110 protein-coding genes, 1 tRNA gene and 1 riboswitch (1 of these 112 cut by a window edge) are annotated in these 112,096 nt (G+C 59.8%); of the genes, 59 read left to right on the forward strand and 52 right to left on the reverse strand.

Annotated features, from left to right (window positions below; translation table 11 throughout):
* A protein-coding gene (locus ACIQJ2_RS12970; RefSeq protein WP_400669180.1) for a hypothetical protein crosses the window boundary here: on the reverse strand, positions 1-2,845 show its 5' end (the start). It extends 4,361 nt beyond the left edge of the window; the window shows 2,845 of its 7,206 coding nt (coding positions 1-2,845); its start codon is at positions 2,843-2,845; its stop codon lies off the left edge, out of view.
* A gap of 494 nt (positions 2,846-3,339) precedes the next feature.
* Between ACIQJ2_RS12970 and ACIQJ2_RS12975 the strand changes: the two genes are divergently transcribed.
* Both ACIQJ2_RS12975 and ACIQJ2_RS12980 read left to right on the forward strand, forming a co-directional pair.
* The gene (locus tag ACIQJ2_RS12975; RefSeq protein ID WP_400669182.1) at positions 3,340-3,708 is read left to right on the forward strand and encodes an Hpt domain-containing protein; all 369 of its coding nucleotides are present in this window, start codon (positions 3,340-3,342) and stop codon (positions 3,706-3,708) included.
* A 148-nt stretch (positions 3,709-3,856) separates the two neighbouring features.
* The gene (locus ACIQJ2_RS12980) at positions 3,857-4,177 is read left to right on the forward strand and encodes a 2Fe-2S iron-sulfur cluster-binding protein (RefSeq protein WP_400669183.1); all 321 of its coding nucleotides are present in this window, start codon (positions 3,857-3,859) and stop codon (positions 4,175-4,177) included.
* 451 nt (positions 4,178-4,628) lie between these two features.
* Here ACIQJ2_RS12980 and ACIQJ2_RS12985 read toward each other — a convergent pair whose 3' ends face one another.
* On the reverse strand, positions 4,629-5,249 hold the full coding sequence (locus ACIQJ2_RS12985; RefSeq protein ID WP_400669609.1) for a DUF922 domain-containing Zn-dependent protease: 621 nt from the start codon (positions 5,247-5,249) through the stop codon (positions 4,629-4,631).
* A 104-nt stretch (positions 5,250-5,353) separates the two neighbouring features.
* Here ACIQJ2_RS12985 and folP point away from each other — a divergent pair, with 104 nt between their 5' ends.
* From folP to folK, 3 genes are all read left to right on the forward strand, one after another.
* Positions 5,354-6,211: a dihydropteroate synthase gene (folP, locus tag ACIQJ2_RS12990; protein WP_400669185.1), complete on the forward strand. Its 858-nt coding sequence runs from the start codon at positions 5,354-5,356 to the stop codon at positions 6,209-6,211.
* A 64-nt stretch (positions 6,212-6,275) separates the two neighbouring features.
* Positions 6,276-6,647, forward strand: coding sequence for a dihydroneopterin aldolase (gene folB / locus ACIQJ2_RS12995; protein ID WP_199151522.1), 372 nt, complete (start codon positions 6,276-6,278; stop codon positions 6,645-6,647).
* Complete coding sequence (folK, locus tag ACIQJ2_RS13000) at positions 6,640-7,158, forward strand: 2-amino-4-hydroxy-6-hydroxymethyldihydropteridine diphosphokinase (protein WP_400669612.1); 519 nt, start codon at positions 6,640-6,642, stop codon at positions 7,156-7,158. The genes folB and folK overlap by 8 nt, the downstream gene beginning before the upstream one ends.
* Before the next feature lie 66 nt (positions 7,159-7,224).
* On the opposite strand, the gene ACIQJ2_RS13005 is transcribed toward folK, so the two are convergent.
* From ACIQJ2_RS13005 to ACIQJ2_RS13020, 4 genes are all read right to left on the reverse strand, one after another.
* Positions 7,225-7,776 carry a hypothetical protein gene (locus ACIQJ2_RS13005; protein WP_199151524.1) on the reverse strand — a complete coding sequence of 184 codons (552 nt, stop codon included), beginning with the start codon at positions 7,774-7,776 and terminating at the stop codon, positions 7,225-7,227.
* A gap of 104 nt (positions 7,777-7,880) precedes the next feature.
* The gene (locus tag ACIQJ2_RS13010) at positions 7,881-8,966 is read right to left on the reverse strand and encodes a YcjF family protein (protein ID WP_400669189.1); all 1,086 of its coding nucleotides are present in this window, start codon (positions 8,964-8,966) and stop codon (positions 7,881-7,883) included.
* The gene (locus ACIQJ2_RS13015; RefSeq protein ID WP_199151526.1) at positions 8,963-10,438 is read right to left on the reverse strand and encodes a YcjX family protein; all 1,476 of its coding nucleotides are present in this window, start codon (positions 10,436-10,438) and stop codon (positions 8,963-8,965) included. Before ACIQJ2_RS13015 ends, ACIQJ2_RS13010 begins: the two co-directional genes overlap by 4 nt.
* A gap of 125 nt (positions 10,439-10,563) precedes the next feature.
* Positions 10,564-11,055, reverse strand: a complete 492-nt coding sequence (locus ACIQJ2_RS13020) for a SixA phosphatase family protein (protein WP_400669191.1) — start codon at positions 11,053-11,055, stop codon at positions 10,564-10,566.
* 280 nt (positions 11,056-11,335) lie between these two features.
* Between ACIQJ2_RS13020 and dksA the strand changes: the two genes are divergently transcribed.
* Entirely contained in the window at positions 11,336-11,755 is a 420-nt protein-coding gene (gene dksA / locus ACIQJ2_RS13025) for an RNA polymerase-binding protein DksA (protein ID WP_004109001.1), read from the forward strand.
* A 92-nt stretch (positions 11,756-11,847) separates the two neighbouring features.
* On the opposite strand, the gene ACIQJ2_RS13030 is transcribed toward dksA, so the two are convergent.
* Positions 11,848-12,759, reverse strand: a complete 912-nt coding sequence (locus ACIQJ2_RS13030; protein WP_400669193.1) for a flagellar biosynthetic protein FliO — start codon at positions 12,757-12,759, stop codon at positions 11,848-11,850.
* Positions 12,760-13,049: 290 nt separating this feature from the next.
* Between ACIQJ2_RS13030 and cckA the strand changes: the two genes are divergently transcribed.
* Positions 13,050-15,665: a cell cycle histidine kinase CckA gene (gene cckA / locus ACIQJ2_RS13035; RefSeq protein ID WP_400669195.1), complete on the forward strand. Its 2,616-nt coding sequence runs from the start codon at positions 13,050-13,052 to the stop codon at positions 15,663-15,665.
* A 220-nt stretch (positions 15,666-15,885) separates the two neighbouring features.
* Complete coding sequence (trpS, locus tag ACIQJ2_RS13040; RefSeq protein WP_400669196.1) at positions 15,886-16,938, forward strand: tryptophan--tRNA ligase; 1,053 nt, start codon at positions 15,886-15,888, stop codon at positions 16,936-16,938.
* Positions 16,939-17,088: 150 nt separating this feature from the next.
* On the opposite strand, the gene ACIQJ2_RS13045 is transcribed toward trpS, so the two are convergent.
* Both ACIQJ2_RS13045 and ACIQJ2_RS13050 read right to left on the reverse strand, forming a co-directional pair.
* The gene (locus ACIQJ2_RS13045) at positions 17,089-18,015 is read right to left on the reverse strand and encodes a pseudouridine-5'-phosphate glycosidase (protein WP_400669198.1); all 927 of its coding nucleotides are present in this window, start codon (positions 18,013-18,015) and stop codon (positions 17,089-17,091) included.
* Between the two features lie 46 nt (positions 18,016-18,061).
* The gene (locus ACIQJ2_RS13050; RefSeq protein ID WP_400669200.1) at positions 18,062-19,006 is read right to left on the reverse strand and encodes a carbohydrate kinase family protein; all 945 of its coding nucleotides are present in this window, start codon (positions 19,004-19,006) and stop codon (positions 18,062-18,064) included.
* A 239-nt stretch (positions 19,007-19,245) separates the two neighbouring features.
* Here ACIQJ2_RS13050 and recA point away from each other — a divergent pair, with 239 nt between their 5' ends.
* The 3 genes from recA (at position 19,246) to ACIQJ2_RS13065 (ending at position 24,155) form a co-directional block, all read left to right on the forward strand.
* Positions 19,246-20,334: a recombinase RecA gene (gene recA / locus ACIQJ2_RS13055; protein ID WP_184704102.1), complete on the forward strand. Its 1,089-nt coding sequence runs from the start codon at positions 19,246-19,248 to the stop codon at positions 20,332-20,334.
* A 172-nt stretch (positions 20,335-20,506) separates the two neighbouring features.
* A complete protein-coding gene (gene alaS / locus ACIQJ2_RS13060; protein ID WP_400669202.1) occupies positions 20,507-23,167 on the forward strand; it encodes an alanine--tRNA ligase in 2,661 nt (886 codons plus the stop codon).
* 136 nt (positions 23,168-23,303) lie between these two features.
* Complete coding sequence (locus ACIQJ2_RS13065) at positions 23,304-24,155, forward strand: GyrI-like domain-containing protein (RefSeq protein ID WP_400669204.1); 852 nt, start codon at positions 23,304-23,306, stop codon at positions 24,153-24,155.
* Between the two features lie 48 nt (positions 24,156-24,203).
* Here the strand turns inward: ACIQJ2_RS13065 and ACIQJ2_RS13070 are convergent, their stop codons facing one another.
* Together ACIQJ2_RS13070 and ACIQJ2_RS13075 are read right to left on the reverse strand one after the other, a co-directional pair.
* Positions 24,204-24,830: a glutathione S-transferase family protein gene (locus ACIQJ2_RS13070; protein WP_199150407.1), complete on the reverse strand. Its 627-nt coding sequence runs from the start codon at positions 24,828-24,830 to the stop codon at positions 24,204-24,206.
* Between the two features lie 121 nt (positions 24,831-24,951).
* Positions 24,952-26,166, reverse strand: a complete 1,215-nt coding sequence (locus ACIQJ2_RS13075) for an NADP-dependent isocitrate dehydrogenase (protein ID WP_400669206.1) — start codon at positions 26,164-26,166, stop codon at positions 24,952-24,954.
* Between the two features lie 223 nt (positions 26,167-26,389).
* Here ACIQJ2_RS13075 and ACIQJ2_RS13080 point away from each other — a divergent pair, with 223 nt between their 5' ends.
* The 12 genes from ACIQJ2_RS13080 to ACIQJ2_RS13135 all read left to right on the forward strand — a co-directional run bounded on the left by ACIQJ2_RS13080 (position 26,390) and on the right by ACIQJ2_RS13135 (position 37,856).
* Entirely contained in the window at positions 26,390-26,974 is a 585-nt protein-coding gene (locus tag ACIQJ2_RS13080) for a hypothetical protein (RefSeq protein ID WP_400669209.1), read from the forward strand.
* Between the two features lie 114 nt (positions 26,975-27,088).
* A complete protein-coding gene (locus ACIQJ2_RS13085; RefSeq protein WP_400669211.1) occupies positions 27,089-27,943 on the forward strand; it encodes an RNA methyltransferase in 855 nt (284 codons plus the stop codon).
* Positions 27,924-28,724 (forward strand): glutamate racemase, encoded by an 801-nt coding sequence (gene murI / locus ACIQJ2_RS13090; RefSeq protein WP_400669213.1) that lies wholly within the window; start codon positions 27,924-27,926, stop codon positions 28,722-28,724. Before ACIQJ2_RS13085 ends, murI begins: the two co-directional genes overlap by 20 nt.
* A 2-nt stretch (positions 28,725-28,726) precedes the next feature.
* Positions 28,727-29,191: a GNAT family N-acetyltransferase gene (locus ACIQJ2_RS13095; protein ID WP_400669614.1), complete on the forward strand. Its 465-nt coding sequence runs from the start codon at positions 28,727-28,729 to the stop codon at positions 29,189-29,191.
* 74 nt (positions 29,192-29,265) lie between these two features.
* Positions 29,266-30,411: an alpha-hydroxy acid oxidase gene (locus ACIQJ2_RS13100; protein ID WP_400669215.1), complete on the forward strand. Its 1,146-nt coding sequence runs from the start codon at positions 29,266-29,268 to the stop codon at positions 30,409-30,411.
* 235 nt (positions 30,412-30,646) lie between these two features.
* Positions 30,647-32,164 (forward strand): helicase HerA domain-containing protein, encoded by a 1,518-nt coding sequence (locus ACIQJ2_RS13105; RefSeq protein WP_400669218.1) that lies wholly within the window; start codon positions 30,647-30,649, stop codon positions 32,162-32,164.
* A gap of 232 nt (positions 32,165-32,396) precedes the next feature.
* The gene (gene rpsD, locus ACIQJ2_RS13110) at positions 32,397-33,014 is read left to right on the forward strand and encodes a 30S ribosomal protein S4 (protein ID WP_199092924.1); all 618 of its coding nucleotides are present in this window, start codon (positions 32,397-32,399) and stop codon (positions 33,012-33,014) included.
* 72 nt (positions 33,015-33,086) lie between these two features.
* Positions 33,087-34,016: a glutaminase gene (locus tag ACIQJ2_RS13115; protein ID WP_400669221.1), complete on the forward strand. Its 930-nt coding sequence runs from the start codon at positions 33,087-33,089 to the stop codon at positions 34,014-34,016.
* Between the two features lie 60 nt (positions 34,017-34,076).
* A complete protein-coding gene (gene ttcA, locus ACIQJ2_RS13120) occupies positions 34,077-34,988 on the forward strand; it encodes a tRNA 2-thiocytidine(32) synthetase TtcA (protein WP_400669223.1) in 912 nt (303 codons plus the stop codon).
* 157 nt (positions 34,989-35,145) lie between these two features.
* The gene (locus tag ACIQJ2_RS13125; RefSeq protein WP_400669225.1) at positions 35,146-35,973 is read left to right on the forward strand and encodes an inositol monophosphatase family protein; all 828 of its coding nucleotides are present in this window, start codon (positions 35,146-35,148) and stop codon (positions 35,971-35,973) included.
* Between the two features lie 17 nt (positions 35,974-35,990).
* Positions 35,991-36,815: an inositol monophosphatase family protein gene (locus ACIQJ2_RS13130; RefSeq protein ID WP_400669228.1), complete on the forward strand. Its 825-nt coding sequence runs from the start codon at positions 35,991-35,993 to the stop codon at positions 36,813-36,815.
* A gap of 117 nt (positions 36,816-36,932) precedes the next feature.
* A complete protein-coding gene (locus tag ACIQJ2_RS13135) occupies positions 36,933-37,856 on the forward strand; it encodes an adenylate/guanylate cyclase domain-containing protein (RefSeq protein WP_400669231.1) in 924 nt (307 codons plus the stop codon).
* A gap of 18 nt (positions 37,857-37,874) precedes the next feature.
* On the opposite strand, the gene ACIQJ2_RS13140 is transcribed toward ACIQJ2_RS13135, so the two are convergent.
* The 3 genes from ACIQJ2_RS13140 to grxD form a co-directional block, all read right to left on the reverse strand.
* A complete protein-coding gene (locus ACIQJ2_RS13140; RefSeq protein ID WP_400669233.1) occupies positions 37,875-39,158 on the reverse strand; it encodes a multidrug effflux MFS transporter in 1,284 nt (427 codons plus the stop codon).
* Between the two features lie 13 nt (positions 39,159-39,171).
* Complete coding sequence (locus tag ACIQJ2_RS13145; protein WP_199150628.1) at positions 39,172-40,404, reverse strand: multidrug effflux MFS transporter; 1,233 nt, start codon at positions 40,402-40,404, stop codon at positions 39,172-39,174.
* Positions 40,405-40,543: 139 nt separating this feature from the next.
* The gene (gene grxD, locus ACIQJ2_RS13150) at positions 40,544-40,879 is read right to left on the reverse strand and encodes a Grx4 family monothiol glutaredoxin (RefSeq protein WP_184704132.1); all 336 of its coding nucleotides are present in this window, start codon (positions 40,877-40,879) and stop codon (positions 40,544-40,546) included.
* Positions 40,880-41,260: 381 nt separating this feature from the next.
* On the opposite strand from grxD, the gene ACIQJ2_RS13155 reads away from it, so the two are divergent.
* The gene (locus tag ACIQJ2_RS13155; RefSeq protein ID WP_199150621.1) at positions 41,261-41,563 is read left to right on the forward strand and encodes a hypothetical protein; all 303 of its coding nucleotides are present in this window, start codon (positions 41,261-41,263) and stop codon (positions 41,561-41,563) included.
* A gap of 224 nt (positions 41,564-41,787) precedes the next feature.
* Positions 41,788-42,987, forward strand: a complete 1,200-nt coding sequence (locus ACIQJ2_RS13160; protein ID WP_199150620.1) for a hypothetical protein — start codon at positions 41,788-41,790, stop codon at positions 42,985-42,987.
* On the opposite strand, the gene ACIQJ2_RS13165 is transcribed toward ACIQJ2_RS13160, so the two are convergent.
* The 4 genes from ACIQJ2_RS13165 to ACIQJ2_RS13180 form a co-directional block, all read right to left on the reverse strand.
* A complete protein-coding gene (locus ACIQJ2_RS13165) occupies positions 42,973-43,206 on the reverse strand; it encodes a BolA family protein (protein WP_004108912.1) in 234 nt (77 codons plus the stop codon). The two genes, ACIQJ2_RS13160 and ACIQJ2_RS13165, sit on opposite strands and share 15 nt — an antisense overlap.
* A 14-nt stretch (positions 43,207-43,220) precedes the next feature.
* A complete protein-coding gene (gene purL, locus ACIQJ2_RS13170) occupies positions 43,221-45,452 on the reverse strand; it encodes a phosphoribosylformylglycinamidine synthase subunit PurL (protein ID WP_400669237.1) in 2,232 nt (743 codons plus the stop codon).
* Positions 45,453-45,623: 171 nt separating this feature from the next.
* Complete coding sequence (locus ACIQJ2_RS13175; RefSeq protein ID WP_400669240.1) at positions 45,624-46,238, reverse strand: acyloxyacyl hydrolase; 615 nt, start codon at positions 46,236-46,238, stop codon at positions 45,624-45,626.
* A 118-nt stretch (positions 46,239-46,356) separates the two neighbouring features.
* Positions 46,357-47,775 carry a PLP-dependent aminotransferase family protein gene (locus ACIQJ2_RS13180; protein WP_199150617.1) on the reverse strand — a complete coding sequence of 473 codons (1,419 nt, stop codon included), beginning with the start codon at positions 47,773-47,775 and terminating at the stop codon, positions 46,357-46,359.
* 197 nt (positions 47,776-47,972) lie between these two features.
* Between ACIQJ2_RS13180 and ACIQJ2_RS13185 the strand changes: the two genes are divergently transcribed.
* Positions 47,973-48,125 carry a DUF1127 domain-containing protein gene (locus tag ACIQJ2_RS13185; RefSeq protein WP_400669242.1) on the forward strand — a complete coding sequence of 51 codons (153 nt, stop codon included), beginning with the start codon at positions 47,973-47,975 and terminating at the stop codon, positions 48,123-48,125.
* 44 nt (positions 48,126-48,169) lie between these two features.
* Here ACIQJ2_RS13185 and ACIQJ2_RS13190 read toward each other — a convergent pair whose 3' ends face one another.
* The 6 genes from ACIQJ2_RS13190 to ACIQJ2_RS13215 all read right to left on the reverse strand — a co-directional run bounded on the left by ACIQJ2_RS13190 (position 48,170) and on the right by ACIQJ2_RS13215 (position 51,942).
* Complete coding sequence (locus ACIQJ2_RS13190) at positions 48,170-48,706, reverse strand: AAA family ATPase (RefSeq protein ID WP_400669245.1); 537 nt, start codon at positions 48,704-48,706, stop codon at positions 48,170-48,172.
* A gap of 80 nt (positions 48,707-48,786) precedes the next feature.
* A complete protein-coding gene (locus ACIQJ2_RS13195; protein ID WP_400669248.1) occupies positions 48,787-49,197 on the reverse strand; it encodes a hypothetical protein in 411 nt (136 codons plus the stop codon).
* A 127-nt stretch (positions 49,198-49,324) separates the two neighbouring features.
* Positions 49,325-49,996 carry a phosphoribosylformylglycinamidine synthase subunit PurQ gene (purQ, locus tag ACIQJ2_RS13200; RefSeq protein WP_400669250.1) on the reverse strand — a complete coding sequence of 224 codons (672 nt, stop codon included), beginning with the start codon at positions 49,994-49,996 and terminating at the stop codon, positions 49,325-49,327.
* A gap of 102 nt (positions 49,997-50,098) precedes the next feature.
* Complete coding sequence (gene purS / locus ACIQJ2_RS13205) at positions 50,099-50,341, reverse strand: phosphoribosylformylglycinamidine synthase subunit PurS (RefSeq protein ID WP_199150612.1); 243 nt, start codon at positions 50,339-50,341, stop codon at positions 50,099-50,101.
* Positions 50,342-50,358: 17 nt separating this feature from the next.
* Positions 50,359-51,123, reverse strand: coding sequence for a phosphoribosylaminoimidazolesuccinocarboxamide synthase (purC, locus tag ACIQJ2_RS13210; protein WP_004108877.1), 765 nt, complete (start codon positions 51,121-51,123; stop codon positions 50,359-50,361).
* A 264-nt stretch (positions 51,124-51,387) separates the two neighbouring features.
* Positions 51,388-51,942: an alpha/beta hydrolase gene (locus ACIQJ2_RS13215; RefSeq protein ID WP_199096706.1), complete on the reverse strand. Its 555-nt coding sequence runs from the start codon at positions 51,940-51,942 to the stop codon at positions 51,388-51,390.
* Positions 51,943-52,109: 167 nt separating this feature from the next.
* Here ACIQJ2_RS13215 and ACIQJ2_RS13220 point away from each other — a divergent pair, with 167 nt between their 5' ends.
* Both ACIQJ2_RS13220 and ACIQJ2_RS13225 read left to right on the forward strand, forming a co-directional pair.
* On the forward strand, positions 52,110-52,910 hold the full coding sequence (locus ACIQJ2_RS13220; protein ID WP_400669253.1) for a DUF2189 domain-containing protein: 801 nt from the start codon (positions 52,110-52,112) through the stop codon (positions 52,908-52,910).
* 87 nt (positions 52,911-52,997) lie between these two features.
* Positions 52,998-53,513: a low affinity iron permease family protein gene (locus tag ACIQJ2_RS13225; protein ID WP_400669255.1), complete on the forward strand. Its 516-nt coding sequence runs from the start codon at positions 52,998-53,000 to the stop codon at positions 53,511-53,513.
* Here the strand turns inward: ACIQJ2_RS13225 and purB are convergent.
* The 4 genes from purB to ACIQJ2_RS13245 form a co-directional block, all read right to left on the reverse strand.
* Positions 53,494-54,795: an adenylosuccinate lyase gene (gene purB, locus ACIQJ2_RS13230; RefSeq protein WP_199151062.1), complete on the reverse strand. Its 1,302-nt coding sequence runs from the start codon at positions 54,793-54,795 to the stop codon at positions 53,494-53,496. The two genes, ACIQJ2_RS13225 and purB, sit on opposite strands and share 20 nt — an antisense overlap.
* A 117-nt stretch (positions 54,796-54,912) precedes the next feature.
* Complete coding sequence (locus ACIQJ2_RS13235; RefSeq protein ID WP_199151061.1) at positions 54,913-55,326, reverse strand: hypothetical protein; 414 nt, start codon at positions 55,324-55,326, stop codon at positions 54,913-54,915.
* Positions 55,327-55,420: 94 nt separating this feature from the next.
* On the reverse strand, positions 55,421-56,107 hold the full coding sequence (gene rpe / locus ACIQJ2_RS13240; RefSeq protein WP_199151060.1) for a ribulose-phosphate 3-epimerase: 687 nt from the start codon (positions 56,105-56,107) through the stop codon (positions 55,421-55,423).
* 81 nt (positions 56,108-56,188) lie between these two features.
* The gene (locus ACIQJ2_RS13245; RefSeq protein ID WP_400669260.1) at positions 56,189-57,271 is read right to left on the reverse strand and encodes a branched-chain amino acid ABC transporter substrate-binding protein; all 1,083 of its coding nucleotides are present in this window, start codon (positions 57,269-57,271) and stop codon (positions 56,189-56,191) included.
* Positions 57,272-57,439: 168 nt separating this feature from the next.
* Here ACIQJ2_RS13245 and ACIQJ2_RS13250 point away from each other — a divergent pair, with 168 nt between their 5' ends.
* The 7 genes from ACIQJ2_RS13250 to ACIQJ2_RS13280 are packed head-to-tail and all read left to right on the forward strand — an operon-like array spanning position 57,440 to position 63,136.
* Positions 57,440-57,934 (forward strand): flavin reductase, encoded by a 495-nt coding sequence (locus tag ACIQJ2_RS13250; protein ID WP_199151065.1) that lies wholly within the window; start codon positions 57,440-57,442, stop codon positions 57,932-57,934.
* Positions 57,935-57,953: 19 nt separating this feature from the next.
* Positions 57,954-58,886, forward strand: a complete 933-nt coding sequence (locus ACIQJ2_RS13255; RefSeq protein ID WP_400669262.1) for an AAA family ATPase — start codon at positions 57,954-57,956, stop codon at positions 58,884-58,886.
* Between the two features lie 3 nt (positions 58,887-58,889).
* Entirely contained in the window at positions 58,890-60,137 is a 1,248-nt protein-coding gene (locus tag ACIQJ2_RS13260; RefSeq protein ID WP_400669264.1) for a VWA domain-containing protein, read from the forward strand.
* A gap of 7 nt (positions 60,138-60,144) precedes the next feature.
* A complete protein-coding gene (locus ACIQJ2_RS13265) occupies positions 60,145-60,474 on the forward strand; it encodes an XdhC family protein (RefSeq protein WP_400669266.1) in 330 nt (109 codons plus the stop codon).
* A complete protein-coding gene (locus ACIQJ2_RS13270; protein WP_400669269.1) occupies positions 60,474-61,181 on the forward strand; it encodes an XdhC family protein in 708 nt (235 codons plus the stop codon). Before ACIQJ2_RS13265 ends, ACIQJ2_RS13270 begins: the two co-directional genes overlap by 1 nt.
* Positions 61,178-62,812 carry an NTP transferase domain-containing protein gene (locus tag ACIQJ2_RS13275; RefSeq protein WP_400669271.1) on the forward strand — a complete coding sequence of 545 codons (1,635 nt, stop codon included), beginning with the start codon at positions 61,178-61,180 and terminating at the stop codon, positions 62,810-62,812. The genes ACIQJ2_RS13270 and ACIQJ2_RS13275 overlap by 4 nt, the downstream gene beginning before the upstream one ends.
* A 3-nt stretch (positions 62,813-62,815) precedes the next feature.
* Positions 62,816-63,136 (forward strand): TfoX/Sxy family protein, encoded by a 321-nt coding sequence (locus ACIQJ2_RS13280; protein WP_400669274.1) that lies wholly within the window; start codon positions 62,816-62,818, stop codon positions 63,134-63,136.
* Between the two features lie 204 nt (positions 63,137-63,340).
* On the opposite strand, the gene ACIQJ2_RS13285 is transcribed toward ACIQJ2_RS13280, so the two are convergent.
* The 6 genes from ACIQJ2_RS13285 to ACIQJ2_RS13310 all read right to left on the reverse strand — a co-directional run bounded on the left by ACIQJ2_RS13285 (position 63,341) and on the right by ACIQJ2_RS13310 (position 69,094).
* Entirely contained in the window at positions 63,341-63,973 is a 633-nt protein-coding gene (locus ACIQJ2_RS13285; protein ID WP_400669277.1) for a DapH/DapD/GlmU-related protein, read from the reverse strand.
* 197 nt (positions 63,974-64,170) lie between these two features.
* Positions 64,171-64,593, reverse strand: a complete 423-nt coding sequence (locus tag ACIQJ2_RS13290; protein WP_400669280.1) for an NUDIX domain-containing protein — start codon at positions 64,591-64,593, stop codon at positions 64,171-64,173.
* A 36-nt stretch (positions 64,594-64,629) separates the two neighbouring features.
* Complete coding sequence (locus ACIQJ2_RS13295) at positions 64,630-66,147, reverse strand: DEAD/DEAH box helicase (protein WP_199151645.1); 1,518 nt, start codon at positions 66,145-66,147, stop codon at positions 64,630-64,632.
* Positions 66,148-66,344: 197 nt separating this feature from the next.
* Positions 66,345-67,661: a peptidoglycan DD-metalloendopeptidase family protein gene (locus tag ACIQJ2_RS13300; RefSeq protein ID WP_400669285.1), complete on the reverse strand. Its 1,317-nt coding sequence runs from the start codon at positions 67,659-67,661 to the stop codon at positions 66,345-66,347.
* Between the two features lie 115 nt (positions 67,662-67,776).
* Positions 67,777-68,607, reverse strand: a complete 831-nt coding sequence (locus ACIQJ2_RS13305) for a ferritin-like domain-containing protein (protein WP_400669287.1) — start codon at positions 68,605-68,607, stop codon at positions 67,777-67,779.
* 4 nt (positions 68,608-68,611) lie between these two features.
* Entirely contained in the window at positions 68,612-69,094 is a 483-nt protein-coding gene (locus ACIQJ2_RS13310; protein ID WP_400669290.1) for a peroxiredoxin, read from the reverse strand.
* Positions 69,095-69,224: 130 nt separating this feature from the next.
* Here ACIQJ2_RS13310 and ACIQJ2_RS13315 point away from each other — a divergent pair, with 130 nt between their 5' ends.
* Both ACIQJ2_RS13315 and ACIQJ2_RS13320 read left to right on the forward strand, forming a co-directional pair.
* Positions 69,225-72,644 carry a DUF3971 domain-containing protein gene (locus ACIQJ2_RS13315; protein WP_400669293.1) on the forward strand — a complete coding sequence of 1,140 codons (3,420 nt, stop codon included), beginning with the start codon at positions 69,225-69,227 and terminating at the stop codon, positions 72,642-72,644.
* Positions 72,645-72,776: 132 nt separating this feature from the next.
* Positions 72,777-73,337 carry a hypothetical protein gene (locus tag ACIQJ2_RS13320; RefSeq protein ID WP_400669296.1) on the forward strand — a complete coding sequence of 187 codons (561 nt, stop codon included), beginning with the start codon at positions 72,777-72,779 and terminating at the stop codon, positions 73,335-73,337.
* A 105-nt stretch (positions 73,338-73,442) separates the two neighbouring features.
* Here the strand turns inward: ACIQJ2_RS13320 and ACIQJ2_RS13325 are convergent, their stop codons facing one another.
* Together ACIQJ2_RS13325 and tyrS are read right to left on the reverse strand one after the other, a co-directional pair.
* Positions 73,443-74,300 (reverse strand): alpha/beta hydrolase family protein, encoded by an 858-nt coding sequence (locus ACIQJ2_RS13325; RefSeq protein WP_400669299.1) that lies wholly within the window; start codon positions 74,298-74,300, stop codon positions 73,443-73,445.
* 224 nt (positions 74,301-74,524) lie between these two features.
* Positions 74,525-75,781 (reverse strand): tyrosine--tRNA ligase, encoded by a 1,257-nt coding sequence (gene tyrS, locus ACIQJ2_RS13330; protein ID WP_400669302.1) that lies wholly within the window; start codon positions 75,779-75,781, stop codon positions 74,525-74,527.
* 287 nt (positions 75,782-76,068) lie between these two features.
* Between tyrS and ACIQJ2_RS13335 the strand changes: the two genes are divergently transcribed.
* Together ACIQJ2_RS13335 and ACIQJ2_RS13340 are read left to right on the forward strand one after the other, a co-directional pair.
* A complete protein-coding gene (locus ACIQJ2_RS13335) occupies positions 76,069-78,546 on the forward strand; it encodes a caspase family protein (RefSeq protein ID WP_400669305.1) in 2,478 nt (825 codons plus the stop codon).
* 175 nt (positions 78,547-78,721) lie between these two features.
* Complete coding sequence (locus tag ACIQJ2_RS13340; RefSeq protein WP_400669308.1) at positions 78,722-79,237, forward strand: GNAT family N-acetyltransferase; 516 nt, start codon at positions 78,722-78,724, stop codon at positions 79,235-79,237.
* 117 nt (positions 79,238-79,354) lie between these two features.
* Here ACIQJ2_RS13340 and ACIQJ2_RS13345 read toward each other — a convergent pair whose 3' ends face one another.
* Complete coding sequence (locus ACIQJ2_RS13345; RefSeq protein WP_112797490.1) at positions 79,355-80,032, reverse strand: alpha/beta hydrolase; 678 nt, start codon at positions 80,030-80,032, stop codon at positions 79,355-79,357.
* A 235-nt stretch (positions 80,033-80,267) separates the two neighbouring features.
* Here ACIQJ2_RS13345 and ACIQJ2_RS13350 point away from each other — a divergent pair, with 235 nt between their 5' ends.
* The 8 genes from ACIQJ2_RS13350 to ACIQJ2_RS13385 all read left to right on the forward strand — a co-directional run bounded on the left by ACIQJ2_RS13350 (position 80,268) and on the right by ACIQJ2_RS13385 (position 88,114).
* Positions 80,268-81,434 carry a cysteine desulfurase family protein gene (locus ACIQJ2_RS13350; protein ID WP_400669319.1) on the forward strand — a complete coding sequence of 389 codons (1,167 nt, stop codon included), beginning with the start codon at positions 80,268-80,270 and terminating at the stop codon, positions 81,432-81,434.
* A gap of 146 nt (positions 81,435-81,580) precedes the next feature.
* On the forward strand, positions 81,581-83,050 hold the full coding sequence (sufB, locus tag ACIQJ2_RS13355; protein WP_199148826.1) for a Fe-S cluster assembly protein SufB: 1,470 nt from the start codon (positions 81,581-81,583) through the stop codon (positions 83,048-83,050).
* A 71-nt stretch (positions 83,051-83,121) separates the two neighbouring features.
* Positions 83,122-83,877, forward strand: a complete 756-nt coding sequence (gene sufC, locus ACIQJ2_RS13360) for a Fe-S cluster assembly ATPase SufC (protein WP_199091291.1) — start codon at positions 83,122-83,124, stop codon at positions 83,875-83,877.
* 22 nt (positions 83,878-83,899) lie between these two features.
* Complete coding sequence (sufD, locus tag ACIQJ2_RS13365; RefSeq protein WP_199148825.1) at positions 83,900-85,174, forward strand: Fe-S cluster assembly protein SufD; 1,275 nt, start codon at positions 83,900-83,902, stop codon at positions 85,172-85,174.
* A 15-nt stretch (positions 85,175-85,189) separates the two neighbouring features.
* A complete protein-coding gene (locus ACIQJ2_RS13370) occupies positions 85,190-86,431 on the forward strand; it encodes a cysteine desulfurase (RefSeq protein ID WP_400669324.1) in 1,242 nt (413 codons plus the stop codon).
* An 11-nt stretch (positions 86,432-86,442) separates the two neighbouring features.
* On the forward strand, positions 86,443-86,823 hold the full coding sequence (locus ACIQJ2_RS13375) for an SUF system Fe-S cluster assembly protein (RefSeq protein ID WP_199091285.1): 381 nt from the start codon (positions 86,443-86,445) through the stop codon (positions 86,821-86,823).
* Between the two features lie 76 nt (positions 86,824-86,899).
* Positions 86,900-87,289 carry a Fe-S cluster assembly scaffold SufA gene (gene sufA / locus ACIQJ2_RS13380; protein WP_199148823.1) on the forward strand — a complete coding sequence of 130 codons (390 nt, stop codon included), beginning with the start codon at positions 86,900-86,902 and terminating at the stop codon, positions 87,287-87,289.
* A 132-nt stretch (positions 87,290-87,421) separates the two neighbouring features.
* Positions 87,422-88,114: a ZIP family metal transporter gene (locus tag ACIQJ2_RS13385; RefSeq protein ID WP_400669328.1), complete on the forward strand. Its 693-nt coding sequence runs from the start codon at positions 87,422-87,424 to the stop codon at positions 88,112-88,114.
* 23 nt (positions 88,115-88,137) lie between these two features.
* On the opposite strand, the gene ACIQJ2_RS13390 is transcribed toward ACIQJ2_RS13385, so the two are convergent.
* The 5 genes from ACIQJ2_RS13390 to gcvT all read right to left on the reverse strand — a co-directional run bounded on the left by ACIQJ2_RS13390 (position 88,138) and on the right by gcvT (position 93,562).
* On the reverse strand, positions 88,138-88,404 hold the full coding sequence (locus ACIQJ2_RS13390) for an addiction module antidote protein (protein WP_199148821.1): 267 nt from the start codon (positions 88,402-88,404) through the stop codon (positions 88,138-88,140).
* A 2-nt stretch (positions 88,405-88,406) separates the two neighbouring features.
* Complete coding sequence (locus ACIQJ2_RS13395; protein WP_400669330.1) at positions 88,407-88,976, reverse strand: alpha/beta hydrolase; 570 nt, start codon at positions 88,974-88,976, stop codon at positions 88,407-88,409.
* Between the two features lie 197 nt (positions 88,977-89,173).
* The gene (gene gcvP, locus ACIQJ2_RS13400) at positions 89,174-92,038 is read right to left on the reverse strand and encodes an aminomethyl-transferring glycine dehydrogenase (protein WP_400669332.1); all 2,865 of its coding nucleotides are present in this window, start codon (positions 92,036-92,038) and stop codon (positions 89,174-89,176) included.
* Positions 92,038-92,400 carry a glycine cleavage system protein GcvH gene (gcvH, locus tag ACIQJ2_RS13405; protein ID WP_199148819.1) on the reverse strand — a complete coding sequence of 121 codons (363 nt, stop codon included), beginning with the start codon at positions 92,398-92,400 and terminating at the stop codon, positions 92,038-92,040. The genes gcvP and gcvH overlap by 1 nt, the downstream gene beginning before the upstream one ends.
* A 25-nt stretch (positions 92,401-92,425) precedes the next feature.
* Positions 92,426-93,562, reverse strand: a complete 1,137-nt coding sequence (gene gcvT / locus ACIQJ2_RS13410) for a glycine cleavage system aminomethyltransferase GcvT (protein ID WP_400669335.1) — start codon at positions 93,560-93,562, stop codon at positions 92,426-92,428.
* Positions 93,563-93,711: 149 nt separating this feature from the next.
* A riboswitch (glycine riboswitch) is annotated at positions 93,712-93,799 on the reverse strand.
* Between the two features lie 168 nt (positions 93,800-93,967).
* Here gcvT and ACIQJ2_RS13415 point away from each other — a divergent pair.
* The 8 genes from ACIQJ2_RS13415 (at position 93,968) to ACIQJ2_RS13450 (ending at position 100,409) form a co-directional block, all read left to right on the forward strand.
* The gene (locus ACIQJ2_RS13415) at positions 93,968-94,501 is read left to right on the forward strand and encodes a copper chaperone PCu(A)C (protein ID WP_400669338.1); all 534 of its coding nucleotides are present in this window, start codon (positions 93,968-93,970) and stop codon (positions 94,499-94,501) included.
* Between the two features lie 186 nt (positions 94,502-94,687).
* Complete coding sequence (locus ACIQJ2_RS13420) at positions 94,688-95,686, forward strand: RluA family pseudouridine synthase (protein ID WP_199148816.1); 999 nt, start codon at positions 94,688-94,690, stop codon at positions 95,684-95,686.
* Positions 95,683-96,336, forward strand: coding sequence for an HAD-IA family hydrolase (locus ACIQJ2_RS13425; protein ID WP_400669340.1), 654 nt, complete (start codon positions 95,683-95,685; stop codon positions 96,334-96,336). Before ACIQJ2_RS13420 ends, ACIQJ2_RS13425 begins: the two co-directional genes overlap by 4 nt.
* A gap of 9 nt (positions 96,337-96,345) precedes the next feature.
* Positions 96,346-97,131 (forward strand): ATP12 family chaperone protein, encoded by a 786-nt coding sequence (locus ACIQJ2_RS13430; protein ID WP_400669343.1) that lies wholly within the window; start codon positions 96,346-96,348, stop codon positions 97,129-97,131.
* Between the two features lie 69 nt (positions 97,132-97,200).
* Positions 97,201-97,671: a hypothetical protein gene (locus ACIQJ2_RS13435; protein ID WP_199148813.1), complete on the forward strand. Its 471-nt coding sequence runs from the start codon at positions 97,201-97,203 to the stop codon at positions 97,669-97,671.
* 165 nt (positions 97,672-97,836) lie between these two features.
* Complete coding sequence (locus ACIQJ2_RS13440; protein ID WP_400669346.1) at positions 97,837-99,369, forward strand: acyl-CoA carboxylase subunit beta; 1,533 nt, start codon at positions 97,837-97,839, stop codon at positions 99,367-99,369.
* Positions 99,370-99,493: 124 nt separating this feature from the next.
* A complete protein-coding gene (locus ACIQJ2_RS13445) occupies positions 99,494-99,880 on the forward strand; it encodes a DoxX family protein (RefSeq protein WP_400669348.1) in 387 nt (128 codons plus the stop codon).
* Positions 99,881-100,022: 142 nt separating this feature from the next.
* Complete coding sequence (locus ACIQJ2_RS13450; RefSeq protein WP_400669351.1) at positions 100,023-100,409, forward strand: DoxX family protein; 387 nt, start codon at positions 100,023-100,025, stop codon at positions 100,407-100,409.
* A 9-nt stretch (positions 100,410-100,418) separates the two neighbouring features.
* Here ACIQJ2_RS13450 and sugE read toward each other — a convergent pair whose 3' ends face one another.
* From sugE to ACIQJ2_RS13485, 7 genes are all read right to left on the reverse strand, one after another.
* Positions 100,419-100,733: a quaternary ammonium compound efflux SMR transporter SugE gene (gene sugE, locus ACIQJ2_RS13455; RefSeq protein WP_199148809.1), complete on the reverse strand. Its 315-nt coding sequence runs from the start codon at positions 100,731-100,733 to the stop codon at positions 100,419-100,421.
* 146 nt (positions 100,734-100,879) lie between these two features.
* Entirely contained in the window at positions 100,880-101,716 is an 837-nt protein-coding gene (fghA, locus tag ACIQJ2_RS13460; RefSeq protein ID WP_400669354.1) for an S-formylglutathione hydrolase, read from the reverse strand.
* Positions 101,713-102,177: a YaiI/YqxD family protein gene (locus tag ACIQJ2_RS13465; RefSeq protein WP_400669357.1), complete on the reverse strand. Its 465-nt coding sequence runs from the start codon at positions 102,175-102,177 to the stop codon at positions 101,713-101,715. Before ACIQJ2_RS13465 ends, fghA begins: the two co-directional genes overlap by 4 nt.
* Positions 102,178-102,262: 85 nt before the next feature.
* Entirely contained in the window at positions 102,263-102,838 is a 576-nt protein-coding gene (gene gfa / locus ACIQJ2_RS13470) for an S-(hydroxymethyl)glutathione synthase (RefSeq protein ID WP_400669359.1), read from the reverse strand.
* A 117-nt stretch (positions 102,839-102,955) separates the two neighbouring features.
* A complete protein-coding gene (locus ACIQJ2_RS13475) occupies positions 102,956-104,083 on the reverse strand; it encodes an S-(hydroxymethyl)glutathione dehydrogenase/class III alcohol dehydrogenase (RefSeq protein ID WP_199148805.1) in 1,128 nt (375 codons plus the stop codon).
* Between the two features lie 159 nt (positions 104,084-104,242).
* Complete coding sequence (locus tag ACIQJ2_RS13480) at positions 104,243-106,252, reverse strand: acetyl-CoA carboxylase biotin carboxylase subunit (RefSeq protein ID WP_400669362.1); 2,010 nt, start codon at positions 106,250-106,252, stop codon at positions 104,243-104,245.
* 73 nt (positions 106,253-106,325) lie between these two features.
* Positions 106,326-107,219, reverse strand: a complete 894-nt coding sequence (locus tag ACIQJ2_RS13485) for a DMT family transporter (RefSeq protein ID WP_400669365.1) — start codon at positions 107,217-107,219, stop codon at positions 106,326-106,328.
* A gap of 265 nt (positions 107,220-107,484) precedes the next feature.
* Between ACIQJ2_RS13485 and ACIQJ2_RS13490 the strand changes: the two genes are divergently transcribed.
* A complete protein-coding gene (locus ACIQJ2_RS13490) occupies positions 107,485-107,907 on the forward strand; it encodes a helix-turn-helix domain-containing protein (protein ID WP_400669367.1) in 423 nt (140 codons plus the stop codon).
* A gap of 88 nt (positions 107,908-107,995) precedes the next feature.
* Here ACIQJ2_RS13490 and ACIQJ2_RS13495 read toward each other — a convergent pair.
* Positions 107,996-108,080 (reverse strand) — tRNA-Leu (locus tag ACIQJ2_RS13495).
* 241 nt (positions 108,081-108,321) lie between these two features.
* On the opposite strand from ACIQJ2_RS13495, the gene lipB reads away from it, so the two are divergent.
* Positions 108,322-109,038, forward strand: a complete 717-nt coding sequence (gene lipB, locus ACIQJ2_RS13500) for a lipoyl(octanoyl) transferase LipB (protein WP_400669370.1) — start codon at positions 108,322-108,324, stop codon at positions 109,036-109,038.
* Between the two features lie 192 nt (positions 109,039-109,230).
* Here the strand turns inward: lipB and ACIQJ2_RS13505 are convergent, their stop codons facing one another.
* On the reverse strand, positions 109,231-109,392 hold the full coding sequence (locus tag ACIQJ2_RS13505; RefSeq protein ID WP_400669372.1) for a hypothetical protein: 162 nt from the start codon (positions 109,390-109,392) through the stop codon (positions 109,231-109,233).
* Between the two features lie 908 nt (positions 109,393-110,300).
* Between ACIQJ2_RS13505 and ACIQJ2_RS13510 the strand changes: the two genes are divergently transcribed.
* Both ACIQJ2_RS13510 and ACIQJ2_RS13515 read left to right on the forward strand, forming a co-directional pair.
* Complete coding sequence (locus ACIQJ2_RS13510) at positions 110,301-110,555, forward strand: hypothetical protein (RefSeq protein ID WP_400669375.1); 255 nt, start codon at positions 110,301-110,303, stop codon at positions 110,553-110,555.
* Positions 110,556-110,818: 263 nt separating this feature from the next.
* Positions 110,819-111,355 (forward strand): hypothetical protein, encoded by a 537-nt coding sequence (locus tag ACIQJ2_RS13515; RefSeq protein ID WP_400669376.1) that lies wholly within the window; start codon positions 110,819-110,821, stop codon positions 111,353-111,355.
* A 60-nt stretch (positions 111,356-111,415) separates the two neighbouring features.
* On the opposite strand, the gene ACIQJ2_RS13520 is transcribed toward ACIQJ2_RS13515, so the two are convergent.
* Complete coding sequence (locus ACIQJ2_RS13520; protein ID WP_400669379.1) at positions 111,416-111,910, reverse strand: peptide deformylase; 495 nt, start codon at positions 111,908-111,910, stop codon at positions 111,416-111,418.
* Positions 111,911-112,096 lie beyond the last annotated feature (186 nt).

Here is a 112,096-nt window from a genome sequence, read left to right on the forward strand (position 1 = left end):
TGGTTACGCTTTCCGCATGGCCGGAAACGGTATTCTCGAGGCGGGCTTGTCCCTCGGCAAGGGCGCGGGCGAGAGCACCGGTCTTGCCGTCCAGCGTGGATGCGACCCGTTCTGCGTGACCGGAAACGGTTTCTTCCAGTCGGGCCTGGTGCTCCGAGAGCGCAATGGCCAGCGCCATCGTTCTGTCGTCAAGGGCGTTGGTAACGCTTTCCGCATGGCCGGAAACGGTATTCTCGAGGCGGGCTTGTCCCTCGGCAAGGGCGCGGGCGAGTGCGCCGGTCTTGCCATCCAGCGTCTCGCTCACACGTTCGGCATGGCCGGAGACGGTTTCTTCCAGACGAGCCTGGCTCTCGGAGAGCGCGATTGCAAGCGCCATCGTCCTGTCGTCAAGCGCATTGGTGACGCTTTCCGCATGGCCCGAAACGGTGCTTTCCAGACGGGTCTGGCCTTCGGCGAGAGCGCGGGCAATGGCCTTGGTCTTTTCGTCCAGCGTGCCGGCGACCTGCTCGGCATGTCCGGATACGGTATCTTCCAGGCGCGACTGGCTTTCGGAGAGAGCGATGGCAAGCGCCATCGTCTTGTCGTCGAGCGTGTCGGCGATCTTTCCATGCGTATCTGCAAGCACACCGGTGATGGCATCGGCGCGGCTTGCCAGCGTGTTTTCCAGGCGAAGCTGGTTTTCGGCAAGCGAGATGGCCAGCATCGAGGTTCGCTCGTCGAGAGCGGCGGTCAGATGATCGTGAGAACCGCTGACTGCACTGACGATGCCTTCGGAACGTTCGGCCAGCGTCTGCTCGAAGCGCGACTGATTGTCGGCCAGCGCGCCAAACAGCGCGGTGCTGCGAGACGCCATGACGGCATCGATGCGCTCATGGGCGGAGCCCAGAGCCTGCGTGATCTCGCTGGTACGAGACGAGAGCGTGTTGTTGATCTCGGCGGCGCGGCCCGTGAAGGTCGTGGTGAGTTCTTCAGTGCCGCTTTGAAGAGCAGCTGTGACATCCCGGGTCACACCCTGCACAGCATTGGTGAATGTGTTTGCATGTGTCGACAGCGCCGAATGCAATTCGCCCGTGCCGGAGGTGAGGGCGGACGAAATTCCGCTGGTGGCGTTCTGGAGCGCAGAGGTGATTTCTTCGGCTCTGGAGCCGATCGCGCTTTCCAAAACTTCCTGGCCGGTCGCAAGCGTGGTCGCAAGAGCAAAGGACTGGTCCGTGAGGGACGAGCCGAGACGCTCTATGCTCGAGGTCAGGATACCTTCGAGAGCTTCGGAGTTGCTGCCTAGCGACTGATTGATCCGGGCGAGGCTTTCCGAAAGCTTGCTGTCGAGGGTGCCGGCGCGCTTGTCGAAGGCAGAGGTAAATTCGGAAACGCGATCGTCGAAAGTCGTCGAAAGCTGCGCGATCGTCGACTGGAAACGCTCCTCGAAGAAGCCGGAGCGGAGGTCGATGTCCATGATGGCATCGTCTGCCGTCGACTGCAGGCTCTGACGGAAGCTCGCGCCTTTTTCGTCCAGCGACGAGTTGAGCTTGGCAAGGACGTTGTCCAGCGTGCCTGTGATGGAGCGTTCGCCGCCGGTGAGGCTCTCGCTGATTTCCCTGGTGCGGGCAACCAGCGTTTCGTTGAGCTGGCGGGCGCGGTCGTTTAGCGCGTTGTTCAGCTTTTCCGTATTCGCATCAAGCGTGGAGGCACGGGTCTCGAACTGACCGAGCAGCTCCTTGCCGCGCTCACCGAGCGTCGACGACAGGGCATCCATACGGGAATCGAACTCGTTGCTAAGGGCGAGGCCCGAAGCGTTGAGGTTCTGCAGGAGGCTGTCGGTCTTGGCAGAAAGCAGCGTTCCGAGTGCCTGAACGGCGGAATCCGACTTCTCCATCAGCGCTGCGGCGCGCGTATCGATCATCGAGGCGAAAGCTTCGCCCGATGTGGAGAGGCGCACGGCGATCTCTTCGGTCGCGAGCGACAGGTCTTCCTTGATCTGATCATGAACGCCGGCGATCGACGAGCGGATCCGTTCGGCGTGATTGACGATCGCATCGCGCTCGGTGCCCAGTTCGTGAACCAGGCCGCGGACGCGCAGTTCGTTGTCGGCATAGCTGCGTTCGAGTGCGTTGACTTCGGAGTGGACGAGGGTTTCCAGTTCGGTGGCGCGCGCAATGGTACGCTCGATGCCTTCGTTCATCGCCGAGACTTCGCGACGCACGGCCTGTCCCACCGTCATGATGCGTTCCGAGGCGACGGTTTCGGGCTCGACGAGGCGCAGGGCGACCTCAGCCATGGAGCGCGCGGCGTTGCGCATGTCATGCGCCCGCGAAATCATCATGCCGAAAGCGTAGAACAGCAGGACGGGGACGACCACGCCGACGATGCAGGCAATGACGCCGGGAAGGGCGGCGAGATCGGCAATCGAATGGATGTTACGGATCTGCTCGCCATAAAGAAGGAAGGCGAGGCCGGCGCCGCCGATGATCCAGAACAGCGAGAAGATCGTCGCGTTGCGGACAGCATGGCTCTGCGAGCCGCCATCGAGCGCCTTCAGGATACTGGCGGGGCTCGCCCGGTTGCCGTCGTTGGCGGCTGCCAGGTTCGGGCTTTTCGGCGCCTCCGCGGGGCGTGGGGATGCTGTCGGGGCGGCTGCACTGCGTGCGCCGGCGGACTTGCGAGCGGCATCGTCCATGGTCTGCTTGATCGGCTGTTTCGGCGGCTCAGACACTTTTCGCTCCGGGACATCAGGCGCAGGACCGCTGCGAGACTCCAAGTTCTCGTCACTGAAATCGATCTGCAATGCTTCGTCCAATGCCTGAAAGGCCTTGTCCTCGACCGACTCGATGTACTTCTTGTTCGCCATGCGGTTACGCCTCGTTACAAACTCACTCGGGCCTGCCATGTCGTTTCCGGTAATTCCGCCGCGTCCGGAAAGGACGAACCCTGCTTCCCGTGGGGGCCTCCGCTTCCAGTCGAAACCGGCTTTGGATTTCCCATTACATTTCAGAGTGGATAACTGGTTTTTCAAACGGATGTTATGAAAACATTACCATCATCCACTTCTTGGGCAAAGGCATGCGCCATCTACCCAATTTACCAGTATCGTAGTGACACATTCCCCTAGTCATGACAATTAATTCCACCTTAAATACAGTGGATCGTTAGGGTCGCGTTAACCCTCTTTGCACGTTCAACGTCATGAAAACCCGAGATTTTGAGCATGTTTAACGCGCGTTAACCATGTCTCGAGTTTTACGCCCTCAATGTGCCAAAATTTAACTCGATGGCCATCCCCAGGCCGCAAGTATGCGGCAGGTCGCTAAAACAGTCGAAGCTAAAAGACGGGAGCGTTGGCACATGGCAGTATCGAATATCGCATTTGAATCTCCGGATAATTCGCGAGGACCGACCCCGACGCAGGCGAAGGCGATCGATCTCGTTCATCTCGGGAAGCAGACGATGGGCGACAAGGCCCTTGAAGTCGAGGTGTTGCAGATGTTTGCCCGGCAGGCGCGCTCCTGCTTGCAGGAGATCGGCAGCGGCGATGCCAAGCGTGTTCAAGCGGCGTCCCATAAGCTGACGGGTGCGGCAAGCGCAGTGGGTGCCTTTCGTGTCGCTGATGCGGCGGCTGCACTCGAAAGAAATGGAAATGACGCTGCCCAGATGGCGGCCGTCACCACTTCGGTTATCGAGGCCGAGAACTTCATTCTGAAACTCTCACGCTGAACCAATAGGTCGGATTATCGACAAAGTCCTTGCACCGTCGAGCGGATCAGACCGTTTCGGCGGCGCAAATGTTGACTGCCCTGGCGAATTGTTGGAAGTAAAATTCCGGATCGTCTTTCTTCATTCACGAATTTCGGAATTCACTGACATGACCAAACTCACCATCGTCGCCTTCGACGGCACACGCTTCGAACTTGATGTCGACAACGGATCCACCGTAATGGAGAATGCCGTACGCAACTCCGTTCCGGGTATCGAGGCAGAGTGCGGTGGCGCGTGTGCCTGTGCCACCTGTCATGTCTATGTCGACGAGGATTGGACCGAAAAGGTCGGCAGCCCAGAGGCGATGGAAGAAGACATGCTCGACTTCGCCTTCGACGTTCGCCCGAATTCGCGTCTCTCCTGTCAAATCAGGATGAAGAGCGCCTTTGACGGCCTCGTCGTCCACGTACCGGAACGCCAGGCGTAATTTTCTCCGGATCACGCACCGCATGGTGGGTGATCCGTTCGACTTGCCGGATGGAGATATTCGCATCAGCCCCAAAAAGATGCCCCGCTCAGCTGGTGCAGCGAGCGAGGCGAGGCGGGCGCATCACCACAGGCAAGGGAGGAAACACCTATGGCTTCAGGACGCGCCAGGAGAACACTTAGCGCATGCTTTGGAAAATAAACCCCACTGCGCCCTTCAGCGAGAAAACCTGACGGCACAGGCACTCAAAACGTTTCATTCGAGATATAGCCCGGTCTTTGGAATCAGTCGGTGCATCCATCTCTGTGAATGATAGGAAAAACCTATTTCAGATTCTCGTAAAGTTCAAAGAGCGAAAAAACGGGACGATTCACAGATATAGTGGCCGTTTTCACACAGCAGATTGCTTCCCGACGGTCATTTTCATGGAATGCGAGCTCTCGCGAGCGCTTTAGGGGCTGTTCTGCCGGCTGCGATAATAGAGCAATCTCTGCATGCGGCTCTGGAAGTTGATCGCTTCGATGCGATCGAAACGTGCCTGATCGGCATCGTGGAGTTGGGTTTCCCGCTCCGTCACCTCATTGGCCTTTTCCTGAAGTGTGTCGCAATCGGCCGCCGGCCGCAGGGCGAGGATCTGCCGTTCCATCTGTCGAGCGTGCTGACGGGCGATTTCGACGTGCCGGTCCTCGTGGCGACGGATGTCGCCAGCCAATGTGTCCCAGATCATCGAAAGCTGCTTGCCGGCATTGCGCCGGTCGCGCCAGCGCGGAAGAATGATTTCCGTATCGACGGTCACCTTTACATCGGAAATGTAGCAACGGCCATTCGCCTCGCTATAGGTCGCGTTGCCGCCGAAGCGAATCTTCGTGGCGCCGGGGTGATGGCTGCTGGAACCCATCGCCAGCGGTCCACGCTGATTGAGTGCCGCATCGAGTTCATCGGCGGTGCGGCCCTTGATGTCGAAATAGGAAATTGTCTTTCGGGCGACGACTTCGGCCTTGGCCATTTCGGGTAGGCAGAACGCGAGCAGCAGAGCACACGAAACAATGATCTTATGGGATGCAAGCGGCATTCGTGTCGCTACCATGTTGAACTTCTGTGAACCTTGCGGCATAGCCACTGTGAGCGCAATATCAAGCGCAAGGTTTTTTCATTTTCAATGGGATGGGATAGTTCTTGACGGAGCTTCGCAGCCACATATGGCATGTCGCACATGGCCGCAGCATCGAGGTCGGCAAGCAGAGCGTGATCATGGCGATCGTCAACGTGACGCCGGATTCCTTCTCCGACGGCGGGCATTACGAGGCAGTTGACGCGGCGGTTGCACATGCGCTCTCCTGTGTCGAAGACGGAGCCGCCATCATCGACGTCGGCGGCGAATCGACGAAGCCCGGCGCCGATGCCGTCAGCGCCAGTGAGGAGCAGGGCCGGGTGCTGCCCGTCATCGAAGCGCTGCGCAGCAGGACCGAGGCGCTGATCTCGGTCGACACCTATCGCGCCGATACGGCGCGACTGTCGATCGGCGCGGGAGCGCATATCGTCAATGATGTCTTCGGTCTGCAACGAGAGCCGGATATAGCAGCGCTTGCGGCGCAGACGGGAGCGGGATTGTGCATCATGCACACGGGTCGCGATCGCCAGAAGCTGCCCGACGTGATCGATGATCAGCTGCTGTTTCTCAATCGCTCGCTCGATATCGCCGCCGCCGCCGGCGTCGGCAGGCAGCATATCGTGCTCGACCCCGGGTTTGGTTTTGCCAAGGAGAGCGCCGAGGAAAACCTGGAGCTGATGGCGCGGTTCAATGCGCTGCTTCGGTTCGAGCTGCCTCTTCTGGTCGGTACTTCGCGCAAGCGATTTGTCGGTACGATCACCGGGCGTGATGCGGGGGATCGAGATGCGGGGACGGCGGCGACAAGCGCGATATTGCGTTTGCAGGGAGCTGCCCTATTCCGCGTGCATAATGTCGCAATCAACAGAGACGCGCTGGCGGTTGCAGATGCTATCCTCAGGACGCGCGCGAGACTTAAAGCATGATCCCGAAACATGATAGGGAACGGTTTTCGGACGCCGTCGTGCCTGTTCGAAACGGAGGGACGCCATGAGCGCTGTAACATATACTATTACTCTGCAGAATTGCGCATTCTTTGCCCGCCACGGCGTGCATGACGAGGAGGAATTCCTCGGACAGCGTTTCTTTGTCGATGCCGAACTCGACGTCGATGCCGGCGATGCCCTGGAGCGCGATTCGATCGACGATACCGTCAACTACGGCATCGCATTCAGTGTCATCGAGGAGATCGTCACCGGTCGCCGGCGCTATCTGATCGAGGCGCTGGCGCTTGATGTCGCCAAGGAACTGTGCCGGCGTTTTCCCAGCATTCGCCGCGCAAAGATCACTGTGCGCAAGCCCAATGCCCCGGTTCCCGGCGTTCTAGATTACGTACAGGTGAGCGTTGAGCACTTTGCCTGAAGGTACTGCGGTGCGTACGACGCTCGGCTTGGGCGGCAATCTGGACAATCCGGTGCGAGCAATGGCGCTTGCCTTGCGCGCGCTCGATGCGCGTGACGACTGCCAGGTGGTTTCGGTGTCGCGGCTCTACCGCACGCCGCCCTGGGGCAAGACGGATCAGTCCTTCTTCTACAACTCCTGCGCAGCCGTCGATACGACGCTTGCCCCGGAGGAACTTCTCGACGTGTGTCTCGACATAGAGCGTGAGATGAAGCGCGTCCGGATCGAGCGCTGGGGGCCACGGACAATCGATATCGATATCCTGACCTATGGTGCGCTGGAGCAGACGGAGCCGCTGCTGACCATTCCGCATCCGCGGATGACCGAGCGCGGTTTCGTGCTGATGCCGCTTGCGGATTTCGCCGGCGACCTCACCGTGAAGGGGCGCGCTATCAAGGACTGGCTGCGGGACGTCGATATCGAAGGGATCGAGATTGCCGACGAGAGCCAGGATTGGTGGCTTTCCGCCTGAGGTGAGATGAAACAAGAAAGGCCGGCAATTATGCCGGCCTTCGAATATCTGACTATGCGCCCGAATTTACTGGATCGATCCCACAGCAATCGGATCGACATCGGCGCGCTTCAGGGTGACGCCGATGACGGGCACCATCTGTTCGCCGACCTTGACCGAGATCGTAACGTTCATCGACTTGCTGTCGGAAACGCGGGCGATCATGGCGCCATTCAGTTTCTGCCTGATAAGGCCGAGAACCACCGTGCCGTCGTTGACAGTGCCGGAGGTCACATCGAGACCCTTGCCGGCTGCGCCATCGAGGAACTTTCCGGAATAAGAGCCGCCGCTCTGCGTGATCTCCGCCGACATCGGCTGTTGGAAGACGCCGACGCGGCAGGTGCCGTCGAGCTTCACGCCAGCGCTGCTACCATCGAGCGGTTTGCCCGTAAGGCTGCAGGTGAACTTCGTGCCCTTATACTTGCCGGCGACGATTTCGCCGGGACCATTCCACGAGCCGGCGACCGACTGGAAAAATGCCTTGTCGCGGGGGGCCGCTTCGGCAGAATTCACCCAAACCATCGTGGAGAGGGTCGCGGCGGCGAGGCTGCTTGCAAGAAGAAATTGACGCGAAAACATGGACATTCCCTACCGAGGCGGAACCGTAAAACTGGTACTCACTTTTGCCTGAGAATGGTTAATGCTTGGTTTCTTGCGCCCTACGGAGCCGGGATTGCAGGCGTTTACGTTGTGGAACGTCCAGTGACGTTCGGTGTGAGGTCGCCGGCGAAGTCGGCAATGCCGGGCCGTTTGAGCGCCTTGAAGGCGAGCGGCCTGCAGAGATCCATTGCAGCTATTCCGATTCTTGCCGTCATCATGCCGTTGACGACCCCTTCGCCGAGCCGGGCCGAGAGCTTGGATGCCAGGCCATGGCCGATCAGTTGTTGAACGATGCTGTCGCCGACTGCGATCGATCCGGTAACGGCCAGGTGCGCGAGTACATCACGCATCAGCCTGACCATCCCGAGCGTGCCTGGCCTTCCGCCATAGAGTTCCGCCATGGCTCGGACGAGTTTCGCCGCCTCGAAGAGAACATAGAGAATATCGACGAGGGCACGCGGGCTGATGGCTGTCACCACAGAGACGCGCTTTGACGCGCCGAGGATGAGCGCCCTGGCGCGCCGGTCTAGCGGGCCGAGAAGCTCGCGCTCCGCCAGATCGATCAATTGCGGCGCGTCGATGATGTCGTCCTCTGCAGCCTTCAGCGTGGCGCGGCCCCTGGCGGTTTCCGGATTGGCTTCAAGAATGACGCAGAGGCGCTTCACCAATGCCTTGGCCCGTGCCGGTCGCGTCTCCACCACGGCAGCCTCTGCCTCCGCCTTTATGGTTTGTACGGCGGCAAGCCGCATCATGCCTGCCGTTTCCCTGACGACGATGGCGAGTACGGCGAGAATGCCGATCGCAACGACTGCCAGGGCGGTGTAGCCCAGCCAATCGGCGCGACTGAACAGATTGCGGATGAGCTGATCCGTCCAGAGGCCAAAGGCAAGCGAAATGAGAATGCCGAGCGCGCTGAGTGCCACCTTGCCGAAGGAAAAGCCGCGGCGACGAGGCGTGGCCGCGGCGCTGCCGGCAAATGCCGGGTCCAGGGCAGGGTTGATGAAAGGATCTTCCTCGTCCGGCGTAAGCACGATCTCTGTATCGAAGCTCTGGGGCTTGCGGCGCACGGGTTCAGGGCCGGTTTTTGAATTCGTCTCGCTCGGATCGAGCGCGAAGGCTGCCGGGCGGCGGGCGGTCCCGCCGGGTTCGTTTGCGGTCGGCTTCGTCATGCGAGACGGTCTCCGAACAGGAACTGCATGGCGCGATCGAGGCGGATATGCGGCACCGATAGTTTGATGCCGCCATTGGCTTCGTCCAGCTCCGGCGGACGGAAGCGCACGACGTTCACCTCCGGCAAGTGGACCTTCGCTCCATCCGATTCAAGGGCTTCGAACAACCAATGCGGACTAACGGGGAGGTCGCCGGGGAAGACGGCCGTCTTGCGGTTGCCGTCGAACGTCTCGCCGGCAATCGTTTCATTGTCCATAGGCGTGCCGACAATGACCGGAAGCGTCTCTCCGTCGCGCGTGACCGTCGCCTCGCGAGTGGCACGCACGGAGGCTATCGCCATGACTTCGATGCCGGCGCCTGCCATACCGATCCGCTCGATGGCGCGTTCGACCAGGCGGCGGGTCAGCGCCTCCAGCCGGTCGTGGCTCTCGTGATGCAGATGGTCCGCTTTGGTGGCAGCCACCAGCACGCGATCGATGCGTCGGCCAAGCAGCGAGGAAAGCAGTGAATTGTTGCCGGGACGAAAGCAGGCAAGCACGTCCGTCAGCGCGCGCTCGAGATCCTGCACCGCTTCGGGGCCGCGATTGATCGCCTGCAACGCATCCACAAGGACGATCTGGCGGTCGAGACGGGCGAAGTGTTCGCGAAAGAAGGGTTTGACCACCACCGACTTGTAGGCCTCGTAGCGGCGTTCCATCATCGCCCAGAGCGAGCCTTTCGGCGCTGCGCCTTCTGCCGGAAGTTTCAGCGGTGCGAAGGTGAGGGCAGGCGAGCCATCGAGATCGCCAGGCAGCAGGAAGCGGCCGGGCGGCAGCGTCGAAAGCGAACGCTCGTCGGATTTGCAGGCTTTCAGATAATCGGCAAAGGCAGTGGCAAGATCCCGCGCCGCCATTTCATCGGCAGGTGCGGCGATATCAGCCTCTATCGTTGTCGCCAACCAGTGACGCGATAGTTCGGCGCGGATGCCGGTATTCGCCAGGGCGAGGGTTTCCTCGCTGAACGTGCGGAAATCCTTGCCAAGCAGCGGCAGGTCGAGCAGCCATTCGCCGGGATAGTCAACGATGTCGATGGAAAGCCGACCGGGGGAAAACAGCCGGTTCCAGCCGCTGGCGCTTTGATAATCGAGTGTGATGCGCAGTTCGGAGATCGCACGGGTCGAATCGGGCCAGATGCGCTCCTTCACCAGCGCACGGATATGGTCCTCGTATTGAAAGCGCGGCACGGCATCGTCAGGTTGGGGCTCGAGCCGAACGGCGGAAACACGGCCGGATTGCACGGGCTCAAACAGCGGCAGGCGCCCGCCGTTCAGCAGATTGTGTACCAGCGACGAGATGAAGACGGTCTTGCCGGACCGCGACAGGCCGGTCACCCCCAGTCGAATCGTCGGGTTGACCAGCCCAGCGGCGCGGTCCGCGAGATTGTCGAAGGCGATGAGGGCGTCGTCGGTGAAGGAGGTCAGGCTTGGCGGCAAGGCGGGATCCCTGGGTGACAGCGTGACCGTGAATATAGGAAGCAAAGCTTGCGCAGAAAAGATGAGTGGCTAACGATGCTGTGCCGGGTTGGTGTATGGCGGCGTCCCAGCGCCGGGCGACATCCCTATTCGGTGATGAAATCCGTCAGCGACCAGCCGGATGCCGTCACATCGACGACAGCAAGGCCGGCTGTCGGAAAGCCATGCGGAAGCACGCGCCCCAGCGCCTCGTCGCCGATCAGGGCCGCCAGCGTCTGCTCGATGATCGGATTATGCGCCACCAGCATCACGGACTGTCGATCGGTCTGCGAGGCAATAAGCGCAAGGTAGATATCGAGCGTTCCGTTGTAGATCGCATCGACGAAGCGGAATTCGGTAGAGGGGCTGACGACTCGTCGCATAGCCTCGGCAGTCTGGCGGCAACGAAGCGCGGTCGAGGAAATGATCAGGTCCGGCCTGTAGTCTTTTTCAGCGGCCTCGTCGGCAACGATTTCGGCGGTAGCGTAGCCATTGTCGTTCAGGGGTCGATCGAAATCTTTCTGCCCGGGTACGGCGCGCTGAGCTTCGGCATGACGCAGGAGATAGATCCTAGATGGCGGCGGCAAGATGCTGGTCATGATGAAATTCCGGAGCTCGATTTCGACAATCAGGTAGCGTCTCTTCGCCCATGCCGTCAACCGCCGCGAGATCGGCCGAATCGCGGCCCGACACATGGTTTCGCCAAGGTTCTGAAAATGCCGATTTTCTGATGAAGCCAATATATGATGAAAAAATATACACTTAGCCGAAATTTATGACAAATTTAAAAATCGGTTGACAGCGTCTATTTGGCTTGAATCGGCACTAGCGGTTGGGATATACACCCCGCCATAAGAGATGTTCTTCAGGAGAATCGCGTTGAGTGAGAAGATCGATCTTAGTAACTACGTGCCCTCGGAAGACGAGGAGTTCATGAACCTAAATCAGCGAGCTTACTTCAGAGCGAAGCTGATAGCCTGGAAAAACGATATCCTAAGAGAAGCGCGCGAAACCCTGGACCACCTGGCAGAAGAAAGCGCAAACCATCCCGATCTCGCCGATCGGGCTTCCTCAGAAACGGACAGAGCCATCGAACTTCGAGCTCGAGACCGCCAGCGTAAACTTATTTCTAAAATCGATGCCGCCTTGCAGCGTATTGAAGACGGCACTTACGGCTACTGTGAAGAAACCGGCGAACCGATCGGCCTCAAGCGTCTCGACGCGCGTCCGATCGCCACCTTGTCGATCGAAGCGCAGGAACGTCATGAGCGCCGTGAGAAAGTTTATCGCGACGAATAATGAGACGGTCGGTTTCGACCGGAACTAAAAACAAAGGCACGGCGGGAAGTTCGCCGTGCCTTTTTTGATTCCGAGATATTGCCGGCCTCGTGCTATTTGTCGCGGCTGACGCTCATTTCGCCAAAGATGCGGGCGACTTCCTTCTGAAGGGCGCTGTCCGCTCCAGTCATCGGCGCAAGCTCCGGCTCTATACGTTGCGCAGGAGCTGGATTGGGCGCCGCAGCCGGTTGCTGCTGGACCTGGCGTTGTGGCGGAGCGTTTGGAATGATCCGTTCCGCCGTCAAGTTCTTCGACATTTCCGCTTCCAAAATACGCTGGAATTCGTTGCCGGAATCGGCAGAGGCGGGCGATGCGACCGTCGGCTCGACCGATGCGGCGGCTCGGGCCGGCTGCGGCGGCAGCACGGTATGGCGTGCTGCGTCCAGTATGTCGGCGGCCTCAGCCTCCGTGATAACGGGTGCCGGCTGAGGTGCTCGCTGTGGCGGCGTTGCGACCGGTTGCGGGGCGGCCTCGACCGGTTGCGGCGCAGGTTTCGGCGTTGCGGTAACAACGGGCTCGGCGCGCAGATAGGCTTCAAGCCTGTCTTCCGTGGGCTGCTGGCGCTGCGTTGGAAGCGCGGCCGGAGGACTATCCAGCTCGGCGACCTTCTGTCGCGATAGCGGACGGCTTTCCGATGAAGGGGGAATGTCGAGCGATGTCGCGGCACCTGCCTTATTTGGATCGGAGATGCCGGATTCGATGACGATATCGGTCGGGCCGCCGATCATGATAAGATGTTCGATGCCATCGCGCCGCACAAGCACGAGCCGTCGGCGCGCATCGACGGCGGCGGCATCAAGCACCTGAAGGCGCGGCTGGCGGTTCTTGCCGCCGCGCACAAAGGGTGACGGCGCCCGGTTGCGCAGGATCCAAAGAACGCCAACGAGCAAGAGGAGGGCGAGTGCAACCCCGCCGGCTGCGAGGAAAAAGCGGCTGCCGTAGGCTCCGGCGATGTCGTCCAACATGTCGAGATACTCCGTATTTGTCCCCGATGTCGCGGCCGAGGTGCAACTACTGCAAGGTAGATACTTTGACTTTGGCTTTCCTATGCGGCGATCATAAGGACAGGATCTAGCCGGATACAAGATGCGATTGTAGCCTCTTGGGCTGTCTTGCTTGTGAATTCAAGCCTTTCTCGCCCAGCAAAGCTTTTTGCCTGTCATGCAAATTGGTAAAGAAGATTCGCAAAGTCCGACTCTGGCGATCCGCAATGTCTATGACATGTCGCGAGGAGAACGGCGCAGACGAGGGGTTTATGACGAAGCAGCGTCCGTCCGACGAGTATAGCGTGCCGCTGGTGGATCGCGGGGTTCGTTCTGGAACCGTGCTGCGCATCATCTTGCTTGCGCTCGTTCTCATGGCTGCCGCGGCCGCCTTCGTCCTGTTCAAAAGTCAACTCGACAACGAGGCCGTGCTCGGCGGCCTTGGCATTCTTGCCATGGTCGGGATCTTCTTCCTGGTCTCGTCGATCATCGGCTTCGTCGAGGTCATGCCGCAGCCACAGTCCGATAGCCTGGCGCGTTCGTTCCTGAACAGCCACCCGGACGGGACGCTGATCACGGATGAGAAGGGACGCATCGTCTATGCCAATGCTGCCTACGGACGGCTGACGGGTGCTACCAAGGCGACCGAGGTGCAGTCGCTCGAGACGCTGCTTTCTCGCAACCGTGAGTCAAACGAGGCTCTCTATCGCCTGGCCAATGGTTTGCGTGACGGCAAGGAGGGATCGGAGGAGTTTCGGTTGTTGAAGCCGCTCGGTCCCTTCAACGGAATCGGGCAGACGGCCCATTGGTATCGATTGAAAGCGCGGGTATTGCAGCCGGAGCAGGGCGGCAACACGGCGCTGCACATCTGGCAGATCACCGATATCACGTCCGAGCGCGACGATCAGGAGCGCTTTTTCAAGGAACTTCAGAACGCGATCGATTATCTCGACCATGCGCCGGCCGGTTTCTTTTCCGCCGGCCGCAAGGGCGAAATCTTCTATCTCAATGCGACGTTGGCGGAATGGCTCGGTTTCGACCTGACGAAATTCGTGCCGGGATCGATGACGATCGGAGATCTCGTGGCCGGAGAGGGGCTGGCCCTCATCCAGTCCGTGCAGGCCGAGCCCGGCTTCAAGAAGACGGTGACGCTCGACCTCGACCTGCGGCGTTCCAACGGCCAGAGCCTGCCGGTGCAGATCGTCCACAGCGTCACGTCGATGCGCGATGGTGCCCCGGGGGAGAGCCGGACCATCGTACTGACACGGCAAAATGGTGGCGACACCGAGCAATCGGCTTCGGCGGCGGCGATGCGTTTCAGCCGCTTCTTCAACAATACGCCGATGGCGATCGCGTCCGTCGATGGCAATGGCCGCATTCTGCGCACCAATGCCCCGTTCCTGAAGCTGTTCTCGGATCTGGTATCACGCGACGACATCGAGCGCGGCGCGGCGCTGGAGACCATCGTCAACGAGAGCGACCGGTCGCGGCTGCATCAGGCGCTGGCCGCAGCCAAGGACCGACAGGGCGATATTCCGCCCATCGACTCCCGCAATCCGAAAGACGATACGAGGCATTTCCGCTTCTACGTCAACGCTGTCATCGACCAGACGGACGAGGCGCCGGAAGAGGCTGCCATCGTCTATGCCGTCGAAGTGACCGAGCAGAAGGCGCTCGAAACGCAGATGGCGCAGACGCAGAAGCTCAATGCCGTCGGCACGCTCGCCGGTGGCATCGCGCATGACTTTAACAACGTGCTGACGGCGATCCTGCTGTCGTCAGACCATCTCCTGCTGCAGGCGCGGCCTTCCGATGCCAGCTTTGCGGATTTGATGGAAATCAAGCGCAATGCCAATCGCGCGGCTGTGCTGGTGCGCCAGCTGCTGGCTTTCTCGCGCAAGCAGACCATGCGGCCGTCGATCCTCAATCTGACCGATGTGATCGGCGATCTCCGCATGCTGGTGGATCGGCTGCTATCGGGCACGCATGTCAAGCTGGATGTCGACTACGGCCGCGATCTCTGGCCGGTGAAGACGGATCTTTCGCAGTTCGAGCAGGTGCTCATCAATCTTTGCGTCAATGCGCGCGATGCGATGCCGGGTGGCGGCATGCTGACGCTGCGGACGCGCAATCTGCTTGCGGCTGACGTCAGCGCCTTCAATTATCCCTATCTGCCGCATGAGGACATGGTTCTCGTCGAAGTCAGCGATACCGGCACCGGTATCGCACCCGAAATCATGGACAAGATCTTCGAGCCCTTCTTCACCACCAAGGAAGTGGGCAAGGGCACCGGCCTCGGCCTTGCGATGGTCTATGGCATCATCAAGCAATCCGGCGGGTACATCCAGCCGGAATCGGAAGTCGGCAAGGGAACGACCTTCCGCATCTTCCTGCCGCGCCATATCGTCGAAATGCCAGCCGTTACCGAAGCGAAAACGCCCGAAAGCCGGGATGTTGCTGCCATGGACCAAAGCGTTGCAGCCGTGGTGCCTTCGGAAGAGCCGGCCGACCTGACCGGCAAATCTGCGGTCGTGTTGCTGGTCGAAGACGAGGAGGCGGTGCGTCGCGGCGGCAAGCGCATGCTCGAGACGCGCGGTTATACCGTTTATGAGGCCGGTTCCGGTGTGGAAGCGCTCGATATCATGGATGAACTCGACGGCCAGGTCGATGTCGTCGTGTCGGATGTGGTCATGCCTGAGATGGATGGCCCGTCGCTGCTGCGTGAGCTGCGCAAGAAATACCCGGATATGAAGTTCATCTTCGTGTCGGGTTATGCGGAGGATGCCTTCGCCCGCAACCTGCCGGCGGACGCGCAATTCGGCTTCCTGCCGAAGCCGTTTTCGCTGAAGCAGCTTGCGGTGGTCGTGCGCGAGACGCTGGATAAATAGGCGAGAGGCGATTGGGCCTCTCCCTGTTGCCGATTGTATCGCAAAGGTGTAATCAACCGCGCATGAACGATTTTGCACAGTCCATTTGTCAAATGTGGTGGCGCTCCTTCTAGGAGCGGCAGTCGTCATATATTGAAATCGACCCTGCCGCCGTGATCCGGCAGGCATGTTCATTTCAGGTTCCTTCCCGATTGCGGCGGCTCCTTTTGCGGAGCAAAGAATGTCTTCCCCTATCGATACCCGCCCCATCATCCTGACGGGCGACCGGACCACCGGTCCTCTCCATCTCGGCCACTATGTCGGCTCGCTGAAGAGCCGTGTCGCGCTTCAGCGCAGCCATCGGCAATTCTTGCTCCTGGCCGATACCCAGGCCCTGACCGATAATGCCGATGATCCCGAAAAGGTCCGTCGCAACGTTCTCGAGGTTGCCATCGACTATCTCGCCGTCGGCATCGATCCCTCACAAACGACGATCTGCGTGCAATCCGGCTTGCCGGCGCTGGCGGAACTGACATTGCTTTACCTGAATTTCGTCACCGTCAGCCGCCTTGAGCGCAATCCGACGATCAAGACGGAAATCCAGCTGCGCGGCTTCGAACGAGACGTGCCCGCCGGTTTTCTCTGCTATCCCGTGGCGCAGGCGGCCGATATTACCGCCTTCAAGGCGACTGTGGTGCCGGTTGGCGAGGATCAGGCGCCGTTGATCGAGCAGACCAACGAGATCGTTCGCCGCCTCAATCGGCAAGCCGGACGCGAGATCCTCGTCGAGGCTTCGGCCATGGTGCCCAAAATCGGGCGCTTGCCGGGTGTCGATGGCAAAACGAAGATGAGCAAATCCCAGGGCAACGCCATCCCGCTTTCTGCTTCGCCCGATGAGGTCAGCGCCGCGGTGCGGCGCATGTATACCGATCCGGACCACCTGCGGATCAGCGATCCCGGCAAGGTCGAGGGAAATGTCGTCTTCACCTATCTGGATGCGTTTTGCGACGATCGGGCTGTTATCGACGATCTGAAGGCGCGCTATCGTCGTGGAGGACTCGGCGATATCACCTTGAAGAGACATCTTGGAGACGTGCTCCAGGCATTGCTCGCGCCGATCCGCGAACGCCGTGCACGCTTCGCCGCCGAGCCGGATTATGTCCTGGGAATCGTGCGCGAGGGTACGCGAAAGGCGAGGGAGCGGACGGAGGCGACGCTTGCCGAGCTGCGGAACGCCCTTGGCTTGTTCACGCTAGAGCCGGATGATTTTAGGTCTGTTCGACCTAAAATCTGAATCCGCTCCAGAACCAGAAAAGTAGAGCGTGATGTCATCCGAAAACCGCTTACACTTTTCGGCATCACGCTCTAGCTTGAAAGAACTCAAAAGAGAGAGGGCCGGGCGATCTTCCGAACGCCCGGCCCTCCGTCGTGAAGGCAATATCAGCTATTCTGCGAGAGCAACCGCAATTTCCGCGCCGAGGCGTGCGTTGTTTTCGACAAGCGCAATGTTGGTCTTGAGGCTGCGGCCTTCGGTGATGTCGAAGATGGTGCTGAGCAGATAAGGCGTGACCGCCTTGCCGGCGATCTCGTCGCGGGCAGCGCTATCGAGGGCGCGCTCGATGTAGATTTCCATCTCTTCGCGCGGGATTTCGTCGGCTTCCGGAACCGGGTTGGCGATCAGCATGCCGCCATCAATGCCGAGCTGCTCGCGCGTCGTCTGGAAATTCGCGATGGCCGCGGGGCTGTTCAGCGTCAGCGGGCTCGGCAGGCCGGAAGAGCGCGACCAGAAGGCCGGGAATTCGGTGCTGTCAAAAGTGACCACCGGAACGCCGCGGGTTTCGAGCACTTCGAGCGTCTTCGGAATATCGAGGATAGCCTTGGCACCTGCGCAAACGACGATGACGCCGGTGCGGGCAAGTTCTTCAAGATCGGCCGAGATATCGAAGCTCTCTTCTGCGCCGCGGTGCACGCCGCCGATGCCGCCGGTAGCGAATACCTTGATGCCGGCGCGGGCAGCTGCGATCATCGTTGCGGCAACCGTAGTTGCACCGGTGCGGCGCTCCGCGATCGCGAAAGCGATATCAGCGCGCGAGACCTTCATGGCGCCTTCCGTCTTGGCAAGCGCTTCGAGTTCTTCCGGCTCGAGGCCGATATGCAGGGTGCCGTGAATGACGGCAATGGTTGCCGGCACGGCGCCCTTCTGCCGGATAATTGCTTCGACACTGCGAGCCATCTCGATATTGCCCGGGTAGGGCATGCCGTGGGTGATGATGGTCGATTCCAGTGCAACGATCGGCGCACCGCGCAGCTTGGCGGCGGCAACTTCCTTCGAATAGGAGATCGGAAGCAGGGGCGAGATAGGCTGGGTCATTTTCGTTTCCAATTCACTGAAACTATTTACGCGTTTTGAAGAGGCTTCATGACAGAATTTCGGCCTTGGGAACAAGTGCCAACATCGAGTTTAGCAGTTCGGGCGAAAGATTTTCGGCCGTCGCGAATGGAGATTGAACCGTGATCGCCGCTGCTGCCGTACCGTGACGAACGGCTTCGGCGAGGTCGTGACCGGCAAGCAGAGCGGCCAGAACGCCTGACGCCAGCGAATCTCCAGCACCCGTGACATCGGCGACATTTTCGACGATGGGCGGCTGCAAGCTGACGACCGCATTGTGCGAGAATGCAATCAGCTCGCGTTTGCCGCGGGTGATGACGCCATTGCGCAACCCGAGCGCCCGCAATCCGCTGACCCATTCACGAGGATCTTCCGGCCGATGGCCTGTCAACGCGGCGGCTTCGGCTTCATTGAGAAAGAGGTGATCGATGCCGGCTAGGCACGGCTTCAGCCGCATGACCTTCGCGGGCGAGATCGCGATGGCGGCAACCGGTTTGCCGTCGGCGGATGCTTTCGCTGCGATCGCGGCCAAAGTCTCGGCCGGCAGATTGGCGTCGCAGAGAACGAGATCGGCTACCTCGAACGCATCGCGAACCGCGCGAATCGTCAGGCGCCGGGGCGAGAACAGCTGGTAGAGCTCCATATCGGCAAGTGCGATGACCAGATTGCCGTCGCGCTCGAGGATCGCGGTGTAGCTCGGCGTCTTGCGGTCGAGGAAGACGAAAGGGGTATCCTCAACGCCGGCATGGCTCGCGGCCTCTGCGACCATCTCGCCGGAAGGATCGCCGCCGCGCGGCGAAATCATCCTGACATCAAAGCCGAGACGGGCCAAATTGCGGGCTGCATTGAAGCCGCCGCCGCCGGGCTCCTCGAACCATGCGCCCGGATTGCTGGCTCCGGGTGCCGTCTCGCCGAAAATACGGCCGCGCCGATCGACATGAGCGCCGCCGAGAACGAGAATCTTCTTCGCCATATGGTTTTCCTCAGCAGTCAAAAACGCGAATCGGGCCGGTTGCCAAGATGGCGGGATCTGCGGTCCCGGATATGTAAGTATCTGGTAAGAAACGAGAAAACAAAAGTAGAACGGAATTCATTTTACCTTTTTCTTTCAATTGCTTGTTGTGCTCTTGCGACAAGAGAACAAATAGAGTACAGAATTCTCGTCAGCGGCGACATTGCTTGAGCGGCTTCAATAACCTAAAGGTGGATCGAATGTCTCAGAATTCTTTGCGGCTTGTAGAGGACAAATCGGTGGATAAAAGCAAGGCACTTGAAGCGGCACTCTCTCAAATTGAGCGGTCGTTCGGCAAGGGCTCGATCATGAAGCTCGGCTCAAACGAGAATGTGGTCGAAATCGAAACGGTTTCCACTGGCTCTTTGAGCCTCGATATCGCCCTCGGCATCGGCGGCTTGCCGAAGGGGCGCATCATCGAAATCTATGGGCCGGAAAGCTCGGGTAAGACGACGCTTGCATTGCAGACCATTGCAGAAGCCCAGAAGAAGGGCGGCATTTGCGCCTTCGTCGACGCGGAACACGCGCTCGATCCGGTCTACGCCCGCAAGCTCGGTGTTGACCTGCAGAATCTTTTGATCTCGCAGCCGGATACCGGCGAGCAGGCGCTCGAAATCACCGACACGCTGGTGCGCTCCGGCGCCATCGACGTTCTCGTCGTCGACTCCGTGGCTGCTCTGACGCCGCGCGCCGAAATCGAAGGCGAAATGGGCGATAGCCTGCCGGGTCTTCAGGCTCGTCTGATGAGCCAGGCGCTGCGCAAACTGACGGCTTCGATCTCGAAGTCGAACACCATGGTGATCTTCATCAACCAGATCCGCATGAAGATCGGCGTCATGTTCGGCTCGCCGGAAACGACGACGGGCGGTAATGCGCTGAAGTTCTATGCATCGGTTCGCCTCGACATCCGCCGTATCGGCGCGGTCAAGGAGCGCGAAGAGGTGATCGGTAACCAGACCCGCGTGAAGGTCGTCAAGAACAAGATGGCGCCTCCCTTCAAGCAGGTCGAATTCGACATCATGTACGGCGAAGGCGTTTCCAAGACCGGCGAGCTGGTCGATCTCGGCGTCAAGGCTGGTATCGTCGAAAAGTCCGGCGCATGGTTCTCCTATAACAGCCAGCGTCTCGGCCAGGGTCGCGAAAACGCGAAGATTTTCCTGCGCGATAATCCGGATCTCGCTCGCGAGATCGAATTGTCGCTGCGCCAGAACGCCGGCCTGATTGCCGACCGCTTCCTGCAGAATGGCGGTCCGGATGCCGGTGACGATGGCGATGCCGGCGGCGAATAAGAGATTTCGGGAGCAATTCCCGGCGTAAGACAAGATTAAATGCTGAAACCGGCCGTATTGTCCAAGGGATGTGCGGCCGGTTTTGTTCGTGCGGCTGGACAGCGCCCGGAGCGAACGATAAAAGCCACTGACTTTGAAGCAAGTTGTTGACGGCAGTACTGAAGGGCCCCCTATGAGCGGTGTGAATGAAATCCGGTCGACCTTCCTCGACTATTTTAAGAAAAACGGCCACGAGATCGTGCCGTCGAGCCCGCTCGTACCACGCAACGATCCGACATTGATGTTCACCAATGCCGGCATGGTGCAGTTCAAGAACGTCTTCACCGGCCTGGAACAGCGCCCTTACTCGACGGCTTCGACCGCGCAGAAATGCGTGCGCGCTGGTGGCAAGCACAACGACCTCGACAATGTCGGCTACACCGCGCGCCATCACACCTTCTTCGAAATGCTCGGCAACTTCTCCTTTGGCGACTATTTCAAGGAGCGCGCCATCGAGCTTGCATGGAACCTGATCACCAAGGAATTCGGCCTCGACGCCAAGCGCCTGCTGGTCACGGTCTACCACACGGACGATGACGCCTTTAACCTCTGGAAGAAGATCGCCGGTCTTTCCGACGACAAGATCATCCGTATCGCCACCAACGACAATTTCTGGGCGATGGGCGATACCGGTCCGTGCGGCCCCTGTTCGGAAATCTTCTACGATCACGGCGACCATATCTGGGGCGGCCCTCCCGGCTCTCCGGAAGAAGACGGCGATCGTTTCATCGAAATCTGGAACCTCGTCTTCATGCAGTTCGAGCAGATCACCAAGGAACAGCGTGTCGACCTGCCGCGTCCGTCGATCGACACCGGCATGGGCCTCGAGCGCGTTGCCGCAGTTCTGCAGGGCAAGCATGACAATTACGATATCGATCTCTTCCGTGCGCTGATCGAAGCCTCGGAAGAGGCGACCGGCGTCAAGGCCGAGGGTGAGCATCGCGCCAGCCATCGCGTCATCGCCGACCATCTGCGTTCTTCCGCTTTCCTGATCGCCGATGGCGTGCTGCCGTCGAACGAAGGCCGTGGCTACGTGCTTCGCCGCATCATGCGCCGCGCGATGCGCCACGCGCAGCTGCTCGGCGCCAAGGAGCCGCTGATGTGGAAGCTGCTGCCGGCGCTGATCCAGCAGATGGGCCGTGCCTATCCCGAGCTGGTACGCGCCGAGGCGCTGACCTCCGAGACGCTGAAGCTCGAAGAGACCCGTTTCCGCAAGACGCTGGAACGCGGCCTGTCGCTGCTCAACGATGCCACTTCGGACCTGCACAAGGGTGACAGCCTGGATGGCGAAACCGCCTTCAAGCTCTACGATACCTATGGCTTCCCGCTCGACCTGACGCAGGACGCGCTGCGCGCCCGCGGCATTGGCGTCGACATCTCCAGCTTCACGGATGCGATGGAGCGGCAGAAGGCCGAGGCGCGTTCGCACTGGACCGGTTCCGGTGATAAGGCGACGGAAACCATCTGGTTCGAGCTCAAGGAAAAGAACGGCGCGACCGAATTTCTCGGCTACGACACGGAAGCAGCCGAAGGCGTCATCCAGGCGATCGTCAAGGACGGCGTTGCCGTCGACAGCGCTTCTGCCGGCGACAAGGTGCAGATCGTCGTCAACCAGACGCCATTCTATGGCGAATCCGGTGGTCAGATGGGCGATACCGGCGTGATATCAAGCGACCACGGTAAGCTTGCCGTCGCTGATACGCAGAAGAAGGGCGAGGGCCTCTTCGTGCACAGCTCGGAAGTCTCGGAAGGCAAGATCAAGGTCGGTGACGCCGTCGTGCTGACGGTGGATCACGCAAGACGCTCGCGCCTGCGCGCCAATCACTCCGCCACCCACCTGCTGCACGAGGCTCTTCGTGAGGTTCTCGGCACCCATGTGGCGCAGAAGGGTTCGCTGGTCGCGCCGGAGCGCCTGCGCTTCGACGTGTCCCATCCGAAGCCGATGACGGCCGAGGAGTTGAAGGTCGTTGAAGAGATGGCCAACGAGATCGTCCTGCAGAACTCGCCGGTCACAACCCGTCTGATGAGCGTCGATGACGCCATCGCGGAAGGCGCCATGGCGCTGTTCGGCGAAAAGTATGGCGACGAAGTCCGCGTCGTTTCCATGGGGCAGGGCGTGCGCGGCACCAAGGCCGGCAAGGCCTATTCCATCGAGCTTTGCGGCGGCACGCATGTGTCCGCCACTGGCCAGATCGGTCTGGTGCGCATCCTGGGCGACAGCGCCGTCGGTGCCGGCGTGCGCCGTATCGAAGCTGTCACCGGCGAATCCGCGCGTGACTATCTCGCCGAGCAGGATGATCGCGTGAAGAGCCTCGCCTCGACATTGAAGGTCCAGCCGGCAGAGGTGGTTTCGCGCGTCGAAGCCTTGATGGACGAGCGCCGCAAGCTGGAACGCGAATTGGCCGACGCCAAGCGCAAGCTTGCCATGGGCGGCGGTCAGGGCGGCTCTGCCGATGCGGTTCGCGACGTCAACGGCGTCAAGTTTCTCGGTAAGGCCATCTCCGGCGTCGACCCGAAGGATCTGAAGGGGCTCGCGGATGAGGCCAAGGCAAATCTCGGCTCGGGCGTGGTTGCGCTGATCGGTGTTTCCGAAGATGGCAAGGCCAGTGCCGTCGTTGCCGTTACCGAGGATCTGATCGGCCGCGCAAGTGCCGTCGATCTCGTGCGCGTCGCGTCGGCTGCCCTCGGCGGCAAGGGCGGCGGCGGGCGTCCCGACATGGCGCAGGCCGGCGGTCCGGATGGCAACAAGGCCGACGAAGCGATCGAGGCGATTGCTGCGGCGCTTGCCGGCTAACAGACTGATTTTCTGTCTATAATGTCAATGGTGGATACTTCGGTATCCGCCATTTCTTTTTGCGGGCGCAAGTCAGCAGGATTTGTCAAATCAGGTTATGGTCTTGTTGGGCCGATCGATTTGCAAGGGGTTTGACATGAGTGGTGGAACGGCGTGGACGCTTTACGAGACCCGGTTGCGCCGGGTTTCGGCCTATATCCACGAGCATCTGGACGAAGAGCTCGATATGGAAAAGCTCGCCGAAATCGCCTGCATGTCCAGCTATCACTGGCACAGGATCTATCGGGCGATCTATGGCGAGACGGCGGCGGCAACGGTCAAGCGGCTTCGGCTGCATCGCGCCGCCGGCGATCTCGTCAACACCCGTCTATCCGTCAGCGCCATTGCAAAGCGGTCGGGCTATCCCAACCTCCAGTCGTTCAACCGCATCTTCGGATCCGTCTACGGCATGCCGCCGGCGCGATATCGGAATGAGGGAAGCCACACGATCTTCGAACCCAACACCCAAGGAAGGATTACTGTTTTGTTCGACGTTACGCTTCGCACCATCTCCCCGATGTCACTTGTCGGTGTCGCTCATACCGGCTCCTACATGCAGATCGGCCAGGCTTTCGAGACGCTTTTCGGAACGATCTTCACTCGCGGCCTTGCCGGGCCCGATATGCGTATGATCGGCATCTACCTCGACGATCCGGATGTCGTCGACGTCGACAAGCTGCGCTCTTACGCTTGCGTCACGGCTGGAGAGGCGGTCGCTGCCGACGCTCCTCTGGAGCGGCGCTCGCTTGAGGGTGGCGATTATGCCGTGCTTCGCCACAAAGGGCCTTATGCGAACATGCACAAGGCGTATCAATGGCTCTATGCGCAATGGCTGCCTGCCTCCGGGCGGCAACTGCGCGATACCGTTATGTTTGAAGAATACATCAACAATCCGCGCGACGTTCCGCCGACGGAACTGCTGACGGATATCTATATGCCGCTGAAATAGCGGCATATAGGATTTTGACTGAGCATTTTCCGTCAGCCTGTTGTATATTCAGCTGTTTTCCTTTTTCGGCATCGCGGCGTTATCGATTTCGTTGCCGCGGCGATAGGCGTCGCGATCGCTGACGCGAGCCCAATAGTCGACGAAGGCCTGACGCTTCTCGATCGTGCCGAAGTTGAGACCCCAGCCGATATGCGAACCGACATAGACGTCGGCGGCCGTAAACCGGTCGCCGGCGATGAAGGGAGAGCTTGAGACTGCATACTCGATCGTGTCCAGGACGCTTTGGAAGCTGCCGCAGCCTGCCATGCGCAGGCGTTCCGGCGGGACTTCGAAGCCAAGCGCACGGTTGGTAACTGCCGTCTCGAATGGTCCGGCAGCGAAAAACATCCAGCGGAAATAACGGCCGCGCTCGGCGGCCGTCGGCGCAAGGCCAGCCTCCGGGAAAGTTTCGGCCAGATAGGCGCAGATGGCAGCACCCTCCGTGACGACAGTATCGCCATGCTTGATCGCAGGCACTTTGCCCATGGGGTTCACGGAGAGATATTCGGGTGACTTCATCGTCGTACCGTAATCGAGATACTCGGTGCGGTAGGGCTGGCCGATTTCCTCAAGCATCCAGCGGGCGATGCGTCCGCGCGACATGGGGTTGGTGTAGAAAACAAGTTCTTCGGCCATTTGTCTCTCCCATTTTTGACGCGCGCATTGTTGCCACCGGCAGACTGCGACGGCAAGCTTCCCGGCAAAAGAAAACCCGGCGCGAGGGCCGGGTTTTCTCAACTTATGATATTGGTCAGGCTTAGGCAGCCATGGCCTTCTGGAGGTTTTCGTCGACCTTGTCGAGGAAAGCGGTGGTCGAGAGCCACGGCTGATCCGGGCCGATGAGCAGCGCCAAATCCTTGGTCATGAAGCCAGCTTCGACGGTGTCGACGCAGACCTTTTCGAGCGTGGCGGCGAACTTCGCGAGTTCGGCGTTGTCGTCGAGCTTGGCACGATGAGCAAGACCACGGGTCCAGGCGAAGATCGAGGCGATCGAGTTCGTCGAGGTTTCCTGGCCCTTCTGGTGCTGGCGATAGTGACGGGTCACCGTGCCATGTGCGGCTTCGGCTTCGACCGTCTTGCCGTCCGGCGTCAGGAGAACCGAGGTCATGAGGCCGAGCGAGCCGAAGCCCTGGGCAACCGTGTCGGACTGGACGTCGCCGTCGTAGTTCTTGCAAGCCCAGACGTAACCGCCGGACCACTTCAGCGCGGAAGCGACCATGTCGTCGATCAGGCGGTGCTCATAGGTGATGCCGACTTCGTCGAACTGCGCCTTGAACTCGTTCTGGTAGACTTCTTCGAAAATGTCCTTGAAGCGGCCGTCATAGGCCTTGAGGATGGTGTTCTTGGTCGACAGGTAGACCGGCCACTTGCGCATCAGGCCGTACATCATCGAGGCGCGTGCGAATTCGCGGATCGACTCGTCGAGGTTGTACATGGCCATGGCAACGCCGGCGCCCGGAGCGTTGAAGACTTCCTTTTCGATGACTTCGCCATCTTCGCCGACGAACTTGATGGTCAGCTTGCCCTTGCCCGGGAATTTGAAGTCGGTCGCGCGGTACTGGTCGCCGAAGGCATGACGGCCGACCACGATCGGCTTGGTCCAGCCGGGAACGAGGCGCGGTACGTTGTTGCAGATGATCGGCTCGCGGAAGATGACGCCGCCGAGGATGTTGCGGATCGTGCCGTTCGGGCTCTTCCACATCTGCTTCAGATTGAATTCCTTGACGCGATCTTCGTCCGGGGTGATCGTCGCGCACTTGATGCCGACGCCGTGCTTCTTGATGGCGTTGGCGGCATCGACGGTGACCTGGTCGTTGGTCGCGTCGCGGTTCTGAACCGAGAGATCGTAATAGTCGATATCGATATCGAGGTAGGGGTAGATCAGTTTGTCTTTGATAAACTGCCAGATGATGCGAGTCATTTCATCGCCATCGAGATCGGCAACGGGGTTAGCGACCTTGATCTTCTTCATACTTCTGCCTCGTTTAAGCTGGTGGGACCGCATGGTCCTGTGGGTAATGTGAAGTCCCGAGCGCTATAACACCGCAAGCGACGAACGCAAAGCCGATAGAGCCTTTCGCGTCGCCTTTTTGATCATTCGCGGCGATGCCCCGCTTTTTGCGATGGGGCCATTGCCAAAGCGATCGATGGGTCTAATCTCGCGCGAGTTTTGCCTATTGTCACGGAATCATACCATGCAAAGATCCACCGTATCCGCGCTTGCCTTTACGCTCTTTCAGTTCTCTCTCGGTGCAAATATGGCTCTGGCGGCGGACGCGACGACGCCGGTCAAGGTCATCATGGATGCAACCGTCTCGAACTGGGCCGGCGGCGACAGCGATTGGCAGGATATTTTCGGCGACGACAAACTCAAGGATGTCTACAGCAAGGATTTCGGTGCCAAATACCAGGCCGCAGCCCAGTTTCCTGCCGCCGACGAAGACGGTATCTCGCCTTTCGACTACGATGTGATCGTCAATGCGCAGGATGCCTGTCCACTCGAGGATCTGAAGATCGCTGCCCAGCCGCCCAAGAACAATGTCACGGAAGTACTGGCGAGCTTCAAGAAGTCCACCTGCATGGGCTCCGATGCCGATTATCAGAAGACCACAACGGTGCGCTTCGAGGTCATCGAGGAGGGCGGACGGCCAGTGGTGGACGATATCGTCACGACCGACGACAACGGCAATCCAAGTTCGCTCAAGAGCGTAATGCAGGATCTCGTCAAGCAGCAGCAACAGCAGTCCACGGACCCGCAGAAGCCGGCAAATCCGCAGTAATCGGATGGGATTTACTCCGCGGCCAGTGCGCAAAAACCTTGCCGATCGGTTGGTGTGCCGCTATTGCGACCCGTAAATGGCGCGATTGGGTTCGCGCGCGGAGATTTGAGCATCATGGCAGGCACGAACAGCGAACGTCAACTTCTGGCCGAGGGGCCGGCCGTCATTCTGGTCGAACCGCAGATGGGCGAGAATATCGGCATGGTCGCGCGCGCCATGGCGAATTTCGGGCTTGCCGAGCTGCGTCTCGTCAATCCGCGCGACGGTTGGCCGAACGAGAGGGCGCAGGCGACCGCTTCCAAGGCGGATCACATCATCGAGGCGACGAAGGTCTACGCCACGCTGGAGGAGGCGATTTCGGATCTCAACTTCGTGTATGCGACGACCGCGCGGGAACGGGACGGATACAAGCCGGTTCGTTCGCCAGTCGTTGCGGCCGAAACCCTTCGCGCGAAGTTCAAGGCGGGCGAGGGCACCGGCATCCTCTTCGGGCGCGAGCGCTGGGGCCTGACGAATGAGGAAGTGGCGCTGGCCGACGAAATCGTCACCTTTCCGGTCAACCCTGCCTTTGCGTCGCTCAACATCGCCCAGGCGGTGCTGCTGATGTCCTATGAGTGGATGAAGTCGGGCATGGAGGATCTGGGCGCCGTGCCGTTCCAGGCGCTGGAACAGCGGCCCTCGACGAAGGACCAGCTTTTCGGCCTTTTCGACCAGCTGGAGGAAGCGCTCGACGCGCGCAATTATTTCCATCCTGCCGGGAAAAAGCCGAAAATGGTCGACAATCTTCGGGCGGTTCTCTCGCGCCGGGCGTTTACCGAACAGGAAATCAGCGTCCTTCGCGGGGTGATATCTTCCCTTGATCGCTTCACGCGGAAGTCTCCGCGCGGCAGCGGTTCGCATCCCCGGCCCGGCAAGACCTCCTCCAAGGCGCCCAAGGAAACCATCAGCGATGACAGCAGCGGCGAATGAGCTGAAACCGATCCTCGTCTTCGATTCAGGAATCGGCGGTTTGACCGTGCTACGGGAAGCGCGGGTGCTGATGCCGGAGCGCGGTTTTATCTATGTCGCCGACGATGCCGGTTTTCCCTATGGCGGCTGGGAAGAGCCGGCGCTGAAGCGACGCGTCGTCGATCTCTTCGCAAAGCTGCTTGCGCAATATGATCCGGAAGTCTGCATCATCGCCTGCAATACGGCCTTCACGCTCGTCGGGGCTGATTTGCGCGCGGCTTTCCCGCAGATGACCTTCATTGGCACGGTGCCGGCGATCAAGCCGGCTGCGGAGCGGACGCGTTCAGGCCTGGTTTCGGTGCTGGCGACACCAGGCACAGTCAAACGAGCCTATACGCGCGATCTGATCCAGTCTTTCGCCACCCAATGCCATGTCCGGCTTGTCGGATCGGAAAATCTGGCGCGCCTTGCGGAGAGCTATATTCGCGGCGATGCGATTGCCGATGAGGCCGTCATGGCGGAGATCGACCAGTGTTTCGTCGAGATGGATGGACGCAAGACCGATATCGTCGTGCTCGCCTGCACACATTATCCGTTCATGGCCAATATTTTTCGTCGGCTGGCGCCTTGGCCGGTCGATTGGCTGGATCCCGCCGAGGCGATCGCGAGGCGCGCCCGCAGCCTGGTGCCGCAGGCGGCCGATGCCGTCCATCCCGACAATTTCGACTTTGCGGTGTTCACGTCAGGTGCGCCGGATTTTCCCACCCGCCGGCTGATGCAGGGTTTTGGACTGAAGGCTTGATGATGACCGACAAGATTTCGTTGCGTAAACTCGAATTCGCCGACATGCCGGCCGCGGCGGCGGTCCACCGCGCGTCCTTCGACGAGCGGCTGCCGACGCTTAGCGGCCTTCATACACCCGAAGAGGATGTCGGTTTCTGGAGCGCTGTCGTCTATAAGGATTGCCAGATCTGGGGCGCGGAAGAGGGCGGCCGATTGGTGGGCGTCATTGCCTTTCTCGAGGATTGGATCGACCAGCTCTATGTTTTGCCCGAGGCCCAGGGGCGCGGCATCGGCAGCCGCCTGCTTGATGTGGCGAAATCCACCTATCCGGTGCTCTCGCTCTGGACCTTCCAGAGAAATGCGCCGGCGCGCCGCTTTTACGAGAAGCATGGCTTCTTCGTGGTTGACGAGCCGGACGGGGCAGGCAATGAGGAAAAGGAACCGGACGTGCTCTACAAATGGGAAGCGCGTCTGCACCGGATGTAATGCAAGACCGGTATGAACGGCGGGATTAGCGGGAGTTCGATAGTTGATGTCTTTTGAGAATGCCGAGGCAAGCCATGCGTTTGCGTGAATGCCACAACTTCCATGATTTTCGCCTGCTCGCGAAAAAGCGTCTTCCCGGCCCGATCTTCAACTATATCGACGGCGCAGCCGACGATGAGGTGACGCTGCGGCGGAACACGTCGAGCTTCGAAAGCTGCGATCTCGTTCCCAACGTCCTGCGTGGGGTCAGCGAGATCGACATGTCTGTCACCGTCATGGGACAAAAGCTCGCGACTCCTTTCTATTGCTCGCCGACGGCGCTGCAGCGCCTGTTCCATCACCAGGGCGAGAATGCGGTTGCCGCGGCTGCGGCTTCTCTCGGAACGATGTTCGGCGTCTCCTCGCTCGGCACCGTCAGTCTTGAGGAAATACGCAAGAAGTATCAGGGGCCGCAGGTCTATCAGTTCTATTTCCACAGGGATCGCGGGCTGAACCGGGCGATGATGGAGCGGGCGAAGGACGCCGGCGTCAATGTGATGATGCTGACCGTCGACAGTATTACCGGCGGCAATCGCGAGCGCGATCTGCGCACCGGTTTCTCCATTCCGTTCAAGCTCAATCTCGCAGGCCTCACCCAATTTGCCATCAAGCCTGCCTGGGCGCTGAATTATGTTACGCACGAGAAGTTCCGGCTGCCGCAGCTCGACGAGCATGTGGATATGAGCGGCGGCGCCATGTCGATCGGCAAGTATTTTACCGAGATGCTCGATCCGTCGATGAACTGGAACGACGTCGCCGAAATGGTGAAGCACTGGAACGGGCAGTTCTGCCTGAAGGGCATCATGTCGGTCGAGGACGCCAAGCGTGCCGTCGATATCGGCTGCACCGGCATCGTACTGTCGAACCACGGCGGGCGGCAGTTGGACGGCTCGCGTTCCGCATTCGATCAATTGGCTGAGATCGTTGACGCCGTTGGCCATCGCATCGACGTGATGATGGATGGCGGCATTCAGCGCGGCACGCATGTGCTGAAAGCCCTTTCGCTCGGCGCCAAGGCGGTCGGCCTCGGCCGCTTTTACCTCTATCCCCTGGCTGCTGCCGGTCAGGCGGGCGTGGAGCGCGCTTTGCGGCACCTGCGCACCGAGGTCGAGCGCGACATGAAGCTGATGGGCTGCACCTCTGTCAGCCAGCTGTCGCGGGCCAATCTGCGGTTCAGGTAGATCTCGCAATCGCCTGTGGGTTTTCTCAATCCACGGGCGCGAAGCTTGGAAATCTTTGCTAGAGCAATTCCAGGAAAAGTGCGCAGCGGTTTTCCGTCGGGAATTACGTAAAAAGCAAAACGAGATAGAGCATTTTCGCGATTCGAAGAAAAGCGGAAGTGCTCTAGACGAAGGCACGTCCTTTCAGAAAGATGGGACGCATTCACATTTGATTCTTGCTCATAGGGGAAGTGCATTGCAGGTCGGCATCGACATGGGAACGGCGTCCGGCGGGACCAGCGCCCAGCTCGATATCGAGGAGCTGCTGGCGACGCGTCTCCTGGTTCAAGGCAATTCCGGCTCCGGAAAATCGCACCTTTTGCGGCGGTTGCTTGAGCAATCCGCGCAGTGGGTACAGCAGGTCATCATCGATCCCGAAGGCGATTTCGTCACGCTGGCCGACAAATTCGGTCATGTCGTCGTCGATGGCGAGCGCACGGAAGCCGAGCTTGCCGGTATAGCCAACCGCATTCGCCAGCATCGCGTTTCCTGCGTGCTGACGCTCGAAGGGCTCGATATCGAGCAGCAGATGCGCGCTGCCGCCGCCTTTCTGAACGGCATGTTCGATGCCGATCGCGAATTCTGGTATCCGGTGCTTGTCGTCGTCGACGAGGCACAGATGTTTGCGCCCTCGGTTGGCGGCGACGTCTCGGAAGATGCGCGCAAGATGTCACTGGGCGCCATGACCAACCTGATGTGCCGTGGCCGAAAGCGCGGGCTCGCCGGCGTCATCGCCACGCAGCGTCTGGCAAAGCTTGCAAAGAACGTGGCGGCAGAAGCTTCCAACTTCCTGATGGGCCGCACCTTCCTCGATATCGACATGGCTCGCGCCGCCGACCTTCTCGGCATGGATCGCCGGCAGGCGGAAATGTTTCGCGATCTGAAGCGCGGCAATTTCGTCGCGCTCGGACCAGCTCTCTCCCGTCGGCCGTTGCCGATCGCGATCGGCACGGTGGAGACGTCGGCGCGTTCCTCCAGTCCGAAGCTGATGCCTTTGCCGGATGCGCCGCAGGATGTGGAAGATCTGATCTTCACGCCGGATCCCGAGGAGTTTACACGACCCGCTGTTCGCCGCGCAACGCCGGCGCCGCGTCCGACGACCGATATTCTGGCCGAGCTTTCCCGCTCCGTGCCGGCGGCCGGCCCGGTCACGACCGAACCGAAGATCAGCCAGCCGGAAATATCGAGCGAGGATCGTGAAGCGAGGGTCAGTGCCGTGCTCTCCGAGATCCTTGACGACCCGGCCTCCGGCTTCCGCACCGATTCGGTGCTCTATCAGGAGTTTCTGGTGCGGCTGCGCATGCGCCGTGTTCCCGGCTCGCCGATGAGCTTGTCGGATTTTCGCCGCCGCGTGGCGATTACGCGTTCCGGCGCCGATGATGAGATCATGGCGACCGAGCAATGGGCGACGGCGCTCTCGCTTTCTTCCAGCGTCACCGATGATCTGCAGGGCGTTTTCCTGATGCTGGCCAAGGCCGCCATCAGTGGTGAGCCATGCCCCTCGGACGCCCGCATCGCCCGCGCCTACGGCACCCATTCGGCGCGCCGTGCCCGTCGTCTCCTCAGCTATTTCGAGGAACAGGGCAGCGTCGTTGTCCACACGGATTTCTCGGGCAAGCGCATCGTTGCCTTCCCGGATATGGGATGCCAGACGACGCCGGGTGACGCCAATGCGCCGGATCTGGATGGCGGCGAGCAGGCGGCGGCGGAATAGCGGCCAATTCTCGTTGAAGAGTGCTTGGCGCTGTTGACATTTTCATGACGACCCCTTAGAGACCGCCCCAACGCCGGGCAGAAATGTCCGGTGTTTCATTTGACATGTCCCGTGGCTTTCTCCGTTCGCTAATGTGAGAAGCCTGTCAGAGCTCGAAAACGGAGTTCAGAGGAGGGCGTGTTTCCTTCGCGGTTCGGCAACGGGCCGCTGCAACACTTTGAAAGGAAATGCGATGAGCAAGCGCGAATCGTCCAAGTACAAAATTGACCGCCGTATGGGCGAAAACATCTGGGGCCGCCCGAAGTCCCCGGTTAACCGTCGCGAATACGGCCCGGGCCAGCACGGCCAGCGCCGCAAGGGCAAGCTTTCGGACTTCGGTGTGCAGCTGCGCGCCAAGCAGAAGCTGAAGGGCTATTACGGCGACCTGCGCGAGAAGCAGTTCCGCGCCATCTTCGCTGAAGCTGACCGCCGCAAGGGCGACACCTCGGAAAACCTGATTGGCCTGCTCGAATCGCGCCTGGACGCGATCGTCTACCGCGCCAAGTTCGTTCCGACCGTCTTCGCAGCTCGCCAGTTCGTCAACCATGGCCACGTCACGGTTAACGGCGTTCGCGTCAACATCGGTTCGTACCGCTGCAAGGCTGGTGACGTTATCGAAGTTCGCGAGCGGTCCAAGCAGCTCGTAACCGTTCTGGAATCGGTTTCGCTCGCCGAGCGCGACGTTCCGGACTACATCGAAGCAGACCACAACAAGATGGTTGCGACCTTCGCTCGCGTTCCGGCCCTCAGCGACGTTCCTTACGCCGTTGTCATGGAACCGCATCTGGTCGTCGAATTCTATTCGCGTTAATAAGCGGATAACTTTATTGATGAATGAGAAAGCCGCTCGGTTCGAGCGGCTTTTTTGTCTTTGGAGCGCCTCATGACGGATTTGCAGGCAATTCTCGACGGCATCCATGCGGAGCTTTCGCCGCGTATCGGCGAAGGCAAGGTTGCCGATTACATTCCGGAGCTGGCGAAGGTCGATCCGAAGCAATTCGGTATGACGATCGCAACGGTCAACGGCGATGTCTACAGCGTCGGCGATGCGGCAATTCCTTTCTCCATTCAGAGTATCTCCAAGGTCTTCATGCTCACGCTTGCGCTTGGCAAGGTCGGAGAGAGCCTTTGGAAGCGGGTTGGGCGTGAGCCGTCCGGTACGACGTTCAACTCCATCGTCCAGCTGGAACGGGAAGAGGGCATTCCCCGCAATCCCTTCATCAACGCGGGCGCTATCGCCGTCAGCGATGTCGTCCTGGCCGGGCACGAGCCGCGTGAGGCGATCGGTGAGTTGCTGCGCTTCGTGCGCTATGTGGCTGACGACGAGACCATCAGCATCGATGACAGGGTTGCGCGTTCGGAGACGCAGACGGGTTTTCGCAATTTCGCGCTTGCCAATTTCATGCGCGCCTACGGCAATATCCACCATCCGGTAGAGCATGTGCTCGGGGTCTATTTCCATCAATGCGCGCTGTCGATGAGCTGCCAGCAGCTTGCCAGGGCCGGGCTTTATCTCGCTGCGCGCGGCAGCAATCCGATCACCGGTCATTCCGTCGTTTCGCCGAAGCGGGCGCGACGCATCAATGCGCTGATGCTGACCTGCGGCCATTATGATGGCTCGGGCGATTTCGCATATCATGTCGGCCTGCCCGGCAAGAGCGGTGTCGGCGGCGGTATTTTGGCCGTGGCGCCGGGCATCGGCTCGATTGCCGTTTGGTCGCCGGGGTTGAACAAGGTCGGCAATTCGCAGCTTGGCGCAGTGGCGCTGGAAATGCTGGCGGCACGCACCGGTTGGTCGGTGTTTGGTGACTGATACGGTGTCTTCTCGTCGCGCTTTCTGCTATCAGCGAGGCCAGACGCAAAGGATTACGCAATGAATATCGCGACGACGGTGAAGGACGACATCGATATCGAGGTTGAAGATGGCGGCGCTGCCGTGCATCCGATGTTTCTCGATGCGCCGCGCTCCGTTTCCTTCAACAAGCTTCGCAAGCGCCTGCTGCGGCAGGTTCGTCAAGCGCTGGAAGATTTCCAGATGCTGAAGGGACAGAAACGCTGGCTGGTTGGCCTTTCCGGCGGCAAGGATTCCTATGGGTTGTTGGCGCTGCTGCTCGATCTGAAATGGCGTGGTTTGCTGCCCGTTGAGCTGGTTGCCTGCAATCTCGATCAGGGCCAGCCGAATTTTCCGAAACATATCCTGCCCGAATATCTGACCAAGGTTGGCGTTGCGCATCGCATCGAATATCGCGATACCTATTCCATCGTGAAGGAGAAGGTACCGGAGGGGGCGACCTATTGCTCGCTCTGTTCGCGACTGCGTCGCGGCAATCTCTATCGTATCGCCCGCGAGGAAGGTTGTGACGCGCTGGTGCTCGGCCATCACCGCGAGGATATTCTCGAAACCTTCTTCATGAATTTTTTCCACGGCGGCAGGCTGGCCTCCATGCCGGCGAAGCTGCTCAACGACGAAGGCGATCTGATGCTGCTGCGGCCACTCGCCTATGCGGCCGAGGACGATCTCGCCAAGTTTGCGACTGCCATGCAGTTTCCGATCATTCCCTGCGATCTCTGCGGCTCTCAGGATGGGTTGCAACGCAACGCCATGAAAGACATGCTCGCCGATATCGAGCGGCGCATGCCGGGTCGCAAGGATACGATGCTGCGCGCGCTGGCGCATGTGAACCCTTCACATCTGCTGGATCCGAAACTCTTCGATTTCGCCGGCCTACTGCATAATTCCGCAGATCGGAATCGATCTACGGACAAAATTATGCAGCAGACATAAAGTGTTACAGCGACCTTTGCGCGCCACTTGTGGCGCGCGGCGCTGTAATGGCTGCAGGATCCTCTGCGGAGCCAGCTGACGTCGTATAGGCGCTTTCGCCACACCACTGTCATCGAATCGGGCATAAGAGGAGGCCCTTCCAAATCAAAGGCTTCCGATGACTTTCTCCGATACGGATCTCGACTACCTGATGACGATTGTTGCCGAAGCGGCAGCACTGGAAATAATGCCCCGGTTCCGCAATCTGGGCGCCGGCGACATATCGGAAAAGACCTCGGCCATCGATCTGGTGACGGAAGCCGATCTGCTCGCTGAAAAATACATCACGGCGGCATTGCGGGCGCGCTTTCCAACCGCGTTGATCGTCGGAGAGGAAGCCTACGAGGCCGACAAGTCGGTAGTGCCGGCACTGGCACATGCGGATCTCGCTTTCACCATCGATCCGGTAGACGGCACCTTCAATTTCGCGGCCGGACTGCCTGTTTTCGGAACGATCATAGCCGTCGTCGCCAAGGGGCAGACGATCGCGAGCGTGATCTACGATCCCGTACTCGGAGATACGATCACAGCCATGCGCGGTGCGGGCACCTTTCTTCGCCGCAGGACAGGGCAGGCGAGGCGGCTCGCCGTCGCTCCCGCCGCCTCGCTCGGTGCGATGACGGGCGCCATATCCTGGGGGCATATGGAAGAGCCGGCTCGCTCCCGCATCACCACCAATCTCGCCAAGGCCCGTATCGCCTTCGGCCTGAATTGCTCGGCCTACGAATATTGGATGGTCGCATCGGGCAAGTGGCATTTCATTGGCCATGCGACTCTGATGCCCTGGGATCATCTTGCCGGGGTACTGGCACATCAGGAGGCCGGCGGCTATACGGCAAAATTCGACGGCACGCCCTACCGGCCCGGCGAGACGACGGGCGGCATCATCTCCGCGCCGGATGAGGATAGCTGGCACATGATACGCCGGGAAATCATCAGCGACTGAAAGGAAAGGACCATATCATGACTTCGCAAGTTGACGTTACCACCCTTGCCCACGTGTTGCGCCGCGCGGCGCAGATGGAGATCCTGCCGCGCTTCCGCAGGCTCGGCAGTGACGACGTCCGCGCTAAGAGCGAAGCAACCGATCTGGTGACCGAGGCTGACGAGCGTGCCGAGCGCATGGTGAAGGCGGAAGTATCGCGACTTTGGCCGGAGGCGCTCTTTATCGGCGAGGAATCTGTCGCAGCCGATCCGGCACTCCTCGAAAAACTGGCGGATGCGGATTTGGCCATCGTCGTGGATCCGGTCGACGGCACGTTCAATTTCGCCTCCGGTATCCCAGCCTTCGGCGTGATGGCGTCGGTGATCGCCAAGGGCGAGACGGTTGCCGGCATTATCTTCGATCCGATGGGTGATGATTGGGTGCTGGCGGAGCGCGGTAGCGGGGCTTGGCTGCGCCGCCCGGATGGGGAAATGCTGCGTCTGAACGTCACTCGGCCGGCAGCGCTGGAAGACATGGTCGGCATGGCGTCGACGAGCTTCCTGCCGAAGGAAAAACGCGGCGAGATCATGGGCAATCTCGCCAAGGTGCGTTACTCCACCAACTACCGCTGTGCCGCGCATGAGTATCGCACCCTTGCGAGCGGCCATGTGCACTACCTCATGTATAACAAGCTTATGCCCTGGGACCATTTGGCGGGCTCTCTGATCGCGCAGGAGGCCGGCGCTTACGTTCGCCGCTTCGATGGCTCTCCCTACTTGCCGCGTCATATCGATGGAGGTTTGCTCGTAGCAGTCGACGAGGGATCCTGGGAATTGCTGCGGCGCGAAGTTTTCACCATGTGACGATCCCATGACATGGCCTCTGTAGCCGACGCGGCTACTTGGAAAGTCTCGCCGGGCAGGCTATCCTTGCGGCATAGGCAAGAGGCTTGACCGGCACTTGCCCAAAGGATGAGATCGATGTCCGAAACGAGCCGCAAGCTGACCACCATCTTCTGTGCTGACGTGCAGGATTATTCGCGTCTCATGGGGAAAGACGAGGAGGGGACGCTCGCCACCCTCCGCCGCTATCGCGATGCCATGACGCGGTTGATAGAAGCGCATGGCGGCCGCGTCATCAATACCTGGGGCGATGGCGTCTTTGCCGAATTTCCGAGCGTTGTCGAAGCGTTGCGGGCGGCAATTGATATCCAGAACGAATTGGCCGGCTACAACGCTGCGATGGATGTCGAGAAGCAGATGCTTTTCCGTATCGGCCTCAATCTCGGCGACGTGATTGCCGATGGCAACGATCTCTACGGCGACGGCGTCAACATTGCAGCCCGGTTGCAATCGCGCGCCGCGGCTGGCGGCATCGTTATTTCCAACACGGTTTATGATCAGGTTCGCAACAAGGTCGCGGTCGGTTTCGATTTTCTCGGTCAGCTGGATGTCAAGAATATCGAGGGCGGCGTGCCGAGCTATGCGGTGCGCGTCGGTGGCGTGCAGGTCGTCGATACCACTCCGGAATATCGGCCGGCGCCGGAACCTGTCCGGACGTCCGATGTGGCAGCAAGCGAACCTGCGCTGCAAGACTGGCGCCGCAGCTACGGCGTGCCCTTCGTCGTTGCCGTTGGCCTGGCCGTGCTTAACGGGCTGAGCTGGCACGGCGAGTTCTGGGCCAAGTGGCCCATACTCGCCCTTGTGTGGGTGGCTGCGCTTCGCTTCGTCCGCAGCAACAAGCAGATCGATATGGCCATCGCCGGTCTGGCCATTACCGGCGTTGGCATCGTCATGATCAATCTCTTTACGTGGCGAGGAACGCCGTGGGCTATCTGGCCCTTGTTTGGCCTCGCCATAGCGGCTGCGCTGCGCTGGATCAGCCTTTCTCGCAGCCGCGTATAGTTCGGGGAGTCGCGTCGCTCAGACGTGACCCATGCCTGGCTCCAGCGGCGGCGTATCGCCGGGATGGGTAAAGAGCTTGCCGCGCTCTGCCCAAAGCGTCGCCAGGATCGTAAGCGCACCGAATATGGTGAAGCCGGCGATCATCGGCTGGGCGGTCCCATCGAACATCTGGCCGACGATGCCGCCCAGGAGAACGCCCACCGTGGTTGAGACCGAGCTGGTGATCGCAGCCGCCGTGCCCGCCAGGTGTCCCATCGGCTCCAGGCTGATGGCCATGAAGTTGGTGGTGATGACTGCGAACATCATCAGCATGATCGAGATCAGCACATAGATGAACGTGAAGCTCGGCTGGCCGAACATGCCTGCGACATAGCCGATGGCGCCCAGAACGGTGAAGATGATCATGGCAGCATGGGATATGCGTCGCATGCCAAAGCTGCGGACAAAATAACCGTTTGCGAACTGCGCGACGGCCGTGCCGGCCGCCGTTGCCGCAAAGGCGATCGGGAACGAATCTCCGAGGCCGTAGACCTCGCCGAATACCTGCTGCACCGAGACGATGTAGGAGCAGATCACGCCGGTATAGAGCGTAAGTCCGATCATGTAACCGCAGGTGATGCGGTTCGTCAGGACCGTCTTGAAGCCGGAGAGAACGGAGGCGACGGAGAGCGGCAGACGCTCTTCCTTCGGCAGCGTTTCCTTCATGCGGAAGAAGGCTACCAGAACGAGGCCAGCGCTAACGATGCCGAGCAGGATGAAGATCCACTGCCAATTGGAATAGGCAACGATCACCTGGCCGACGAAAGGTGCTACCATCGGCATGATCATGAAAACGATCATGACATAGGACATGACGCGCGCCATTTCGCGGCCGCCGAAGCAATCGCGGACAATCGCCAGTGTCGTGATGCGCACGGCCGCGGCGCCGACGCCCTGCGCAAAACGCATCGCGAGCAGTGCGAAAAGGCTGCCGCTCCAGGCTGCGGCAAATAGCGTCACCGTATAGAAGGCCAGGCCGCCGAGCAGGATGCGCCGCCGACCATAAGTGTCCGACAGGCTACCGAAGAAGAGCTGGCAAATGCCGAAGCCGAGGAAATAGACACCGATGACCAGCTGGGTGTCATTGGGATTGGCGACGTGGAGCGACTGGCCGATGTTCGGCAGCGCGGGCAGCATGCTGTCGATGCCCATGGAGATGCTGGCCGTCATCAGGGCAATCGTGATGATGAATTCGACGATGCCGAGGCCGATGCGGTTGGCGCCAGTTGGCGCCGTTGTTTTCTGTTCTTTAGGCGGGGTCATATGAATTTGCCTATCAATGCAAAGCGAGGGACTGGTCAGCCGGCGGCGGCGCATTGTGCGGGCGGAACAGCTTTCCCTTTTCGGCGATCAGCACAAAGACGACGCCGATGAGGGAAACAGTGAAATAGCCGATGACCATCGGCGTTGCCGTGCCGTTGTAGAATTGCCCGATGCATGCACCGATCGACGCGCCGCCGACCGTGCTCATGAAGCCGAGTACGGAGGATGCCGTGCCGGCGACGTGGCCGAGAGGCTCCATCGCAAGGGAGTTGAAATTGGAACCGATCCAGCCGAACTGGAACATCGCCAGCGCGAAAAAGACCATGAACAGTGGGAATGGCATTGGTGACGGTCCGTAGAGCTGCACCAGCAGCCAACAGAAAGTGATGCCGACAAAGCCGAGCAAGGCCGTGTGCGACAGCCTGCGCATGCCGAATCGGCCGACGAACTGAGAGTTGACGAAGGACGAGAGAGCCATGAACGCTGCCACGCCGCCGAAAGCTAGCGGCGTGTAGACGCCGAGGCCGTAGATGTCGTTATAGATCTGCTGAGCAGAATTGATGAAGCCGAACAGCGCCCCGAAAAGGAACGTGCTGGCGATGGTGTAACAGAGCGCAACGCGGTTCGTCAGCACTATCTTGAAGCCGGCCGCGACCGACTTGACGGTGAGGGGACGCACGTTTTCCGGCTTCAGCGTCTCGGGAAGTCGGAAATACATCCAGAGACCGACGAGCGTCGCCATGACGCCGATGAAAACGAAGATCATGTGCCAGGTGCTGAAGAGCAGGATGACCTGGCCGCTTCCCGGCGCGATGACCGGGACAATCATGAAGACCATCATGATCAATGACATCACCTCGGCCATCAACCGGCCACCGAAGACGTCACGGACGATGGAAATGGTGATGACGCGCGTCGCCGCCGAGCCGAGGCCCTGGATAAAGCGCAGGGCGAGCAATCCGGCAAAGGACGGGATCAGTGCGATGCCGAAGGCCGAAATGACGTAGATCGTAAGGCCGATCAGCAGCGGTATGCGCCGGCCAAAGCGATCCGACAAAGGGCCGTAAATGAGCTGCGCCCCACCGAACCCGATCAGATAGGCCGTCACCACGAACTGGCGGTGATTCTCGTTCAGAACGCCAAGGCTGGAGCCGATCTGCTGCAGGGCAGGGAGCATGATGTCGATCGCAAGCGAGTTGGTCGCCATCAGGAAGGCCGCGAGTGCGATGAACTCGCGCTTGCCCATGGGCAATTGCCCATGAGACAGAGCCTGGGATGAAGTCGTCACGGTTTTATTCCCATAAACATATCAAGGCGCCGCCCGATGGCAGCGCCTTATCGATCGAATTGAACTATGGAAACCGGACGAGAAGCCCGGTGACCGGTCAGGCGGCGCCGCGTACGCTGATGCCGTTTTCCTGAAAATGCTGCTGCAACTCACCAGCCTGGAACATTTCGCGCACGATATCGCAGCCGCCGATGAATTCGCCCTTCACGTAGAGCTGCGGGATGGTCGGCCAGTTGGAATAGTCTTTGATGCCCTGACGGATCTCGGCATCAGCAAGGACGTTTATGCCCTTATAGTCGACACCGATATAGTCGAGAATCTGCACGACCTGGCCCGAGAAACCACACTGGGGGAACTGGGGCGTGCCTTTCATGAAGAGAACGACGTCGTTGTTCTTTACTTCATTGGCGATGAATTCCTGAATGCCGCTCATTGTCCAGTTCCTTTCACATGCGGAGTCAAGGGCCGCAGCGTTTAAATCCGCTCTCTAAATAGCAAGCGATTGACGCGATTTCCAGCCGCAAAACGTACGTGCCATCTTTTTCATCGCATGAATGATTTCGGGTGTCGCGAGCGTGGATGGTGGTGGAAACCATCTATTGGCGATTTTCTCTGAACAGTGCGTTTTGAAAATGCCTCTTCAACTCAATGACTGAACAACGCATATGAAAAAAATCTAAGCAACAAATAAGATTAGGTTGCTACTGAATTTACATGCGGCCGGTTTGTTTGTTAGAATTCGTCGATTGATACGATTTGACGCGTATCGGTCCCTTGTGAGCACGGCATTCGCATTTTTGAGGGAGCGGACACCATGAGCCACCATCATTATTCAGACGGGCAGGTTGGTGAAGAGCGGGAATTTTACAGCTCGGAGGATACGAGCGACGGCGAACGGGAATATTATGAACACGTCCGTACGCCGAGAGCTTCGGTCTTAAACAGTGCGGTGACCGTGAGCGCCATCGTGCTGATTTTGAGTATCGCCTTCGGCTACAGAGCCTCGATCGCTCCAGCGCCCCGACCAGCGGTTGCTCCGATCGTCGACAAGATCGCGACGGAACCATCCTCCGACGTTTGCACCGACGTTTCATCTTATCCGGGCCGGGAATGCTGACACATGTTGCGTGTCGATATTGTCACCGATCGGCGATCCTGGAAGGGAGTGCTTGCGACAAAGGCCTGGCCACAGGGTGGTCGACGTGTCGGTGAGCGCTGGATCCTATCTCTTGCATTTTGACGATTTGCATTGCATTGCCATGAAAAAGCCGGCAGCCCATGGTCTTGGCTGATTTCCAGCATGCATCGATGTACTGGCGCACCCCGGGGACAGACTACAATATGAACAGGATCAAGAAGAGGGTGGTTCTCCACTTCCCTGGCTTCGAGCCGTTGGATGCTGCCGCGCATCGAGCGCGCTACGAGCGTTCGGCGCGCCAGAGCGCGGCCGTGTGGGATTTTTCCGCCTCCGTCGATGAATTGAAGAATTTCGGACGGGCGCCTTATTTCGACGTCACGGCAACTGCGATCGATTGGCAAACCCAGAGCCGCGTCCATATCGTCGATCACAATGATCTGGTCGCCGCCCTGAACGGCAGACAATTCTTCACCCGATTGGTGCACGGCTATCTTGCTGCGGCGAAGGTCGCTCTTAGCGGCGGCATGGTCGGCTATTTTCGTCATGCCTGGCGTTTCGCCCTGTTCTTCATTTTTCCGTTTCTGCTGATGCTCGTGGGGCTGACGATCAGCCTTTCGATCGCCTTTGCGCCATTCCTGTTCGGCTTGCCGTCATGGAGCCATATCGGCAGCATCGCACTGGCCGTTGCCTTCTTCATCTATGTCTTCCTGCCGCAAGCGGAGAAACTGCATACGCTGCATCTTTTCTCCGACTGGGAGATGGCCGTGGCGATGGCTGGATTGAACGGGCTTGGGGCCGAGCAATGGCTGGAGGCGACGGCTATCAGCGTGCGCCAGGCATTGGAAGAGCCCGACGTTGACGAATTCGTCATCTCCTCGCACAGCATGGGCTCCTCCGTTGCGACACACGTGATCGGTCTGCTGCTGGAGCGGGAGCCGGAACTGCTGCAGGGCAAACAAGTGGTGTTCATGACGCTTGGCAGCGCCATTCTGCAATGCGCCCTCATGCGCCCGGCATCAGTGCTGCGCGCACGCGTCGGATTGATTGCGCGCTGCAAGGAGATCTTCTGGCTCGACGTTCACTGTCTGACCGATGCGATCCATTTCTATAAAGCGAAGGTTGCCGCCGTTTGCGGGCATCCGGATGCCGAGCAGGCTTCGATCCTGTTCGTGCGCTTCAAGCAGATGCTGTCGGCAAAGCATTATGCCAAGATCAAGCGCGATTTTCTCCGGGTTCACCGGCAATATGTGCTCGGCCCGGACGTGAAAGCGTTCTTCGATTTCACATTGATGACGGCCGGCCCGCTGCCGACCGCACATTTTGCCGAATTTTCACTGCAGAAAATGCCGGAGCTGACATTCAACTCCGGCGATGAGGCGCAGGCGCTCTCAGTCGGGCGCTGAGGTCTGTAGCGCAAGGGCGTGCAGTACGCCGCCCATGTTGCCCTTCAAGGCGTCATAGACCATCTGATGCTGCTGCACACGGCTCTTGCCGCGGAAGGCTTCCGCGACAACTTCTGCAGCATAGTGGTCGCCATCCCCGGCCAGGTCGCGAATCGTTACCTTGGCGCCGGGAATGCCGGCCTTGATCATGTCTTCGATATCGCCGGGGTTCATTGGCATAAGTGGTACCTCGATTATTCAGCGGCAGCGAGAGCCCTGCCATCCATGAAGGCAGGAAACCACGATTCATGCGCTTCGCGCAACTGTTCAACCGGAAGTGACAACAGTCCGTCGACAACGAGCGCATAGCCGCCAACCGTGCCGAGGCGGCGGAAGGGTACGCCGGCGCTTTCGGCGTTGATGCAGACGAAATCGGCGACATCGGCCGGAACGGCGATGACATAACGGGCCTGATCTTCGCCGAAAAGGGCCGCATGCGGCGGGGTACGACCTTCGCTGAGGTCGATGCGCAGGCCCTTGCGGGAGGCCATCGCCATTTCAGCTAGGGCAAGCGCGAGGCCGCCGGACGAAATGTCGTGGCAGGCAGTGACTTGGCCGTTGCGGATGGCCGAGCGGACGAAATCGCCGTTACGACGCTCGGCGAAGAGATCGACTTCCGGCGCTGGGCCATCGGTCGAGCCCAGTAAATCGCGCAGATAAATCGACGAGCCGAGGTGGCTGCCGTCGAGGCCTATCATGACGACATGATCACCTTCAGACGCAGAGCCGATGCGGGCCATCGACTTCCAGTCCGGCAGCAGGCCGACGCCGGCAATGGTCGGGGTCGGCAGGATGGCGACGCCGTTGGTTTCGTTGTAGAGCGAGACGTTGCCCGAAACGATCGGGAAATCCAGGGCGCGGCAGGCTTCGCCGATGCCTTTGATGGCGCCGACGAACTGGCCCATGATCTCGGGCTTTTCCGGATTGCCGAAGTTCAGGTTGTCGGTGGCGGCGAGCGGCTCGGCGCCCGTCGCCGTGATGTTGCGCCAGCATTCGGCCACGGCCTGCTTGCCACCTTCAAACGGATCGGCCTCGACGTAGCGCGGCGTCACGTCGGACGAGAAGGCGAGAGCCTTGGTCGGATGACCTTCGACACGCACCACACCGGCGTCGCCGCCGGGAAGCTGCAGTGAATTGCCCTGGATCAGCGTGTCGTACTGTTCGTAGACCCAACGGCGGCTGGACTGGTTGGCGGAGCCGACGAGCTTCAGCAGCGCCTGACCGTAATCCTCCGGCGCTGCGACCAGATCGGCAGGCAGGGCGGCGCGCTTGTCGGCTTCCCGCCAGGGGCGGTCATATTCCGGGGCCTGATCGCCGAGATCCTTGATCGGCAGGTTGGCGACTTCCTGGCCCTGGTGGATGACGCGGAAGCGCAGGTCGTCGGTGGTCTTGCCGACGATGGCAAAATCCAGACCCCACTTGACGAAGATCGCCTTGGCGACGGCTTCCTTTTCCGGCTGCAATACCATGAGCATGCGCTCCTGGCTTTCCGACAGCATCATTTCATAAGCCGTCATCTGCTCTTCGCGCACAGGCACCTTATCGAGATCGAGCTCGATGCCGAGGTCGCCCTTGGCGCCCATTTCGACGGCCGAGCAGGTGAGGCCGGCTGCACCCATGTCCTGGATGGCGATGACGGCGCCCGTCTGCATCAACTCAAGGCAGGCTTCCAGTAGGCACTTTTCAGTGAAGGGGTCGCCGACCTGAACGGTCGGGCGCTTTTCTTCGATCGATTCGTCAAATTCGGCCGACGCCATGGTGGCGCCGCCGACGCCGTCACGGCCGGTCTTGGCGCCGAGATAGACGACCGGCAGGCCAACGCCCTTGGCTTCAGACAGGAAGATGGCATTCGACTTGGCAAGGCCGGCCGCGAAGGCGTTGACGAGGATATTGCCGTTGTAGCGCGCATCGAACTCGACTTCGCCACCGACAGTCGGGACGCCGAAGGAATTGCCATAGCCGCCAACGCCGGAAACGACGCCCGAGACGAGGTGGCGGGTCTTCGGATGATCAGGCTCGCCGAAGCGCAGGGCGTTCATCGCAGCGACGGGGCGGGCGCCCATCGTGAAGACGTCGCGCAGGATGCCACCAACACCAGTCGCAGCGCCCTGATAAGGCTCGATATAGGAGGGGTGGTTGTGGCTCTCCATCTTGAAGACGACGCAGTCGCCATCGTCGATGTCGACGACGCCGGCATTTTCGCCCGGGCCTTGAATGACACGCGGACCTTTTGTCGGCAGCGTGCGGAGCCACTTCTTGGAAGATTTGTACGAGCAGTGCTCGTTCCACATGGCCGAAAAGATGCCAAGTTCGGTGAAGGAGGGCTCGCGGCCGATCAGATCCAGAATGCGCTGATATTCATCCGGCTTCAGGCCATGGGCGGCAATCAGTTCGGGGGTGATCTGGATCGAATTGGAAATGGTCATGGGCGCTCGAGGGTCCTTGCCTGGAAAGGGTTTGAAGGCCGGTCAGGGGATCGGGGTCTCTTTAGCGCAAGTCTCCCTGTCGTGCGACAGGAAAATCACCGGCGTTCACAGGACGCCGGCACTTATGGGTGCTGAATCACGCGTGCGGCCATTCGCGGCCGCTTCCATCAGTCAGAATTTATAGCCGACCATGAGGCCGACACGCGTCATGCCGCCGTTTGGACCGTCGCAGAGGTTGGCATTCGATGCATGGGCAATCTGCGCCATCATGTTCCAGTGACTGTCGAAATTATATCCGAGGCCAGCATATTCATGAAATAGCACTCGACAGCCGAGCATCGGGCCGTGATCCCGCCAATCATCGATATTGCCCGTATGGACGGCACCACCGAAGCCGACTTCAGTGAATATCCCATTGCTGTGGGTGAGCGTCCACGAGAGGCCACTATAGACCTGGGTCGCAGATCCTGCCGTGCCGATCGATGTTCCCAAGTGGATGCGTGGATGCATCAGCTGGTCTTTCCAATCGGCTGTCGGGTCATAACCAAACGGATTGAAAAGCACCTGAACGTCCGGGAGGACGCCTTTCTCGTGATCGTATCCGGACTGGATCGAACCGCTTGCGCCGAAACGCAATTCGTCGAAGATCTTCGGGCCGGATGCGACCGCTACCTGATCTGCCGCAGTTGCTGCGAATGTACTTGTGGCAAATATCGAACTGATTGCTAGAAAACTCGCGACTAAACGCTTACGCGAACTGCATGCTGAAACGCTATCAATAGCCATGCACTCCCCCTGAATGGCGGGCGAATCCCGCAATATTCATAGAATGGTAGGGAGCTATGAGTCGAGACGGCTGAACGCGGATTCAGCAATATCTCTGTCGATAAACCAAAAGTCTTGCTTAAATGTGACTATCGTAGCCCGATGAGCCATTTTCCAGCAACCGCCGCAAAGTCATGAAGCCGGTCGCGACATCTTCACGTTGCCGTGGTGACGAAAAGGCGACGCGAACGCGGTGATAGACCTTCTCCGTGCGTGCGGCTTTGAACTCATCCTCGTCGTCGATGAGCACGCCTTCTGCAATAGCGGCATTCTTGAAGGTACCGGAAAGCCAGGGCTCAGGCAGCTTCAGCCAGAGGAACGGCAGGTGCGGGTGTGAATTGAATTCGAATCCCGCCAATGCCTCCTGCGCGATCCGCTCGCGTGCCTTGATTTCCTCGACCGATTTGCGGCGCAATTCCAGCGCATGGCCTTCCAGCACGAGGCGCGCACAGGTTTCGGCCAGAATGAAAGGCAAGCCGCCTGTCGTCATCTTGTGCGTGACCTTGATGCGCTGGGCGAAATGTGGAGGGCAGGCAACCCAGCCGCCGCGCACGCCTGCCGTTACGGCTTTCGCCAGACTGCTGACGACGAAGGTTCGCTCCGGCGCGATGGATGCCATCAGAGGGTTGTGGTCGCCGGTCATGCCGCCGTAGAGATCGTCCTCTATCAGCCAGACGCTGTGCCGGCGGGCGATGGCGGCGATTGCCCGTCGTCGTGCCTCGGGCATCGTGACGAGTGTGGGGTTGTGCGCCGTCGGCATCAGGAAGGCGAGGCGGGGGTGCTGCTGCTGGCACAGCCGCTCGAAATCATCAGGGATCATGCCGTGTTCGTCGGAATCGACCAGTATGGATCGACGACCGAGGAGGCGCGTGGCGCGGCTGATCTGCGTGTAGGTCAGATTTTCAAAGACAATCTTGTCACCGGGAGAGGTCACGGCCGAAATCACGGCAATTGCGCCAGCGTGGGCGCCCAGTGTCGGCACGACCGTCTCGATTGCCGGCTTCCAGCCATTGCGAGCGAGCCAGATCTGTCCCGCCTCGAACCAGCTTGCCGGGAAATTCCGCGAGTAGGAGGAAATCTCCGACCGGTGATCGCTGCTGATATCGGCAAACAGCTTCCCGATAATTTCGCCCTGGCCGATGTCGGGGGCGGCCGTCGTATCGAAGCGTATTTTCGCGTCGGGCGTATTGAGGCCGCGGGTGCCAGCCAGCGCCTGCGTGATCGGATCCACCTGCTCGATCTGTTTGCCGTTCGAACGTTCCAGCACATAGGTGCCGCGACCGACTTCGCCGGCAACGAGGCCTCGTTCATGCACCAGTGCGTAGGCCCGGCTCACGGTGCCGATGGTCACGCCGATGTCGTAGGCGAGGTTGCGCTGCGGCGGCAGCTTGGTGCCCGGCGGCAGGACGCCATGCGTAATCGCGTTTTCGATGCTGTCGGCAACGCGGATATAGACCGGTCCGTTGCCACTGGAAATGTCAGGGAGCCAATTTGTCATAATGACAATTTACTAGATTGTCCCTGATGCGAAGTCAATACTATGAGTCAATTGCGTCGTTTGGCTCGATGCACGGACAATGTCTCAACGTCATAGGCACTAAAATGAGTACAATTGATACAATTTGCGCAGGCGACGCCAGTCGGACTTGCGTGGCGAGCTCGGAGAGTGGAGCGACACAGCCAAAGTCGTATCCCATGCGCTGGCTTTGGGTGGCCTTTCGCCTGTGGATGCAGAAGCGGGAGGGGCGCTGGGTCCTACGGGAACTGACGGACGAACAACTGCGTGACATCGGCCTCACGCGCCGCGAAGCGAATACGGAAGCCAACAAGTCGTTCTTCTGGGATTGATCGGACGGCGCGGAATGTGTGCCTTCATCGGAGCTGGGCCGTGATCAAAGCAGGCCCAGCTTTGAAAGGACATAGTCGGCGCGCGCCTCGACGCTGGTCTTCGGCAGGATATGAAGCTCGTAGCCGAGTTTGGGGTAGTCGGCGCACAGTCGGTCATATTCGGCGATCGCCTCGGATAGATCGTGCCTGCGCTCGTGGTCGCCCACGTATATTTCCGGCCAGGGCGGCGTCAGGAAGACATGGCTGTTGTAGCGATGTTCCTGAGCGTATGAGGCCAATGCCGGTTCGCCTGTGATATGCTGAAGCGCCGACGCTGCATCGATCAATCCCCTGTCGAAGAAGACAATACCGGCGCGTGCTGCTGCTGCTGCTTCGTGATCGGAGAGCGACATTTCGATCGCGCGGCGCAGGAATGCGATCAGATCCACCCAAGGCAGCGCCGAGCCGCCGCTCTCCAGCTCTCGCGTCACGATGCGCCGGCCGGGCTCCTCGACGACTTGATGTCCGCGAAGCCTGAGCGTTTCGAGCAGGGTCGATTTTCCCCCGCCGGAGCAGCCTGAAAGAATGACAAATCTATCCATGACAATGATCCCTGAAGTTGAGGGCACGTCACGCGTAGGCTGCGATGTCGCAGAAAGCGAAAGGGTTCAGGCTTGCAGCCTTAACTGCAGTTCTTCGAACCGGCAGCCCAACGATTGACGTCGCCCGTGATGCGGCCGCCTGAAGCGCCGCCCATCATCGGACCGAAGGCCTGCAATTGGGCCGGATTGCCTTCCGCCTGGACAACGAGTGACGGCCGGCCGGTCGGATGTTTCTTGTCGACCACCAGAATACGCGGGCGACCGGTAAAAGAATTGAGTTCCGGAGAAAGCTGATAACCCGCGAAGGCCGGATCGGACGACTTGAACCAGCAGGCGCTGGCATTGAGCATCACGCGCTCCATGGTCGGCAGGGCGCCGCGATCGGTCGCGACAATGCTCGGAGCCCGCGGACCTGCGCAGGAGGTGACCAGAAGCCCAAGCATCGCGATGGCAGCGGCGGAGTAAAGTCCTATCGGGAGGCGAGGGCGCATCAATTTCTTTCCAATGAGGCGGTTAGGTCTGGCTTGGTGGCTGTCACGAACGGATCATTTGCCGGCGCTCTGCTGTTTTGCGCAAAGACGTCGATTTTATGATGCCGGTGCCCGGCTTGGTGATTTATCAGGCGGCGATGACGCCGAGCGCTGATGCGAACAGGCCGCGGCCGTCATTGCCGCCATGTGCCGCTTCAATCAGATTTTCCGGATGCGGCATCATGCCGAGCACATTGCCCTTGGCGTTGATGACGCCGGCAATATCGTTGACAGAGCCGTTGGGGTTGGTGCCGTCGGCATAGCGGAAAACCACCTGGCCATTGTCTTCCAGCGCCTTCAGCGTGCCGGCATCGGCGAAATAGTTGCCGTCATGATGGGCAACAGGGCTGCGAATGACCTGGCCCTTGGCATAGGCGCTGGTGAATTCCGTGTCGGCATTCACCACTTCGAGCTTCACTTCGCGGCAGACGAACTTCAGCGAGGCGTTGCGCATCAGCGCCCCAGGCAGCATGCCGGCTTCCAGCAGGATCTGGAAACCGTTGCAGACGCCGAGAACCTTGACGCCCTTGTCGGCCTTATCCTTGATCGCCTGCATGATCGGCATGCGGGCAGCGATTGCGCCGCAGCGCAGGTAATCGCCATAGGAGAAGCCGCCAGGAATGACGATCAGGTCGACGTCCGGAATCTCGGTCTCCGTCTGCCAGACCGTTACGGGCGCATGGCCGGAAATCTTGGTCAGAGCCGCAATCATGTCGCGATCGCGATTGAGGCCGGGGAGTTGGACGACTGCTGATTTCATGGTGCTGTTCCCGCAATAGGCTAGGGATGATCGCTGGAAGTGCTCTGTGAGCCATACTCCATTGCCTCGGGCAAAGAAAGAATGGCTCTTGAAGAAGGACAATCAGTCGATCGAAATGGCGAAGTTCTCGATCACCGTATTGGCGAGGAGCTTTTCACACATGGCTTTCAGCTCGGCTTCGGCCTTGCTCTTGTCTGTGCCTTCAAGCTCGAGGTCGAAGACCTTGCCCTGACGGACCTGATGGACGCCGTCAAAGCCAAGTGCGCCAAGAGCGCCTTCGATTGCCTTGCCCTGCGGATCGAGAACGCCGTTTTTCAGCGTGACGGTTACACGAGCCTTGATCACGATTGTCCTTCCTGAACTTACTTGACGAGAACCGGGCCTGTGCCGCGCACGGGTTCGTTTTCATTGATGATGCCGAGGCGGCGAGCGACTTCGGAATAGGCTTCGAGCAGACCGCCCATATCGCGACGGAAGCGATCCTTGTCCATCTTCTCATGGGTTTCGATATCCCAGAGACGGCAGCTGTCCGGCGAGATTTCGTCCGCGAGGATGATGCGCATCATGTCGCCTTCGAACAGACGGCCGCATTCGATTTTGAAATCGACGAGCTGGATGCCGACGCCGAGGAAAAGGCCGGTCATGAAGTCGTTGACACGGATGGCCAGCGCCATGATGTCGTCGAGTTCGGCGGGGTTTGCCCAGCCGAAAGCGGTGATGTGCTCTTCGGAGACCATCGGGTCTTCGAGCGCATCGGACTTATAGTAGAACTCGATGATCGAGCGCGGCAGAACCACGCCTTCCTCGATGCCGAGGCGCTTGGAGAGCGAGCCGGCGGCAACGTTGCGCACGACGATCTCGAGCGGGATCATCTCCACTTCCTTGATCAGCTGCTCGCGCATGTTGAGGCGGCGGATGAAATGGGTGGGAATGCCGATCTTGTTCAGATGGCTGAAGATATATTCGCAGATGCGATTGTTCAGAACACCCTTACCATCGATGACTTCGTGCTTCTTCTTGTTGAAGGCAGTAGCGTCGTCCTTGAAGAACTGGATCAGCGTGCCCGGCTCAGGTCCCTCATAAAGGATCTTGGCCTTGCCTTCGTAGATACGGCGGCGACGGTTCATTGGTATTGTTCTCTGTCTTTGGCGCTCATGGGATAGCGCAAGTGGATCGTATGTGGGCGTCCCCATAACGGATAAGAAGCGAATTCACAATCCGCCTGCGCCTCCTTCCCCGGAATTCCGGCCTTGGCGGGGTGCCAATGCTCTGAATCGGGATCCTGTCATCGCCTGTTTTACAGGCTTTTATCTGACGATGGAATGAAGCTCGCCGGTACTTCACAGGCTAATGAGCCCAACCATGTCCATCATATTCCTGTTTGCAAGCGATTACGGCTTCAGCTGGCTCAGGAACTTGGCGAAGACCATCGTGCCTTCGGGCCAGGGACCGTGGCCGGAATCGCTGTTGATATGCCCGGATTCACCGGCGTCGATCAGCATGGAGCCCCAGCTGTTGGCAACATCCTCCGCGTGTTCGTAACTTCCGAACGGATCGTTGCGGCTCGCAATCGTGATCGAGGGAAATGGCAGGGGATCGCGGGGATAGGGTCCGAAGGTCATCAAATGCTTCGGCCGGATGCTGGAGTTGGCGACATCAGGCGGAGCCACGAGGAAGGCACCTGCGACCTTGTTGCGGAAATGCGGGATGGCGTGGATCACCGAGGGAACACCAAGCGAATGCGCCACGAGCACCACGGGCTTGTCCGAAGCGTTCACTTCTTCGGCAATGCGGGCGACCCAGTCATCGCGCACCGGCTTCGACCATTCGGCCTGTTCCACCCGCCGTGCGGTCGAGAGCTTCTGCTCCCAGCGCGTCTGCCAGTGGTCGGGGCCGGAATTGGTATAGCCGGGGATGATGAGGATATTTGCGTCGGAGGCTTTCATGATTGCGCCGATGTGGAAAAGGTGAACCCAAGTGTCAAGGGAAAAAGGCGACAATTGCGGCAAAATTTGCTAGGATCGCCGTTGCCGGTAGCGAATGACGATGTCGGCGATCACTTTGCCGCCATCCTGAGCCGCTGCCGCGCACCACGGTTGAGGAGGAGAGCACTATGACGGCCTTTCACGTCATGGCAGGAGCGGATCACACTTTTTCCCGCCCCGCCATCCGCAAGATTGGTATTGCAGACCTTGTCGATGCCCTCAAATTGGGGCTGGACGATTTCAGCGAGAAGCCTTCGCATTACGTCTTCCTGTGCCTGATGTACCCGATTGCCGGCATTGCGCTCGCCATCTGGAGCACGGACCAGAACCTGCTGCCGATATTGTTCCCGCTCATGTCGGGGTTTGCCTTGCTCGGCCCCATGGCAGCGATAGGCCTCTATGAGATCAGTCGGCGGCGTGAAAAGGGGCAGGATACATCCTGGAGCCATGCCTTTGATGTGCGCCATTCGCCGGCATTGCCGTCGATCGTCGTTGCGGGCCTCATGCTGTTTGGGCTGTTCATCGTCTGGCTCTTCGTGGCGCAGAACATTTACTTTATCTTCTTCGGCGACGGCGTGCCGCCCACGCTTTCATCCTTCATGTCGAGCGTCCTGACGACGCCTGAGGGGATGGCGATGATGTTCTGGGGCGACCTGGCCGGCTTCCTCTTTGCACTCGTCGCGTTGGCGACCACGGTCGTGACCTTCCAGCTGCTGCTGGATCGTGACGTCGGTGTGGTTGCCGCGATCGATGCCAGCATACGGGCAACATTGATCAATCCGGTGCCGATCGCCGTTTGGGGTCTGATCGTGGCTGCACTCCTCGTCATCGGGACTATCCCGATCTTCGCGGGTCTCGCTGTCGTGATGCCCATACTCGGCCACGCATCCTGGCATCTCTACCGTAAGTTGGTCGTGCCGCAGGATTGAAAATTCGAGCCTTCAGCGGCCACCGGCAATCGTTGGAACCGCAACGATGTTTTGGCGTTGATCCGCATCATCATGGAGGTGCGGATCATGGCTCGGCTTACGCATATCTTCACACGCTTCGCGGTCGTGGTTTCCGAATGGACCGGCAAACCGGCCATCTTTGTCCTTGCCCTGTTCTCCGTTATTCTTTGGGGCGCAACGGGGCCGATCTTCGATTATTCCGACACCTGGCAGCTGGTCATCAACACGAGCACGACGATCGTCACATTTCTGATGGTTTTCCTGCTTCAGAACGCCCAGACACGCGACACACGCGCCATACAGGCGAAGCTCAACGAGCTGATCCTGACAAGTGCAGCCGAAAATCGCTTCATAGGGATCGAAAACCTCGATGAAGAGGATCTGAGGCACCTCGACAGGCTCGTCGAGAAGGCGGCAAAACGCCACCGGGAAAAGCATGACGGCAAGGCAGATGAAGGCGGCAAACGGAATGAGGCGGTCATCGCCAAATCCGTGATCAAACAAAAGAGGCGGCGCGTCAGCCGCACCGCCTCCACTGGCAATCAATCAAAAAAAGCCGGCTCTAGCCGAAAACCCGCTTGAAGATCGTGTCGACGTGCTTGGTGTGATAACCGAGGTCGAATTTCTCGCGAATATCTGCTTCGGACAGTGCTGCGCGCACTTCCTGATCGGCCAGCAACTCTTCGAGGAAATCCTTGCCCTGTTCCCAGACCTTCATCGCATTGCGCTGAACCAGGCGGTAGGAATCTTCGCGGGAAACGCCCGCCTGGGTCAGCGCCAAAAGGACACGCTGCGAATGAACAAGTCCGCGGAACTTGTTCATATTCTTCATCATGTTGTCCGGATAGACGAGCAGCTTGTCGATGACGCTGGTCATGCGCGCGAGCGCGAAGTCGAGCGTTACCGTTGCATCCGGGCCGATCATGCGCTCGACGGAGGAGTGCGAGATATCGCGCTCATGCCAGAGGGCAACGTTCTCCATCGCCGGCAGGGCGTAAGAGCGGACCATGCGGGCAAGGCCGGTCAGGTTTTCGGTCAGCACCGGGTTGCGCTTGTGCGGCATGGCTGACGAGCCCTTCTGGCCCGGCGAGAAATACTCCTCGGCTTCCAGGACTTCCGTGCGCTGCAGGTGGCGGATTTCAGTTGCGAGACGCTCGATTGAAGAAGCGACGACGCCGAGCGTGGCGAAGAACATCGCGTGACGGTCACGCGGGATAACCTGCGTCGAGACCGGCTCCGGCTTCAGGCCGAGGGCAGCGGCGACATGCTCTTCAACGCGCGGGTCGATATTGGCGAAGGTACCGACAGCGCCGGAGATTGCGCAGGTGGCAACTTCCTCGCGGGCCGCGATCAGGCGCTGCTTGCAGCGCTCGAACTCGGCATAGGCCAGCGCCAGCTTCACGCCGAAGGTCGTGGGCTCGGCATGAATGCCGTGCGAGCGGCCGATGGTGACGGTGTCCTTGTGCTCGAAGGCGCGGCGCTTCAGGGCTTCAAGCAGCTTGTCGATATCGGCAAGCAGCAGGTCGCTGGCGCGAACGAGCTGAACGTTGAAGCACGTGTCGAGCACGTCGGAGGAGGTCATGCCCTGGTGCACGAAACGGGCGTCGGGGCCGACGATTTCGGCAAGATGCGTCAGGAAGGCGATGACGTCATGCTTGGTGACGGCCTCGATCTCGTCAATGCGGGCGACGTCGAACGTTGCCTTGCCACCCTTTTCCCAGATGGTATCGGCTGCGGACTTCGGAATGACGCCGAGCGCGGCCAGCGCGTCACAAGCATGCGCCTCGATCTCGAACCAGATGCGAAACTTGGTTTCGGGCGACCAGATGGCGACCATTTCCGGTCGGGAGTAGCGCGGGATCATGGGCTCAAAGCTTTCTTGGCTAACGGGAAAGGAAACCTCGGCGCCCCCATAACAAAGACGGGCGGCAATCACAATGTTTAGCGGATCAATCTTTGATCCCGGATCAATCTTTGATCCTCAACGCCTATGTCGCACAAGATAGGCCGACGCAGCGATCAGGCAAAGCAAACCGAAGGGCAGAAACAGCGCGAAGCCGAGTACGGCAAACTGATAGACGGCGCTGGCGCCGGTGAACAGGAACTGGAATATCCAGATGAGCGAGCCGAACGGGGCATGCCAGCGCGCATAAAACCAGCGGTAGTCCATGGCGAAGAGGAATGCCGTCATGGCGGCTGTTCCGATCGACAGAGCCAGAAAGAACGCAGCGAAGCGCGCGGTTGGCGGACGATGGCCTGCATAGCGTTTGGCGATCGGCACGACGATCGGCCAGGTGAGGAGACCGCCGAAGAAGTAGATGAGGGTCAGCGCGGTCAGATGGCTCGTAAGAAAGCCGTTGCGCAGATAGAGCGCAGCAAGGGCGGAAGCGGCCATAGCCAGCCCCCAGCAGGCTGCGTCGCGCAAATATCCAAGGCAATAGGAAACGGCGGTCCGGGTCCGGTCCGCCGCCTCGATGGTTCTGGCTGGATTACTTGGATCCAACGCGACCTCTTTCCGCTGCGGCTCTGAGGTCGCCGATCGTCTGCTTGTAGGCATCTACCGATTCGCCCTTGAAGATTGCCGAGCCGGCAACAAGGACATTGGCGCCCGCCGCGATGATAAGCTCGGCGGTATCAGTGGAAACGCCGCCGTCGACTTCCAATTCGATTGGCCGATCACCGATCAGGGACTTGGCGTTGCGGATCTTGTCGGCCATGGCCGGGATGAATTTCTGGCCGCCGAAGCCCGGATTGACCGACATGATCAGGATCAGGTCGATATCGTCGAGCACATTTTCCAGGATCGAGAGCGGCGTTGCCGGATTGAGGGTGACGCCGACCTTCTTGCCGAGATGGCGGATCGTCTGCAGCGAGCGGTGCAGATGCACGCCGGCTTCGGCATGCACGGTGATGCGGTCACAGCCGGCCTTGGCGAAAGCTTCGAGATAAGGATCGGCCGGCGAGATCATCAAATGGCAATCGAAGGTCGCGGTGGTGTAGGGCCGCAAAGCCTTGATGACATCGGGGCCGAAAGAAATGTTCGGCACGAAATGGCCATCCATGACATCCAGATGGATCCAGTCGGCTCCAGCTTCGGTCACATCCTTCACTTCCTGTCCGAGCTTGGCGAAGTCGGCGGCAAGAATGGAAGGGGCAATGCGGATCGGCAAGGTCATGGGAAAGCTGAGCTCCATCTGATTTTTTCAGTTTGGATTAGCACCGACGTCGCGCGCAAACAACCGCCGGCAGGGATCGGCTCAGTTGGACGGCGTCGTCATCGGCATGAAAGCATTGCCGCGCCATTCGAGCCGCTGATAGAAATTCTCGGTCAACTCGTGGTTCTGACCGAATGTGATCGCGCCGAGGGCCGTCTGGAACGTCGTGCCGACAATCTTCTCGGCGATCGGCTTGTTTTCCGCCTTGGCGCTTTCGGCTGTCTGACTGGCGATCTGGGCTGCTGCTACAGCCGGCAGCACATAGCCGTCCGGCTCGATGCCGGCAGCGCGCATCGCTTGCACGGTTGGTTGCGCTGGCGGCAGATCGGCAAAATCGGGAAGCGCGATGGCCTGTACGCCTTCGAGCAGGGGTACCGGCTGATCGGCGGCGCGCATTGCGTCGCCTCCCATGATGGTGAGGGGAATGTTTTCGCTCTTCGCGTCGCGCGCAATCACGGCGACGTCGCTGCGGTCGCCGCCAACGAAAACGCGTGTTGCGCCGGCCTTCTTCAGGCGGCGGACGAGCGCGATCTGCTGATCCTGGCCCGGGCGATAGGTATCGGTGAAGACCGGCTTGAGCCCCTTTTCCTCAAGTGCGCTGCGGATCGCGCCGACCAGCTCGCGTCCGTGGATCGTGCCATCGTCGATCAGAGCCGTCGGTTCGCCGGCCCAGCTCTTCAATATGGTGCTGATGGCCATTGCCGCCTCCGCGCTATCCACCGCAGTGAGGCGGAACAGCGGCCAGCCGTTCTTCAGGGCATCCTCCATCAGGATGCGGGAACGCACGGAAACGGTAATCGCCGGAATGCCGGCATCCTTGAGGCGAGGCAACGCGCCTTCCAGTGTTTCCGTGCAGAGAAAGCCGATCGCGATCTGCGCTTTTGCAGCGATCAGCGCTTCGGCGACGGCGCGGCCGCCATCCTCGGTGCACGGCTCGTTGACCACTGTCGCAGTGTCCTTCTGTGCCTGGATGGCGAAATTGGCGCCGGTGGTAATTTCGGCACCCAGCGTTGCGAAATTGCCGTCCTGCGGCGCAACGACACCGATCTGAATTCCTGCGGCGTAGCTACTGCCGGCCGCCGAAAGCAGCACGAACAGAAGCGGAAGGCGACGCAGAACGTTCATCGATTGATTATCCCGGACAATTTTTCTGCTCTATTTATCCGCCTGAAGTGGCTCGTCAAAGAAAAAGCAGCAAAATCCCTCTGTTTTCAATGGAGGCATTGTAGAAAAGCTAACATCTGGCCGCCATATTGGGAGAAATACGGGGTGTCACGGGAAATGGAGATGGTGGTGCTAGATAGGCAGCGTATGGATCCGGCGCTTTATCGAGATGCCATGAGCCGCTATGCGGGCCATGTGCAATTGGTGACGACGGCGCTCGGTGACGAGCGGCGCGGCGTTACGATTACGGCTGCCTGCTCGGTTTCGGACAGTCCTGCCACGGTTCTGATCTGCCTCAACAACAGCAATGCGAAGAACGATATCTTCTTCAACAGCGGCATTTTCGCGCTGAATACGCTCGGCGCTGACCATCAGTCGTTGGCGGACGCCTTCTCGGGAAAGACGCAGCTGACGGTCGACGAACGCTTCGCCGCCGGTTCGTTCGAGACGCTGGTGACTGGAGCGCCGGTTCTGAGCGATGCGCTGGCTGCTTTCGATTGCCGCGTCCTTGAGATCAAGCAGGCCTCGACCCACAACATCATTTTCGGTGAGGTGATGGCCATTCGCTATAGCGAACCGAAGCCGGCGTTGCTCTATATGAACCGGGGCTATCACGCGCTATAACCCCTGCAGGGGAGTTATCATGGCGGATCAAAAATCACCTACTGTGCTGCCGGGCTCGATCGATGAGACGATGGCCTTGCTTGCCGAGCACGACTATCTGGCCGGCCGTGCACTCGGCACGGTCCTCTTCCTGGCTTTGAAAATGAAGCGACCGCTCTTTCTGGAGGGCGAGGCCGGTGTCGGCAAGACCGAGATCGCAAAAGTGCTGTCCAAGGCGCTCGACCGGCCACTGATCCGCCTGCAGTGCTACGAAGGGCTCGATGTTTCCTCAGCCGTCTATGAATGGAACTATCCGGCGCAGATGCTGGAAATCCGTCTCGCCGAAGCATCGGGTCTCACGGATCGCGACCGCATCGAAGCCGACATCTTCTCGGAGCGCTATCTGATCCGCCGGCCGGTGCTGCAGGCGCTTTCCGGTGTCGGCGGGCGGGCGCCTGTCTTCCTGATCGACGAACTCGACCGCACAGACGAAGCTTTCGAAGCATTCCTTCTGGAGGTGCTGTCCGATTTCCAGGTCACGGTGCCGGAGCTTGGGACGATCCGAGCCACCGAGCCGCCCATCGTCATCATCACGACAAACCGCACGCGTGAGGTGCATGACGCTCTGAAACGGCGCTGCCTCTATCATTGGGTCGATTATCCGCAGGCCGAGCAGGAACTGGAGATCATCCGCCGCAAGGTGCCTGGCAGCAACGAGACCCTGTCGCGGCAGATCGTCGCCTATGTGCAGAAGCTGCGCACACTCGATCTCTACAAGAATCCCGGCGTTGCCGAGACGATCGACTGGGCGACGGCTTTGACCGAGCTCGACAGGCTCGCGCTCGATCCGGAGACGATCTCCGACACGCTGGGGACGCTCCTGAAATATCAGGACGACATTGCTCGCATTCAGGGTGGCGAGGGCAAACGCGTGCTCGACGACGTGAAATCCGAAATGCTTGCGGCTGGATGAGCCATGGAACCGGGCGCGCAGGATGGCATTACTCTTGCGCCGTCACCGCCCGGTGACGGGCGCCTTGCCGACAACATCGTGCTGTTTGGCAGGGCTCTGCGAAAGGCTGGGCTGAAGATCGGGCCTGGCGCGATTGCTGACGCCATCGAGGCGGTCGAGGCAATCGGTATCGGCTCACGCGAAGAGTTTTACGCCGCCCTGTGTTCGGTCTTCGTGAAGCGGCATGAGGATCTTGCGGTTTTTGACGAGGCATTCCGACTATTCTGGCGCTCTCGTGATCTCGTTTCGAAGATGATTGCCATGATGTCGCCGGTGGCACTCGACAGTCGCGAGAAGGACAAGCCCAAGCCCGGCGAAACAAGAGCGAGTGATGCCTTACTCGGAGATCGCGACGATCGCCGGCCGCAGCGTGAGACGCCCGACATCGAAATCGATGCTCGGTTCACGACGTCTGGCAGCGAAGTTCTGCGCCGGCTGGATTTCGCCCAGATGTCCGCAATCGAGATCGCCATCGCCAAGAAGGAGCTAGCCAGGCTGCGATTGCCGCTGGATCGGGTGCGCACGCGCCGCTTTGCACCGTCGCATGCGTCGGCCAAGGTCGATCCGCGCGCAACGATGCGATCTGCGCTGCGCACCGGTGGTGCACTGATCCTGCCGCGCTTTCGGCAGCCGAAAGAGATACAGCCGCCACTCGTGGTCCTGGCCGATATCTCGGGCTCGATGAGCCAGTACACGCGCATCTTTCTGCATTTCCTTCATGTGCTGACCGAGCGGCGGCGGCGCGTTCATACCTTCCTGTTCGGTACGCGCCTGACCAATGTCACCAGGGCTATGCGCCACAAGGATCCCGATCAGGCGCTCGATGAATGCGCCGTGGCGGTGCGCGACTGGTCGGGTGGAACGCGCATCGGCGAGACGCTGAAGGAGTTCAACCGACTATGGGCGCGTCGGCTGTTGGGGCAGGGCGCGATCGTGCTTCTGATCACCGACGGACTGGAGCGCGAAGGTGTGGAGCTGCTTGCCGAGGAGATGGATCGCCTGCATCGCTCCTGTCGGCGGCTGATCTGGCTCAACCCGCTCCTGCGCTTCGAAGGCTTCGAGGCACGGGCTCGTGGCGTAAAAGCAATGCTGCCGCATGTTGACGAACTCCGTCCCGTTCACAATCTATTATCTCTGGCCGATCTCGTATCGGCTCTCACCGCCGGCCGTGCGGACGCTTACGATCCGCGACGGTTTCTCGGCAAGTCATGAGGCTCCGATGTCAGATATATCAGAAAGTCTGGATCCGCTTGTCATTGCGGAGGAATGGGTGTCGGCAGGCCGTAATGTGGCCATGGCGACCGTTGTGGACACCTGGGGTTCGGCGCCACGTCCCGCCGGCAGTCATCTGGTGATTGACGGGGAAGGTAATTTCCATGGCTCCGTTTCCGGTGGCTGCGTCGAAGGTGCCGTGATCACCGAGGCGCTTGACGTCATTGAGACGGGCAAGTCCCGCATGCTCGAATTCGGCGTCGCCGACGAAACCGCGTGGCGCGTTGGCCTTTCCTGCGGTGGCCGAATTCGGGTTTATGTCGAGAGGCTGGTCTGATGGATCGTCAGATACTGGCGCGCCTGAACGAGATGCGCCACAAGCGTCAGGCCGCAATCCTTGTCTCGGATCTCGCGGGCGGGCCGGACAGGCTGATCGTCGAAGGCGACGGGCTGGACGGCGCTCTCGCCGATGCGGCGGCTTCGGCATTCCGCTCCGGCAAGTCGTCGGCGGTCGAAATCGAAGGAGAGAACCTGTTCCTCAATGTGCATCTGCCGCCGCCGCGGATCGTCGTCATAGGAGCTGTGCACATCAGTCAGGTCCTCGCACGCATGGCCACGCTTGCCGGCTTCGACATCACCATCATCGATCCACGCACGGCCTTTGCGACGCCGGAGCGCTTCGAGGGCATTGATCTCATTCCCGACTGGCCCGTCGATGCGCTCAGGGAGCGTCCGCTCGATAGCTACATGGCACTGGTCGCCGTGACCCATGATCCGAAGATCGACGACGAGCCGATCGGACAGGCGCTGAGAACGGGCTGTTTTTATGTTGGTGCCCTTGGCAGCCGCAAGACGCATGCCGGACGTCTGGAGCGGCTGAAGCGTGAGGGATTGACGGAGGCAGATCTGGCCCGCATCCATGCTCCCATCGGTCTGGCCATCGGTGCCGCCAGCCCGGCTGAGATTGCCGTCGCCATTCTGGCCGAAATCATCGCTTCGTTGCGTAGGCGTGATGTCTCTTTGCCAAAAGGTGGCAGACCATGATCTTCGGGGAATTTCCGACGGCGGAAGCCGAAGGTGCGATCCTTGCCCATTCGGTTCGGCTCACCGACGGCAGCTTTGCCAAGGGGCATCGACTTGATCGAGGCGATATCGAACGCCTGGCCGTTGTCGGCGTAGATCGCGTCATCGCCGCCCGTATCGAGCCGGGCGATCTCATGGAAGATGAGGCGGCCGAGCGGCTGGCGCGAGCCGTCGCTCCCGATCATCTGACCTTCTCGACGGCGGCGACCGGGCGCGTCAATGTCCATAGCACGGTCGACGGCCTCTTTGTTGCAGATCGAGCATCAGTCGACCGGTTGAACGGCGTGGATCCCGCGATCACGCTTGCCTGTCTGGCCGATCATGTGCCGGTCCGGTCGGGTGACATGGTCGCGACCTTCAAGATTATCCCGCTGGCTGTCTCGGGGGCTAAAATCGCAGCAGGCGTCGAGATCCTGCGGCGCACGACCGTCTTCGAAGTCAAGCCGTTCCAGCCGCATGCTGTGTCGCTCGTGGCGACGGAACTGCCGTCTCTAAAGACATCAGTCATGGACAAGACGGCACGCATTCTCTCGCAGCGGCTGCAAATGGCAGGCAGCGTACTGCTGCGGGAGGAACGCGTCGCTCATCGGGCGAATGCGGTTGCAGACGCGATCTCTCGGGCACTGGAAGTGTCGGATCACCTGCCGAAACTGGTCATCGTTTTCGGTGCGTCCGCCGTTATCGATGCCGAGGATGTCATTCCGGCTGCCATCCGGCTTGCCGGGGGGGAGGTTGTGCAGGTGGGAATGCCCGTCGATCCGGGCAATTTGCTGGTGCTCGGAAGAGTAGGCGATGTACACATTGTCGGGGCGCCCGGATGCGCGCGGAGCCCGAAGGAAAACGGCTTCGACTGGGTTCTTGATCGCATATTAGCCGGCGAACAACCGACGTCGCGGGATATTTGCGGCATGGGTGTGGGAGGGTTGCTCATGGAAATTCAGTCGCGACCGCGGCCACGCGATATTACCACAAAGCCGGCTGCAGCGATCGAGGTTGCCGTTGTTATGCTGGCTGCCGGCAAGGCCAGCCGCATGGGTGAGGGCGGCGCTCACAAGCTTCTGGCCGAGTTCGACGGCATTTCGCTGGTTCGCCGATCGGCGTCGACTGCGATGGCAAGCGGAGCTGCTGCCGTTGTCACCGTAACGGGACATCGCCGAGACGACATCGAGCGGGCGCTTGATGGCCTCGATATCACGCGAGTACATAATCCGGACTATGCGTCCGGCATGGCAAGTTCACTGGTCACGGGCGTCGGCGCGAGAGCCGCGCAACAGGCGGATGGTGTCCTTGTCATGCTGGCGGATATGCCGGGCATTACCAGCGGCGACCTGAGAACGCTGATTGCGGCATTCCGCAAGGCAAACGGCCAATCAATCGTGCGAGCGGTGTCGAGTGGCAAGCGCGGCAATCCCGTCATTCTGCCACGCGCAGTGCTGAGCGCCGTCATGCGGCTTGAGGGTGACATCGGCGCACGGCATATTATTGAAACATCGGGGCTGCCGGTTGTTGACGTCGAGATCGGCGATGCGGCACATCTCGACGTCGACACACCCGAAGCCGTTGTTGCGGCCGGCGGCGTCCTGAAGGGATAGGGAATGGACAATACGGATATCGAGGAAATGTTTCAGTCTCTCGGGCCTGTGACCATCAAGCGGATGTTCGGTGGTAAAGGGATCTACCATATGGGCCGGATATTGGCTCTGGAGGTGGACGATGAAATTCTTTTGAAAGCGGACGATGCCAGCGCTTCCGATTTCGAGGCGGCGGGATCGCGGCGTTGGGCCTATGAGGGCAAGAAGGGCAAGCCGATCAATATGCCTTATTGGTCAATTCCGGAGGATGCTTTCGACGACCCGGATGTGATGGCACGCTGGGTGCGGCTCGCCTACGAGGCGGCAATGCGTTCGGACAAATAAAAATCGCGCAGATGAGCTGAACTTATTGGCAAATGCGATCACTGGAGCCTGGGGGCGTCCACGGTAATGCCGCCCAGGGAGGGATCGGCGCGATACGTGCCAGAGCATGTCGCGCAAAAGTGTGCAGCGGTTTTTGCGACTACGACATGCGTGAAATCAAAGAGCCAAAGCGCGTGAAGCGAATCTTAGAGATCGCGACGCGCTTTAGGCCCAGCGCTCGCAGAAGGTCTCTATGTCGCTTGACTGAAAGTCGGCAAGCCGCGCCATAATGATTTCGAATGGCCAATCCCACCAGGCCATGGATTTCAGTTTTTCCGCAATGATGCGCGAGAACCGCTCGCGAATGAGTTTGGCGGGGACGCCGCCGACGATAGTATATGGTTCGACGTCCTTGGTGACGACAGCGCCCGCTGCGAGGACGGCACCATCTCCGACCGTTACGCCCGGCAGAACAATGACCCCGTGACCGATCCAGACATCGTTACCGATGATGGCACGATCCCGCTTGCGCTGGTTGAAAAAGGAATGGTCACGCACGGCATCCGCAGAATAGTACTCCGGGCAATAGGTGAAACGATGCATCGATGGGCGGTCCATCGGGTGATTGGGAGCGCCGATCCTCACCTCCGCGGCGATCGCGCAGAATTTTCCGATTGCCGCATCGCCGACCATGCAGCGAGGTCCCAGGTAGGAATAATCTCCGAGCTCGACTGCATGTAGCGATGTATCAGCCAGGATCTCGCAACATTTGCCGATGTTCGACTCTCTGACGCTCGCCGTCGGATGGATGACGGTCTCTGCGATTTTCGGGCGGTTTATTTGCGCGGTCGAATCCATAGGCAGCCTCCAAGTTTCGCACTGCTTAGTTGGCGATGATGAAGCCCTTGTGACGCGAGGAGGCGCAGGCTTCCCGGCCATGATGGTGGTTACCCTGTCGCACAACAGAATTGAGCCGGCGAACTGGCAACAACGGGAGATGAATGTCGGGGAAACAAGCGCAACGCGCTGATCTTAGAGAGGGAAGGTGATGCGCGTCAGCGGAAGTCTTCTTCGCTCAGATGTGCGATGGTTGCCGTGGCGAAGGCAGAAAGCTGAGCCGGCAATTCGTTACGGCCGAACCAGCCAAAGTCGGAGAGCTTGTCTGGTTCCATCAATCGCGGTTCGCCGGAGAAGTCTTTGCAGACGTAGATCAGGGAGATCCAATGCTGGCGATCCGCCTCGACGATGACTTCTTCGGTGCAAAGATAGTCGATTTTGCCGATGGAGAGGCCGCTTTCCTCTTCCGCTTCGCGGATAGAAGCCTGGGCGGCGGGTTCCATATGGTCGACCTTGCCGCCGACGATGCTCCAGAAGCCGGCTTCCGGCGCCTTGAGACGCCGATAAAGCAATATCTTTCCGTCCCGCAATATTGCGAGACCGGTTCCTAGTCCTGGGAAATCAATGCCGGGCTTGCCCATGCCTACGTCCCGAGATGGGCGTCCAAACGGGAGCTATCAGGCCTTGGCGTTGGCAACGATCAGCATGAAAGCCGGGATATCGTCGCCGAAGCCGACCGGTGTCGGGCCGTCATCCTGATCGCGATAGCGGTTGCGGCGCTCGCGATGATCATCGTTGGCAGCGGGGAAGGGCCGGTTGTTGTTGCGAGAACCGTTGTGGGACTTGTTATTGTTCTCAGACTTGCGCTCGTTTCTCACGCTTTCGGCCTTTGCTGGTGCTGCTTCGATCGCCACGACGCCATTATCCTCGACGTCGATATCAGATTTATGACTCGAGGCGCTCCGGCCTCCGCGGCTGCGATCTCGATCGCGGCCCTTGCTCTTCTGGTCACGGCGGCGGGAAGGACGATTGTCGTCCGCGCTCTCGTCCGCCGGCGGCAGCGACGACAGATCGCCGTTGAGCCACTGAACATCTTCGCCGATCAGCTTTTCGATCGCGTCGACATGCTTGGTATCGCGCTTGGTCACGATCGTAAAGGCAGCGCCGGAGCGTCCGGCACGACCGGTGCGGCCAATGCGGTGAACATAATCTTCCGAATGGATCGGAACGTCGAAATTGAAAACGTGACCGACATCGGGGAGGTCGAGGCCGCGTGCCGCCACGTCGGAAGCCACGAGAAGCTGGATCTGGCCGTCACGGAAGTTCTGCAGCATCGTGGTGCGCGAGCGCTGATCCATGTCGCCGTGCAAAGCGCCCACGGAGAAGCCATGGCGCTCGAGCGAACGGAAGAGATCGGCGACATCCTTCTTGCGATTGCAGAAGATGATTGCGTTCTTGAGTTCCGTCTGCTCACGGATGAGGTCACGCAACGTTGCGCGCTTCTCGTAATCCTTGCCGTGCGAGGCGACAAAACGCTGCGTCACGGTCTTGGCGGTGGATGCCGGCTTGGCGACTTCGACGCGCTCGGGATTCTGCAGGAAGCGATCGGCCAGCTTCTGGATTTCCGCCGGCATGGTCGCCGAGAAGAACAAGGTCTGACGCGTGAAAGGAATGAGCTTGGCGATTCGCTCGATATCCGGGATGAAACCCATATCCAGCATGCGGTCGGCTTCGTCGATGACGAGGATCTCGACGCCGCTCATCAGAAGCTTGCCGCGTTCGAAATGGTCCAGCAGGCGGCCAGGCGTGCAGATCAGCACATCGGCGCCACGCTCCAGCTTGCGATCCTGCTCTTCGAAGGACACGCCGCCGATCAAAAGGGCGATGTTAAGGCGATGGTTCTTGCCGTACTTCTCGAAGTTTTCGGCGACCTGGGCAGCCAGCTCTCGAGTCGGCTCCAGAATCAACGTGCGCGGCATACGTGCACGTGCGCGGCCCTTTTCGAGCAGCGTCAGCATCGGCAGCACGAACGATGCCGTCTTGCCGGTTCCCGTCTGGGCGATGCCGCAGATGTCGCGGCGCTGAAGCGCAAACGGGATGGCACCGGCCTGGATCGGAGTCGGTGTGGAGTAACCCGCGTCAGTTACCGCGGAAAGGACTTTTTGGCTCAAGCCAAGGTCAGCAAATGTTGTCAAAGGGAAAACTAGTTCCGTCTTGGTTCGGTCTAGGACCATGAATCGACACGCAAGAACGTGCCGGAATGCAGCGCGACATAGAACCAAATACCTGCGAAGTCAAGGAAAGCAGGCGCTTCTATCGGCTTGAAGTTCATTCGTGACGCAATTTTCAGATTAGTGTCATCTTTGTTGCGACTATGTCACAACTTCGGCAGCTAAATTGCGCCCAATCCGTTGATGTAACTTGCGAGCTTCGTGCCGGCGTTGATGAAATACATCGGGTCGACGGGATGCCCGTTTTCGCGGACTTCATAATGGAGGTGCGTTCCCGTCGAACGTCCGGTGCTGCCGGCAAGTCCGACCACGCCGCCTTGGTCGACCTTATCGCCGACTTTGACGAGCACCTGTTCCATATGACCGTAGCGCGTGGAGATGCCGTCTCCATGGTCGATTTCGACCATATTGCCGTAGCCACCCGTCCAGCCGGCGGCCACGACCTTGCCGGGAGCCGTTGCCTTGATCTTTTCGCCGGGGCTGAAATGAAAATCCGTGCCGGTATGGAGGGCGAGCGTGCCGAAGAACGGGTCCTTGCGGTTGCCGAAAGGGCTGGTGACGAGCTTTCCGGGGGCGGGATTGCGGAAGGGCAAGCTCTCGGCAGTGCTTCGCACGGTCTCCAGATGCGTCAGAGCCGTGTCGAGATCGGCCATGGACTGCTCGAACTGATCCACATTTTCCGGCGCGACATAAGGACCGCCTACGCCATCGTCAGCGTCTTTGCCGGCGCTGCTCGCGATCTCATCCGGAACCTTCACGCCGACATTGTGCATGATCGCCTGTATCTCGCCCGCCGTACCGGAGGCGTCGGCCGTGAGATTGCGGATGCGGCTCAGTTGATCCTGCTCGATATGCTTCAACGAAAGCGTCACCTTCGAGAAGACGCGGTCGGCGCGATCGGCGACGGTTTCCGGAGCGGGGACATAGGCGAGGGTGGAGTTGTCGGGAGTTGCGTCCGCGGGCTTGCCGCCGGAAAGAAGCTTCTCGATCGCCTTCGGTGCCGACAGCTGGGCGTGCTCGTTCTTTCCCGCCGAAATATTGGCATCGGCATGAGAGTCCTTGTCCGTGAGGCCAGAGCTTTCTGCACGGTCTAACAGGGCGTTGAGCTTGCCGCCGCGTGAGGAGAGTTGCTGCTGCTGCTCGATGAGTTTGTCGACCTTCTCTTCAACGACCTGCTGGTCCAGAAGCTGGCGCGAGGTCACGCGGTCGACCTGAGCACGCAGCGCAGCGATGCGATCTTCATAGTCGTATTGCATGCGGGCCTGCCGTGCCATCGTCGCGCCGATCAGATCATCGCGCAGCACCAGGTAGGACGTCGCCAGAAGGTATCCGATCGACAGAATGCCGACGAGGCACACGGCAAGAGCCGCCATCCAGGGGCGCACGGTCATGTGACGCACCATGTCGCCGCTGGCGACGATGATGGTGTGATGCCGCTGCTGTTTGCCGAAAACCCGGTTTTGAGGCCTTGCTGTCACCGAGACTCTCCCAATCGATGCCTTTTGGCACCCATCGGAAGTACACGGTATTATGGTTAACGAATGCTTTCTGTTTCAGTATTAGTTACAGGAGAAATTTGGTTTTCTTAGTATATCACGCATTGCTTGTGGATGTCAGCGAGCGATAGAAGGAAGGCGTGAGGCCGGCTTCGGCGCGCGCTATGTCGTTGAACGGCGCTTTCAGCGAACCGCGGAAGTTTGCGCGAACCAATTCCTGGAATGTGCGGGCCGGATCGCGTTTCTCGCGGGCGCAGAGAAAGCGAAACCACTTGGCGCCGACGGCGACGTGACCCTTTTCGTCATTGTAGATGACGTCGAGCACGGCGGCGCTTTCCATGTCGCCGGTCTCGCGCATCTTCGCCTGGAGCGCCGGCGTAACGTCCAGCCCTCGCGCCTCAAGTATCAGAGGTACGACGGCCAGGCGCGCGGTGAGGTCGGTGCGGGTCGCATGAGCTGCCTGCCAGAGACCGTCATGAGCGGGCAGGTCGCCATAATCGGCGCCCAGTTCGCGCAATCGATCCCGGACCATGCGAAAATGCTTCGCTTCTTCGAAGGCAACCTGCATCCAGCCATCGAAGAAGGAGTTCGGAACGGGTTCGGTCGCGAAGCGGGCGACGATGTCGAGCGCCAGATCGACAGCGTTGAGTTCGATATGGGCGATCGCGTGGAGTAATGCGATACGGCCCTTCAGCGTATGCAGTGAACGCTTCTCCATGTGCTTCGGCGGCACCAGTTCCGGGCGCTCCGGCCGGCCGGGCCGATCCGCCAGCGGCGGGTCGAGCGGCGAACGCAATGACAGTGTGCGGGCAAACCAGCGCGTCGCGGCCTCTTGCGCAAGGGTGGTCTTGCGATCGAGGTCGGTTGAGCGAATGGCAGCGATGGCGCCGCCGCGCAGCGATGTGATCGCATTCGGATTGCCTGCCATGCCGTCACAGCTCCTTTGATGCGGCGAGAACTTCCTCGGCGTGTCCGGCGACCTTGACCTTGTCCCAGATCCTGACGATCCGTCGGTCGACACCGATCAGGAATGTCGACCGTACGACCCCCATATAGGTGCGGCCGTACATGCTCTTTTCCCGCCATACGCCATAGGCCATTGCCATCGTCTTTTCTTCGTCCGCTGCAAGAGGGATCGAGAGGGCGTGTTTTTTCACGAACTTGTCATGGCTCTTGACGGAGTCCGGCGACACGCCGAGAAGGGCGACGCCTGCCTTGGCGAAATCGGCCGCGAGCGCCGTGAAGGAAATCGATTCGGTGGTGCATGCGGTCGTGTCGTCTTTTGGATAGAAATAGATAACCAGCGGTTTCCCAGCGAAATCGGCCAGGCGCACGTGCCCGCCGCCGTCACGCGGAAGGTCGAAATTGGCCGCATTGTCGCCAATCTTCAATTCAACAGGAGCAAGTTCCGTCACGGGAAAACCTTTCTTTTGCCGGTTTTTTAGATGACACACAGGGTGAGCCATATATACTGATCGGGTATGGCGTCCACATAGGACGCGGCGTCACCAAAAAAATTGCAGAGAACGAAAGGGACGCACAGGAGTGATCCGAGGCGAAAAGGTAACATTCCGCAAAAAGGATCTCGTGTCACTCGACCATCTGCCCTCCGCTCAGGTCGATGACCCTCTGATCGTGCATGTGCCCGAACGCTCCCGCCGCAGTCGCTCTCATGTCTGGCATGTCTGCCGTATAACGCTGGTTTTCTTTGCATTTCTCGCCGTCATTCTGGGTGGGGTGATCGTTACCATAGAAAGCGGCATCTTCGATCAACCGCTGTCGCAAAAGGCGCAGGTCGCTCTCGATAAGGCCATCGGGCCTCGCTACAAGGCAGAGGTCGGCGCAACCGTTGTTCGCTTCACCTCCGGCCTGCGATTGGCGCTTGAGGCGCGCGACGTCAACGTCATCGATCAGGATAGCGGCAAACATCTGTCGACCATGTCGGTGGTCAATATGGAACTGGATCCGCTGGCCCTCGTCGAAGGGCGCGTGGAAGTGGCGAGCGTAGCGGCTGAGGGAATAGCGCTCGACACCTCGTTGCTGCCGCAAGGCGATCCGGTCGATCTTACCGCATTGCGCGTCGACGCGCTGCCGAAGGCCCTGGCCGCAGCCTTTGACAATCTCGATTTTCTTGAGCGATTCGTGCAGCGTGGCGGTACGAGTTCCGTGCATATTTCGGGCTTCTCGGTAAAGCTGGCGCGCGCTGAAGCGCCGCCGATCGCGCTGGTGGTCGACAACCTTACTTTCGAGCGGGTAGAGCCGAACCAGCTGCATCTCTACGGGCAGGTTGCTGTCAATGGATCCGTCGCAACTCTGGATATCAAGGCTGAGCAGACGGAAGCCGGCCATAGTTCCTCGCTGATCGCGAAGATCGCCAATCTCGACCTCAAGCCGCTGACGATGGTTTACGATGTGACCGGAACTCCGCGACAGGGTTTGATGAGCTTTGCCGATGTGACGCTTTCGGCGATCAAAGGGGCGTCCGGCACCAACCCAAAGCTTGAGACGTCCGTCAAGATCCAGCCCGGCGTGCTGTACATGGATCGCGATCCGCAGGATTTGACCGAAGCCAATCTCAATCTGGCTTACAATTTCGATCATCAGACACTCGAGATCGCGCCATCGACGATGCAATTCGTGAAGACGATCGTGCCGTTTTCCGGTGCATTGATCGATCTCGACCGTGTCGATGCCAATGCGGGCAAGGGGTTCGGCATCGATTTCCTGATCAAGAACGGCACGGCCGCCTCCTCGATCTCCGGGGAAAAACCTGTCAGCTTCGATGGTCAGGCGACGGGTCGTTTCCTGGCCGCAACGAAGGAATTTCAGTTCGACAATCTCGGCATATCGACGCCCCAGGGCGCTCTGTTCGGCTCCCTGCACATGAAGCTCGGCGACAGCTCGCCGGAAATCAGCTTCGGTGGACGTGCGGATCGGCTCGATACGACCGTGGTCAAGCAGCTGTGGCCCTTCTGGATGGCATCGAAGCCGCGAACCTGGGTCGAGAACAATCTATTCGGCGGCTCGGTGACGAATGCGGTCATATCCGTCTTCATTCCGGCCGGAAGGCTGCGCGAAGCTTCGCAGACCGGCAAGCTGCAGCTTGGTCAGAATGAACTGCATATCGCCTTCGATATCGATGGGACGCGCCTCAATGTGCCCGGCGATATTCCGCCGCTGCGTGATGCGAAAGCGCATTTCGACCTGACAGGCCCGAAAATGGTGGTCGCGATCGCCAGCGCCACGTCCTATTTTCCGACAGGACGCACCATATCGCTGAACAGCAGCAGCTTTTCGATACCCGCGACATATGACAAGCCCTTGATGGCCGATCTGGATCTCACGATCTCCGGCAGCGGCGACGCCATCGGCGAATTGTTGACTTACAAACCGGTTCAGGCGCTGCAGCGGACCGAGTTCAAGCCCGAGGATTTCAACGGCAAGATCGTTGCCAAGATCGATGCGCGGATCGGCCTCATCAACGACCAGAAGCCACCACCGCCGGACTGGCAGGCGAAGCTGACGCTCAATGACGTCGACCTGCTGAAGCCGATGAACAATCGCAAGATTACCAATCTGACCGGAGAGATCGATGCCGATCAGCAGTCGGTGGAGCTGCAGGCTCAGGCGCAGATCGACGGCATTCCCGCGCAGATCAACATGGTCGAGCCGACCGACAGCAAATCGACCGTCAAACGCGGCCGCGTGATAACGGCGACGCTGACCGATGCTCAACGCAACACCGTTCTGCCGGGCCTGCGCGACATGATCGACGGCCCAGTCAAGGTGGAGATGACGCGCATCGACGACGATCGACAGGGCGTCAAGGTCGATCTCGGCAAGGCCGCGCTGACCGTTCCCTGGATCGGATGGTCGAAGGGCAGCGGCATTCCGGCGAGTGCGCAGTTCGAAGCGTCCGGCTCCGACAATCAGATGGCGCTGAAGAACTTCGTGCTCAAGGGCGACGGTTTCGGTGCCGGCGGCGATCTCGTGATCAGCAAGGGAGTTCTGACAACTGCGAGCTTCGACGAGGTGAAGCTTTCCGCGCTCGACGATTTCGGACTGTCGCTGAAACACAGCAAAGGCGGCAGCTATGATGTCTCCGTATCCGGCAATTCGGCCGATATTCGCCCGATCCTGGCGCGCCTGAAGACATCGTCCTCCGGTGGGCGGCAGGGCTCCGACGATTCGGCGAGCGCAAGTGCGACCGTTCGCGTCGATCTCAACAAGGTTGTCGGGTTCAACGATGAATCGATCGGCAATCTCAAGGGCGTCTATTCCATCTCCGGCGGCAAGACGACGGCTGTTGATTTCTCCGGTATTACCCGTAGCGGCGAGGCCTTCGTCACGCAGATGAGCAAGGGCAGTAATGGCGTGATCCGCATTACCAGCGGCGACGCAGGTGCGGTGGCGCGTTTCACCGATCTCTACAAGCACCTGAAGGGTGGCCTGCTCAATCTGTCGTTGCGCTCGATCGGGCAGGACGACTGGGACGGCTCGCTGGATATCCGCAACTTCGCCATCATCGACGAAAAGAAGCTTTCGACCATTGTTTCGACGCCGAGCGGCAAGAACGGTAAGAGCCTGAACGCGGCAGTGAAACAGAATATCGATACGCGGGCGCAGAATTTCGAACGAGGCTTTGCCCGGCTCGTGCTGCGCGACGGAACGCTGTCGGTCGAGAATGGTGTCGTCCGCGGCGTGCAGGTTGGAGCGACCTTCCAGGGAACGGTCAAGGACGCCAATGGCAAGATGGACCTGACCGGAACCTTCATGCCCGCCTATGGCCTGAACCGCCTGTTCGCGGAAGTTCCGATCGTAGGCTTCCTTCTGGGCAACGGCAGCGACCGCGGCCTCATCGGCATTACCTTCAGGCTAACGGGCAGTTTCGACAAGCCGACCATGCAGATCAACCCGCTGTCGATCATTGCACCAGGGGTGTTCAGGTCTATCTTCGAGTATTGACGGTCGGAGAGGTCTTCACGGGTCGAAGACCCGACCTCAGACGCGATCAGCTCGCTTATATCTTTTGAAGTTCGCAGGCACCCGGCATTGAAGTCTGCTAATGTCGCGATCAAACAAATTCCGGAGATAGTCGTGTTGATCAATCTCAGTGGATGGCCAGGTGTCGGGAAGCTGACGACGGCACGCGAATTGCGAAAGCTCATCGGCGGCAGACTTCTGGACAATCACACCATTAGGAATGTCGGCAAGGCGCTCGCGGAGGGAGGGACTCCCGAATATTACAGCGTGGTACGCGCTGTGAGGACGGTGGCTTTCGCTGCGGTTCTCAAGCTGCCGCCGGCCTTGCCCGTCATCTTCACGAATGTGGTTGCTCGTGGCGGCTCCAGCGGCTTTCTTGAGGAGAACTGGCAAGCCTTGCTTGATCTCGCGCATGCGCGAAATTGTCCTCTCTTCGCCGTCACGCTCACCTGTTCCACCGTTGAAAACGCTCGCCGAATTGTTCGCAGCGATCGCGGCGTTCTGCAAAAGAAACAGAACCCCGAGCTTCTGGTCGAGTTGATGAGAACGCGCTCGCTCTTCGACGACGGCGCGACTTTCCGAACCGTCATCGACAACACGGAACTATCGCCTCAGGAAACCGCTCATCGCATCAAGGAATGGATCGAGAACATTGGTGCAAACAGTTCGGAATAGGGCGATCTGCGGTCGGCATGAATGATCAGTCAACCGCATCTCGCATCTGAGCTTCTTGCGTGGTGCTTCCGCCAGACTGAAGGCTTTATCGATGGACCGACCAAATCAAGGATTGAATTTCTTGAGCCATTCCAGCGTTGCCGGAACCATGTGGCTATCGATCACTTCGGGTCCGTTAAAGGCGCTGAAAACATGATCGGTGTCAAAGACGTCGAGCCGCTCATCGCCATCGTGGTAGTCCAGAAGGACCTGGCCGGACGCGGGTTGAGGCGTGACGGTCGTGTCCTTGCTGCCGACGATCACCTGCAGCGGTCCGGGGTAGTGCGCGATGGCCGCGATCGTGCTCGTGGTTGGCATCTCCTTATAGAAAGAAGCCTTGAGCGTCGTGTCTGCGCCCCAGGGCAGCTTGGCGGTGATCTCCGTATCCGGCGGACTGGACAATCCTTTCGCGACATTGTCGGCGCCAAGGAGGCCGCCATAGGTGTAGAGCGGCGTCACCACTGGCGCCCATAGGGTTACCGACTTCACGTCGGGACGTGCCCTTGCCACATGGGAGGCGACCAGGCCGCCCTGGCTCCATCCGAGGATGGATATCCGCGAACCGTCGACCTTGTCGCTTGCCTTAAGCCAATCGACTGCAGCGATGCCGTCCTTGATCTGGCCGGAAAACGTCGTGTCGGCCCACTTGCCCTCACTCTCACCCGAACCGCGAAAATCTATTCTCAGGCTTGCATAGCCGCTTTCGGCAAAGAGCCGCGCGCTGCGAGAAAACACGCCTTCCTTGGTGTCTTTGATCGCCAACTCGTCGCGCGTGCCGCCGAACCCATGAAACATGACGACGACGGGGGCCTTGGGGTTGCTATCGATGGTCGACAGCGTGCCGATTACCTTTTGGCCATCGACATCGAGCGTAATTCTCGTTTCGGCAGCGGAGGCGACACCTGTGATGGTTATCGCAACCAAACACGCCAATCCGACCCCATACGCCGTGTTCATTCCAAACATCTGATCCCCCCACGATCGCGATCTTTTCGATATCGTCAAAGGCTAGTGAAGGCGGGGAGTGGGGTCAAGGAAAAGGAGGCCTTGCCCGTCTGCAGCAGACGAAGGCGATCGCCGGAAGGGTGGCAAAAGAAAAGGCCGGCTTAATATGCCGGCCTTCGGTGTTTTCGATCCACAATGCTGGCTCAAGCAGCCGGGCGGATCAGGATGTGCTTCTTCTTGCCGAGCGACAGCTTGATGACGCCGTCGGCGGTGATTTCGCCGCTGCCGATGACCAGGCGTTCGTCGCTGACTGGTTCGTCGTTGATGCGGACGGCACCGCCCTGGACGTGGCGACGAGCTTCGCCGTTCGAAGCGGCAAGGCCGGCGCGAACGATCAGCGAGAGAAGCCCGATGCCTGCCTCGAGTTCAGCGGGGGGAACATCAACCGTGGGCAGGTTTTCGGAGAGCGCGCCTTCTTCGAACGTTTTGCGTGCCGTTTCAGCTGCCTGCTCGGCCGCTGCGCGGCCATGCAGAATGGCGGTCACTTCGGTTGCGAGGATCTTCTTGACCTCGTTGAGCTCGGAGCCCGCGATGGCGGAAAGCCGCGCGATCTCATCCATCGGCAGAGTGGTGAACAGCTTGAGGAAGCGCGGAACGTCGGCGTCCTCGGTGTTGCGCCAGTATTGCCAGAAATCGTAGACCGGCAGCAGATCGGCGTTGAGCCAAACGGCGCCAGAAGCCGATTTGCCCATCTTGGCGCCGGAAGAGGTCGTCAGCAGCGGCGAGGTCAAGGCGAAGAGCTGCTTGGTCCCCATGCGGTGACCGAGGTCGATGCCGTTGACGATATTGCCCCACTGGTCCGAGCCGCCCATCTGCAGGCTGCAATCGTAGCGCTTGGCCAGTTCGACGAAGTCATAGGCCTGCAGGATCATGTAGTTGAATTCGAGGAAAGACAGCGATTGCTCGCGATCGAGCCTCGTCTTCACGCTGTCGAAGGACAGCATGCGATTGACCGAGAAGTGACGGCCGACGTCACGCAGGAATTCGAGGTAGTTGAGCGAGCGGAGCCATTCTGCGTTGTTGATCATCAACGCATCCTTGGGGCCTTCACCATAAGTAAGGTAATTCGAGAAGCAGCGCTTGATGGAGGCGATATTGTCCTCGATCATATCGATGGTCATCAGCTTGCGCGCCTCTTCCTTGAAGGAGGGATCGCCGACCATGCCGGTGCCGCCGCCCATCAGGGAGATCGGCCGGTGGCCGGTCGCTTGCAGCCAATGCAGCATCATGATCTGGGTGAGATGGCCGACATGCAGGCTCGATGCCGTCGGATCATAGCCGATATAGGCCGTCACGGTTTCCTTCGCGAAAAGGTCGTCGAGGCCTGTTTCATCGGAAATCTGATGAATGAAGCCACGTTCTTGCAGTGTGCGCAGGAAATCGGATTTGAACTCAGCCATGATCTTGGTCTCTCAGGGCCGCATCGAAGGACGTGCGGCAAACTCACTATTGTTGGATGTTGCCGGGCGCGTTTAGCATTGATTTGCTGGCGCGTCACCATTTTGGTTCAATGGGAATGCCGGGTTTTGGCGGGCTGGCCGGGGGCTGTCGGCATTTGTAAGCCATCACGTCTCAATGTGAACGCATCGTAACATCGCCCCGAAGCTGCCGTGTATTCGCCCGAATCGAATCCTAACCCTTTGTTGTTGATCCCTTGTGCGCCACATGTTTCGTGAAAGAAACCGGTATGTCACCTTTGCTTTCGATGATGGGATTGTCGTTTAAAAAGACGATCTGTGCGTTCTTCGCCTTGATGTTGGTTTTCGCCGGGCTTGCGGGCATGAGCCCCGCCCGAGCGCAAGGCTCCCCTGAAAAGAGAATAGCGTTTGTCGTGGGCAACGCCGCCTATAAGGCAGGCGCCTTGCCGACGCCGGCCAATGATGCCGGTCTCATCGCCCAGACCTTGCAGGCCGCCGGCTTCGACGTGATCGGAGCGCGCGACCTCGACCAGAACGGTTTGCGCGACGCGATGAGAGACTTTCTGACGAAAGCGAACGCGTCTGGGCCCAACACCGTCGTCTTCGTCTATCTGGCGGGCTATGGCGTACAATATCAGGGCGATAACTATTTCGTTCCCGTCGATGCCCAGATGGCCAATGCGACCGATGTTCCGGTCGAGGCGCTGCGGATCACTGATTTCACGAAATCGCTGGCATCGCTGAACAATCGCGGCAGTATCATCGTGCTCGATGCGGCGAGAGCCAATCAGTTCGTGCAGTCCAATCAGCCGCTCGCAGGCGGACTGGCGCTGGTCGATCCGGATGCCAATCAGCTGATTGCCTTCAATGCGGCTCCGGGTACGGTCGCGCCACAGGAGGCGGGGCCTTATGGCTCATACGCGCATGCCCTGGCTGAAATGATCCGCGTTGGCGGCCTGTCGCTCGATGATGTGTTCGATCGGACACGCCTGCGGGTCAGCGATCTGACCAAGGGCGCGCAGATTTCCTGGGATGCCTCCAAGTTCAAGAACGCCTTCACCTTCTTCGATCGTGGCCCCGATGCGCCAGCCGCTCAGGTCTCCAGCTACGACAATGCCGCGATCCGGACGAAGGCGATCCGCGACTTCGACGAGCGTGATGCCTATTTCGCCGCGCTCGATCGCGATACGCTGCAAGGCTACGAGGATTTCCTGGCTGCCTATCCGAATGATGCGATGGTAAAGCGCGTACGTGCCATCGTGGCCGCTCGTCGTGAAGCAATCACCTGGCGCGAAACCTGGCGTGCCGATACGCCCGAGGCCTACTGGTCTTATCTGAGGCGCTATCCGCGCGGCCCGCATGTATGGGACGCCCGTCGCCGGCTCGAGCATTTCGAGGCAGCGATTGAGCCGCCGCCGTCGTTTGCCGTGATCGAGTATGACGTACCGCCGCCACCGCCGCCGGAGATCGTCTATATCGATCGGCCCGTGCTCTATTTTGACGATGCGGATTTCGGCTATGCGCCGCCGCCGCCCGTGGTGTTCCTAGCGCCGCCGCCGCCGGACTTCGTCGTGCTCGCGCCGCCTGCGCCCGCGGTCGATCTCTACGTCTTGCCCGAGCCGGTTTACGTTCCCGTGCCGCAATGGGTCGAACCGCCCCGCGATATCGCACCGCCGGAAAACAACGTCATCTTCAACAACATCCACAATACCGTTGTGAACAACACGGTGATCAACAACACGACCGTCAACGAAAACGGTGCCGCTCCGGCAGCGCCAGGCTTGACGACGGGGCAGAAGTTGGTCGGAGCCGCCGTGATCGCCGGCGCAGGGGCTGCGGCACTCCATGTTGCCCTGCCGCCCTCGGTTCAGAAGAAGGCTGCGGTTCTGCAGAAGCAAAATCCCGCAGCTGTCGTGAAAGCCGCGCCTGGAGCCGCTCCCGCCGTGGCGCCCTCGGCACCGCCGCAAACAGGAAATGCCGCTCATGCGCTGCCCGGCGCCAATGGCCAACCGCTGCCGGCTGCCGGCAAGCTGCCGACCACTCCCGGTGCCGCTCAGGTGCAAAAGCCTCAGATCGCGCCGAATGCCGTGCACAACCCGGCTGTCGCCACCCAACCTGGCCAACCGGGCACGAATACCAATGCCCACGCTCTTCCGGGAACCAATGGTCAGCCTTTGCCAGCCGGTGGCAAACTTCCAGTCACCCCCGGTGCAGCTCAAGCAAATCAAGCCAAGCCTGGCCAGCCGGGCAACAATGCCAATGCGCATGTGCTTCCCGGTGCCAAGGGTCAGCCTCTGTCGCCTGCTGGTAACGCGCCTGCCGCGAAGGGCCAAAATCAGATTGCCAAGTCCCCGGCACCCAAAGCCGCTCCGGCAGCAACGCCGAATTCCCTGGCCTCCGCACCAAAGCCTAATGCTCATGGCCAGGTATCAAAGCCGGCATCGCCGACCATCGTTGCCAAGGCTCCGCCGAAACCGAGGGCCGTTGTCAACAACCGACCGCAAGTGAGCAGTCAGCCTCGCGTCGCCGTGCAACCGCCTCGGCAGGCTAATCCAGCAGCTGCGCAACCACGGCCGGTGCCGCATGTCGCCGCTCAGGCGAGGGCGCCCGCGCCGCCACCACAGGCTCAACCGAAGCCGCAGCCGCAGCCCAAGATCGTGCAGCAGAAACCACCGGCACCTGCGCCGCAGAAGCCGCCGGAAAAGAAGAAAGCATGTGGCGCCCCCGGTCTGCCTGCATGTCACTGACCGATGATATCGACCGATCATATGAAGGCCCGCTTCGGCGGGCCTTCGGATTAGAAGCCTTCGCTTGATCGTCTTGTAATCATCGCGTGTGCTGAACACTTACCGCTCGGCTTGCGATTGACTTTGGCGTATAGATTTCGGTGGATTTGAACCCACAGGGAAAGCGGGCAGGCAAATGAGTGACACCATCATTCTCGAAACCCCACGCCTCGTTCTGACAATGTGGGATCGCAAGGATGCCGATATTATCCGGCAGCTGCATTCGTCGATCGAAACCACGCGCTATCTTTCCGGCGGTGCTCCATGGACCATGGAGAAGGCGGAGGAACGCTTGCGAAGCTGGTTCGATGAACATGCGCGAGAGGGCACGACCAAATACAAGATGCTCCGACGTGATGACGGACGCTTCATCGGCCGAGCCGGCTTTTCGCGTTTCCATGAGCGTGGACGAGGTGAGTTCGAACTCGGCTATTCGCTTCGGCAGGATGCTTGGGGCAACGGCTATGCGACGGAGATTGCCGGTGCACTTGCGAAGTGGTTTTTCAGCCGCGGTTTCGCTGATCGATTTATCGCGTTTGCGCATCCGGAAAACGCTGCGTCACAGCGAGTTCTCCAAAAAATCGGCATGCAATATGAAGCAACGATCGCAGTCGGCGGCGCTCCGGGACTTTGCTACAGGATGTCACGCTAGGAGCAGTTCAGCGCAAGGTGCGGAGCGGTTTCCGACCTGAATTGCTTAAAACAACGAAATAGAGCGTTTCCGTGTTTCAGAGAACGGCGGAAACGCTCTTGGAGAAGAAGGCGCTTCTTAGCGGATGCGCTTGGCTGCCGGTTCCGGCACCAGTTCGCCGTTCAGGCGGCGATCGAGATAGTCTTCGCATTCGCCGAGCAGAGTCTCGACCTGGCCGTTGAAGAAGTGGTTGGCGCCCGAGACGATCTTGTGCGTGATCAGGATGCCCTTCTGCGTCTTCAGTTTCTCGACGAGACCGTTGACGTCCTTTTCCGGAGCGACCTTGTCGGCATCGCCGTTGATGATCAGGCCGGAAGACGGGCAGGGTGCGAGGAAGGAGAAGTCGTAGATATTCGGCTGCGGTGCGATCGACATGAAGCCTTCGATCTCCGGACGGCGCATCAGCAGCTGCATGCCGATCCAGGCGCCGAAGGAGTAGCCGGCAACCCAGCAGCTTTTCGAATCAGGGTGAAGGCTCTGCACCCAGTCCAGCGCCGATGCGGCGTCGGACAGCTCGCCGGCGCCGTGATCGAATTCGCCCTGGCTGCGGCCGATGCCACGGAAGTTGAAGCGAAGAGTGGTGAAACCGCGCTTCTGGAACATATAGAAGAGCTGGTAGACCACCTGGTTGTTCATCGTGCCGCCGAACTGCGGATGGGGATGAAGAATAATGGCGATCGGGGCGCTTTTTTCCTTCGAGGGCTGATAGCGGCCTTCGAGGCGGCCTGCGGGGCCGTTGAAAATAACTTCGGGCATCGATACTCCGGCTCTTCTTTTTTTCTGCGTTCAAACCCAACGGCACGCAGCAAGTTGACTTGACGAATGCGCTCAACTTTTCTAGAACGCAGTTTAGAACAATTCGAAACTTGATGCGGTGTTCCGCGCGTTGCTTTTTCAACGCTGTGTGGAACGTGTCATAAGGCATGCCCGGCTGAAATTTCAAGGAAAATGAGCCGGGAGTAGCAAAGCAACTGCAGGCAGGAAGACGATCATGGCGGCAACGCGCCTTTATCTCGACTGGAATGCCACCGCGCCCCTTCATCCGGCGGCGCGGGATGCGATGCTACGTGCGATGGATATCCAGGGCAACCCCAATTCCGTACATGGGGAAGGCAGAGCCGCCCGCGCCGCCGTCGAGGCCGCGCGCCGTCAAGTGGCAAGCCTTACCGGTGCCGAGCCTGCGCATGTGGTGTTCACCAGCGGCGCCACCGAAGCGGCCAACATGGTGCTGACGTCGGAATTCCGCATGGGGCGAACGCCGCTTGCCGTCAGCCACCTTTATATATCCGCGATCGAACATCCCGCCGTTCGGGAGGGTGGACGCTTTTCGAAGGATAGAATCAGCGAGTTACCGGTAACTCCTGATGGCATGGTTGATTTGGCCTCTCTGGAGACGATGCTGGCTGCCCATGACAAGGCAAGCGGCTTGCCGATGGTCGCCGTCATGCTTGCCAACAACGAGACCGGAATTCTGCAGCCTGTGGCGGAGGCGGCGCAGATCGTTCAGGCCGTCGGCGGTCTTTTCGTCGTCGACGCGGTTCAGGCGGCCGGCCGGGTGCCGATCGATATCAATGCGATCGGCGCGGATTTTCTTATTTTATCCTCGCACAAAATCAGCGGTCCTAAGGGGGCCGGCGCTCTCGTCTCGCGCGGCGAGGTGCTGATGCCGAAGCCGCTGATCCACGGCGGCGGTCAGGAAAAGGGTCATCGCTCGGGTACGGAAAACACTTTGGCGATCATGGGCTTTGGAGCGGCGGCAGAAGCTGCGCTCGCGGGTCTTGATGATCGCAATACCGGGATTGCCGCGTTGCGCGATCGGTTGGAAGAGGGCATGCAGCTTGCTGCACCCGACGTCATCATTCATGGCAAGGGCGGAGCTCGGGTGCCGAACACCAGTTTCTTCACCTTGCCGGGTCTGAAATCCGAGACCGGACAGATCGCCTTCGATCTGGAAGGCGTCGCTATTTCGGCTGGATCGGCCTGCTCATCGGGCAAGGTCGGCGAGAGCCATGTGCTCATGGCGATGGGATGCGATCCGAAGCTCGGAGCTCTCCGCATTTCGCTGGGCTCCACCACGAGCGTTGAAGATATAGATCGTGCGATTGCGGCCTTCGCCCGCATCGCGGGTCGGCGCAAACTGGCGGGTGCCGCGGCCTAACGGCCACAAATTTGCGGAAATGGAAATTTCCGCTTGCCAAGCGGGATGAAAAGTCCCTTTTGGCCGACTACATAGGGGGCAGACATAAGTCTGCCGCAACGTTGACAAGCTGCCGGACCTTGGATCCGGCGAGATTGGAGAACGAAATGCCTGCAGTCCAGGAAACAGTCGATCAGGTTCGCCAGATCGACGTGGACCAGTATAAGTATGGTTTCGAAACCACTATCGAGGTGGACAAGGCTCCCAAGGGCCTTTCCGAAGACATCATCCGCTTCATTTCTGCCAAAAAGCAGGAGCCGGAATGGATGCTGGAATGGCGCCTCGAAGCCTATCGCCGCTGGCTGACGCTTGAAGAGCCCACCTGGGCGCGCGTCGACTACCCGAAGATCGACTTCAACGATATCCACTACTACGCCGCGCCGAAGAGCACTTCGGGTCCGACCTCGCTCGAGGACGTCGATCCCGAGCTTCTGAAGGTCTATGAGAAGCTTGGCATTCCCTTGCGTGAGCAGGAGATTCTTGCCGGCGTCAAGACGTCGAAGATTGCTGTCGATGCCGTGTTCGATTCCGTCTCGGTCGTTACTACCTTCAAGGACGAACTGAAGAAGGCCGGCGTGATCTTCATGTCGATCTCGGAAGCCATCCGCGAACATCCGGATCTGGTGCGCAAGTATCTCGGCTCCGTCGTGCCGACCTCGGACAATTTCTATGCGACGCTGAATTCGGCTGTCTTTACCGACGGTTCCTTTGTGTTCGTGCCGAAGGGCGTTCGTTGCCCGATGGAACTGTCGACTTACTTCCGTATCAACGAGAAGAACACCGGCCAGTTCGAGCGCACGCTGATCATCGCCGAAGAGGGAGCCTACGTCTCCTATCTCGAAGGCTGCACGGCGCCGCAGCGCGACGAAAATCAGCTGCACGCGGCCGTGGTCGAGCTGGTCGCGCTCGATGATGCCGAAATCAAGTATTCGACGGTGCAGAACTGGTATCCGGGCGACAAGCACGGCAAGGGCGGCATCTACAATTTCGTCACCAAGCGCGGTGATTGCCGCGGCCATCGTTCCAAGATCTCCTGGACCCAGGTTGAGACCGGATCGGCGATCACCTGGAAATATCCGTCCTGCATCCTGCGCGGCGACGACAGCCGCGGCGAATTCTATTCGATCGCTGTTTCGAACGGCCATCAGCAGGTCGATAGCGGCACGAAGATGATCCATCTCGGCAAGAACACGTCGAGCCGCATCATCTCGAAGGGTATCGCTGCCGGCGTGTCGCAGAACACCTATCGCGGCCAGGTCTCGGCTCACCGCAAGGCGTCGAATGCGCGCAATTTCACGCAGTGCGACTCGCTGCTGATCGGCGACAAGTGCGGCGCGCATACGGTGCCCTATATCGAGGCCAAGAATTCGTCCGCGCAGTTCGAGCATGAGGCGACGACGTCGAAGATTTCCGAAGACCAGCTGTTCTACTGCCTGCAGCGCGGCATTCCCGAAGAAGCGGCGATCGCACTGATCGTCAACGGCTTCGTCAAGGAAGTGCTGCAGGAGTTGCCGATGGAATTCGCCGTCGAAGCGCAGAAGCTGATCGGCATCTCGCTCGAAGGCAGCGTCGGCTGACGTCCACGAAACAGAATTAGCTTTGGCGCGCCAGGCGTGCCGCATATTCATTCCTGCGATAGGATTCTAAAATGCTTGAAATCAAGAACCTGCACGCCCGTATCGCCGAAGACGGCACCGAGATCATCCGCGGCCTGAACCTCACCGTGAAGGCTGGTGAAGTTGCCGCCATCATGGGCCCGAACGGCTCCGGCAAGTCGACACTGTCCTATATCCTCGCCGGCCGTGACGATTATGAAGTCACCGAGGGCGAGATCCTCTACAACGGCGAGAACATTCTCGAACTCGACGCTGCAGAGCGTGCGGCCAAGGGTATCTTCCTGGCCTTCCAGTATCCGGTCGAAATCCCGGGCGTTGCCACCATGCAGTTCCTCAAGGTTGCGCTGAACGAACAGCGCAAGGCGCGCGGCGAAGACGAGTTGACGACGCCGGATTTCATCCGCCGCGTCAAGGATGCCGCCGGCAAGCTGCAGATCAACATGGACATGCTGAAGCGCCCGCTCAACGTCGGATTTTCCGGTGGCGAGAAGAAGCGCGCCGAAATCCTGCAGATGGCACTGCTGGAGCCGCAGCTTTGCGTGCTCGACGAGACTGACTCCGGCCTCGACATCGACGCCCTGAAGATTGTCGCTGACGGCGTCAACGCGCTGCGCTCGCCCGATCGTGCCGTGATCGTCATCACCCACTATCAGCGCCTGCTCGACTACATCGTTCCGGACACCGTTCACGTCCTCTACAAGGGTCAGGTGATCAAGTCGGGCGACAAGACGCTGGCCCATGAACTCGAAGCAAACGGCTATGCCGACATCATCGGAGCTGCAGCCTGATCGGGGCGGAAAGGATACGTCGATGAACATTCAGACGACGAACCGCCCGACATCAGCCGAAACGGCGCTGATCGAGGCGTACAACAATCAGCTCGGCGATCTGCCCGGTGACGGCGAGGTTTTCGCCGTTCGCGATCGCCTGCTCGATGACCTGAAGACCGCAGGCCTGCCGACGCGCCGCGTCGAAGCCTGGCACTACACCGATTTCAAGAACCTGCTGCGCCTGGTGCCGAGCGACATCGGCAAGGGTCTCGTCGAAGTGCTCCCGCCGACGGTGGAGGGGTCTCCGGTTATCGCGGTTCTCCAGGGCAGGGCGAGCGAAAAGGCTGCCGTCAAGAAGCTGACGGTGGGCCGCTATGCCGATAGCCTGGCCAATGGCACTGCCGCTACCGGTCTCGAAGCTCTTGGCGCGGACGACGCTGTCGGACGCATCAATGCCAGCTTCGTGCGCGACGGCTACGTTATCGATTTCCCCGATGGCACAGAACTCGACGCGCCGCTCGAAGTGCAGTTCATTCATGCCGGCGGTCAGATTCACAGCCGTCTTCCAGTGTCCTTCGGTGCCGACGTCAAGGCGACGGTGATAGAGCGTCATCAGGCGGTCGAAGGTGCTGCCGCACTGGTCTCGTCAGTGAGCGAGGTCAAGATCGGCGAACGAGCCGACGTGACCTGGATCATCCTGCAGGAGCAGGGTAGCGAAGATACGCATCTCGGCCAGATCCGCGTCGATCTTGGCACGGACGCCAAGCTGAAACTGTTCGTCATCAATGCCGGCGGCAAGCTGGTGCGCCAGGAACTGCATGTGAAGGTGACGGGCGAAGGCTCCGAACTGGCCCTGCGCGGTGTCAACCTGCTGGGTGGCGATACGCATACCGACGTGACGATGGTGCTTGGCCATGACGTGCCGAACACCAGCTCGACGGAAGTCATCCGCAACGTGGTGTTCGATCGCGCGCGCGGCGTCTTCCAAGGCATGATCCGGGTCGCACCGGATGCGCAGAAGACCGATGCCAAGATGGCCTGCAATACGCTGCTGATGTCCGACGATGCCGAGTTCTCGGTGAAGCCCGAGCTCGAAATCTTCGCCGACGACGTTCAGTGCGGCCATGGTGCGACGGTTGCCGATATCGACGCTAACCATCTCTACTACCTGATGGCGCGCGGCATTCCGAAGAACAAGGCTCGCGCCATGCTGGTCAACGCTTTCGTGGCCGAGATCGTCGAAGAACTGGAAGACGAAGCACTGGTCGAGGCGCTGGAAGGCGTTATCTCCGGCTGGCTGGAAAAGCACGCCTGATTGGAGGCAAAGCTCGTGGACAAGATCGTGCCGGCAACGGCCTATGACGTCGAAGCCATTCGCCGGGATTTTCCGATCCTGGCGAAGACGGTGCATGGCAAGCCGCTGGTCTACCTCGACAATGGGGCATCTGCACAGAAGCCGCAGGTCGTCATCGATGCCATCTCGCATGCCTATTCGAATGAATATGCCAATGTGCATCGCGGACTGCATTTCCTGTCCAACGCCGCTACGGAAGCGTATGAGGCGGCGCGTGAAAAGGTGCGCCGCTTCCTGAATGCTCCATCGGTGGACGATATCGTCTTCACCAAGAACTCGACAGAGGCGATCAACACGGTTGCCTATGGCTGGGGCATGCCTGAGATCGGCGAGGGCGACGAGATTGTCGTCTCCATCATGGAGCATCACTCCAATATCGTTCCCTGGCATTTTATCCGGGAACGACAGGGTGCGAAGCTCGTCTGGATGCCCGTTGACGACGAGGGCGCGTTCCATATCGAGGATTTCGAGAAGAGCCTCACGGAGCGTACCAAGCTCGTCGCCATTACCCATATGTCGAACGCGCTCGGAACAGTCGTTCCGGTCAAGGAAGTTTGCCGCATCGCGCATGAGCGCGGCATTCCGGTTTTGATCGACGGTTCGCAAGGGGCGGTGCATATGCCCGTCGACGTGCAGGACATCGATTGCGACTGGTACGTCATGACCGGTCACAAGCTTTATGGCCCCTCGGGCATCGGCGTGCTCTACGGCAAGAAAGAACGGCTGGCCGAGATGCGGCCGTTCCAGGGCGGTGGCGAGATGATCTTCGACGTCACCGAGGAAAACGTCATCTATAACGAGCCGCCGCATCGTTTCGAAGCGGGAACACCGCCGATCGTGCAGGCGATCGGCCTTGGTTATGCGCTTGATTATATGGACAGTATCGGTCGCGAGGCGATTGCTCGCCATGAGGCCGATCTGGCGGCTTACGCGGCCGAGCGGTTGCGGGATATCAATTCGCTGCGCGTGATCGGTACGGCGCCCGGCAAGGGCGGCATTTTTTCCTTCGAACTCGCGGGTATCCATTCCCATGATGTCTCGATGGTGATCGACCGGCAGGGCGTCGCGGTTCGCGCCGGAACGCATTGTGCGCAACCGCTCTTGAAACGCTTCGGCGTCACCTCCACATGCCGTGCATCGTTCGGCATGTACAATACGCGCGCCGAGGTGGATGCCTTGGCAGATGCACTGGAATATGCACGGAAATTCTTTGCCTGAGGAGGCAAGCGATGTCACTCGACGAAAGCGAACAGAAGATCGATGCGCGCGAAGGGATCGTGCATTCCAGCATTCCCGAAGATGAGCTGGCACGCCTGAGCGACGACGTCATCTCGGCGCTGAAAACGGTCTACGATCCGGAAATTCCGGCCGACATCTTCGAGCTCGGTCTGGTCTACAAGATCGACATCGAAGACGACCGCATGGTGAAGATCGTCATGACGCTGACCGCGCCCGGTTGCCCGGTTGCCGGTGAAATGCCGGGTTGGGTCGAAAACGCCGTCGGCGCCGTCGAAGGCGTATCCGGCGTCGACGTCAGCATGACCTTTGATCCGCCATGGACGCCGGATCGCATGTCCGAAGAAGCGCAGGTTGCGGTCGGCTGGTATTGAAGGTTTAAGCCGCCGGCTTTACATTGAGACTCGAAGCGCCGGATCTTGACCCCGGTTGCGGAAGGAGAATGAGCCCATGGGCTTTGCAGTCATGAGCATGACCGATGCGGCGGCAGCCCGCGTCAAGGCAATTGTCGAAAGTTCAGGTCCCGATGCCAAGGGCGTTCGCGTCGGCATCAAGAAGGGCGGCTGCGCCGGGATGGAATATACCATCAACCTGGTGACCGAGCCGAACCAGAAGGACGATCTGATCGAGCATGACGGCGCCCGGGTATGGGTCGAGCCATCAGCCGTGCTTTATCTGCTCGGTACCCAAATGGGCTTCGAAACCACGACGCTGCGTTCGGGCTTTACCTTCACCAATCCGAACCAGACCTCAGCTTGCGGCTGTGGCGAGTCCGTCGAATTGAAGCCCGCAGATCTTGCCGCCCTTGCTGCTCAGCGTCAGGCTGCTCAGCCCGCCTAAAGCGGATGCTACCGTATTTCGCCGCGATGCGTTTCGTGCTTTGATCGAAGCACGCCTCGGTTTTCTTCGCCGCCTCCTTGGCTAACCGGCATTGCCGGGCAATCTGGAAGGCGTCGTGGGACGGGGAAGTTCATGGCGGCATCGGCATGGGTTTACACATTGATCCCGGCAACCGCCGCGATTGCGGGCGCCGCAGTCGCAGTGAATACGCGGCCGGGCCCCAATCTTGTCAGTGCCATCCAGCATTTTGCTGCCGGCGTCGTGTTTGCGGCTGCCGCTGGCGAGATTCTGCCCGATATCATGCATCGGGGATCTCCCTTGGCAACTGTGATCGGTGGCGCGATCGGCGTTGGCGTCATGCTCCTCGTCAAACAGCTGGAAAATTGGGCCAAAGGGCCGGTCGGGCTACTTGCGGCCATCGGTATTGACATCCTGATTGACGGCCTCGTGCTCGGCATCGGCTTTGCAGCCGGGCCGAAAGTTGGCTTGCTGTTGACGATCGCCCTGACGCTCGAAGTGCTTTTCCTCGGCCTAACGGTGGCAAACGAGCTTGGCGAAAGCGTCCGTTCACGCGCGAAGATTGTTGCGATTACAGCGGCGCTCGCGCTTTTGTTGCCGCTCGGCGCTTTGCTCGGGGCGCCAGTAGCGCTGCTCCCTGACCCGATTTTGACCGGATTCTTTGCCTTCGGGCTGATTGCTCTTCTCTATCTCGTCACCGAAGAGCTGCTGGTCGAAGCCCATGAAACACCCGATCGTCCCTGGGTGACGGCGATGTTCTTTGCGGGCTTTTTGCTACTTCTCCTGCTCGAAGAACTGATGGGTTGACCTTATGGACAGATTGGCGGTGCTCATTGCGCTGCTGACACCGGCGTCAGCTTGAGGCCGAGTGCCCTGACGACCTTCAGGATGGTGGCGAATTCCGGATTTCCGTCGCCGCTCAGCGCGCGATAGAGCGCCGAACGGTTCATGCCGACATCCTTGGCGAGCTTGCTCATGTTGCGGGTGCGCGCCACTTCGCCCAATGCCTTGGCGATCGAGGACGGATCATCCGTTTCAAAGGCGGCTGCGATGTAGCTGTCGGGATTGTCCACGTCGAAGGAATTTTCCTCGTTCATAGTTATATGCCTTTCCGTATGAGCCAGTCACGGACGATCTTGGGCTCGTCCGGATGGAGGTCATGGCCGATGGGTAGTCGACGGGCGCTGACGTCAGCACCGGCCTTTGTGAGTTGTCGGCTGATGAGATCCGCGTCGCCGGGTTCGCGGCGTTGGTCGCGTTCGCCCGAGATGATCAGGATCGGCAGACCCGGCAGTGACGGCAAATCTGCATCAGGGGCCGGCGAAAGAGGTCGCAGCAGAATCGCGGCCGAGACGATCCGGGGCATGTGCCGAAGGAGCGAGGCGGCCATGATGGCTCCGTTGGAGAAGCCGAGCAAAACAGGCGGTCGCGCAAGCAGCGTTCGCTCCATCGCTCTCTCGATGAAATGACAGAGGTGCTCCGTCTGTCTGTCGAGATCCGCGTGATCCAGGCCGCGATCGGGATTGCGGCGAAAGAAGGCGAAGCCACCCTCCCATTCGATCCCGCCGCGCAGCGCCATGTAAGGGCTTTGCGGTGCGACCGCATCCGCAAACGGGATAAGCGAGGTTTCATTCATACCGCTGCCATGCAGTAAGAGCAGCGGGGGCAACGAGTGCTCCGTTCGCCCGAGGGCGAAATGAAATTCCGGTTGTTCCGGCATAAATCTGAATTCCAGGCCCCGTTGCCGCGTCATGAAAAACGCCGCGCATCCAAAGGACGCGCGGCGTTTTCTTAGACAAGTTTCGCAATAGATTTATGTCGATTGCAGGCGAAGCGACTGAACCGCTTCGCTTTTTCGCAAAAATACTATTCGGCGGCCTCGGCGTAGGACTCGACCGGCGGGCAGGAGCAAATCAGGTTCCTGTCGCCATAGACGTTGTCGACGCGGTTAACCGGCGACCAGTACTTGTCCACGCGGAAAGCGCCGGGCGGATAGCAGGCCTGTTCGCGGGAATAGGGACGATCCCATTCGCCGACGAGGTCTTCCACCGTATGCGGTGCGTTCTTCAGCGGATTGTTGTCCTTGTCCATGCGACCTTCTTCTATGTCGCGGGCTTCCTGGCGGATCGCCAACATCGCCTCGCAGAAGCGATCGATCTCGGCCTTCGTTTCCGACTCGGTCGGCTCGATCATCAACGTGCCGGCAACCGGCCAGCTCATGGTCGGTGCGTGGAAGCCGCAATCGATGAGGCGCTTGGCGACATCGTCGACCGTGACGCCGGCGCTTGCGACCAGCGGGCGGGTATCGATGATGCATTCATGCGCGACGCGTCCGGCCTTGGACTTGTAGAGCACGTCGTAGGCGCCTTTGAGGCGGGCAGCGATATAGTTGGCGTTGAGAATTGCCACCTTCGTTGCCTGCGTCAGGCCTTCGCCACCCATCATCAGGCAATAGCTCCAGGAGATCGGCAGGATAGAGGCCGAGCCGAAGGCTGCCGCGGAAACCGCGCCGCTGCGACCGTCCGTTTCCGGATGGCCGGGCAGGTGAGGTGCCAGATGGGCCTTGACGCCGATAGGACCCATGCCGGGGCCGCCGCCGCCATGCGGGATGCAGAAGGTCTTGTGCAGGTTCAGGTGGCTGACGTCGGAGCCGATGTCACCCGGACGGGAGAGGCCGACCATGGCGTTCATGTTGGCGCCGTCGAGATAGACCTGACCGCCATGCTTGTGCACGAGATCGCAGATCTCCTTCACCGTCTCTTCGAAAACGCCATGCGTCGAAGGGTAGGTGATCATGCAGCAGGAGAGGTTGGCGGCATATTGCTCGGCCTTGGCACGGAAATCGTCCATGTCGACGTCGCCGTTGTCGCTGGCCTTGACGACGACCACCTTCATGCCCGCCATCTGCGCCGAGGCCGGATTGGTGCCATGCGCGGAGGTCGGGATGAGGCAGATGTCGCGGTGACCCTGGCCATTGGCAATATGGAAGTTGCGAATGGTCAGCAGGCCGGCATATTCACCCTGCGCGCCGGAGTTCGGCTGCATGGAGAAGGCATCGTAACCGGTCACGGCGCAGAGCTTGTCCGTGAGATCGTCGAGCATTTCGCGGTAGCCCAGCGCCTGGTCGGCCGGCACGAAGGGATGGATGTCGGAGAATTCCGGCCAGGTGATCGGCAGCATTTCCGCCGTGGCGTTCAGCTTCATGGTGCAGGAGCCGAGCGGGATCATCGAACGGTCGAGCGCCAGGTCGCGGTCCGAGAGACGACGGATGTAACGCGTCATCTCGCTTTCAGCGCGGTTCATGTGGAAGATCGGATGCGTCAGATACTCGCTGGCGCGCAGCAGATCCTTCGGCAGGCGATAGGAAGGCTCGAAGTCTGCGATACGGAAATCGCCGCCGAATGCGCGCCATACCGCTTCCAGCGTCGCCGGGCGGGTGCGCTCGTCGAGGCTGATGCCGATCTTCGTTTCGCCGACCTTGCGAAGGTTCACACCTTCTGCAACTGCCGCGCGGAGAATGAGGCCCTGCATGTGGCCGACTTCGACCGTGATCGTGTCGAAGAAAGTCTCCGGCTCGACGGTGTAGCCGAGCTTTTCCAGACCTTTGGCCGTCAGGACAGCCTTCTGGTGGACCTGCTGGGCGATGGCCTTCAGGCCCTGCGGACCGTGGAAGACCGCATACATGGAGGCCATGACGGCGAGCAGCACCTGGGCGGTGCAAATGTTCGACGTCGCCTTCTCGCGGCGGATGTGCTGTTCGCGGGTCTGCAGCGACAGGCGATAGGCACGATTGCCGCGGGCATCGACCGAAACGCCGACGAGACGGCCGGGCATGGAGCGCTTGATCGCATCCTTGACGGCCATGTAGGCTGCATGCGGACCACCATACCCAACCGGAACGCCGAAACGCTGCGACGAGCCGATGGCGATATCCGCACCCATTTCGCCTGGAGATTTCAGCAGCGTCAGGGCCAGGAGATCGGCTGCCATGATGGCGATCGCACCGGTCTGGTGCAGACGCGCGATCAGGCCGCTGAAGTCGTTGAGATGACCATGCGTGCCCGGATACTGGAAGATCGCGCCGAAGACATCGACAGGATCCAAATCCGTGAAGGGATTGCCGACGATTACGCTCCAGCCGAGCGGCTCGGCGCGGGTCTGGATGAGCGCGATGGTCTGCGGGTGGCAGGCGGCATCGACGAAGAAAGCTTTCGCCTTGGACTTGGCGACGCGTTCCGCCATCGCCATGCCTTCGGCTGCGGCGGTCGCTTCATCGAGAAGCGAGGCGTTGGCGACATCGAGGCCGGTGAGGTCGCTGATCATCGTCTGGTAGTTCAGCAGCGCCTCAAGGCGGCCCTGGCTGATTTCGGGCTGGTAGGGCGTATAGGCCGTGTACCAGGCCGGGTTTTCCAGAATGTTGCGCTGGATGACCGGCGGCGTGATCGTGCCGTAGTAGCCCTGACCGATGAGTGAGACGAGGACCTTGTTCTTGTTGGCGGTCTCGCGCAGCCTGTCGAGCGCCTCGCGCTCCGTCATCGGCGCACCCCAGGAGAGCGGCGTCTTCTGGCGGATGGCCGGTGGCAGCGTCGCGTCGATCAGGCCGTCCAGGCTGTTATAGCCGATGACCTTCAGCATCTCGGTCATCTCCGACGGAGACGGACCAATATGACGACGATTGGCAAAATCGTACGGCTGGTAGTCGGTGAATGTGAATTCCGTAGGCGTCGTCATTATCCGATCAACTCCTTGTAACCGGATTCATCAAGAAGACCATCAAGATCGCTGACATTCTTCAGCTTGAGCTTGAAGAACCAGCCTGCACCCATCGGGTCGGTATTGACGAGTGCCGGATCGGCCGTGATGGCTTCGTTGACTTCGGTGATCTCTCCGTCGAGCGGACAATAGACTTCCGAGGCTGCCTTGACGGATTCGACGGTTGCAGCGTCGCCGCCCTTGGAGAAGCTGGCGCCGACTTCAGGCAATTCCACGAAAACGAGATCGCCGAGCTGTTCGGCGGCATGCGCCGTGATGCCGACGGTTGCGACGTCGCCTTCAACCTTCAGCCACTCGTGTTCTTCGGTGAATTTCAGCATGGGTAATCCTCTCTGGAAAAGACGTTCAACGTTTGTAGGTAGGCTTGATGAAAGGCAGGGCGCTGACGCTGAGCGGCAGATACTTGCCCCGCACTTCGGCAAAAACGACAGTGCCGGGCGCGGTGAGTTCGGTTGGCACATAGCCCATGGCAACCGGAGACTCGACGCTCGGGCCGAAGCCGCCGGAGGTGACTTCGCCGATCTCGGACTTGCCCTCAGCATCGGCATAGAGCTTGGCGTGGCTGCGCACCGGCGCCTTGCCTTCGGGCTTCAGGCCAACGCGGCGACGCGAGGTGCCGCCATCGAGCTCGCCGAGGATGCGGGCTGCACCGGGGAAGCCGCCTGCGCGGGCGCCGCCAGTCTTGCGCGCCTTCTGGATCGCCCATTCCAGCGCGCCTTCGATCGGGGACGTCGTCTGGTCGATATCGTTGCCATAGAGGCAGAGGCCGGCTTCGAGGCGGAGAGAGTCACGCGCGCCCAGGCCAATCGGCTGCACGTCCGGATGTTCCAGCAAGCGCTTGGCGATATCCTCGGCCTTGTCTGCGGGGACGGAGATTTCGAAACCGTCTTCACCGCTATAGCCGGAGCGCGATACCAGGCAGGAGACGTCATGGAGGCGACAATGGCGCACATCCATGAATTTCATGTAGGCGATGTCGGCCCAGAGCTCGGCAAGGACGTCGACGGCGCGGGGTCCCTGCAGCGCAATGAGGGCGCGATCGAGCAAAGTAATCTCGCAGCTCTCGCCGATATGATCTTGAAGATGCTTGAGATCCTGCTCTTTGCAGGCGGCGTTCACGACGACGAAAAGATAGTCGTCCATATGGGTGATCATCAAATCGTCGAGGATGCCGCCCTTGTCGTCGGTGAAGAAGCCGTAGCGCTGGCGGTCCTCGGCGAGGCCGACAATATCGACCGGCACGAGGCTTTCCAGCGCAAGCGCCGCATCCTCGTAATTGCCCGAGCGAGCGCGGATCGTCACTTGGCCCATGTGGGAGACGTCGAACAGGCCAGCGGAAGAGCGGGTCCAGAGATGCTCCTTCATCACGCCTGCGGGATACTGCACGGGCATGTCGTAACCGGCAAACGGCACCATGCGGGCGCCGAGCGATACATGCAGGTCGTGAAGCGGGGTTTTCTTGAGGGCAGCGGTCTCGTCCAAATGACGCCTCCGGGTTTTGCGCTCGTCTCAAAGCGCAGAGCTCACAATTTCGGCGCGGTTGCGCCTGACGATGAGCCCCCTCTGTCTGTTGTGCCTGAGATTGTTATCCCTTCGGCGAGCGCTTTCGCGCTTCTCTCCAGAGTTCCGTCTGCCCCTTGTTGGTCCTTTGGCCTGAGAGTTTCCGGGGCGGTTGCTCCTTCGGCACCGGCTTGCGCCGGATTCTCCCAACAAGGTCGAGAGCCATTATCCGGTCCCGGCCGGAGATGGCAAGGGGCAAGTGTCGCCGTCGAACAAATTTTTGTCGCGCCGATCAATCCTGCGTTTCGCAATGATTACGGGCCTTTGCAACTGTCATGGGAGAGGCTATCCCTTCTGCTCGATTGAGGACCGGGGCAGGAGACGAAGATGAACCGCAACCACGCCGCTGCAATATTGATTTCGATATCGGCATTTTCGCTGAGCACAGGCGCTCTGATGGCACAGGACAGCGGCGCGATGAAGTCGATGCCTGGGATGCACATGGACGCCGGTGCAGCACCCGCCGGCTCGGCAGATGCCAAACTTGGCGATCTCGACATCAGCGGCGGTTACGTCCGTGCCATGCTTCCGGGCCAGCCGGTCGGCGGTGGCTACATTACGATCCACAACACCGGCAAGACCGAGGACAAGTTGACCTCCGTGACCTCGACGGCCGCCGGCAAGGTGGAGCTGCACGAGATGAAGATGGAAGGCGAGATCATGAAGATGCGCGAAATCAAGGGTGGCATCGCCATTCCCGCCGGCGCAACCGTGACGCTCGCGCCCAATACCATGCATATGATGTTCAAGCAGGTGAAAACACCCTTCAAGAAGGGCGGCACCGTGCCTGTCATGCTGATGTTTGAGAAGGCGGGAATGGTCGATATCAACTTGCCTGTCGTATCCGCCAAAGGAAACTGAGCCAGAAAAATATCCGGCCCCGGCAATTCCAGTTTCCACTTTTCCTCGAAATGCTCTAAAGCCACGTCAAAAGGCCGGTATTCGCCGGCCGTGGGGCTGTTTGTCCCGTTGTTTGAATTGGCATGATCCCGTCCAACGAGCGTTTGGCATTCATCGGAACATGCTGCGACGTTTGAAAGAAGAAGAATGGCCGGGATTGAACATATACAGGTCGAGCATGACGAAGCCGGCATGCGCCTCGACCGCTGGTTCAAGGTGCATTATCCGGGACTGGGCTTCGGTCAGCTGCAGAAGCTGATGCGCTCCGGCCAAGTTCGCGTCGATGGCGGCCGCGTCAAGACAGATGCCCGCGTGCAGCCGGGACAGATCGTCCGCATACCGCCGCTCGATGTCGATGCAAAGGATGCCAAGAGCGGACCCATTGCTGGAAAAGACTTGAAGCACGCCGGCGATGCCGAGCTTCTGGCGCGCATGCTGCTGCATGAGGACGACAAGGTCTTTGTGCTGAACAAGCCTGCCGGCCTCGCAGTTCAGGGTGGATCCGGCCTCAATCGTCATATCGACCAGATGCTGGAGGCATGGACCAGCAAGAAGGGCGAGAAGCCGCGCCTGGTGCATCGTCTAGACCGGGACACCTCAGGTGTTCTCGTTATCGCCCGTACCCGGGGTGCTGCGCAGAAACTGACGGCTGCCTTTCGCGAACGCGATACCAAGAAGACCTATTGGTCGCTGGTCAAAGGCGTGCCTCGCAAGCATGAAGACAAGATCTCCACCTGGCTTGTGAAAGAGGCGACGCCCGATGGCGACCGGATGCGCGTCGCCAAGCACGGCGAGGAGGGCGCAGATCACGCCATTTCCTATTACCGTGTGCTCGAGACCGCAGCCCAGAGCCTCGCCTGGCTGGAAATGGAACCCTATACGGGCCGTACGCACCAGCTGCGCGTCCATGCTCTGCACATGGGGCACCCGATTATCGGCGACCCCAAATATTTCGACGACGATCACAACTGGGATTTCCCCGGCGGTGTGCAGAAGCGCCTGCATTTGCATGCCCGCAAGATCGATATCCCGCATCCGAGCGGCGGACGCCTGCGCGTCACCGCGCCTCTGCCGCCGCATATGGTGCAGACATGGAATCTCCTCGGTTTTGACGAGGCATCGGCAGGGGAGCCGGACGACGAATGAAACTGGTCCTTTTCGATTGCGACGGCACGCTGGTCGATAGCGTCCGCCTGATCCATGAGGTGATGGCACGGACTTTCGTCGACTTCGGCTACAAGCGTCCGGACATTTCGGCAACGAAGTCCATCATCGGCCTCTCGCTCGAGATTGCTATCGCCCGCATGCAAGGCAAGCCGCATGTCGATGACGAAGCGATTGCCATGTCAGCGCATTACAAGTCCATCTCCCCCGGCGTACGCGACGAGGGAGATATGCAGACACCGCTCTTTGACGGTATCAAGCCGCTGATCGAGACGCTTGCTGCTCGTGACGAGCTTCTGCTGGGTGCCGTGACCGGCAAATCCCGCCGCGGTCTGATCCATATTCTTGAAGTCAACGGTTTTACGCCCTACTTCGTGGTTTCCCGCACTGCCGACGATTGCCCGTCGAAGCCGCACCCGGCCATGGTAACGGAGTGCTGCGACGAAACCGGCATGGATCCGCACGATACCATCGTCATCGGCGACGCGATCTATGACATGCAGATGGCGAAGGCAGCGGGCGCAACTGCGATCGGCGTTTCCTGGGGCTATGCGTCCGTGGAAGAGCTTCTGGCCGCAGGCGCCGATGCGATTGCGCACCATCCGAACGATTTGTTGAGCCATATTCTCTGAGGTGACGCCATGCGCGACCTGTTGAACGATCTTTCCGAAGGTCTGAGCCATCCCGACCCGATCCGCCGCGCGCAGATCCAGATGAAGAAGCCGCTGCCGAAGCGCTTCTACAAGGATGTGACGATCAGCAGCAGCGCTGATGGGCACGCAATCGCCCTCGACGGCAAGGTGGTGAAGACGCCGGCGCGTCATGCCCTCTCTTTGCCGACGGAAGCGCTTGCCAGGTTGGTAGCCGCCGAATGGGCGGCACAGACCGGGGTCATCGACCCCGCCACCATGCCCGTTACGCGTTTGGTCAACACTGCCATCGATGGGGTGACGGTCGAGAGTGGCGCCGTCTTTGACGAAATCGTGCGCTTTTCTGGCACTGATCTGCTTTGCTATCGCGCGGATCAGCCGGCGCGTCTTGTCGAGCGGCAATCGGAGCGCTGGAACCCGCTGATCGAATGGGCGGCACGGGAGATTGGCGCGCGCTTCATTCTTGCCGAAGGCGTGATGCATCAGGAGCAGCCGCAGGAGGCAATCGCCGCCTTCGCGGCGGCGCTGCGCAAATATGATACGCCGATGGAGCTTGCCAGCCTGAATACGATCACGACCTTGACCGGCTCGGCCATTCTGACACTCGCCTTTGCTGCGGGCCGGCTGCCGCTTGCCGACGTCTGGTCGCTCGCCCATCTCGATGAAGACTGGACGATCGAACACTGGGGCAGCGATGAAGAGGCAGAGCAGCGCCGTGCTGAGCGTTTCAAGGAATTTCAGGCGGCAACCGACGTTTTTTCTGCTCTTCACAGTTGAATATTGTTGATTTCCAGTCCTTTATAGCGGCCTTCGTATCTTGCAGGTTCGAAAGTCGGGGCAGGTGTCATGTTGTGGTTGAGGTCGGGTGCCATATCGGCACTCGTGGGATGTTTGGTACTGACGGCGTGCTCGACCTGGTCCGCCGATCCTCCCCCTCCGACCTATGACGTCCGTAGCGCGAGCATCGTGGCCGATAAGGTGATACCGCCGGTTTCGCCGGCGCTGATCGATGCCGTTGGCGATCGCGTAAACGCCGCTATTGCCATAACGCCGCATAACACCACCTTGCCGCCTGTTGTCCTGACCGTTCGCCTGACTGAGGTCAGCAAGGGGCGCGGCTTCAACAAGGATCGCAATACCGCCAAGGTCAATATCGACGCGGCGTCGCCCGATGGCGGCGCGGTCATTGCCATGGCGTCGTTCGACATTGCAACAATCGCGCCCGATCTGAGCACGGCCGATGAGCTTATGGCGGAAGACATTGCCGCCCGCATCCGCGCCATCTTTTCGCTGAACACGCCGCGGCTGGCGGAATGAGCCCATAGCTTCAAAGATGGTTCGCGCCGTGCTACAGCATCGGCCCGAAAATCTGATAGGATTTTTGGAAAGCCTGATGCGTAGACTCAAAGAGTTAGAGCGACCTTTGTGCTTCCGGAAGGAAGCACGGCGCTCCATGCCCGAGCAGCGAAGGAGAGAGGCCGCATGAAGGAAATCCTGTTGGAACTGGAGCGTCGTCGTGAGGTCGCAAGGCTTGGCGGCGGGAAGGCGCGTATCGATGCGCAACATGCGCGCGGCAAGCTGACTGCCCGCGAGCGCATCGACATCTTTCTCGACGAAGGTTCCTTCGAGGAGTTCGACATGTTCGTCGAGCATCGCTCGACCGATTTCAGCATGGAAAAGAGCAAGATCGCCGGCGACGGCGTCGTGACCGGCTGGGGCACGGTCAACGGACGTACCGTTTTCATTTTCGCAAAGGATTTCACAGTCTTCGGCGGGTCTCTTTCAGAAGCACATGCGGAAAAGATCACCAAGGTTCAGGATATGGCGCTGAAGAACCGGGCGCCGATCATCGGAATCTACGACGCCGGTGGGGCGCGCATTCAAGAGGGCGTGGCCGCCTTGGGCGGTTACGCGGAAGTGTTTCAGCGCAATGTGCTCGCCTCCGGCGTCATTCCGCAGATCTCCGTCATCATGGGGCCCTGTGCCGGCGGCGACGTTTATTCGCCTGCCATGACCGACTTCATCTTCATGGTGCGCGACACGTCGTACATGTTCGTCACCGGGCCTGATGTCGTGAAGACCGTGACCAACGAAACCGTTACCTCCGAGCAGCTTGGCGGCGCTTCCGTACACACGACGAAATCCTCGATCGCTGATGCCGCTTACGACAACGATGTCGATACGCTCTTGCAGGTGCGCCGGCTCATCGATTTCCTGCCGCAATCAAATACGGCGGCGCTCCCCGAAATCGAATGCTATCAATCCGTTACCGATCCTGATACCTCGCTCGACACGCTGATCCCGGCTAACGCCAATAAGCCCTACGACATCAAGGAACTGATCCTGAAGGTGACGGACGAGGGCGATTTCTTTGAAATCCAGGAGAGCTTCGCCAAGAACATCGTCTGCGGCTTCGGCCGCATAGAAGGTGCGACGGTCGGCGTTGTTGCCAATCAACCGATGGTGCTGGCCGGTGTGCTCGACAGCGATGCTTCGCGGAAGGCCGCGCGCTTCGTGCGCTTCTGCGATTGCTTCAATATCCCGATCGTTACCTTCGTCGACGTGCCCGGCTTCCTCCCGGGGACGGCGCAGGAATATGGCGGCTTGATCAAGCACGGTGCCAAGCTGCTTTTTGCCTATGCCGAAGCGACCGTGCCGAAACTGACCGTCATCACCCGGAAGGCCTTCGGCGGCGCCTATGACGTGATGGCGTCGAAACATTTGCGCGGCGATCTGAATTATGCCTGGCCGACCGCGCAGATTGCCGTCATGGGTGCGAAGGGGGCGGTCGAGATCATCTTCCGCAAGGACATTGCCGATCCGGAAAAGATCGCCGCCCATACGAAGATGTATGAAGATCGGTTCCTGTCGCCCTTCGTTGCGGCGGAACGCGGCTATATCGACGAGGTCATCATGCCGCGTTCAACCCGCCGGCGCCTCGCGCAGGGGCTCAGAATGCTGAGAAACAAGGACCTGACCAATCCCTGGAAAAAGCACGACAACATTCCGCTTTAGATCTGTGACAACAAGTCACGGATTTCACACGGAAACTTGATTGGACGTCAGAATCCGTGTTTTCCCGTTCGAAGTACGGCGCTCTATTGCTTCGTGCAGGGGGATTCGAAACTGGAGTTCAAAAATGGCGCTTTCCGAACGGCTGAATCAGTATCAGCCCTATGCTCTCACCATCCTGCGTATCGTCGTCGGCCTATTGTTCATTGAACATGGCACGCAGAAGCTTTTCGGCTTTCCGGCTGGCGGTCACTTCGACGGCCCGTTGCCGACCCTGATGCTGGTTCAGGGGATTCTCGAAGCTTTCGGCGGGCTTGCAATCGCCCTTGGTCTGTTTACCCGTCCCATTGCCTTCATTCTTTGCGGCAACATGGCAGTCGCCTATTTCATGGCGCACATGCCGCAGAATTTCTTCCCGGTGAACAACCAGGGTGACGCAGCTATCCTTTATTGCTTCGTCTTCCTCTTCCTGTTTTTCGCCGGCCCTGGCCCCTTGGCGATCGATAAGAAATAAGACGCAGCTTTCTTTTCGCTGGGCTCAGCTCATTGCCGGGTCCGGCGAATAAATTCGTCTCTCGCGTGTTGACGTATTGTCAGCGAAACGAGAGCACTCTTGACAGGATCTCGTTCGCATTCCCCTTCGAACGGAGATCCTCATGTCATTTTTCGGACGCTTGTCGCCGTATCAAGCCGTAGCACTGGCGCTTTTGCGGATCATTGCAGCTTTGCTGTTCATCGAACACGGCACGCAGAAGCTTTTCGGCTTTCCGCCAGCACCTTATGCGATCACCACGCTGTTTTTCGTCGCTGGCATTATTGAGCTTGTCGGCGGCATTCTGATCCTGATCGGCCTCTTCACCCGTCCCGTCGCCTTTCTGCTCAGCGGCGAAATGGCGATTGCCTATTTCATGGTGCACATGCCGATCAATTTCTTCCCGGCCAACAATCAGGGAGATGGAGCAGTGCTGTTCTGCTTCATTTTCCTGTTTCTGGTGTTTGCAGGTCCGGGAGAATGGGCGCTGGACAATCGCCAACGCCTGTAGCGAGCCTCGTCAGGCGATGAACTTGAGGCCGGCAATGCCAGCGACGATCAGGCCGATGCATGCCAGGCGAACGAGGGTTGCGGGATCGCCGAGCAGCCAGATGCCCAGCAGTACCGTTCCAACCGTGCCGATGCCGGTCCAGACCGCGTAGGCCGTGCCCATCGGCAAGGTCTTTACCGCAAGGCCAAGCAGCGCGATGCTGATGATCATGGATATGACGGTAAAGATCGTCGGCGTCAGCCGCGTGAAGCCGTCGGTATATTTCAGGCCAACGGCCCAGCCAATTTCAAACAAGCCTGCGAGGAAAAGCAGAAACCAAGCCATTTTACGCTCCATTAGTAAGAGCGAGGCCGTCCCCGCGGATGTTACGGCCGATAGATACCGGCCGCCGCAGTCGTCTGCGTGACGTCCTATATGCCTGTGTCGACGTTTCCTTTCAAGGCCCGATATGCACGGCGGCTATGCCGTCATCACCTGGCCAGCCGTTCGGCGTGCCACTTCAGATGGTCGTCCATAAAGGTCGAGGTGAAATAGTAGGAATGGTCGTAGCGCTCATGCATCCGCAGCGTCAGACCGATGCCAGTGCCCTTGATCGCATCTTCGAACAGCCAGGGGCGCAAGCCATTTTCAAGGAAACTGTCGGCCTTGCCTTGATCGATCAGGAACTCCGGGAAACGCGCGCCGTCCTCGACGAGAGAGCAGGCATCGTATCGTCTCCATGCGTTCACATCGCTGCCGAGATATTTTTCGAAGGCGGGAGCCGACCAATCGGCCGTCGAAGGCTGAACGATGGGTGCGAAGGCCGAGCAGCTTTTGAAACGATCGGGATGCTTGAGTGCGATCGTCATGGCGCCGTGGCCTCCCATGGAGTGGCCGAAGATGCCTTGCCGGCTCATATCGGCCCGGAACTGCTTGGCGATGAGCGCGGGCAGTTCCTCGGTGATGTAGCTATACATCCGGTAGTGTTCGGCCCAAGGCATTTCCGTGGCGTCGAGATAGAAGCCGGCGCCTTTGCCCATCTGCCAGTTGGTCAGCTCGTCGGGCACGTCATTGCCGCGCGGGCTCGTGTCCGGGCAGACGATGATCAAGCCGAGCTCGGCGGCCATACGGCGATATTCGCCCTTCTCCATGACATTGGCGTGGGTGCAGGTGAGGCCGGAAAGATACCAGAGAACCGGCCTTGGCTCCTTGATCGCCTGGGGCGGCACGAAGACGGCAAAGGTCATTTCGCCCTTGCAGGCTTCGGACTGATGCGAAAAAACACCCTGCATGCCGCCGAAAGCGGTGTTTTGGGAAATGATGTTCAAAGCTGGTCTCCAGGCGTTTGATGGGTTTTCGCCCACCGGCAAAGCCGGTCAAAGGTTTCGAGGAAGGTGGAGCGGTCTCGCGGCGAGAAGGCGGCGTTGTACCCCTTGCTTTCGCCGGTTTCACGAAGATGCGCACCGAGATCGCGCATGGCCGTCACCATGCCGATATTGGTCTTGTCGAAGACGCGGCCGGTCGGTCCGGTCACCAGCGACCCGGCGCCAACGCAGCGCCCGGCGAGCGGCACGTCGGCTGTTACGACGACGTCGCCTGGACCAGCATGTTCGGCAATCCAGTTGTCGGCGGCGTCAAAAGCGTTGGAGACGATGACATTGTGGACCATCGGGTCTCGCGATGGTCTGAGCCCGGAATTAGCGACGAAAGTCACTTCGATGCCGTGGCGCTCAGCCACCTTCAAAATCTCCGGCTTGACTGGACAGGCATCTGCATCGACATAAATCATAGAAACTGCACTTTATCTGAGAGCGCTGCGCGCCGGAGTGAACGCGCAGTCGCGATTTATCGAAAACACGCTCGCTGAGCCAGATCTATTCCCTTAACGTGCCGGCCTTTTTCGCCACGAAGGTGGCGATGACGTCCATCAATGTCGGCGAGAGGCAATCGTAAGGCTCGAGGCGAAGTTCTTTCAGCCTGCTGCGGACGGCGGCCATCGCGGAGGGCGGCGTTCCCGACTCGATAATGGACGAAACGAAGGCCGCGAATGTCGGCTCCGGCCAACCGCTCTCCTGGAAGCGCTCCGGATGAATGAAATCAAGTCCCTTGAAGGCATGGTCACGTTCAACCGGCCCATACATATGGACGCCGCATGCCTTGCAGGCATGCCGAAGGATCAATGCGTTCGGATCGACAATCGCGAGCTTGTCGCCATTCTCCACGACCTTCACGTTTTCATGGGCAGTCACCGCTACGACCGAGAAGGCGGCGCCTTGCGGCTTCCAACACTTGGTACAACCGCAGGCATGGTTGTGTGCGATCCCGCCATTGATTGCGACTTTGACCGGGCGATCGGTGCAGGCGCAAACGAGCGTCCCACCGCTGAAATTCGCCTGTCCTGTCTTCACTCCGCCGTCGAGCGCCGGATGTATTGATACTTGACTTGGCATGTTCAGCTTCCTCCTCCTTGGTTGCCCACGGCCCCAAATCCGAAGGGATTTGCAAAAGGGCCGTGCGCCATTCAAAGTCGTGCAGCGTTACTCGTGCCGTCGAAGTTTCTAACCGTGCTAGTATAGCACGACGCTGCGGATGCTTTCGCCGGAGTGCATGAGCTCGAAGCCCTTGTTGATGTCTTCGAGCGGCATGGTGTGGGTGATCATCGGATCGATGATGATCTTGCCCTCCATGTACCAGTCGACGATCTTCGGAACATCGGTGCGGCCGCGGGCGCCGCCAAAGGCAGTGCCCATCCACGAGCGGCCCGTCACCAGCTGGAACGGACGCGTCGAAATCTCCTGGCCGGCGCCGGCAACGCCGATGACCACGGACTTGCCCCAGCCGCGATGCGAAGCTTCGAGTGCCTGGCGCATCACCTTGGTGTTGCCGGTGCAGTCGAAGGTATAGTCGGCGCCGCCGATCTGGTCGGCACCGCGCTTCGTCATGTTGACGAGATAGGGCACGATGTCGTCGCCGACTTCCTTCGGATTGACGAAATGCGTCATGCCGAAGCGCTCGCCCCAGGCCTTCTTGTCATTGTTGAGATCGACACCGATGATCATGTCGGCACCGGCAAGCTTCAGGCCCTGGATGACGTTGAGGCCGATGCCGCCAAGACCGAAGACGATCGCGGTCGCGCCCATCTCCACCTTGGCGGTGTTGATGACGGCGCCGATGCCCGTGGTCACGCCGCAACCGATGTAGCAGATCTTGTCGAAGGGCGCGTCGGGATTGACCTTGGCGACGGCAATCTCCGGCAGCACGGTGTAATTGGCGAAGGTCGAGCAGCCCATATAGTGATGGATCTTGTCCTTGCCGATCGAGAAGCGCGAGGTGCCGTCCGGCATCAACCCCTGGCCCTGGGTCGAGCGGATCGCCGTGCAGAGGTTGGTTTTGCGGGAAAGGCAGGAAGGGCATTCGCGGCATTCGGGCGTGTAGAGCGGAATGACGTGGTCGCCCTTCTTGACCGAGGTGACGCCCGGTCCGACATCGACGACGATGCCCGCACCTTCATGGCCGAGGATGGCGGGAAACAGGCCTTCCGGATCGGCGCCCGACAGGGTGAAATCGTCGGTGTGGCAGATGCCGGTCGCCTTGACCTCGATCAGCACTTCACCGGCCCGAGGCCCCTCAAGCTGAACCGTCATCACCTCAAGCGGCTTACCGGCCTGCACCGCGACTGCTGCTCTTACGTCCATCGTTTCATCCCTTCATGCTATGGTTTGGTTCGGGTCACATTGCCATGGGCTGACATCGCGGCTCAAGCCAAAATCAGACACTTAGCGTCGCAATTGTCAGGTTTTACCCGAGCAACCGCAGTACACTTTTCCTGAAATGCTCTGCTGCCCGTGTTGGGATCAGGCAAATTCCATGATCACGGCGTCGACGGCGAGGCTCTCGCCGGGCTTGGCATTGATCTTGCCGACGACGAGGTCGCGTTCGGCGCGCAGGACATTTTCCATCTTCATCGCCTCGACGATAGCGAGCGTCTCGCCCGCTTTGACTTCCTGGCCCTCGGCCACGGCAATTGCGACGACCAGACCCGGCATCGGGCAAAGCAACAGCTTCGAGGTGTCGGGCGGCAATTTTACGGGCATCAGCCTGTCGAGTTCTGCCTGGCGCGGGGTGAACACCTTGGCCCTGACCGAGAGGCCTTGCCAATCGATGCGCAAGCCGTTCAACACGGTGCGGATTTGCGCCGTCAATTTGTCGCTACCCACGCTGCCGACCCAGACGGCATCGCCGGGCCGCCAGTCGGTTGCGACGGTCACGGTTCTGCCATTCACCTGCATGTCCATCTCGAAAGGAATGGTTACCACGCCCTCGAGTAACGCAACCGGCAAGTAAGCCGCTCCAAGCCTGACGATCCAGTTTTCCCGCAGCGGCCCGGCCGCAGGGCGCAATCGGTCGCTATATCGCTCGCGGCGGTTGGCTTCGATCAGGCTGCAGGAGAGGGCGACGGCAGCCAGCAAGGCGGTCTGGTCCTCATCCGGTGTTACCGGCGCGAAGCCATCGGGATATTCCTCGGCGATGAATCCGGTGGAGAGCCGGCCTTCGCGCCAGCGCGGATGCTTCATCAGCGCGGAGAGGAACGGCATGTTGTGCTCGATGCCGTCGACGACGAAACCGTCCAAGGCCTCGCCCATCGCTTCGATCGCCTCCAGCCTGGTCGGAGCCCAGGTGCAGAGCTTGGCGATCATCGGATCGTAATACATGGAGATTTCGGCGCCTTCGAAGACCCCGGTATCGTTGCGAACGACGGATTTGTCCGTCTTGCCCTCGCGCGGCGGGCGATAGCGCGTCAAGCGGCCGATAGAGGGGAGGAAATTGCGATACGGATCTTCTGCATAAAGGCGGCTTTCGATCGCCCAGCCGTTGAGCTTGATATCAGCCTGCTTGAACGGCAGCTTTTCGCCGGCGGCGACTCGGATCATTTGCTCGACGAGGTCGATGCCGGTTACGAGTTCCGTCACCGGATGCTCGACCTGCAGGCGCGTGTTCATTTCGAGGAAATAGAAATTCCGGTCGCGATCGACGATGAATTCCACCGTGCCGGCGCTTTGATAATCCACGGCTTTGGCCAGCGCCACCGACTGCTCGCCCATGGCCCTCCGCGTCGCCTCGTCCAGGAACGGCGAGGGCGCCTCTTCCACGACCTTCTGGTTCCGCCGCTGGATGGAGCATTCGCGTTCGCCAAGATAGACGACGTTTCCATGCGCGTCGGCCAGTATCTGGATTTCGATATGTCGGGGGTCGACGACGAATTTTTCGATGAACACGCGATCGTCGCCAAAGGAGCTTTTAGCCTCCGAGCGGGCGCGCTCGAAACCGTCGCGCACCTCGTCCTTATTCCACGCAATGCGCATGCCCTTGCCGCCGCCGCCGGCGGATGCCTTGATCATCACGGGATAACCGATCTCGCCAGCAATTCTCTCGGCATGATCGGCGTCGTCGATGATGCCGAGATGGCCCGGCACCGTGGAAACCTCGGCGGCGTTGGCGAACTTCTTCGATTCGATCTTGTCGCCCATGGCTTCGATCGCCTTGGGCTTGGGGCCGATAAAGACGATGCCTTCCTTTTCCAATGCGGCGCAGAAGGAAGCGCGCTCGGAGAGAAAGCCATAGCCCGGATGAACAGCTTCGGCGCCGGTCTGCTTACAGGCGGCGATGATCTTGTCCGCGACGAGGTAGCTTTCAGCGGCGGGCGCCGCGCCGATATGGACTGATTCATCGGCCATTTCGACATGCAGAGCATCCCGATCGGCATCGGAATAGACGGCGACTGTGAGAATGCCCATCCGGCGCGCAGTCTTGATCACGCGGCAGGCGATCTCGCCGCGATTGGCGATCAGGATTTTCTTGAACATGCAATCTCCGCCCAATACTTCTGCTGTCTCAGTGTTTTAGCCACAAATCGCGTCGGCGGTCCATGTGCAAGATCTACCCTTGCGCGGAATTTGCCGATCTGGACTGCACACGCTCACGCCAGATTATGAAAAGGCCGGAGCCGACGATGATGGCGATACCGATCCATTTGGAAAGATTGGGGAAGTCACCGAAGATCGCGTAGCCGAGAATCGTAGCGGAAATGATCTCGAAATACTGGAACGGAGCCAGCAGGGACAATGGCGCCAGCCGGAAGGCTCTAACGACGAGCATGTGCGCATAGCCTGAAATCGAGCCCAGGATCAGCAACAGCACAAGGCCGAACATGGAGCCGGGCAGGGAAGGTTCGAAATCTCCAACGCCGGCGGATGAACCGACCAGCAGGGCGAATGCCATGAACAATGTGCCGCCCGCACCCGCCATGATCTGCATCGTCAAGGGCGAATCGGCCTCGCCTACGGCGCGGTTCATGAAGAGATAGAGTGCGTAGAGAAAAGCGCAGGCCACCGGTAGCAATGCCTTCAACCCGAAAACCGCGAAACTCGGCTGGATGACGATCATCGCACCGCCGAAGCCGATAACAATCGCCAGCCATCGCCTCCAGCCGACCCTGTCGCCGAGAAACAGCGCCGAAAGCGCCGTCAGCATGAACGGTTCGACGAAATAGATCGCGAAAACATCGGCGAGCGGCATATATTTGACGGCGGCGAAAAAGAGCAGGCTGGCGGCGCCATGCAGCGCGCCACGCAACAGATTCATCCAGGGACGCTTCGCCGAAAAGGCCGACCGTCCCGTCGCGGTCGCCAGCAGTGGCAGCATGCAGACGAGTTGAAAGAAGAAGCGATAGAAGGTCACCTGTCCCGGCGACATGCCTTCGAAACTCGCCATGTACTTGGCGATCGCATCCATCGTCGGCAGCAGGATCATGGCGCTGGCCATAATCGTCATGCCTCGGAGCGAGTTCTGGTGGGCGGGGACGGTGGGAGCGACAGACATAACGCCACATCAAGCACAGGGACAGCATGCAATCAAGGAGCGATCTGGTGCGGCTTTCGAAACCATAGGGCCTGGCGCGCAAGATGTCGCACTTTTCCATTTGGGACAGATCGTGGTGGCGGGATGACGCCCCTAGACCTATCTGTGTTCCTGGAAAAGGCTAAAACATAAGGGCGCCGCACAGATCGCCGGCGCAGCCAAGAAAAGGATCGCACCGATGTTCAAGCCCGAACAAGAGACGACCGTTTTTTCGGACGAGGGCGATGATACCCTGGGCGGACGGCTGTCCATGGCTCGCGATGCAGCGGGCATCAGCCTGGAGAAACTGGCAATCGAACTGGGTGTCAGCGAGGAGACGATGCTGGCCTGGGAATCCGACCGGGCCGAACCGCAAGCTTCGGCGCTGGTAACGCTGTCGGCGCTTTTCGGCGTATCCCCCGCGTGGCTTATGACTGGCGCTGGCGACGGCCCAGCCGATGACAGCGATGAGCGGGCGCTCGACGCCGTCAGAAACGAGCTATCGCGCTTGCAGACGGCTCATCAGGAAATCGGGAAGTTGATCGAGGCGACAACTCGCCAGATCGAACGGCTGGATCACCAGATCCGGTTGCGCAATGTCAGCAAGGATGTCGCTCATTAGAGCGTGTGTCCCGCGATCTCGCGCTGGGGCCACGTCTTTGCGTAAGTCACTGTCTTGAAAACAAAAAACCCGGCCTAAGCCGGGTTCTTGGTGCGGTCGAGAAGACTCGAACTTCCACGGGTTGCCCCACAGCGACCTCAACGCTGCGCGTCTACCAATTCCGCCACGACCGCATCGTGGTAGCGCCGAATTGCTCCGGCGGGGCTGCATGTAGCAAAAGCATTCGGGGGGCACAAGAGCGATATGTCAGTTTTTTTAAATTCCTTCACAGCTCCTCCGATTGCACCCGTGGGAATGCCGGGAAAACGCCGTAGATGTTTGAATTTCCGCCGGAATAGCGCCATATGTGGATAACTCGCCGGCGCGCAGGATTTCCACAAATGCAGCCTGCGGCGGATAAAGGACTGCCCAAAAATGCTTCGCACAGAACTTTCTCACCAAATGTTTCCCGTTCAAGGCACGCCGCCCGTTCGCTGGCGGATCAGCGATGGCCTTGTTCCTTATGACGAGGCCGTCGCAACGATGGAGGCCGAAGTCGCTGATATCGCCGAGGGCCGGGCGTCGGAACTGGTCTGGCTGGTGGAGCATCCTCCACTCTATACCGCTGGCACCAGCGCCAATGCCGCCGATCTTATCGAGCCGGACCGATTCCCTGTCTTCGCGACCGGGCGCGGCGGGGAATATACCTATCACGGGCCAGGACAGCGCGTGGCCTATGTCATGCTGGACCTTAAGTGTCGGCGGCAAGATATCCGCGCCTTTGTCGGCGCGCTCGAGGAAGTGATTATCCGTACGCTTGATTCGATGAATGTGCGTGGCGAACGGCGCGAGGATAGGGTCGGCGTCTGGGTCAGGCGTCCGGAAAAGCCGGTCATGCCGGATGGTACGGTTGCCGAAGACAAGGTTGCCGCTCTTGGCATCCGCGTGCGCAGATGGGTGACGTTTCACGGTCTTTCGCTAAACGTCGATCCCGATCTCGGTCATTTCACAGGTATCGTTCCCTGCGGAATCTCCGCCTATGGCGTCACCAGCCTTGTCGACCTCGGTTTGCCGGTCATGATGCCGGATGTGGATATGCGTCTTCGCGAGGCGTTTGAACAAGTGTTCGGTCAAACGGTCAACGACGCCTAAGCGCGTCGCGATCTCTAAGATTCGCTTCACGCGCTTTAGCTCTTTGATCTCACGCATGTCGTAGTCGCAAAACCGCTGCACACTTTTGCACGACATGCTCTAGTACCCGATTAGGGTGGCGATTCATCAACGAAAAGAGCAGGCCCACAAGCCTGTCGCGCCTTTCAAAGGATTGGGATCGCCATTCAGTGCCTAAATGGAAGGTTCCTGTGCCTCTTGCTCTCGAAACACGACGGGCGCATGTGGGGCAGGTAGCTTTGCCTTTTCCAAACGATCGATCTCGTCTTCTGATTTGAGAAGATCGTGCAGTTGTTGATCGCTGAGTATGTTGTCTTGATTGTCATGCGAGGTCATGCGGGGACTCCTTGACCTCTGCAGGCGAGAGATTGATCTCTCTCGGCCGCCAGCGCCTACGGGTTCGATGGCCGACGGTTAACGCAACCTACGCTCATCTTGAGACCATGGCGAATCATTTAACACGATAGTCGATCGTCGGGCAGCCTGCTCCTCAAGAAAAATGCCCTGGAAGGGAGAGCATCCAGGGCATAGAGAGGGGAACTGCCAGGAAAAGATTAGGGCGGCGCGGCCACACTTCAAGGCCTGGATCTTACGTTGGGTTGCATCTCGCTGAAAATCGCGCCTGCGCCTCGCGAAACAGTGAGTGTCAGCGGCGCGCCACACCGTTTCCATGACTTTTTCGGCTAGCGCCGCAGTGGTATCTTTTCGGAAATCTCCCGGCGTTTCAGGAAGCCGCGCAGCCATTCCTATCTCATCGGCGCAAATCACGAGGCCGGAAACGTTTCGCAACAGCGAGAGAAATGCAGGAAACACTCCGAGACTAGAATCCTCTGTCATTCGAAACGTTGATGGAGCAAGGATATGAGTATCATTACGGGCGGGATCCGATCTTTGGCAGGGCCTCGCGGGATGTTGCGGCTTTTGATTGCGATAGCCGTCCTGCCCGGCTCAGTGCTGGCGGCGGATAGCGCACCCAATAATCAGAATTCGGCATCAACCTTCAGCTACAGGCGCGCGGACCTCGGCAGCGGCTATTCGACATCGAGCATCCTGAAGATGCCGAACAACTCATCCTATTTGGTAACCTGCAATTGCGACGATCATACCTTGCAGGACATGATGTGTCCGACCCAATCCTATGCCTGCAGCTGCGTCCCCCACGCCTACCTCATGTGCCAGTAGAGGGCGCACAATGCTCAAACCGGCTGCAAGAATGCTGACCCGCCGCTGTGTGGGTGGCCGGCTTGCCGCTGACGGCACTGGCGCAACAGGATAATTCCTCGCCTCAAAGCCCCACCTCAAACTACTCCTTCAGCGTCGGCTCCCGCCCGGCCGATATCGGCACCGGCTTCTCGACCTACAGCGCCACCTCGGCCACTTCGGATCAGCAGTTTCATATCGAATGCAATTGCCACGATTTCAGCGTGGCGGTCGCGACATGCCCGGCGCCCCGCTATGAATGCGACTGCAGCCCGAGTGCATCGCTGACCTGCGAATAGCCGGCAGGTTGGGAGCCGTCTTGCGCCATATCAGGCTGTGATTCCTGCGATTTTCGACCGATTCGGCACCGATGACGAAGTACCATCGATGATTGCCGATGCGGCCGAATTGCTCTTTCTGATCGCTGTTTTCGTACAGTCTACGTTCATATTCGTCCGCATATGGTGTCATCCGTCGCCCCCAAATCGCCTGTCGATTGACAATCGGTAGGGACGATACGATTAATAGTTTCGACATTCGTCATAGAGCGGAGGAAATGCCAATGACTAGTCGTGCCATTCTGTTGATGTCCCTTGCGTCTCTTACAGTTGTAGGCTCGATGGGCCTCGCTTCTTCGGCTTCTGCGCTAACCATGAAAGAGTGCAGCGCCAAATATCAGGCAGCTAAAACCGCTGGTACTCTGAACGGCCAGAAGTGGAATGACTTCCGCACCACGCAGTGCAGCGCCGATGCAGGTGCCGCAGCTGCTGCTCCTGCAGCCACCGCCCCGGCAACAACCGCACCGGCTGCCAAGACGGCGAAGACGACTGCAGCTGCCAAGGTCGATGCCAGCGAGCCTGACGCGACGAAGCCGCCGGCAGCCGAACCGGCAAAGCCGACGACAGCCGCTCCGGCCGGCGTAACTTTCCCGGCCAAGGTTGATGCCAAGTATGCCAGCGAAACGCCCGGCAAGGGCCGCTTCCACACCTGCGTCGACGCTTACAATGCTGCCAAGGCCAAGAACGCACTGGGCGGCCTGAAGTGGATCCAGAAGGGCGGCGGCTACTACAGCCTCTGCAACACCAAGCTCAAGGGCTGATTTTCGGATCGACCTACATTCAGCGGGCGCCGTCACGGCGCCCGTTTCTGTTTGGGGAGATCAGCTCCGGATCTTTTCCCACTTCTTGATCAAGCGGTCACGCTTGAGCTTTGAAAGTCGCTGCAGCCAGAATATGCCATCGAGCTGGTCGATCTCGTGCTGGATGCAGATGGCCAGAAAACCTTCAGCCTGTTCTTCATGCGCCACGCCATTCACATCCTGATAGGAAAAGCGGATGGTTTTGGGTCTCACGATCTCCTCAGTGACCCCGGGCATGGAAACGCTGCCTTCCATATGCCGCATGGTTTCTTCAGATGACCAGAGAAGCTGCGGATTAATGTAGGTGCGCACGCCGTCTTCCCGGCTGAGTTCAATCACAACGATCCGCTTAAGCACGCCGATATGCGGACCGGTGATGCCGACGCCTGGTGCGGCGTGCATCGTATCCAGCAGATCAGCTGCCAGCGTGCGCAGATCGTCATCGAACACGGTAACGGGCTCACAGCTCGTTTGCAGCAATGGATTGGGGAAACGAATAATGTGGCGAACCGGCACCGGGCTCTCCATTGTTGGAACGGCGTATGTTGGCACGCAAGGTTGGAGCGATGCAACGGCATGCAATTGCCCGAAGGAGCAAATACAAAATATCAGCGCTTTCGTCTATCTGCTTGTTGACGTTGATTTTTCTTCTCGACTAGAAGGTCGATGAAACGCTTTGACCAATCGTTCAATAGAGATCGG

It is taken from the genome of Rhizobium sp. NPDC092011, from assembly GCF_044756305.1.
In the GTDB taxonomy this organism is placed as follows: domain Bacteria; phylum Pseudomonadota; class Alphaproteobacteria; order Rhizobiales; family Rhizobiaceae; genus Rhizobium.

Excerpts from the sequence above, each read along its gene's own strand:
- ACIQJ2_RS12975 (WP_400669182.1), top strand. The coding sequence starts at position 3,340 with ATGGCAGTATCGAATATCGCATTTGAATCTCCGGATAATTCGCGAGGA.
- ACIQJ2_RS12980 (WP_400669183.1), top strand. The coding sequence starts at position 3,857 with ATGACCAAACTCACCATCGTCGCCTTCGACGGCACACGCTTCGAACTT.
- ACIQJ2_RS12985 (WP_400669609.1), bottom strand. The coding sequence starts at position 5,249 with ATGCCGCTTGCATCCCATAAGATCATTGTTTCGTGTGCTCTGCTGCTC.
- folB (WP_199151522.1), top strand. The coding sequence starts at position 6,276 with ATGAGCGCTGTAACATATACTATTACTCTGCAGAATTGCGCATTCTTT.
- ACIQJ2_RS13005 (WP_199151524.1), bottom strand. The coding sequence starts at position 7,776 with ATGTTTTCGCGTCAATTTCTTCTTGCAAGCAGCCTCGCCGCCGCGACC.
- ACIQJ2_RS13010 (WP_400669189.1), bottom strand. The coding sequence starts at position 8,966 with ATGACGAAGCCGACCGCAAACGAACCCGGCGGGACCGCCCGCCGCCCG.
- ACIQJ2_RS13020 (WP_400669191.1), bottom strand. The coding sequence starts at position 11,055 with ATGACCAGCATCTTGCCGCCGCCATCTAGGATCTATCTCCTGCGTCAT.
- ACIQJ2_RS13030 (WP_400669193.1), bottom strand. The coding sequence starts at position 12,759 with ATGTTGGACGACATCGCCGGAGCCTACGGCAGCCGCTTTTTCCTCGCA.
- cckA (WP_400669195.1), top strand. The coding sequence starts at position 13,050 with ATGACGAAGCAGCGTCCGTCCGACGAGTATAGCGTGCCGCTGGTGGAT.
- trpS (WP_400669196.1), top strand. The coding sequence starts at position 15,886 with ATGTCTTCCCCTATCGATACCCGCCCCATCATCCTGACGGGCGACCGG.
- ACIQJ2_RS13045 (WP_400669198.1), bottom strand. The coding sequence starts at position 18,015 with ATGACCCAGCCTATCTCGCCCCTGCTTCCGATCTCCTATTCGAAGGAA.
- ACIQJ2_RS13050 (WP_400669200.1), bottom strand. The coding sequence starts at position 19,006 with ATGGCGAAGAAGATTCTCGTTCTCGGCGGCGCTCATGTCGATCGGCGC.
- recA (WP_184704102.1), top strand. The coding sequence starts at position 19,246 with ATGTCTCAGAATTCTTTGCGGCTTGTAGAGGACAAATCGGTGGATAAA.
- alaS (WP_400669202.1), top strand. The coding sequence starts at position 20,507 with ATGAGCGGTGTGAATGAAATCCGGTCGACCTTCCTCGACTATTTTAAG.
- ACIQJ2_RS13065 (WP_400669204.1), top strand. The coding sequence starts at position 23,304 with ATGAGTGGTGGAACGGCGTGGACGCTTTACGAGACCCGGTTGCGCCGG.
- ACIQJ2_RS13070 (WP_199150407.1), bottom strand. The coding sequence starts at position 24,830 with ATGGCCGAAGAACTTGTTTTCTACACCAACCCCATGTCGCGCGGACGC.
- ACIQJ2_RS13075 (WP_400669206.1), bottom strand. The coding sequence starts at position 26,166 with ATGAAGAAGATCAAGGTCGCTAACCCCGTTGCCGATCTCGATGGCGAT.
- ACIQJ2_RS13080 (WP_400669209.1), top strand. The coding sequence starts at position 26,390 with ATGCAAAGATCCACCGTATCCGCGCTTGCCTTTACGCTCTTTCAGTTC.
- ACIQJ2_RS13085 (WP_400669211.1), top strand. The coding sequence starts at position 27,089 with ATGGCAGGCACGAACAGCGAACGTCAACTTCTGGCCGAGGGGCCGGCC.
- murI (WP_400669213.1), top strand. The coding sequence starts at position 27,924 with ATGACAGCAGCGGCGAATGAGCTGAAACCGATCCTCGTCTTCGATTCA.
- ACIQJ2_RS13095 (WP_400669614.1), top strand. The coding sequence starts at position 28,727 with ATGACCGACAAGATTTCGTTGCGTAAACTCGAATTCGCCGACATGCCG.
- ACIQJ2_RS13100 (WP_400669215.1), top strand. The coding sequence starts at position 29,266 with ATGCGTTTGCGTGAATGCCACAACTTCCATGATTTTCGCCTGCTCGCG.
- rpsD (WP_199092924.1), top strand. The coding sequence starts at position 32,397 with ATGAGCAAGCGCGAATCGTCCAAGTACAAAATTGACCGCCGTATGGGC.
- ACIQJ2_RS13115 (WP_400669221.1), top strand. The coding sequence starts at position 33,087 with ATGACGGATTTGCAGGCAATTCTCGACGGCATCCATGCGGAGCTTTCG.
- ttcA (WP_400669223.1), top strand. The coding sequence starts at position 34,077 with ATGAATATCGCGACGACGGTGAAGGACGACATCGATATCGAGGTTGAA.
- ACIQJ2_RS13125 (WP_400669225.1), top strand. The coding sequence starts at position 35,146 with ATGACTTTCTCCGATACGGATCTCGACTACCTGATGACGATTGTTGCC.
- ACIQJ2_RS13130 (WP_400669228.1), top strand. The coding sequence starts at position 35,991 with ATGACTTCGCAAGTTGACGTTACCACCCTTGCCCACGTGTTGCGCCGC.
- ACIQJ2_RS13135 (WP_400669231.1), top strand. The coding sequence starts at position 36,933 with ATGTCCGAAACGAGCCGCAAGCTGACCACCATCTTCTGTGCTGACGTG.
- ACIQJ2_RS13140 (WP_400669233.1), bottom strand. The coding sequence starts at position 39,158 with ATGACCCCGCCTAAAGAACAGAAAACAACGGCGCCAACTGGCGCCAAC.
- ACIQJ2_RS13145 (WP_199150628.1), bottom strand. The coding sequence starts at position 40,404 with ATGGGCAAGCGCGAGTTCATCGCACTCGCGGCCTTCCTGATGGCGACC.
- grxD (WP_184704132.1), bottom strand. The coding sequence starts at position 40,879 with ATGAGCGGCATTCAGGAATTCATCGCCAATGAAGTAAAGAACAACGAC.
- ACIQJ2_RS13155 (WP_199150621.1), top strand. The coding sequence starts at position 41,261 with ATGAGCCACCATCATTATTCAGACGGGCAGGTTGGTGAAGAGCGGGAA.
- ACIQJ2_RS13160 (WP_199150620.1), top strand. The coding sequence starts at position 41,788 with ATGAACAGGATCAAGAAGAGGGTGGTTCTCCACTTCCCTGGCTTCGAG.
- ACIQJ2_RS13165 (WP_004108912.1), bottom strand. The coding sequence starts at position 43,206 with ATGCCAATGAACCCCGGCGATATCGAAGACATGATCAAGGCCGGCATT.
- purL (WP_400669237.1), bottom strand. The coding sequence starts at position 45,452 with ATGACCATTTCCAATTCGATCCAGATCACCCCCGAACTGATTGCCGCC.
- ACIQJ2_RS13175 (WP_400669240.1), bottom strand. The coding sequence starts at position 46,238 with ATGGCTATTGATAGCGTTTCAGCATGCAGTTCGCGTAAGCGTTTAGTC.
- ACIQJ2_RS13180 (WP_199150617.1), bottom strand. The coding sequence starts at position 47,775 with ATGACAAATTGGCTCCCTGACATTTCCAGTGGCAACGGACCGGTCTAT.
- ACIQJ2_RS13185 (WP_400669242.1), top strand. The coding sequence starts at position 47,973 with ATGCGCTGGCTTTGGGTGGCCTTTCGCCTGTGGATGCAGAAGCGGGAG.
- ACIQJ2_RS13190 (WP_400669245.1), bottom strand. The coding sequence starts at position 48,706 with ATGGATAGATTTGTCATTCTTTCAGGCTGCTCCGGCGGGGGAAAATCG.
- ACIQJ2_RS13195 (WP_400669248.1), bottom strand. The coding sequence starts at position 49,197 with ATGCGCCCTCGCCTCCCGATAGGACTTTACTCCGCCGCTGCCATCGCG.
- purQ (WP_400669250.1), bottom strand. The coding sequence starts at position 49,996 with ATGAAATCAGCAGTCGTCCAACTCCCCGGCCTCAATCGCGATCGCGAC.
- purC (WP_004108877.1), bottom strand. The coding sequence starts at position 51,123 with ATGAACCGTCGCCGCCGTATCTACGAAGGCAAGGCCAAGATCCTTTAT.
- ACIQJ2_RS13215 (WP_199096706.1), bottom strand. The coding sequence starts at position 51,942 with ATGAAAGCCTCCGACGCAAATATCCTCATCATCCCCGGCTATACCAAT.
- ACIQJ2_RS13220 (WP_400669253.1), top strand. The coding sequence starts at position 52,110 with ATGACGGCCTTTCACGTCATGGCAGGAGCGGATCACACTTTTTCCCGC.
- ACIQJ2_RS13225 (WP_400669255.1), top strand. The coding sequence starts at position 52,998 with ATGGCTCGGCTTACGCATATCTTCACACGCTTCGCGGTCGTGGTTTCC.
- purB (WP_199151062.1), bottom strand. The coding sequence starts at position 54,795 with ATGATCCCGCGCTACTCCCGACCGGAAATGGTCGCCATCTGGTCGCCC.
- ACIQJ2_RS13235 (WP_199151061.1), bottom strand. The coding sequence starts at position 55,326 with ATGGCCGCTTCCGCCCTTGCTGCGCTCTATCTGCGCAACGGCTTTCTT.
- rpe (WP_199151060.1), bottom strand. The coding sequence starts at position 56,107 with ATGACCTTGCCGATCCGCATTGCCCCTTCCATTCTTGCCGCCGACTTC.
- ACIQJ2_RS13245 (WP_400669260.1), bottom strand. The coding sequence starts at position 57,271 with ATGAACGTTCTGCGTCGCCTTCCGCTTCTGTTCGTGCTGCTTTCGGCG.
- ACIQJ2_RS13255 (WP_400669262.1), top strand. The coding sequence starts at position 57,954 with ATGGCGGATCAAAAATCACCTACTGTGCTGCCGGGCTCGATCGATGAG.
- ACIQJ2_RS13260 (WP_400669264.1), top strand. The coding sequence starts at position 58,890 with ATGGAACCGGGCGCGCAGGATGGCATTACTCTTGCGCCGTCACCGCCC.
- ACIQJ2_RS13265 (WP_400669266.1), top strand. The coding sequence starts at position 60,145 with ATGTCAGATATATCAGAAAGTCTGGATCCGCTTGTCATTGCGGAGGAA.
- ACIQJ2_RS13270 (WP_400669269.1), top strand. The coding sequence starts at position 60,474 with ATGGATCGTCAGATACTGGCGCGCCTGAACGAGATGCGCCACAAGCGT.
- ACIQJ2_RS13275 (WP_400669271.1), top strand. The coding sequence starts at position 61,178 with ATGATCTTCGGGGAATTTCCGACGGCGGAAGCCGAAGGTGCGATCCTT.
- ACIQJ2_RS13280 (WP_400669274.1), top strand. The coding sequence starts at position 62,816 with ATGGACAATACGGATATCGAGGAAATGTTTCAGTCTCTCGGGCCTGTG.
- ACIQJ2_RS13285 (WP_400669277.1), bottom strand. The coding sequence starts at position 63,973 with ATGGATTCGACCGCGCAAATAAACCGCCCGAAAATCGCAGAGACCGTC.
- ACIQJ2_RS13290 (WP_400669280.1), bottom strand. The coding sequence starts at position 64,593 with ATGGGCAAGCCCGGCATTGATTTCCCAGGACTAGGAACCGGTCTCGCA.
- ACIQJ2_RS13305 (WP_400669287.1), bottom strand. The coding sequence starts at position 68,607 with ATGGCAGGCAATCCGAATGCGATCACATCGCTGCGCGGCGGCGCCATC.
- tyrS (WP_400669302.1), bottom strand. The coding sequence starts at position 75,781 with ATGGCTGAGTTCAAATCCGATTTCCTGCGCACACTGCAAGAACGTGGC.
- ACIQJ2_RS13335 (WP_400669305.1), top strand. The coding sequence starts at position 76,069 with ATGTCACCTTTGCTTTCGATGATGGGATTGTCGTTTAAAAAGACGATC.
- ACIQJ2_RS13340 (WP_400669308.1), top strand. The coding sequence starts at position 78,722 with ATGAGTGACACCATCATTCTCGAAACCCCACGCCTCGTTCTGACAATG.
- ACIQJ2_RS13345 (WP_112797490.1), bottom strand. The coding sequence starts at position 80,032 with ATGCCCGAAGTTATTTTCAACGGCCCCGCAGGCCGCCTCGAAGGCCGC.
- ACIQJ2_RS13350 (WP_400669319.1), top strand. The coding sequence starts at position 80,268 with ATGGCGGCAACGCGCCTTTATCTCGACTGGAATGCCACCGCGCCCCTT.
- sufB (WP_199148826.1), top strand. The coding sequence starts at position 81,581 with ATGCCTGCAGTCCAGGAAACAGTCGATCAGGTTCGCCAGATCGACGTG.
- sufC (WP_199091291.1), top strand. The coding sequence starts at position 83,122 with ATGCTTGAAATCAAGAACCTGCACGCCCGTATCGCCGAAGACGGCACC.
- sufD (WP_199148825.1), top strand. The coding sequence starts at position 83,900 with ATGAACATTCAGACGACGAACCGCCCGACATCAGCCGAAACGGCGCTG.
- ACIQJ2_RS13375 (WP_199091285.1), top strand. The coding sequence starts at position 86,443 with ATGTCACTCGACGAAAGCGAACAGAAGATCGATGCGCGCGAAGGGATC.
- sufA (WP_199148823.1), top strand. The coding sequence starts at position 86,900 with ATGGGCTTTGCAGTCATGAGCATGACCGATGCGGCGGCAGCCCGCGTC.
- ACIQJ2_RS13385 (WP_400669328.1), top strand. The coding sequence starts at position 87,422 with ATGGCGGCATCGGCATGGGTTTACACATTGATCCCGGCAACCGCCGCG.
- ACIQJ2_RS13390 (WP_199148821.1), bottom strand. The coding sequence starts at position 88,404 with ATGAACGAGGAAAATTCCTTCGACGTGGACAATCCCGACAGCTACATC.
- gcvP (WP_400669332.1), bottom strand. The coding sequence starts at position 92,038 with ATGACGACGCCTACGGAATTCACATTCACCGACTACCAGCCGTACGAT.
- gcvH (WP_199148819.1), bottom strand. The coding sequence starts at position 92,400 with ATGCTGAAATTCACCGAAGAACACGAGTGGCTGAAGGTTGAAGGCGAC.
- ACIQJ2_RS13415 (WP_400669338.1), top strand. The coding sequence starts at position 93,968 with ATGAACCGCAACCACGCCGCTGCAATATTGATTTCGATATCGGCATTT.
- ACIQJ2_RS13420 (WP_199148816.1), top strand. The coding sequence starts at position 94,688 with ATGGCCGGGATTGAACATATACAGGTCGAGCATGACGAAGCCGGCATG.
- ACIQJ2_RS13425 (WP_400669340.1), top strand. The coding sequence starts at position 95,683 with ATGAAACTGGTCCTTTTCGATTGCGACGGCACGCTGGTCGATAGCGTC.
- ACIQJ2_RS13430 (WP_400669343.1), top strand. The coding sequence starts at position 96,346 with ATGCGCGACCTGTTGAACGATCTTTCCGAAGGTCTGAGCCATCCCGAC.
- ACIQJ2_RS13435 (WP_199148813.1), top strand. The coding sequence starts at position 97,201 with ATGTTGTGGTTGAGGTCGGGTGCCATATCGGCACTCGTGGGATGTTTG.
- ACIQJ2_RS13440 (WP_400669346.1), top strand. The coding sequence starts at position 97,837 with ATGAAGGAAATCCTGTTGGAACTGGAGCGTCGTCGTGAGGTCGCAAGG.
- ACIQJ2_RS13445 (WP_400669348.1), top strand. The coding sequence starts at position 99,494 with ATGGCGCTTTCCGAACGGCTGAATCAGTATCAGCCCTATGCTCTCACC.
- ACIQJ2_RS13450 (WP_400669351.1), top strand. The coding sequence starts at position 100,023 with ATGTCATTTTTCGGACGCTTGTCGCCGTATCAAGCCGTAGCACTGGCG.
- sugE (WP_199148809.1), bottom strand. The coding sequence starts at position 100,733 with ATGGCTTGGTTTCTGCTTTTCCTCGCAGGCTTGTTTGAAATTGGCTGG.
- ACIQJ2_RS13465 (WP_400669357.1), bottom strand. The coding sequence starts at position 102,177 with ATGATTTATGTCGATGCAGATGCCTGTCCAGTCAAGCCGGAGATTTTG.
- gfa (WP_400669359.1), bottom strand. The coding sequence starts at position 102,838 with ATGCCAAGTCAAGTATCAATACATCCGGCGCTCGACGGCGGAGTGAAG.
- ACIQJ2_RS13475 (WP_199148805.1), bottom strand. The coding sequence starts at position 104,083 with ATGGACGTAAGAGCAGCAGTCGCGGTGCAGGCCGGTAAGCCGCTTGAG.
- ACIQJ2_RS13480 (WP_400669362.1), bottom strand. The coding sequence starts at position 106,252 with ATGTTCAAGAAAATCCTGATCGCCAATCGCGGCGAGATCGCCTGCCGC.
- ACIQJ2_RS13485 (WP_400669365.1), bottom strand. The coding sequence starts at position 107,219 with ATGACGATTATGGCCAGCGCCATGATCCTGCTGCCGACGATGGATGCG.
- ACIQJ2_RS13490 (WP_400669367.1), top strand. The coding sequence starts at position 107,485 with ATGTTCAAGCCCGAACAAGAGACGACCGTTTTTTCGGACGAGGGCGAT.
- lipB (WP_400669370.1), top strand. The coding sequence starts at position 108,322 with ATGCTTCGCACAGAACTTTCTCACCAAATGTTTCCCGTTCAAGGCACG.
- ACIQJ2_RS13505 (WP_400669372.1), bottom strand. The coding sequence starts at position 109,392 with ATGACCTCGCATGACAATCAAGACAACATACTCAGCGATCAACAACTG.
- ACIQJ2_RS13515 (WP_400669376.1), top strand. The coding sequence starts at position 110,819 with ATGACTAGTCGTGCCATTCTGTTGATGTCCCTTGCGTCTCTTACAGTT.